104 protein-coding genes, 1 tRNA gene, 1 pseudogene and 1 riboswitch (2 of these 107 running past the window's edge) are annotated in these 111,665 nt (G+C 68.9%); of the genes and pseudogenes, 58 read left to right on the forward strand and 48 right to left on the reverse strand.

Translation table 11 applies throughout. From position 1 onward, the window contains the following. The 5 genes from AC1DSA_RS22065 to AC1DSA_RS22085 all read left to right on the forward strand — a co-directional run. On the forward strand, positions 1-387 hold the 3' portion of the coding sequence (locus AC1DSA_RS22065; protein WP_477893041.1) for a biopolymer transporter ExbD. It extends 39 nt beyond the left edge of the window; the window shows 387 of its 426 coding nt (coding positions 40-426); its start codon lies off the left edge, out of view; its stop codon occupies positions 385-387. Between the two features lie 4 nt (positions 388-391). Then, the gene (locus AC1DSA_RS22070; protein ID WP_477893042.1) at positions 392-1,321 is read left to right on the forward strand and encodes an energy transducer TonB; all 930 of its coding nucleotides are present in this window, start codon (positions 392-394) and stop codon (positions 1,319-1,321) included. 274 nt (positions 1,322-1,595) lie between these two features. Continuing rightward, positions 1,596-2,723: an ABC transporter substrate-binding protein gene (locus tag AC1DSA_RS22075; RefSeq protein ID WP_477893043.1), complete on the forward strand. Its 1,128-nt coding sequence runs from the start codon at positions 1,596-1,598 to the stop codon at positions 2,721-2,723. 13 nt (positions 2,724-2,736) lie between these two features. Further along, the gene (locus tag AC1DSA_RS22080) at positions 2,737-3,615 is read left to right on the forward strand and encodes a TauD/TfdA dioxygenase family protein (protein ID WP_477893044.1); all 879 of its coding nucleotides are present in this window, start codon (positions 2,737-2,739) and stop codon (positions 3,613-3,615) included. Continuing rightward, the gene (locus tag AC1DSA_RS22085) at positions 3,615-4,619 is read left to right on the forward strand and encodes a Bug family tripartite tricarboxylate transporter substrate binding protein (protein ID WP_477893045.1); all 1,005 of its coding nucleotides are present in this window, start codon (positions 3,615-3,617) and stop codon (positions 4,617-4,619) included. The genes AC1DSA_RS22080 and AC1DSA_RS22085 overlap by 1 nt, the downstream gene beginning before the upstream one ends. 27 nt (positions 4,620-4,646) lie before the next feature. Here AC1DSA_RS22085 and dnaE read toward each other — a convergent pair whose 3' ends face one another. Beyond that, positions 4,647-8,108: a DNA polymerase III subunit alpha gene (gene dnaE / locus AC1DSA_RS22090; RefSeq protein ID WP_477893046.1), complete on the reverse strand. Its 3,462-nt coding sequence runs from the start codon at positions 8,106-8,108 to the stop codon at positions 4,647-4,649. A 53-nt stretch (positions 8,109-8,161) separates the two neighbouring features. Here dnaE and AC1DSA_RS22095 point away from each other — a divergent pair, with 53 nt between their 5' ends. Beyond that, complete coding sequence (locus tag AC1DSA_RS22095; RefSeq protein WP_477893047.1) at positions 8,162-8,896, forward strand: sulfurtransferase; 735 nt, start codon at positions 8,162-8,164, stop codon at positions 8,894-8,896. On the opposite strand, the gene AC1DSA_RS22100 is transcribed toward AC1DSA_RS22095, so the two are convergent. The 4 genes from AC1DSA_RS22100 to AC1DSA_RS22115 are packed head-to-tail and all read right to left on the reverse strand — an operon-like array spanning position 8,893 to position 11,617. After that, positions 8,893-9,789: a pirin family protein gene (locus AC1DSA_RS22100; protein ID WP_477893048.1), complete on the reverse strand. Its 897-nt coding sequence runs from the start codon at positions 9,787-9,789 to the stop codon at positions 8,893-8,895. The genes AC1DSA_RS22095 and AC1DSA_RS22100 overlap by 4 nt on opposite strands. A 26-nt stretch (positions 9,790-9,815) precedes the next feature. Next, positions 9,816-10,370 carry a flavodoxin family protein gene (locus AC1DSA_RS22105; protein WP_477893049.1) on the reverse strand — a complete coding sequence of 185 codons (555 nt, stop codon included), beginning with the start codon at positions 10,368-10,370 and terminating at the stop codon, positions 9,816-9,818. 52 nt (positions 10,371-10,422) lie between these two features. Further along, positions 10,423-10,884 (reverse strand): DoxX family protein, encoded by a 462-nt coding sequence (locus AC1DSA_RS22110; protein ID WP_477893050.1) that lies wholly within the window; start codon positions 10,882-10,884, stop codon positions 10,423-10,425. A 28-nt stretch (positions 10,885-10,912) separates the two neighbouring features. Beyond that, the gene (locus AC1DSA_RS22115; RefSeq protein ID WP_477893051.1) at positions 10,913-11,617 is read right to left on the reverse strand and encodes a pirin family protein; all 705 of its coding nucleotides are present in this window, start codon (positions 11,615-11,617) and stop codon (positions 10,913-10,915) included. A gap of 90 nt (positions 11,618-11,707) precedes the next feature. On the opposite strand from AC1DSA_RS22115, the gene AC1DSA_RS22120 reads away from it, so the two are divergent. The 4 genes from AC1DSA_RS22120 to AC1DSA_RS22135 all read left to right on the forward strand — a co-directional run bounded on the left by AC1DSA_RS22120 (position 11,708) and on the right by AC1DSA_RS22135 (position 14,849). Next, on the forward strand, positions 11,708-12,664 hold the full coding sequence (locus AC1DSA_RS22120) for a LysR family transcriptional regulator (protein ID WP_477893052.1): 957 nt from the start codon (positions 11,708-11,710) through the stop codon (positions 12,662-12,664). Beyond that, the gene (gluQRS, locus tag AC1DSA_RS22125) at positions 12,661-13,533 is read left to right on the forward strand and encodes a tRNA glutamyl-Q(34) synthetase GluQRS (RefSeq protein ID WP_477893053.1); all 873 of its coding nucleotides are present in this window, start codon (positions 12,661-12,663) and stop codon (positions 13,531-13,533) included. The genes AC1DSA_RS22120 and gluQRS overlap by 4 nt, the downstream gene beginning before the upstream one ends. Before the next feature lie 14 nt (positions 13,534-13,547). Then, entirely contained in the window at positions 13,548-14,249 is a 702-nt protein-coding gene (gene trmB, locus AC1DSA_RS22130) for a tRNA (guanosine(46)-N7)-methyltransferase TrmB (protein ID WP_477893054.1), read from the forward strand. A gap of 159 nt (positions 14,250-14,408) precedes the next feature. After that, positions 14,409-14,849, forward strand: coding sequence for a cupin domain-containing protein (locus tag AC1DSA_RS22135; protein WP_477893055.1), 441 nt, complete (start codon positions 14,409-14,411; stop codon positions 14,847-14,849). Between the two features lie 42 nt (positions 14,850-14,891). Here the strand turns inward: AC1DSA_RS22135 and alaS are convergent, their stop codons facing one another. Beyond that, positions 14,892-17,516, reverse strand: a complete 2,625-nt coding sequence (gene alaS, locus AC1DSA_RS22140) for an alanine--tRNA ligase (RefSeq protein ID WP_477893056.1) — start codon at positions 17,514-17,516, stop codon at positions 14,892-14,894. A gap of 108 nt (positions 17,517-17,624) precedes the next feature. On the opposite strand from alaS, the gene AC1DSA_RS22145 reads away from it, so the two are divergent. Further along, on the forward strand, positions 17,625-18,818 hold the full coding sequence (locus tag AC1DSA_RS22145) for a lipase family alpha/beta hydrolase (protein WP_477893057.1): 1,194 nt from the start codon (positions 17,625-17,627) through the stop codon (positions 18,816-18,818). Positions 18,819-18,822: 4 nt separating this feature from the next. Here the strand turns inward: AC1DSA_RS22145 and AC1DSA_RS22150 are convergent. Next, positions 18,823-20,144, reverse strand: a pseudogene (locus AC1DSA_RS22150) (aminotransferase-like domain-containing protein). 144 nt (positions 20,145-20,288) lie between these two features. On the opposite strand from AC1DSA_RS22150, the gene gabT reads away from it, so the two are divergent. From gabT to pncB, 9 genes are all read left to right on the forward strand, one after another. Beyond that, positions 20,289-21,587: a 4-aminobutyrate--2-oxoglutarate transaminase gene (gabT, locus tag AC1DSA_RS22155; RefSeq protein ID WP_477893058.1), complete on the forward strand. Its 1,299-nt coding sequence runs from the start codon at positions 20,289-20,291 to the stop codon at positions 21,585-21,587. A 10-nt stretch (positions 21,588-21,597) separates the two neighbouring features. Continuing rightward, complete coding sequence (locus AC1DSA_RS22160) at positions 21,598-22,737, forward strand: ABC transporter ATP-binding protein (protein ID WP_477893059.1); 1,140 nt, start codon at positions 21,598-21,600, stop codon at positions 22,735-22,737. 29 nt (positions 22,738-22,766) lie between these two features. After that, positions 22,767-23,795 (forward strand): ABC transporter substrate-binding protein, encoded by a 1,029-nt coding sequence (locus AC1DSA_RS22165; protein WP_477893060.1) that lies wholly within the window; start codon positions 22,767-22,769, stop codon positions 23,793-23,795. A 4-nt stretch (positions 23,796-23,799) separates the two neighbouring features. Next, on the forward strand, positions 23,800-25,059 hold the full coding sequence (locus AC1DSA_RS22170; protein WP_477893061.1) for an ABC transporter permease: 1,260 nt from the start codon (positions 23,800-23,802) through the stop codon (positions 25,057-25,059). 7 nt (positions 25,060-25,066) lie between these two features. Next, on the forward strand, positions 25,067-25,897 hold the full coding sequence (locus tag AC1DSA_RS22175) for an ABC transporter permease (protein ID WP_477893150.1): 831 nt from the start codon (positions 25,067-25,069) through the stop codon (positions 25,895-25,897). Then, positions 25,897-26,850, forward strand: coding sequence for an agmatinase (gene speB / locus AC1DSA_RS22180; RefSeq protein ID WP_477893062.1), 954 nt, complete (start codon positions 25,897-25,899; stop codon positions 26,848-26,850). Before AC1DSA_RS22175 ends, speB begins: the two co-directional genes overlap by 1 nt. Before the next feature lie 21 nt (positions 26,851-26,871). After that, positions 26,872-28,350 carry an NAD-dependent succinate-semialdehyde dehydrogenase gene (locus tag AC1DSA_RS22185; protein WP_477893063.1) on the forward strand — a complete coding sequence of 493 codons (1,479 nt, stop codon included), beginning with the start codon at positions 26,872-26,874 and terminating at the stop codon, positions 28,348-28,350. A 116-nt stretch (positions 28,351-28,466) separates the two neighbouring features. Then, a complete protein-coding gene (locus AC1DSA_RS22190; protein ID WP_477893064.1) occupies positions 28,467-29,315 on the forward strand; it encodes a mechanosensitive ion channel family protein in 849 nt (282 codons plus the stop codon). 59 nt (positions 29,316-29,374) lie between these two features. Then, a complete protein-coding gene (gene pncB, locus AC1DSA_RS22195) occupies positions 29,375-30,574 on the forward strand; it encodes a nicotinate phosphoribosyltransferase (protein ID WP_477893065.1) in 1,200 nt (399 codons plus the stop codon). On the opposite strand, the gene AC1DSA_RS22200 is transcribed toward pncB, so the two are convergent. The 5 genes from AC1DSA_RS22200 to AC1DSA_RS22220 all read right to left on the reverse strand — a co-directional run bounded on the left by AC1DSA_RS22200 (position 30,571) and on the right by AC1DSA_RS22220 (position 38,309). Further along, a complete protein-coding gene (locus tag AC1DSA_RS22200) occupies positions 30,571-30,777 on the reverse strand; it encodes a DUF3606 domain-containing protein (RefSeq protein WP_477893066.1) in 207 nt (68 codons plus the stop codon). The two genes, pncB and AC1DSA_RS22200, sit on opposite strands and share 4 nt — an antisense overlap. Before the next feature lie 81 nt (positions 30,778-30,858). Continuing rightward, complete coding sequence (locus AC1DSA_RS22205; RefSeq protein ID WP_477893067.1) at positions 30,859-32,550, reverse strand: aspartate-alanine antiporter-like transporter; 1,692 nt, start codon at positions 32,548-32,550, stop codon at positions 30,859-30,861. A 67-nt stretch (positions 32,551-32,617) separates the two neighbouring features. Beyond that, entirely contained in the window at positions 32,618-33,742 is a 1,125-nt protein-coding gene (locus tag AC1DSA_RS22210; protein WP_477893068.1) for a porin, read from the reverse strand. Between the two features lie 70 nt (positions 33,743-33,812). After that, positions 33,813-35,510: an aspartate:alanine exchanger family transporter gene (locus AC1DSA_RS22215; protein WP_477893069.1), complete on the reverse strand. Its 1,698-nt coding sequence runs from the start codon at positions 35,508-35,510 to the stop codon at positions 33,813-33,815. Positions 35,511-35,537: 27 nt separating this feature from the next. Next, positions 35,538-38,309 carry a decarboxylase gene (locus AC1DSA_RS22220; protein ID WP_477893070.1) on the reverse strand — a complete coding sequence of 924 codons (2,772 nt, stop codon included), beginning with the start codon at positions 38,307-38,309 and terminating at the stop codon, positions 35,538-35,540. Between the two features lie 147 nt (positions 38,310-38,456). Between AC1DSA_RS22220 and AC1DSA_RS22225 the strand changes: the two genes are divergently transcribed. The 3 genes from AC1DSA_RS22225 to AC1DSA_RS22235 are packed head-to-tail and all read left to right on the forward strand — an operon-like array spanning position 38,457 to position 41,617. Beyond that, the gene (locus AC1DSA_RS22225) at positions 38,457-39,017 is read left to right on the forward strand and encodes a DUF3302 domain-containing protein (RefSeq protein WP_477893071.1); all 561 of its coding nucleotides are present in this window, start codon (positions 38,457-38,459) and stop codon (positions 39,015-39,017) included. Continuing rightward, on the forward strand, positions 39,018-40,235 hold the full coding sequence (locus AC1DSA_RS22230) for an HlyD family secretion protein (protein WP_477893072.1): 1,218 nt from the start codon (positions 39,018-39,020) through the stop codon (positions 40,233-40,235). Further along, complete coding sequence (locus tag AC1DSA_RS22235) at positions 40,235-41,617, forward strand: efflux transporter outer membrane subunit (protein WP_477893073.1); 1,383 nt, start codon at positions 40,235-40,237, stop codon at positions 41,615-41,617. The genes AC1DSA_RS22230 and AC1DSA_RS22235 overlap by 1 nt, the downstream gene beginning before the upstream one ends. Before the next feature lie 8 nt (positions 41,618-41,625). Here the strand turns inward: AC1DSA_RS22235 and AC1DSA_RS22240 are convergent. Beyond that, positions 41,626-41,699 (reverse strand) — tRNA-Gly (locus AC1DSA_RS22240). Between the two features lie 127 nt (positions 41,700-41,826). On the opposite strand from AC1DSA_RS22240, the gene AC1DSA_RS22245 reads away from it, so the two are divergent. Then, complete coding sequence (locus tag AC1DSA_RS22245; RefSeq protein WP_477893074.1) at positions 41,827-44,955, forward strand: tetratricopeptide repeat protein; 3,129 nt, start codon at positions 41,827-41,829, stop codon at positions 44,953-44,955. Positions 44,956-44,967: 12 nt separating this feature from the next. Next, on the forward strand, positions 44,968-45,651 hold the full coding sequence (locus AC1DSA_RS22250) for a redoxin domain-containing protein (protein ID WP_477893075.1): 684 nt from the start codon (positions 44,968-44,970) through the stop codon (positions 45,649-45,651). A gap of 34 nt (positions 45,652-45,685) precedes the next feature. Here AC1DSA_RS22250 and AC1DSA_RS22255 read toward each other — a convergent pair whose 3' ends face one another. The 5 genes from AC1DSA_RS22255 to imuA form a co-directional block, all read right to left on the reverse strand. Next, positions 45,686-45,988 (reverse strand): hypothetical protein, encoded by a 303-nt coding sequence (locus AC1DSA_RS22255; RefSeq protein ID WP_477893076.1) that lies wholly within the window; start codon positions 45,986-45,988, stop codon positions 45,686-45,688. A 205-nt stretch (positions 45,989-46,193) separates the two neighbouring features. Continuing rightward, positions 46,194-46,487 carry a GYD domain-containing protein gene (locus AC1DSA_RS22260; RefSeq protein WP_477893077.1) on the reverse strand — a complete coding sequence of 98 codons (294 nt, stop codon included), beginning with the start codon at positions 46,485-46,487 and terminating at the stop codon, positions 46,194-46,196. A 172-nt stretch (positions 46,488-46,659) separates the two neighbouring features. Beyond that, positions 46,660-49,794, reverse strand: coding sequence for an error-prone DNA polymerase (locus AC1DSA_RS22265; protein WP_477893078.1), 3,135 nt, complete (start codon positions 49,792-49,794; stop codon positions 46,660-46,662). A gap of 20 nt (positions 49,795-49,814) precedes the next feature. Beyond that, complete coding sequence (locus AC1DSA_RS22270) at positions 49,815-51,098, reverse strand: Y-family DNA polymerase (RefSeq protein ID WP_477893079.1); 1,284 nt, start codon at positions 51,096-51,098, stop codon at positions 49,815-49,817. After that, positions 51,064-51,798 carry a translesion DNA synthesis-associated protein ImuA gene (gene imuA / locus AC1DSA_RS22275; protein ID WP_477893080.1) on the reverse strand — a complete coding sequence of 245 codons (735 nt, stop codon included), beginning with the start codon at positions 51,796-51,798 and terminating at the stop codon, positions 51,064-51,066. Before imuA ends, AC1DSA_RS22270 begins: the two co-directional genes overlap by 35 nt. 142 nt (positions 51,799-51,940) lie before the next feature. Between imuA and AC1DSA_RS22280 the strand changes: the two genes are divergently transcribed. Next, positions 51,941-53,791, forward strand: a complete 1,851-nt coding sequence (locus AC1DSA_RS22280; RefSeq protein WP_477893081.1) for an ABC transporter ATP-binding protein — start codon at positions 51,941-51,943, stop codon at positions 53,789-53,791. Further along, on the forward strand, positions 53,784-54,347 hold the full coding sequence (locus tag AC1DSA_RS22285; protein ID WP_477893082.1) for a DNA-3-methyladenine glycosylase: 564 nt from the start codon (positions 53,784-53,786) through the stop codon (positions 54,345-54,347). Before AC1DSA_RS22280 ends, AC1DSA_RS22285 begins: the two co-directional genes overlap by 8 nt. A gap of 40 nt (positions 54,348-54,387) precedes the next feature. Here AC1DSA_RS22285 and AC1DSA_RS22290 read toward each other — a convergent pair whose 3' ends face one another. The 4 genes from AC1DSA_RS22290 to AC1DSA_RS22305 form a co-directional block, all read right to left on the reverse strand. Then, on the reverse strand, positions 54,388-54,981 hold the full coding sequence (locus tag AC1DSA_RS22290) for a hypothetical protein (RefSeq protein WP_477893083.1): 594 nt from the start codon (positions 54,979-54,981) through the stop codon (positions 54,388-54,390). A gap of 127 nt (positions 54,982-55,108) precedes the next feature. Beyond that, positions 55,109-56,488: a CoA transferase gene (locus tag AC1DSA_RS22295; RefSeq protein ID WP_477893084.1), complete on the reverse strand. Its 1,380-nt coding sequence runs from the start codon at positions 56,486-56,488 to the stop codon at positions 55,109-55,111. A gap of 8 nt (positions 56,489-56,496) precedes the next feature. Next, entirely contained in the window at positions 56,497-57,138 is a 642-nt protein-coding gene (locus AC1DSA_RS22300) for a CoA transferase subunit B (RefSeq protein WP_477893085.1), read from the reverse strand. A gap of 9 nt (positions 57,139-57,147) precedes the next feature. After that, positions 57,148-57,849 (reverse strand): CoA transferase subunit A, encoded by a 702-nt coding sequence (locus AC1DSA_RS22305; protein ID WP_477893086.1) that lies wholly within the window; start codon positions 57,847-57,849, stop codon positions 57,148-57,150. 102 nt (positions 57,850-57,951) lie between these two features. On the opposite strand from AC1DSA_RS22305, the gene AC1DSA_RS22310 reads away from it, so the two are divergent. Beyond that, a complete protein-coding gene (locus AC1DSA_RS22310) occupies positions 57,952-58,497 on the forward strand; it encodes a LuxR C-terminal-related transcriptional regulator (protein WP_477893087.1) in 546 nt (181 codons plus the stop codon). Between the two features lie 61 nt (positions 58,498-58,558). Continuing rightward, positions 58,559-60,022 carry a PAS domain S-box protein gene (locus tag AC1DSA_RS22315; protein ID WP_477893088.1) on the forward strand — a complete coding sequence of 488 codons (1,464 nt, stop codon included), beginning with the start codon at positions 58,559-58,561 and terminating at the stop codon, positions 60,020-60,022. A 10-nt stretch (positions 60,023-60,032) separates the two neighbouring features. Here AC1DSA_RS22315 and AC1DSA_RS22320 read toward each other — a convergent pair whose 3' ends face one another. Together AC1DSA_RS22320 and AC1DSA_RS22325 are read right to left on the reverse strand one after the other, a co-directional pair. Further along, positions 60,033-60,803, reverse strand: a complete 771-nt coding sequence (locus AC1DSA_RS22320) for a lysozyme inhibitor LprI family protein (RefSeq protein WP_477893089.1) — start codon at positions 60,801-60,803, stop codon at positions 60,033-60,035. A gap of 267 nt (positions 60,804-61,070) precedes the next feature. Then, complete coding sequence (locus AC1DSA_RS22325; protein ID WP_477893090.1) at positions 61,071-61,454, reverse strand: carboxymuconolactone decarboxylase family protein; 384 nt, start codon at positions 61,452-61,454, stop codon at positions 61,071-61,073. Between the two features lie 97 nt (positions 61,455-61,551). Here AC1DSA_RS22325 and AC1DSA_RS22330 point away from each other — a divergent pair, with 97 nt between their 5' ends. Further along, a complete protein-coding gene (locus tag AC1DSA_RS22330) occupies positions 61,552-62,133 on the forward strand; it encodes a peroxidase-related enzyme (RefSeq protein ID WP_477893091.1) in 582 nt (193 codons plus the stop codon). On the opposite strand, the gene AC1DSA_RS22335 is transcribed toward AC1DSA_RS22330, so the two are convergent. Genes AC1DSA_RS22335 through AC1DSA_RS22345 form a run of 3 tightly spaced genes read right to left on the reverse strand, consistent with a single transcriptional unit; the run spans position 62,126 to position 64,226 of the window. Beyond that, complete coding sequence (locus AC1DSA_RS22335; protein WP_477893092.1) at positions 62,126-62,545, reverse strand: acyl-CoA thioesterase; 420 nt, start codon at positions 62,543-62,545, stop codon at positions 62,126-62,128. The genes AC1DSA_RS22330 and AC1DSA_RS22335 overlap by 8 nt on opposite strands. Further along, a complete protein-coding gene (locus tag AC1DSA_RS22340) occupies positions 62,542-63,426 on the reverse strand; it encodes a DMT family transporter (protein WP_477893093.1) in 885 nt (294 codons plus the stop codon). The genes AC1DSA_RS22335 and AC1DSA_RS22340 overlap by 4 nt, the downstream gene beginning before the upstream one ends. A 17-nt stretch (positions 63,427-63,443) precedes the next feature. Beyond that, positions 63,444-64,226 carry an SDR family oxidoreductase gene (locus AC1DSA_RS22345; RefSeq protein WP_477893094.1) on the reverse strand — a complete coding sequence of 261 codons (783 nt, stop codon included), beginning with the start codon at positions 64,224-64,226 and terminating at the stop codon, positions 63,444-63,446. A gap of 312 nt (positions 64,227-64,538) precedes the next feature. Here AC1DSA_RS22345 and frdA point away from each other — a divergent pair, with 312 nt between their 5' ends. The 16 genes from frdA to AC1DSA_RS22425 all read left to right on the forward strand — a co-directional run bounded on the left by frdA (position 64,539) and on the right by AC1DSA_RS22425 (position 80,704). After that, a complete protein-coding gene (gene frdA / locus AC1DSA_RS22350; RefSeq protein ID WP_477893095.1) occupies positions 64,539-66,320 on the forward strand; it encodes a fumarate reductase (quinol) flavoprotein subunit in 1,782 nt (593 codons plus the stop codon). Further along, positions 66,317-67,060, forward strand: a complete 744-nt coding sequence (locus AC1DSA_RS22355; RefSeq protein WP_477893096.1) for a succinate dehydrogenase/fumarate reductase iron-sulfur subunit — start codon at positions 66,317-66,319, stop codon at positions 67,058-67,060. The genes frdA and AC1DSA_RS22355 overlap by 4 nt, the downstream gene beginning before the upstream one ends. Continuing rightward, positions 67,057-67,449, forward strand: coding sequence for a fumarate reductase subunit C (locus AC1DSA_RS22360; protein WP_477893097.1), 393 nt, complete (start codon positions 67,057-67,059; stop codon positions 67,447-67,449). The genes AC1DSA_RS22355 and AC1DSA_RS22360 overlap by 4 nt, the downstream gene beginning before the upstream one ends. Continuing rightward, a complete protein-coding gene (gene frdD / locus AC1DSA_RS22365) occupies positions 67,446-67,820 on the forward strand; it encodes a fumarate reductase subunit FrdD (protein WP_477893098.1) in 375 nt (124 codons plus the stop codon). Before AC1DSA_RS22360 ends, frdD begins: the two co-directional genes overlap by 4 nt. 34 nt (positions 67,821-67,854) lie before the next feature. Beyond that, a complete protein-coding gene (gene rquA, locus AC1DSA_RS22370) occupies positions 67,855-68,553 on the forward strand; it encodes a rhodoquinone biosynthesis methyltransferase RquA (protein WP_477893099.1) in 699 nt (232 codons plus the stop codon). Positions 68,554-68,773: 220 nt separating this feature from the next. Beyond that, positions 68,774-70,471 carry an electron transfer flavoprotein-ubiquinone oxidoreductase gene (locus tag AC1DSA_RS22375; RefSeq protein ID WP_477893100.1) on the forward strand — a complete coding sequence of 566 codons (1,698 nt, stop codon included), beginning with the start codon at positions 68,774-68,776 and terminating at the stop codon, positions 70,469-70,471. Positions 70,472-70,610: 139 nt separating this feature from the next. Further along, entirely contained in the window at positions 70,611-71,582 is a 972-nt protein-coding gene (locus AC1DSA_RS22380) for a TRAP transporter substrate-binding protein (RefSeq protein WP_477893101.1), read from the forward strand. 89 nt (positions 71,583-71,671) lie between these two features. Next, positions 71,672-72,166, forward strand: coding sequence for a TRAP transporter small permease (locus AC1DSA_RS22385; RefSeq protein WP_477893102.1), 495 nt, complete (start codon positions 71,672-71,674; stop codon positions 72,164-72,166). Continuing rightward, positions 72,163-73,440 carry a TRAP transporter large permease gene (locus tag AC1DSA_RS22390; protein WP_477893103.1) on the forward strand — a complete coding sequence of 426 codons (1,278 nt, stop codon included), beginning with the start codon at positions 72,163-72,165 and terminating at the stop codon, positions 73,438-73,440. The genes AC1DSA_RS22385 and AC1DSA_RS22390 overlap by 4 nt, the downstream gene beginning before the upstream one ends. Positions 73,441-73,446: 6 nt before the next feature. Beyond that, positions 73,447-73,538, forward strand: a riboswitch (glycine riboswitch). A 425-nt stretch (positions 73,539-73,963) separates the two neighbouring features. After that, the gene (gcvT, locus tag AC1DSA_RS22395; protein WP_477893104.1) at positions 73,964-75,103 is read left to right on the forward strand and encodes a glycine cleavage system aminomethyltransferase GcvT; all 1,140 of its coding nucleotides are present in this window, start codon (positions 73,964-73,966) and stop codon (positions 75,101-75,103) included. Between the two features lie 14 nt (positions 75,104-75,117). Continuing rightward, positions 75,118-75,495: a glycine cleavage system protein GcvH gene (gene gcvH, locus AC1DSA_RS22400; RefSeq protein ID WP_477893105.1), complete on the forward strand. Its 378-nt coding sequence runs from the start codon at positions 75,118-75,120 to the stop codon at positions 75,493-75,495. A gap of 101 nt (positions 75,496-75,596) precedes the next feature. Next, a complete protein-coding gene (gene gcvP / locus AC1DSA_RS22405; protein ID WP_477893106.1) occupies positions 75,597-78,488 on the forward strand; it encodes an aminomethyl-transferring glycine dehydrogenase in 2,892 nt (963 codons plus the stop codon). Positions 78,489-78,525: 37 nt separating this feature from the next. Then, complete coding sequence (locus tag AC1DSA_RS22410; protein WP_477893107.1) at positions 78,526-79,281, forward strand: sulfite exporter TauE/SafE family protein; 756 nt, start codon at positions 78,526-78,528, stop codon at positions 79,279-79,281. Positions 79,282-79,341: 60 nt separating this feature from the next. Beyond that, positions 79,342-79,785 (forward strand): Hsp20/alpha crystallin family protein, encoded by a 444-nt coding sequence (locus tag AC1DSA_RS22415; protein ID WP_477893108.1) that lies wholly within the window; start codon positions 79,342-79,344, stop codon positions 79,783-79,785. A gap of 11 nt (positions 79,786-79,796) precedes the next feature. Beyond that, positions 79,797-80,207: an Hsp20/alpha crystallin family protein gene (locus AC1DSA_RS22420; protein WP_477893109.1), complete on the forward strand. Its 411-nt coding sequence runs from the start codon at positions 79,797-79,799 to the stop codon at positions 80,205-80,207. A gap of 104 nt (positions 80,208-80,311) precedes the next feature. Continuing rightward, positions 80,312-80,704, forward strand: coding sequence for a response regulator transcription factor (locus tag AC1DSA_RS22425; protein WP_477893110.1), 393 nt, complete (start codon positions 80,312-80,314; stop codon positions 80,702-80,704). 4 nt (positions 80,705-80,708) lie between these two features. On the opposite strand, the gene AC1DSA_RS22430 is transcribed toward AC1DSA_RS22425, so the two are convergent. From AC1DSA_RS22430 to aroC, 7 genes are all read right to left on the reverse strand, one after another. Then, complete coding sequence (locus AC1DSA_RS22430; RefSeq protein WP_477893111.1) at positions 80,709-81,371, reverse strand: DsbA family oxidoreductase; 663 nt, start codon at positions 81,369-81,371, stop codon at positions 80,709-80,711. Positions 81,372-81,405: 34 nt separating this feature from the next. Then, entirely contained in the window at positions 81,406-82,419 is a 1,014-nt protein-coding gene (locus AC1DSA_RS22435; RefSeq protein WP_477893112.1) for an SDR family oxidoreductase, read from the reverse strand. Between the two features lie 87 nt (positions 82,420-82,506). Further along, positions 82,507-83,532: an aldo/keto reductase gene (locus AC1DSA_RS22440; protein ID WP_477893113.1), complete on the reverse strand. Its 1,026-nt coding sequence runs from the start codon at positions 83,530-83,532 to the stop codon at positions 82,507-82,509. 47 nt (positions 83,533-83,579) lie between these two features. After that, entirely contained in the window at positions 83,580-83,768 is a 189-nt protein-coding gene (locus AC1DSA_RS22445) for a DUF3606 domain-containing protein (RefSeq protein ID WP_477893114.1), read from the reverse strand. A 58-nt stretch (positions 83,769-83,826) separates the two neighbouring features. Continuing rightward, a complete protein-coding gene (locus AC1DSA_RS22450; protein WP_477893115.1) occupies positions 83,827-84,258 on the reverse strand; it encodes a signal peptide prediction in 432 nt (143 codons plus the stop codon). Positions 84,259-84,316: 58 nt separating this feature from the next. Continuing rightward, a complete protein-coding gene (locus AC1DSA_RS22455; RefSeq protein WP_477893116.1) occupies positions 84,317-85,501 on the reverse strand; it encodes an MFS transporter in 1,185 nt (394 codons plus the stop codon). Beyond that, entirely contained in the window at positions 85,502-86,596 is a 1,095-nt protein-coding gene (aroC, locus tag AC1DSA_RS22460; protein ID WP_477893117.1) for a chorismate synthase, read from the reverse strand. It lies immediately after the preceding gene. 81 nt (positions 86,597-86,677) lie between these two features. On the opposite strand from aroC, the gene AC1DSA_RS22465 reads away from it, so the two are divergent. Beyond that, positions 86,678-87,115 carry a cupin domain-containing protein gene (locus AC1DSA_RS22465; protein ID WP_477893118.1) on the forward strand — a complete coding sequence of 146 codons (438 nt, stop codon included), beginning with the start codon at positions 86,678-86,680 and terminating at the stop codon, positions 87,113-87,115. Here the strand turns inward: AC1DSA_RS22465 and AC1DSA_RS22470 are convergent. After that, positions 87,112-87,768 (reverse strand): glutathione S-transferase, encoded by a 657-nt coding sequence (locus AC1DSA_RS22470; protein WP_477893119.1) that lies wholly within the window; start codon positions 87,766-87,768, stop codon positions 87,112-87,114. The genes AC1DSA_RS22465 and AC1DSA_RS22470 overlap by 4 nt on opposite strands. A gap of 95 nt (positions 87,769-87,863) precedes the next feature. On the opposite strand from AC1DSA_RS22470, the gene AC1DSA_RS22475 reads away from it, so the two are divergent. Further along, positions 87,864-89,075: a polyhydroxyalkanoate depolymerase gene (locus tag AC1DSA_RS22475; RefSeq protein ID WP_477893151.1), complete on the forward strand. Its 1,212-nt coding sequence runs from the start codon at positions 87,864-87,866 to the stop codon at positions 89,073-89,075. Here AC1DSA_RS22475 and AC1DSA_RS22480 read toward each other — a convergent pair. Further along, positions 89,072-89,536 (reverse strand): CBS domain-containing protein, encoded by a 465-nt coding sequence (locus AC1DSA_RS22480; RefSeq protein ID WP_477893120.1) that lies wholly within the window; start codon positions 89,534-89,536, stop codon positions 89,072-89,074. The genes AC1DSA_RS22475 and AC1DSA_RS22480 overlap by 4 nt on opposite strands. A 93-nt stretch (positions 89,537-89,629) precedes the next feature. Between AC1DSA_RS22480 and AC1DSA_RS22485 the strand changes: the two genes are divergently transcribed. The 3 genes from AC1DSA_RS22485 to AC1DSA_RS22495 are packed head-to-tail and all read left to right on the forward strand — an operon-like array spanning position 89,630 to position 93,026. Further along, positions 89,630-90,925, forward strand: coding sequence for an O-acetylhomoserine aminocarboxypropyltransferase (locus tag AC1DSA_RS22485; protein ID WP_477893121.1), 1,296 nt, complete (start codon positions 89,630-89,632; stop codon positions 90,923-90,925). Positions 90,926-90,938: 13 nt separating this feature from the next. Further along, positions 90,939-91,745, forward strand: coding sequence for an alpha/beta fold hydrolase (locus AC1DSA_RS22490; RefSeq protein WP_477893152.1), 807 nt, complete (start codon positions 90,939-90,941; stop codon positions 91,743-91,745). A 3-nt stretch (positions 91,746-91,748) separates the two neighbouring features. After that, positions 91,749-93,026: a cytochrome P450 gene (locus AC1DSA_RS22495; protein WP_477893122.1), complete on the forward strand. Its 1,278-nt coding sequence runs from the start codon at positions 91,749-91,751 to the stop codon at positions 93,024-93,026. Between the two features lie 75 nt (positions 93,027-93,101). Here AC1DSA_RS22495 and AC1DSA_RS22500 read toward each other — a convergent pair whose 3' ends face one another. Then, the gene (locus AC1DSA_RS22500) at positions 93,102-94,253 is read right to left on the reverse strand and encodes a YihY family inner membrane protein (protein WP_477893123.1); all 1,152 of its coding nucleotides are present in this window, start codon (positions 94,251-94,253) and stop codon (positions 93,102-93,104) included. A 23-nt stretch (positions 94,254-94,276) separates the two neighbouring features. Here AC1DSA_RS22500 and AC1DSA_RS22505 point away from each other — a divergent pair, with 23 nt between their 5' ends. From AC1DSA_RS22505 to AC1DSA_RS22520, 4 genes are read left to right on the forward strand one after another with little or no spacing between them, the layout of a single operon-like run. Beyond that, on the forward strand, positions 94,277-94,657 hold the full coding sequence (locus AC1DSA_RS22505) for a DUF2069 domain-containing protein (protein ID WP_477893124.1): 381 nt from the start codon (positions 94,277-94,279) through the stop codon (positions 94,655-94,657). After that, positions 94,629-96,041 carry an FAD-binding oxidoreductase gene (locus AC1DSA_RS22510; RefSeq protein WP_477893125.1) on the forward strand — a complete coding sequence of 471 codons (1,413 nt, stop codon included), beginning with the start codon at positions 94,629-94,631 and terminating at the stop codon, positions 96,039-96,041. Before AC1DSA_RS22505 ends, AC1DSA_RS22510 begins: the two co-directional genes overlap by 29 nt. Before the next feature lie 18 nt (positions 96,042-96,059). Then, a complete protein-coding gene (locus AC1DSA_RS22515) occupies positions 96,060-96,875 on the forward strand; it encodes a thymidylate synthase (protein WP_477893126.1) in 816 nt (271 codons plus the stop codon). Continuing rightward, positions 96,872-97,369 carry a dihydrofolate reductase gene (locus tag AC1DSA_RS22520; RefSeq protein ID WP_477893127.1) on the forward strand — a complete coding sequence of 166 codons (498 nt, stop codon included), beginning with the start codon at positions 96,872-96,874 and terminating at the stop codon, positions 97,367-97,369. Before AC1DSA_RS22515 ends, AC1DSA_RS22520 begins: the two co-directional genes overlap by 4 nt. 161 nt (positions 97,370-97,530) lie before the next feature. On the opposite strand, the gene AC1DSA_RS22525 is transcribed toward AC1DSA_RS22520, so the two are convergent. Then, complete coding sequence (locus AC1DSA_RS22525; protein WP_477893128.1) at positions 97,531-98,970, reverse strand: AMP-binding protein; 1,440 nt, start codon at positions 98,968-98,970, stop codon at positions 97,531-97,533. Beyond that, positions 98,967-99,614: a thermostable hemolysin gene (locus tag AC1DSA_RS22530; protein WP_477893129.1), complete on the reverse strand. Its 648-nt coding sequence runs from the start codon at positions 99,612-99,614 to the stop codon at positions 98,967-98,969. Before AC1DSA_RS22530 ends, AC1DSA_RS22525 begins: the two co-directional genes overlap by 4 nt. A gap of 136 nt (positions 99,615-99,750) precedes the next feature. Between AC1DSA_RS22530 and AC1DSA_RS22535 the strand changes: the two genes are divergently transcribed. Continuing rightward, positions 99,751-100,350 (forward strand): DUF4337 domain-containing protein, encoded by a 600-nt coding sequence (locus AC1DSA_RS22535; RefSeq protein ID WP_477893130.1) that lies wholly within the window; start codon positions 99,751-99,753, stop codon positions 100,348-100,350. After that, positions 100,347-101,126, forward strand: a complete 780-nt coding sequence (xth, locus tag AC1DSA_RS22540; protein WP_477893131.1) for an exodeoxyribonuclease III — start codon at positions 100,347-100,349, stop codon at positions 101,124-101,126. Before AC1DSA_RS22535 ends, xth begins: the two co-directional genes overlap by 4 nt. 95 nt (positions 101,127-101,221) lie before the next feature. Here the strand turns inward: xth and ntrC are convergent, their stop codons facing one another. The 5 genes from ntrC to AC1DSA_RS22565 all read right to left on the reverse strand — a co-directional run bounded on the left by ntrC (position 101,222) and on the right by AC1DSA_RS22565 (position 107,003). After that, complete coding sequence (gene ntrC, locus AC1DSA_RS22545) at positions 101,222-102,748, reverse strand: nitrogen regulation protein NR(I) (protein WP_477893132.1); 1,527 nt, start codon at positions 102,746-102,748, stop codon at positions 101,222-101,224. A gap of 36 nt (positions 102,749-102,784) precedes the next feature. After that, the gene (glnL, locus tag AC1DSA_RS22550; protein WP_477893133.1) at positions 102,785-103,852 is read right to left on the reverse strand and encodes a nitrogen regulation protein NR(II); all 1,068 of its coding nucleotides are present in this window, start codon (positions 103,850-103,852) and stop codon (positions 102,785-102,787) included. 4 nt (positions 103,853-103,856) lie between these two features. Next, positions 103,857-104,372 (reverse strand): hypothetical protein, encoded by a 516-nt coding sequence (locus AC1DSA_RS22555; protein ID WP_477893134.1) that lies wholly within the window; start codon positions 104,370-104,372, stop codon positions 103,857-103,859. Positions 104,373-104,560: 188 nt separating this feature from the next. Next, complete coding sequence (gene glnA, locus AC1DSA_RS22560) at positions 104,561-105,979, reverse strand: type I glutamate--ammonia ligase (RefSeq protein WP_477893135.1); 1,419 nt, start codon at positions 105,977-105,979, stop codon at positions 104,561-104,563. 208 nt (positions 105,980-106,187) lie between these two features. Then, the gene (locus tag AC1DSA_RS22565) at positions 106,188-107,003 is read right to left on the reverse strand and encodes a competence/damage-inducible protein A (RefSeq protein WP_477893136.1); all 816 of its coding nucleotides are present in this window, start codon (positions 107,001-107,003) and stop codon (positions 106,188-106,190) included. Positions 107,004-107,071: 68 nt separating this feature from the next. Here AC1DSA_RS22565 and AC1DSA_RS22570 point away from each other — a divergent pair, with 68 nt between their 5' ends. Further along, positions 107,072-108,493, forward strand: coding sequence for a mannose-1-phosphate guanylyltransferase/mannose-6-phosphate isomerase (locus tag AC1DSA_RS22570; protein WP_477893137.1), 1,422 nt, complete (start codon positions 107,072-107,074; stop codon positions 108,491-108,493). Here AC1DSA_RS22570 and AC1DSA_RS22575 read toward each other — a convergent pair. The 4 genes from AC1DSA_RS22575 to AC1DSA_RS22590 all read right to left on the reverse strand — a co-directional run. After that, positions 108,478-109,329, reverse strand: coding sequence for an EI24 domain-containing protein (locus AC1DSA_RS22575; RefSeq protein WP_477893138.1), 852 nt, complete (start codon positions 109,327-109,329; stop codon positions 108,478-108,480). The genes AC1DSA_RS22570 and AC1DSA_RS22575 overlap by 16 nt on opposite strands. A 118-nt stretch (positions 109,330-109,447) precedes the next feature. Beyond that, positions 109,448-110,431: a sterol desaturase family protein gene (locus AC1DSA_RS22580; protein WP_477893139.1), complete on the reverse strand. Its 984-nt coding sequence runs from the start codon at positions 110,429-110,431 to the stop codon at positions 109,448-109,450. A gap of 20 nt (positions 110,432-110,451) precedes the next feature. After that, entirely contained in the window at positions 110,452-111,216 is a 765-nt protein-coding gene (locus tag AC1DSA_RS22585) for a polysaccharide deacetylase family protein (RefSeq protein ID WP_477893140.1), read from the reverse strand. Beyond that, positions 111,216-111,665: the end of a YncE family protein gene (locus tag AC1DSA_RS22590; protein WP_477893141.1), read on the reverse strand. 483 nt of this gene lie beyond the right edge of the window; the window shows 450 of its 933 coding nt (coding positions 484-933); its start codon lies off the right edge, out of view — the gene reads right to left on this strand; it ends in the stop codon at positions 111,216-111,218. The genes AC1DSA_RS22585 and AC1DSA_RS22590 overlap by 1 nt, the downstream gene beginning before the upstream one ends.

Consider the following 111,665-nt stretch of genomic DNA (forward strand, 5'->3'; position numbering starts at 1 on the left):
ATGAACGAGATCAACATGGTCCCGTTCATCGACGTCATGCTGGTGCTGCTCATCATCTTCATGGTCACCGCGCCGCTGATCGCCCCCAGCCTGATCGACCTGCCCAGCGTCGGCAAGGCCGCCAAGCAGCCGGACCGCGTGGTGCAGGTGCTGGTGGCCAAGGACGAGCGCCTGGAAGTCAAGAACGGCGACAAGACCACTGCCATGAACCTGAAGGACATCGCGCCGGCGGTGCTGCAGGCGCAGTCCGGACAGCCGCCCGGCAGCACCGCCGTGGTGATCAGCGCCGACCGCAACGTGAAGTACGAGACCGTGGTGAAGGTGATGGACACGCTGCAGCGCGCCGGTGTGCAGCGCGTCGGCCTCTCGGTGCAGATCTCGCCCTAGTCCGATGACCGCCGCCACCGCTGCCGACGACCGCCTGGCGTTCGCGCCGCCGAAGCAGCCGGGGCTGCTGCGTGCGTTCGCCCTGGCGGTGCTGGCGCACCTGCTGCTGGTGCTTGCCTTGATGCAAGGCCTGCACTGGAAGCGGGACTCGCAGCTCGCAGTCGAAGCGGAACTCTGGTCCGCGCTGCCGCAGGAAGCCGCACCGCGTGCCGTTCCCGTGCCGGCTCCCGCGCCGCCGCCTCCACCGCCCCAGCCCGAGGCCAAGGCACCGGCCCCGCCCGAGCCGCCCGTCCAGCGCGACGCCGACATCGCCATGGAACGCGCCAAGCAAAAGCGCGAGCTCGAGAAACAGAAGCAGGCCGAACTGGAGCGCGAGCGCGAACAGCGCCGCAAGCAACTGGAAGCACAGAAAAAGCGGGAAGACGAAATCGCCCGCAAGAAGCTGGAGCAGCAGAAGCTTGCGGATGCCAAGCGCAAGGACGAGGAAAAACGCAAGGACGAAGAAAAGCGCAAGGACGACGACAAGAAGCGCAAGCAGCAGGAACAGGACACGCGCCTCGCCAAGCAGCGCGAGCAAATGCGCGACGAGAACGTGAAGCGCAGCCTCGCGATGGCAGGCACGGGCGCCCCAGGCTCCACCGGGACGGCGGCGCAGTCCTCGGGACCGAGCGCAAGCTGGGGTGCGAAGGTGCAGGCGCGCGTTCGCCCCAACATCGTGTTCAGCGACGACGTCGCCGGCAATCCCAAGGCCGAAGTCGAAGTGCGCTCCGCACCGGACGGCACCATCGTCGGCAAGAAGCTGGTGCGCTCCAGCGGCGTGAAGGCATGGGACGACGCCGTGCTGCGCGCCCTGGACAAGACCGAGGTCATGCCCCGCGACACGGACGGGCGCGTCCCGTCCCCGGTGGTGATCGAGTTCAAGCCCAAGGGCTGACCGCCAATCGCCGACATCCGGCGGCCCTTGTTGCACGTCCCGCTGGGCACCTCGCCAAACCCGAGGTACGCAGGGCCCTTACACCTCACTTGCCAAGCCGAGGACGCGTAGCGAGAGCGCTCCTGATTCCATAGCACGCTTTGCAACGACCGGTAAGTTGACTGCAGGCAAGCCGAATCCCTCTAGCCAGTTCCACGCAACGCTCCCGACACTCGCCAAGCGCGGCCTTCAGTGGCGCACCAGCGCCAGGCACGCGCGACCGGGGAGGAAGAACATGAAGCGTCGCACTTTTCTTGCGCAGGGAGCTGGCGTGGGCCTGGCTGCCGTGGTATCGCCCGCAGCGATCGGTGCGACCGCCGCTGCACCCCTCGTCGTCGGACAGTCCGCGGCCTTGACCGGGCCGCAAGCGGGCTTCGGCATGGCGATTCGCGACGGACTGGAGGCGGCGCTCGCCAGCATCAACCGGAACGGGGGCGTCTACGGCCGCCCGGTGCAGCTCGTCTCGCTGGATGACCAGGGCGACAAGGCGAAGACCGAAGCCAACGTCGCGCAGCTGGCTGCCAACCCCCGCGTGGTGGGCCTCACCGGATTCACGACCCGGCCCTGCGCCGAGGCGGGCGCCGTGCTGGCTGCCAAGGAAGGCATCGCGCTGGTCGGAGCCTTCTCCGGCACGCCGCTCCTGTACGGCGAAAAGGCGGCGACGACATTCACGACGCGGGCGAGCTATGAACGGGAGCTCGATGCGATCGTGCGGCACTACCGCTTCCTGGGCATGCAGCGCTTCGGCTTCGTGCACCTCGAGGACGCGCGCAGCACCAACGTTCCGCTGCTGGAGAAGATCCTCGCCGCGCATGGAGGCCAGCTCACCGTCACGGCCGGAGTGGATCGCAAGGGTCCGGCGCTGAACGCGGCCGCCCTCCGGACCCTCGAGGCCAGCAAGCCCGACATGCTGATCATCCTGGCCAACAACGCGCCGCTCACCAGCCTCCTGCGCGAATACGCACCGCGCACCATGGTCCTGCCCAAGATGGTGATCTCCTTCGTGGACCGCGAGAAACTGCTCGCCGACCTGGGCAAGGATGCGGCCGGCGTGGGGTTCAGCGTCGTCGTGCCCGAATACACCCGCGAGAAGTACTCGGTGGTCCGCGATTTCCTGGGCCAGGCGAAGGAGCAGAAGGTGCCGGTCACCCCGGTCTCGCTGGAAGGTTTCATCACCGGCCTCGCCCTGGTGGAAGGCCTCAAGCACGCCCGCAACGAGAGCCGTGCCGCCTTCATCGAAGGCATGTCGCGCGTCGGCAGCCTGGACCTGGGCTACACCAACCTGCGCTTCAGCAAGAGCGAGCGGTCCGGCTCGCGCTTCGTCGACCTGTCGCTGGCCTCGCGCAACGCGGGCCTGGTGTAAAGGAGGTCCCGTGATGGCGATCCGCTTCTCCCCGATCACGTCCGCGCTCGGCGCGCAGGTCGAAGGCGTCGACCTCGCCGCAATCAGCTCCGCGGAATTCCGGCAGCTCTACGACATCTGGAAGAAGCACCACGTCCTCGTGATCCGTGGCCAGCGGCTGACCGACGCGCAATTCGAGCGCTTTTCGGCGATGCTGGGCGAACTGGATCCGCCGCCCAACCAGGGTGCGGGCCGGAAGAGCGTGCCGGGCCACCCCAATCTCTACGTGGTGTCGAACCGCAAGGACGCCACGGGGGAGCCCCTTGGCGCCCTCGGCGACGGCGAAGCCGCGTGGCACACCGACATGTCGTACCTGGAACGTCCGCCCTTCGCTTCGATGCTCTATGCGGTGGAGCTGCCCAGTACGGGCGGCGACACCTGGTTCGCGGGCATGCCGGCCGCACTGCGCTCGATGCCGGTCGACCTGAGGCTGCGCGTCGGCCGCATGGCGATCAAGCACGACGGCACCTACGACAGCGGCGGCAACGTGCGCAAGGGCATGGTTCCCAACGACGACCCGATGCAATCGGCGGGGACGCTGCACCCCATCGTCATCGTGCAGCCCGAGAGCGGCGAGCAGACGCTGTACCTGGGCCGCCGCCGCAACGCATGGATCGCGGGGCTGCCGCTCGACGAGTCGGAGCGGCTCCTCAACATCATCTGGAGCTACGCCACGGCCGATGCCGTGACCCTGCGGCACCAGTGGCAGCTGGGGGACGTCGTGCTGTGGAACAACCTGACGACCATGCACCGGCGCGACAGCTTCCCCGCCGCCGAATTCCGCACGCTGCACCGCTCGCAGATCAAGGGCAAGTACACCCTGGCCTCCCCCATCCAGAAAGAGGCTGCATGATGAACCGTCGGCTTTTCACCCAGGGCCTGCTGGCCTCCTCCGTGCTCGGCGCTCCGGGCGTGCGCGCGCAGGACCCCTACCCGACCAAGCCCCTGCGACTCGTCGTGGGCCTGGCGCCCGGGGGCATTGCCGACCTCACGGCCCGCATCGTGGCACCGCGCCTGTCCGAGGTGCTGGGCCAGCCCGTCGTCGTGGAGAACCGGACGGGCGCCGGCGGTGCGATCGCCACGCGCCTCGTGGCGGCAAGTCCCGCGGACGGCTACACGCTGCTGGTGGCCTTCGACGGCACGCACGTGACCATCCCCGCTTCCAACTCCGCGGCCGGGTTCGATCCGGTCGGCGACTTCGCTCCCATCGGCAAGATCGTCGACGCGCCCGTGCTGATCACCGCGCACCCCAGCTTCCCGTCCAGCGATTTCGGCGAATTCATCCAGCTGTCCCGCAAGGCGATCGGCTCGGGCAGCGGCATGCGCGTGTTCGACTACGGCACGGCGGGCGTGGGCAGCACCGGCCACCTCACGATGGAGCTGCTGAAGCTGCGGCTCGGATTCTTCGCCGTGCACATTCCTTACCGCGGCGGCGGCGACGCCCGCGCGCAGGTGTTGGGCCGGCAGATTCCGCTGATGCTGGCCGCGGTTCCGACGACCTCGGGCGACATCCGCGCAGGCGTGCTCAAGGGCCTGGCCGTGACCAGCGCCAAGCGCGCGCCCGTGCTGCCCAACGTGCCGACCCTTTCGGAGCTCGCGTACCCCGAGTTGAAGAACCTCGACGTGAATTCCTGGGTAGGCCTCGTCGCACCGGCGAAGACGCCGTCCGGGATCGTCGCGCGCCTCGATGCGGCGCTCCAGCAGGTGCTCGCCTCCGAAGACATCCAGAACCGGCTGCTGGCCGCCGGTTCCACGCCGGTGAAGAGCTCGCCGGAGATCTTCGCCAGGCAGATCTCCGCCGACCTGACACAGTGGAAGAAGGTGATCCTGGAATCCCGGCTCCGCCTGGAGGCCTGAGGGCACCACCGCCGTTTCCGGCGTTCCTCAGCTCTCGTAGACGATCTGCGCCTGGCCCGCATGGGCCTGCGCCATCCAGCTGGCCAGGGCGGCGTCGGTGGGATAGAACCGCGCCTGCTCGCCGAGCTGCAATTCGGCGACCGCGCTGTCGCGCTGCACCAGCAGCCGGACGCCCAGTCCGCGCACCAGCTCCCCCTGCTCCGACATTTCCCGCTTGGGCGGGAACTCGCGCAGCAGCCGCTGGATGTCGGGCGCCGTCCCGTTCACCGCGACCTTCAGGTACTTGCCGAACCGGCAGCGCGCCGTCGCCAGGTCCCAGATCTGCTGCACGTTCAGGCGGAAGCCTCCCGAGAAGCGGTCGGGTTGCAGCTTCGCCATCACCACCACCAGTTCGTCGTCCTTGAACCAGCCGCGATGTGGATTGAACACGGCCTCGTCCGCGGCCGCGTCGATCACGTCGGTCTTGTCGTCCAGCTTGAACAGCGCCAGCCGGCCGCGCTGGCCGTTGATGATGCGCATGTCGGTGACGATGCCCGCCAGCAGCAGCGGCTCGCGTGTGTCGACCAGTTCCTCGATGCGACGCTTGCAGAAGCGCCGGACCTCCCGCTCCACCTCGTCGAACAGGTGGCCCGACAGGTAGAAGCCCAGCGCCGTCTTCTCGTGCGTCAGGCGCTCCTTCACGCCCCAGGGCAGGGCCTCCAGCAGTACCGGCTCCTTGTGGCTCGCCGCGTGGCTGTCGCCCATGTCGAACAGGCCGCCCTGGTTGGCGTTGGCCTCGGAGGTGGCGGCGAATTCGAAAGCGCGGTCGATCGAGGCGACCAGCGCGGCCCGGTTCATGTGCAGTGCGTCGAAGGCTCCCGCCTTGACCAGCGCTTCCACCGTGCGCTTGTTGATCCGGCCGCGGTCGACCCGGCAGCAGAAGTCGTACAGGCTCTGGAACGCGCCGCCCTCCTCCCGGGCGGCGACGATCGCCTCGATCGCCGACTGGCCCGTGCCCTTGATCGCACCCAGGCCGTAGCGCACGACCTTGTCGGAGATCGGCTCGAAACGCCAGGTGCCGCGGTTGACGTCCGGCGCCTCGAAGGTGATGCCGAAGTTCTTGGTCGCATCCTCGAACAACACCTTGAGCTTGTCGGTGTTGTCCATTTCGATGGTCATGTTGGCGCAGTAGAACTCCGCCGTGAAATGGACCTTGAGCCAGGCCGTGTGGTACGCCAGCAGCGAGTAGGCGGCCGCGTGCGACTTGTTGAAGCCGTAGCCCGCGAACTTCTCCATCAGGTCGAAGATCTCGTCGGCCTTGTCCGCGGTGATGTTGTTCTTCGCCGCGCCTTCCCGGAAGATCTCCCGGTGCTGGGCCATCTCCTCGGCCTTCTTCTTGCCCATGGCCCGGCGCAGCAGGTCGGCGCCGCCGAGCGAGTAGCCGCCCAGCACCTGCGCCGTCTGCATCACCTGCTCCTGGTAGACCATGATCCCGTAGGTCTCCGAGAGCACGGGCTCCACCAGCGGATGCGGGTACTCCACCACCTCGCGGCCGTGCTTGCGGGCCACGAAGCTGGGGATCAGGTCCATGGGGCCGGGCCGGTACAAGGCGTTCAGGGCGATCAGGTCTTCCAGCCGCGTCGGCCGGGCGTCGCGCAGCATGCCCTGCATGCCGCGGGATTCGAACTGGAACACCGCCTCGGTCTTGCCGTCGGAAAACAGCTTGTACGTGTGCGGATCGTCCAGCGCGATCGTGTCGAAGGAGAAGTCCTCCTGCCCGGGATGGCGCTGCACGATGAACTGGCGCGCGAGTTCAAGAATGGTCAGCGTGGCCAGGCCCAGGAAGTCGAACTTCACCAGGCCCGCGGCTTCCACGTCGTCCTTGTCGTACTGGCTGACCGCGGAATCGCTTCCCGGCTGCTGGTACAGCGGCGTGAAGTCGGTGAGCTTGCCCGGCGCGATCAGCACGCCGCCCGCGTGCATGCCCACGTTGCGCGCCATGCCTTCGAGCTTCTGCGCCAGGTCCAGCAGCGTCTTGACTTCGTCCTCGCGCTGGTAGCGCTCGGCCAGCATCGGCTCCTGCTTGAGCGCATCGGCGATGGTGATGTGCGTTCCGGGCTTGTTCGGGATCAGCTTGCTGATGCCGTCGCAGAAGGTGTAGCTCATGTCGAGCACGCGGCCCACGTCGCGCACCGCGGCGCGCGCGGCCATCGTGCCGAAGGTGGCGATCTGCGACACCGCGTCGCGCCCGTACTTCTCCTTGACGTACTCGATCACCCGGTCGCGGTTGCCCTGGCAGAAGTCGATGTCGAAATCGGGCATCGACACGCGCTCGGGATTCAGGAAGCGCTCGAACAGCAGGTTGTACTGCAGCGGGTCGAGGTCGGTGATCTTCAGCGCATAGGCCACCAGCGAGCCCGCGCCAGAGCCCCGGCCCGGTCCGACCGGGCAGCCGTTCTTCTTGGCCCAGTTGATGAAATCGCCCACGATCAGGAAGTAGCCGGGGAACCCCATCTTCAGGATGGTCCCCAGCTCGAACTCGAGGCGCTCTTCGTAGCGGGACCGCTGCTTCTCGCGCTCGGCCTCGTTCGGGTACAGGTGCGCCAGGCGCTCCGCCAAGCCCTCGTGCGACGCGTAGCGGAAGTACTCGTCGATCGGCATGCCGTTGGGCGTGGGGAAGTTCGGCAGCCGCGGCTTGCCCAGTTCCAGCACCAGGTTGCAGCGGCGCGCGATCTCCGCCGTGTTGGCGACGGCCGAGGGAATGTCTGCGAACAGCGCCTCCATCTGAGCCGCCGACTTGAAATACTGCTCGCGCGTGAAGCGGCGCACCCGTCGCGCATTGCCCAGGATCTCGCCTTCCGCGATGCAGACGCGCGCCTCGTGCGCCTCGTAATCGTCTGCCTTCGTGAACTGAACCGGGTGGGTCGCCACCACCGGCAGGTTCAGGCGTGCCGCCAGCTGCACGGCGGCGGCCACGTGGACCTCGTCGTCGTTGCGGCCGGCCCGCTGCAGTTCGATGTAGAAACGGTGCGGGAAGATGCCGGCCAGCTGCAGGGCCACTTCCGAGGCGCGGCTGTCGTCCGCCTGCAGCAGCGCCTGGCCCACCGGACCCGCCTGCGCGCCGGACAGCAGGATCAGGCCTTCGCCGAGCTCCTGCAGCCACTCCAGCCTGGCGACGGCCTGCGCGCGCACGACGTTGCGCGTCCACGCGCGGGCGAGGATCTCGCAGAGGTTCAGGTAGCCTCGGTGGTTCTGCACCAGCAGCACGATGCGGGACAGCAGGCCGGCGTCCGCGCCCAGCCCTTGCAGCATCAGCTCGCAGCCGATCACCGGCTTCAGGCCGGCGCCGCGCGCCTCCTTGTAGAACTTGATCGCCCCGAACAGGTTGTTGAGGTCCGAAATGCCCAGCGCCGGTTGCGCGTCGGCCGCGGCGGCCTTGACGATCTCCTCGATGCGGTTGGTGCCGTCGACGACGGAGAATTCGGTGTGGAGGCGCAGGTGCACGAACATGGTTCGATTGTAGAAAGCCCGCGCCCCTTGACATCCAGCAGGAAATCCGACCCGTGAACAATGTCCTCAACGTTTCCGCCTACAAGTTCGTGCCGCTGCCGGACGCCGCGGCCCTGCGCGAACCCTTGCTGGCGCGGGCCAGGTCACTGGAGCTCAAGGGCACGATCCTGCTGGCCGAGGAAGGCATCAACCTCTTTCTCGCCGGCACGGCGGAAGCCGTGCGCACGCTGCTGAACGAGTTACGCGCCGACCCGCGGCTGGCGGACCTGCACGCCAAGGAAAGCTGGTCGGCGCAGGCGCCCTTCGGCCGCATGCTGGTCAAGCACAAGCGCGAGATCATCCGCATGGACCATCCGGCGATCCAGCCCGCGCAAGGGCGCGCGCCGGCCCTGCCTGCGGCGACGCTGCAGCGCTGGCTGGCGCAGGGACATGACGACGCCGGCCGGCCGGTGGTCACGCTCGACACGCGCAATGCGGTCGAAGTCGACTACGGAACCTTCGAGGGCGCCATCGACTGGCGACTGGGCAGGTTCAGCGATTTCCCAGCGGCCTTGCGCGCCCACCTGGGCGAGCTGCAGGACAAGACGGTCGTGAGCTTCTGCACCGGCGGCATCCGCTGCGAGAAGGCCGCCTTGGTGATGCAGGAGGCCGGGCTCACCCATGTCTGGCAGCTGGAGGGCGGCATCCTGCGTTATTTCGAGGAGACCGGGGGCGCCCATTTCCGGGGCACCTGCTTCGTGTTCGACGAGCGCGAGGCGCTGGACCGCAAGCTCGTGCCCAAATCCTAGGACCGCGGCTCGGGCGGCGTGAACCGCGCCGGCGGCAAGGGGATGAACTCCGTTTCGCCGGGAACGGTGCCCATGCGCATCGCCTCCCAGTCGGCACTCGCCTGCAGGATGCGGTCCTTGCGGCTGGACACGAAGTTCCACCACATGTGGCGCGGCGCATCGAGGGGCGCGCCACCCACCAGCACGGCGCGCGCCCCGGTGGGTGCGAACAGTGCCGCGGCCAGCCCGGGAGCCAACACGCCCATCTGCCTCTCGGGCAAGGCTTTCCCGTCGATCTCGAGGCTGCCTTCCACGGCATAGAGCGCCATCTCCGCGGCCAACGGCGGCAGCTCCATGCGCCCGCCGGCGGGCAGCCACAGGTCCAGGTACAGCGTGGGTGTCAGCGCTCGGACGGGCGAACGCGCGCCGAAGGCCTCGCCCACCAGCACGCGCACGCGCCCCTCGCCCACGCTGCATTCCGGGATCGCTTCGGCCGGCGTGTGCGAGAAGGTGGGTTCGGTCTCCTCGTGTTCCAGCGGCAACGCGGTCCACAACTGCAGGCCGTGGTTGACGTGGCGCACATTGCGCAGGTGGTCCGGCCTTCGTTCGGAGTGCACGATGCCCCGCCCCGCCGTCATCCAGTTGATGGCGCCCGGTTCGATCAGCTGGGCGGTGCCCAGGCTGTCGCGGTGCATCATCGCGCCGTCGAACAGGTAGGTGACCGTGGCCAGGCCGATGTGGGGATGCGGCCGGACGTCGTGGTTGACGCCCGGCAGTTCCTCGGCTGGACCGAAGTGGTCGAAAAAGATGAACGGACCGACGCTGCGCCGGCGGGCGTCCGGCAGGAGCCTGCGAACGAGGAAACCGCCGCCGAGGTCCTTGCCTTGTCCGGTGAGTTGCTGCGCGAGTGGCATCCGGGAAGCTTAGCGCTTCCCGGCCCTCAGCGCTTCCAGCGGGTCGCGGCCTCGCCCACGCGCCGGCCGAACAGCCGGGCCGTTTCCAGGTCGCCCGCGGACATGGCATCGGCGCCCGCATCCGAAGGCGACTGCGCCATCGCGCCGCTGTACGACACGAGATAGTTCACGTCGTCGCGCCTGGCGCCGCGGGTGTTGCTGGGCATCAGGCCCTGGCTGACCCAGATCATGCCGTGCTGCATGGCCAGGGTGAACAGCGTGGTCAGCACGTTGAACTTGTCCCCGCTCATGCCGGAGCTGTTGGTGAAGCCGGCGGCGATCTTGTCCTTCCATTCCTCCGCGTACCAGGGCTTGGAAGACGCGTCGGCGAATTTCTTGAACTGCCAGCTGACGCTGCCCATGTAGGCGGGCGAACCGAAGATGATGGCGTCGGCTGCCTTCAGCAGGTCCCACCCCCCCTCGGGGAGGTTGCCCTCGGGGTCGATCGCGAGCAGTTGCGCCCCCGCGCCGTCGGCGACCGCCTGGGCCATGCGCTGGGTGTGGCCGTAGCCGGAGTGGTACACGACAACGACATGGGCCATTCTTCTTGTTCTCTGTGCGGGAGCGGAGGGCAGCGCGCGGTCGACGGCCGGATCAGCGTCGGCGTCCGTCCAGGCTGAAGGTGCCCGCTCCGAAGGCGGCGAACGCCAGCAGGCCGCCGGTGATTGCGTAGTTCTTGAAGAAATTCAGCTTCTGCGCGGCCATCTGGGCTTCCGGCACGGCCCAGTAGTTGTGGAAGATCAGCGTGATGACGGCCACGAAGATGGCCATGAGCAGCGCCACCCAGCGCGTCTGGAAGCCGACCAGCAACAGCAGGCCCAGGCCCAGTTCGGTGGCGATGGCAATGGCGGCGCACACCTCGGGCAGCGGCACGCCCTTGGACGCGATGTAGCCCACAAGGCCGGAGAAACCGGCGATCTTTCCCCATCCGGAGGGGATGAACAACATCGCGATCAGCACGCGGCCGATCAGCGCGAAGGCGTTCTGCGCCGGGGACAGCGAGAGCCCCCTCGCGTCGGCTGCATAGCCGGTGGCATTGGAAGTCAACGTGGCCATCGAAACTCCTTGGTGGTATGGCTTGAAATCAGTGTTCGCCCAACGCGAACACCAGAACCTCGGCGTCCTTGCCTTCGGAGAGGGCGAGTTGCGTCTCTTCCTGCAGCTTGGCGGCATCGCCAGCGGCGAGGCGGCTGCCGTTCACGGACAGTTCGCCCCGCACGAGGTGCACATAGACCAGGCGCCGCGGATCCAGCACCATTGTTGCCTGTTCCGCGCCGTCCAGCAGGCCGGCGTACAGCCGCGCATCCGCATGGATGCGAACGGACCCGTCGGCACCGTCCGGCGAGGCCACCAGGCGCAATTTGCCGCGCTTTTCCTCGTCGGCAAAGCGTTTCTGCTCGTAGCTGGGCTCGATGCCCGTTTCGTTGGGTTCGATCCAGATCTGCAGGAAATGCGTCGTGCGGTCCTTGGCGTGGTTGAACTCGCTGTGCATGACGCCTCGGCCCGCGCTCATCCGTTGCACTTCGCCCGGAGGGATTCCCTTGACGTTGCCGATGGTGTCGCGGTGGGCGAGTTCTCCGGAGAGCACATAGCTGATGATCTCCATGTCGCGGTGGCCGTGGTTGCCGAAACCGGTGCCGGGGGCGATGCGGTCCTCGTTGATCACCCGCAGGTTGCCGAAACCCATGTGCTCGGGGTCGTAGTAACCAGCGAAGGAGAAACTGTGGAAGGACTTGAGCCAACCATGGTCGGCATAGCCCCGTTCCTCGGACTTACGCAGCGTAAGCATGTGAATTCCTTTGAATGAGGCGGACTGTAGGGGGCACTGTCGTGCTGCCGTGACCGCCTTTTTGATGGCATCATTCAAATAATTCGAACGATGGAAGTGAAAACCGTCTCCGCCCGGGACGTCCTGACGCCCGACACGCTCGGCCTGGTTCAAGCCGTGGTCGAGCAGGGCAGCTTTGCCGCCGCCGCCCGGCAGCTCGGCCTGGTGCCCAGCGCGGTCACCTACCGGGTCCGGCAGCTGGAGGACGCGCTGGATGTCCTGCTGTTCGACCGGAGCTCCCGGCAGGCGCGCCTGACCGCCGCCGGCAGCGAGCTGCTGTCCGCGGCGCAGCAGCTGCTGCAGGACATCGACGCCATCGCCAACCGCGTCAAGCGGGTCGCCACCGGTTGGGAAGCGGAGTTCACGATCGCGGTCGACACGTCGCTGTCGGGCTCGACCGTGATGGAGCTGTCCGATGCCTTCTATGCGCTGCAGCCGACCACGCGCCTGCGCCTGCGCGAAGAAGCGCTGGCGGGCACCCTGGAGGCCGTGACGTCCGGCCGCGCCGACCTCGCGCTGGGCGTGGTGGTCGAGCCGGGGACCACGGCGGGCATCAACAGCCACGAACTCGGGGACCTGCTGTTCGTCTATGCGGTGTCGCCGAACCATCCCCTGGCCCAGGTCCCCGAGCCGATCGGCGATGACGTGCTGATCAAGCACCGCGTGGTCGCGGTCTCGGACTCGGCGCAGCAAAGAAGCATGGCGCTCACGCTGGGCCTGCTGACGGGCCAGGACGTGTTCACGGTCCCCACCATGCGGGCCAAGCTGGACGCGCAGCTGCGCGGGCTGGGGGGCGGCTTCCTGCCGGAGCCGCTGGCGCGCCCGTACATCGAGAGCGGACGCCTGGTCATGCGCGAGATCCAGCGTGCCCCGCGGCGCACGATCCGGCTGAGCTATGCCTGGCGCAACACGGGAACGGGGCCGGGCCGAGCGCTGCAATGGTGGCTGGCCCAACTGGAAAGTGCCACCACGCGGTCCGCGCTGCTCGAGCGCCATCGATCGGCATGAAGGCCTACCGCGGACGCTTCGCGCCCTCGCCCACCGGCCCGCTGCACGCGGGCTCGCTGGTGGCGGCACTCGCCAGCTGGCTTGACGCGCGCGCCCACGGCGGCGAATGGCTGGTGCGCATCGAGGACGTGGACCGCCCGCGCTGCGTGCCCGGCGCCGACTTGGAGATCCTGCGCCAGCTCGCAGCCTGCGGGCTGCTGCCCGACGGCCCCGCGCAGTGGCAGTCGCAGCGCGACCCGCTATACCAGGCAGCGCTGGACCGGCTGATGGTTCAACGGGTGGCCTATCCCTGCAGTTGCTCCCGCAAGGACATCGAGGTCGCGCTGCGTGCGCTGGGGCGCGAGCGGCCGCGCCATCGCGAGCTGGTGTACCCCGGCACCTGCCGCGAAGGCCTGCAGGGCAAGGAAGCCCGCGCCTGGCGCTTGCGCGTGCCCGAAGGCACCGTCGCATGGACCGACCGCCGCACCGGCGTGCACCTGCAGGACGTGGCCAGGGAGGTGGGCGACTTCGTGCTGAAGCGCGCCGACGGCCTGTTCGCCTACCAGCTCGCGGTGGTCGTGGACGATGCGGACCAGGGCATCACGCACGTGGTGCGTGGCGAGGACCTCGTGGACAACACGCCGCGCCAGCTGCTGTTGCAGCGGGCGCTGGGACATCCGCAGCCGTCCTACCTGCACACGCCGCTGGTGCTGGGCCCCAATGGCGAGAAGCTGTCCAAGCAGAACGGCGCGGCCGCGCTGGACCTCACGGACCCGCGCGCGACGCTCTCGGCCGCCGCGGCCGTGCTGGGCATCGCCCTGCCGCCGCAGCTTTCCCTGCCGGACCAGCTGGCGCAGGCGGTGCGCGCCTGGGGTGCCCGCTGGCCGTAGCGGACAATCGGGGCATGAGCGACGAACCGAACACGCCCGAGAGCGTGCCCCCTCCCCGCGGCATCCGCAGCTACGTGCGCCGCGCGGGCCGCACCACCGTCGGCCAGGCGAAGGCGCTGGAGACGCTGGGCCCCCGGTTCCTGCTGCCCTACCAGCCGCAGCCCGTGGACCTCGCACAGGTCTTCGGCCGCGATGCGCCCACCCTGCTGGAAATCGGCTTCGGCATGGGTGAGGCCACGGCGCACATCGCCGCGCTGATGCCGGAGAAGAACTTCCTGTGCTGCGAGGTGCATCCGCCCGGCGTGGGGGCACTGCTCAAGCGCATCGGCGAGCAGGGGCTGGGCAACATCCGCATCGTCGAACACGACGCGGTGGAGGTCCTGGACCACATGCTGCCGCCGGAATCCCTGGCCGGCGTGCACATCTTCTTTCCGGATCCCTGGCACAAGGCACGGCACAACAAGCGGCGGCTGGTGCAGCCGCACTTCGTGGCCAAGCTGCTGCCGCGGCTGCGCAGCGGCGGCACGATCCACTGCGCGACGGACTGGGAGCCGTATGCGCAGCAGATGCTGGAAGTGCTGGCCGCGGAAACCGCCCTGGAGAACACGGCGGCGGGCTTCGCGCCCCGGCCGGACTACCGGCCGCTCACGAAGTTCGAGAACCGCGGATTGCGGCTCGGCCACGGAGTCTGGGACGTGGTGTTCAGGAAGAAATGACCTGACTGCGGCCTGCGGCCTGCCGAAGAAGGCCGGGGTGAGGGCCCGCCACTGCCCAGCTGAAACTCCAACCGAGCTGACAGCCGTCCCTTGTCTCCCCACCCGGCAAGGCATCCAATGCGCGTGTCGCGGTCCCACGCGCGCCACAGGAGCCTTCCCATGAAGCCCCAGCCCTTCGTCGTCCAGCCTTCGGACTATCCGCGTTCGCTCAACGTCGTCGGCGAGCACATCACCGTGCTCGCATCGGGTGCCGCCACCGGTGGCTACGAAATCTTCCTGCAGGAAGGCGCGGAAGGCAGCGGGCCGCCGCCGCACCACCACCCCTGGGACGAGTCGTTCTACGTCACGCGCGGCGAGGTGCTGTTCGGCCTGGGCAGCGAGGAGCGGGTGGCGAAGGCCGGCACGCTGGTGCACCTGCCCGGTGGCACCGTGCACTGGTTCCGCTTCGGCAGGGAGGGCGGGCAGATGATTTCGATGACGAGCCGCGAGGCCGCTTCAGCCATGTTCGCCCACATGGACCGGGAGATCTCGCCGAGCGCGCCGGACCTGCCGCGCTTGATCGCGATCGCGGGCGAGCACGCGACGCAGGTGGCGATCTGAGGATCTTCTCCCCTCCCCTCCTCGGGGAAGGGGCAGCAGCCATCAGATCCGCTCGGAGACCCAGCCCCGCACCGAGCCGAGCGCGCCGGCGAGCTTGCTGGCATCCGTGCCGCCGGCCATCGCCATGTCCGGCTTGCCGCCGCCCTTGCCGCCCACCTGCTGCGCGACGAAGTTCACCAGCTCGCCCGCCTTGACCTTGCCCATGCTGTCGGCGGTGACGCCGGCGGCCAGCTGCACCTTGGCGCCGTCGACCGAGGCAAGCACGATGGCCGCGGACTTGAGCTTGTCCTTCAGCTTGTCCATGGTGTCGCGCAAGGTCTTGGCGTCGGCGCCTTCGAGCCGGGCAGCGAGCACCTTGATGCCCTTGACGTCCACGGCCTGCGCCACGAGGTCGTCGCCCTGCGAGGAAGCGAGCTTGCCCTTGAGCTGCGCGACTTCCTTTTCCAGCGACCGGACCTGCTCCAGCACCTGCGCCACGCGACCATTCAACTCCGCGGGCGCTGCTTTCAGCGAGCCGGCGACGTCCTGCACCGTGGTCTCCAGCTGCTGCAGGTAGGCCAGCGCGTTGGCGCCGGTGACCGCTTCGATGCGGCGGATGCCCGCGGCCACGCCACCTTCGCCCACCACCTTGAACAGGCCGATGTCGCCGGTGCGCTGCACGTGCGTGCCGCCGCACAACTCGCGGCTGGAACCGATGTCCAGCACGCGCACGGTCTCGCCGTACTTCTCGCCGAACAGCATCACCGCGCCGGTCTTCTGCGCCGACTCGATGTCCATCACGCGCGCCTGCGTCGCGTGGTTCTCCAGGATCTCGGCGTTGACGCGCGCCTCGATCTCGCGGATCTGTTCCGCGGTGACCGGTGCGTTGTGCGTGAAGTCGAAGCGCGTCTTGTCGGCGTCGACCAGCGAACCCTTCTGCTGCACGTGGCCGCCCAGCACTTCGCGCAGCGCCTTGTGCATCAGGTGCGTGACGGAGTGGTTGCGCATGGTCGCGGCGCGGCGCTTCATGTCCACCTTGGCGGTGACGTGGTCGCCGACGTTGAGCGTGCCCTGCGCCAGCTGGCCATGGTGGCCGTACACGTCCGCCTTGACCTTCTGGGTGTCTTCCACCTTGAACAGCGCCGAGCCGCTTTGCAGAACGCCCGCATCGCCCACCTGGCCACCGCTTTCCGCGTAGAAGGGCGTGGTGTCCAGCACCACGATGCCCTCCTGCCCGCTCTTGAGCTCCGCGGCCGGCGTGCCGTCGACGTAGATCGCGACGATCTTGGCGCCCTCTTCCAGCTTCTCGTAGCCGACGAACTTGTTGACGCCCCCCGCGTAGTCCAGCACGCGGTCCATCCGGAACTTGCCCGCCGCACGGCCGGCGGCCTTCTGTTTTTCCATCGCGGCATTGAAGCCGGTCTCGTCCACGCCCACGCCGCGCTCGCGGCACACGTCGGCCGACAGGTCCAGCGGGAATCCATAGGTGTCGTGCAGCTTGAAGGCGACGTCGCCCGGCAGCACCTGCTGGCCGCCGGCCAGCGCGGAGTCCAGGATCTCCATGCCGTTGGCGAGCGTCTCGTAGAAGCGCTCCTCTTCCGCCTTCAGCACGTCCATCACGCGCTGCTGCGCCTTCGCCAGGTGCGGGTAGGCATCGCCCATCACCTTCACCAGGTCGGGCACCAGCTTGTGGAAGAACGGCGTCTTCTGGCCCAGCTTGTAGCCGTGGCGGATGGCGCGGCGGATGATGCGGCGCTGCACGTAGCCCCGGCCTTCATTGGACGGGATCACGCCGTCGGCCACCAGGAAGGAGGTCGCCCGGATGTGGTCGGCGATCACGCGCAGGGACGGGTTGCTCAGGTCCTGCGTGTGGGTCTCGCGCGCCGCCCCGATGATCAGCGCCTGGAACAGGTCGATCTCATAGTTGCTGTGCACGTGCTGCAGGATCGCCGCCAGCCGCTCCAGGCCCATGCCGGTGTCCACGCAGGGCGCGGGCAGCGGCTTGACCGAGCCATCGGGCTGCATGTCGAACTGCATGAACACGTTGTTCCAGATCTCGATGTAGCGGTCGCCGTCCTGGTCGGGGCTGCCCGGGGGGCCGCCGGCGATGTCCGGGCCGTGGTCGAAGAAGATCTCCGAGCAGGGACCGCAGGGACCGGTGTCGGCCATCATCCAGAAGTTGTCGGACGCATAGCGCGCGCCCTTGTTGTCGCCGATGCGCACCACGCGGTCCGGCGGCAGGCCGATTTCCTTGGTCCAGATGTCGTAGGCCTCGTCGTCTTCCATGTAGACGGTGGCCCACAGGCGGTCGGCCGGCAGCTGGTAGACCTCGGTCAGCAGCTCCCACGCCCACTTGAGCGACTCGCGCTTGAAGTAGTCGCCGAAGGACCAGTTGCCCAGCATCTCGAAGAAGGTGTGGTGCCGTGCCGTGTAGCCCACGTTCTCCAGGTCGTTGTGCTTGCCGCCGGCGCGCAGGCAGGCCTGCACGGAGGCCGCGCGCACGTAGGGGCGCTTGTCGGTGCCGAGGAACACGTCCTTGAACTGCACCATCCCCGAGTTGGTGAACATCAGCGTCGGGTCGTTCGCCGGCACCAGGGAACTCGAAGGCACCACCGTGTGCCCGCGCTCCTTGAAGAAGTCGAGGAAGGTCTGGCGGATGTCGGCGACGGTGAATTGGGGAGTGCTCATGGGGGGTCCAGCTGAACCTTTCATTATAGGTTTGGGGCCTGTCCCACACCRTGGAGCCAGGTGCATGACCCGGCGGTCGCGCGGAGTGCAGGCCTACACTGGAGCGCCATGCCCCATCCGCAAGCCGCCCTGCCGCCGCCCCGTCGCCGCCCCACCGCCGCCATCGAACGCGTGCGCGGCGCGCTGCGCCTCGCGGTGGACGGCATCCACGGCGTGACGCACATCGCCGAGGGCCTGCACGGCAACATCGCGCGGCTGGCGCCGCCGCTGGGCCAGGTGCGGGAGCGTCGCGCCCCGGGCATCGCGGGCTTCGTATACGGCACCGTGCGCACCGGCAGCGCGCTGGTCGGCTCCGGGCTCGACGCCGCCCTGGCCGGCGTGCAGGCGCTGCTGCCCACCGACGATGCGGCCACCACCGACGAATCGCCGTCCGCCCAGGCCATGCTGTCCGCGCTCAACGGCGTGCTGGGCGATCACCTCGCCCGCACCGGCAATCCGCTGGCGATTCCCACGGAACTGCGGATCCGCGGGACCCCGGGCCCGCGCCTGCTGCTGCTGGTGCACGGCCTGGGCATGAACGACCTGCTATGGAACCGCAACGGCCACGACCACGGGCGCGCGCTCGCCGAGGCCTTGGGCCTCACGCCGGTCTACCTGCGCTACAACACCGGCCGCCATGTCTCGGAGAACGGCGCGGAGCTGGCGGAGAAGCTGGAGGAGCTGGTGGCGCACTGGCCGGTGCCGGTGGAGAGCCTCGCCATCGTCGGCCACAGCATGGGCGGGCTGGTGGCACGCAGCGCGGTGCACCAGGCACGCGCAGAGGGCCTCACGTGGCCCAGGCGGCTGCGGCAGCTGGTGTTCCTCGGCACACCGCACCACGGCGCCGCGCTGGAGCGCGGCGGCAACTGGCTGCACGCGGCGCTGGGCGTGAGCCCGTACCTCGCCCCATTCACGCGGCTGGGCCGCCTGCGCAGCGACGGCATCACCGACCTGCGGCATGGCAACCTGCTCGCCAGCGACTGGCAGGGCGGACGCTTCCTGCACCGCGACACCCGCACGCCAGTGCCCCTGCCCCGCCGGGTCGCCTGCTTCGCGATCGCGGGCGCACTGGGCCAGGGGCGCGCGGACGCGAGTTTCGGGGACGGACTGGTCTCGGTGGACAGCGCCCTGGGCCGGCACGCGCGGACCACGCTGCACCTGCACATCCCCGCGTCCCGCACGTGGGTGGCGCGCGGAACGCACCATCTCGAGCTGCTGGACAGCGAAGCGGTCTACCGGAAGCTGCGCGGCTGGCTGGCCTGAAGCGTCAGGCCGCGGCCGCGCGCGGCCCCAGTTCCTGGCTGCGCAGGAACTCGAACACGGCGCCGTCCACGCAGAAGGCGACGTTGAAGCGCATCCAGGGCCCGGGCGCCAGGTCGACCGAGAACAGGTGCCCCGGGCCCAGCATGATGTCGTGCTCCGCCGCCTTGTAGGCGAACTCGCCGGCGTTGGGCACCGCCGGATGGCGCGCCCACAGCAGCATGCCCGCCTTGGGCTCGCAGAACAGCTCGAAGCCCAGGTCCAGCAGCTCGCGCGCCGCCACCTGGTGGGCCTGCGCCAGCCGCTCGCGCAGGTGCTTGACGTGCTTGCGCCAGCGGCCGTCCACCAGCGCGCCGTAGGCCAGCCGCTCGGTGAACTCGGAGGAGGTCAGGCCCGAGAGCATCTTCAGCTGCGCCAGTTCCTCCAGCAGGTCCGCCTGCGCTGCCAGGTAGCCCACCCGGATGTTGGGCGAGATGGTCTTGGAGAAGCTGCTGATGTAGACCACCCGCTGCAACTGGTCCAGGCTGGCCAGCGACGGCCGGGGCTCCGGGTCCAGGTCCAGGTAGATGTCGTTCTCGACGATCACGAAGTCGTACTTCTCGGCCAGCTGCAGCACCCGGTGCAGGTGCGCCAGCTGCGCGGTTGATCCCGTCGGGCTTTGCAGGCGCGGCTGGGTGAAGAAGACCTTGGGCCGGTGCTGCTTCACCTGCGCCTCCAGGGCATCCAGGTCCCAGCCCTGGGGCGTGCGCGGCGCGCCGATCAGGCGCGCCCGCAGGAAGCGCAGCGAGGACAGCAGGTTGGCGTAGCCCGGCTGGTCCACCAGCACCGGATCGCCCGCGCGCACCAGGCGGCGCGCGGCCAGGTCGAGCGCCTGGCTGGAGCCCTGCGTGAGCAGCACCTGGTCCGTCGTCGCCGCGACCTCCTGCTCCGCCAGCAGGTCGCGCACCAGCTGGCGCAGCGGCGGGTAGCCCTTGGGCTCGCCGTAGCCGCCCAGGTCCACCTCGTCGGCCGCCAGGGCGCGCAGGCCGCGCTTGACGCCTTCGCCGAACAGCCAGTCGCTGGGCAGCCMGCCGCAGCCCCGCTTGCTGCCCACCCACCGGGTCTACCGAAGAAGCCCGAATGCGGGCGCGATGCGAAGAAGCCCAGCGCCACCAGCCGGTCGTAGGCGTCGACCACCGTGTACACGCTCACCTCGTGCGAGTGCGCGAACTGGCGGATCGACGGCAGCTTGGTGCCCGCGCGCAGCGTGCCCTCCTCGATCATGCGGCGGAACCCGTCGACGATCTGGGACACCAGCGGCGTGGGGGAGTGCGGGTCCAGGGCGAACATCTCGGGGTTTGTGTGTACAGGCCGTTCGGCCTGCACAGTGCATCGGCCCGACCCGGTCATCTGTATATGTTAGCGAGCGGGCTGCCTGCCTACAGTGCGATCCACCCTGGCGCGATGGCGCCGTGATCCGCATCAAGGAATGACATGCACAGAGAACCGAACCTGACCAACGCCGCCCTGATGGCACGCCGCCAGGCCGCCGTGGCCCGCGGCGTCGGCCACGCCCACGAGATCTTCGCCGCCCGCGCCGCCAACGCCGAAGTCTGGGACGTGGAAGGACGGCGCTACATCGACTTCGCCGGCGGCATCGCCGTGCTGAATACCGGCCATTGCCATCCCGCGATCATCGACGCGGTCAAGGCCCAGCTCGATCGCTTCACCCACACCTGCTTCCAGGTGCTTGCTTACGAACCTTACGTGGAACTGGCCGAACGCCTGAACGCGCTGGCCCCCGGCAACTTCGCCAAGAAGACCCTGTTCCTCACCACCGGCGCCGAAGCGGTGGAGAACGCGATCAAGATCGCCCGCGCCGCGACCGGCCGCCCGGGCGTGATCGCCTTCGGCGGCGGCTACCACGGACGCACCCTGCTGACGCTGGGCCTCACCGGCAAGGTCGCACCGTACAAGCTCGGCTTCGGCCCGTTCCCGGCGGAGATCTTCCACGCGACCTTCCCGAACGCGCTGCGCGGCATCAGCGTCGACGATGCGATGGCCTCGGTCGATGCCATCCTGCGCAACGACATCGAAGCCGCGCGCGTGGCGGCCATCATCCTGGAGCCGGTGCAGGGCGAGGGCGGCTTCCACGTGGCGCCGCCCGAGCTGTTCCAGCGCCTGCGGGCGCTGTGCGACCGGCACGGCATCCTGCTGATCGCCGACGAGGTGCAGACCGGCGCCGGCCGCACCGGCACCTGGTTCGCGGTCGAGCAGATGGGCGCGGCCCCGGACCTGATCACGCTGGCCAAGTCCATGGCGGGCGGCTTTCCGATTTCCGCGGTGATCGGCCGCGCGGACGTGATGGATGCGCCCGCTGCCGGCGGCCTGGGCGGCACCTATGCCGGCAGCCCGGTGGCCTGCGCCGCGGCGCTGGCCGTGCTGGAAGTCTTCGAGCGCGAAGGCCTGCTCGAACGCAGCCGGGTGCTGGGTGAGCGGCTGCGCGCGGGGCTGCGCCGGCTTGCCGAGCGGCACGACGGCATCGCCGACGTGCGCGGCCTCGGCGCCATGGTGGCGATCGAGCTGTGCCAGCAGCGCGATCCGCAGCGGCCCGACGCCGACCTGGCCAAGCGCGTGGCCACGGAGGCCGCGAAGCTGGGCCTGATCATCCTGACCTGCGGCACCTACGGCAACGTGATCCGCATCCTGGTGCCCCTCACCGCGAGCGATGCGCTGGTGGACGAAGGGCTGGGGCTGCTGGCGCAGGCGCTGGACCGCGCCACCCAGGCCTGAGACGCTCCCCATGGCCCCCGCCCAAGTCGCCTCGATCACCGCCCAGCGCGCCGAGCGCCATCCGCCGCTGACGGTGCTGGAGGCGCCGCTGGTGAGCTTCACCGGCGTGCAGAAGACCTATGAGGGAACCGCGCTGGTCGTGCGCGACCTGGACCTGGACATCCGCCGCGGCGAGTTCCTGACCCTGCTGGGCCCCTCCGGTTCGGGCAAGACCACCACGCTGATGATGCTGGCCGGCTTCGAGACGCCGACCTCGGGCGAGATCAGCCTGGCGGGCACGCCGATCACGCGCACCCCGCCGCACAAGCGCAACTTCGGCATGGTGTTCCAGAACTACGCGCTGTTCCCCCACATGACGGTGGAACAGAACGTGGCCTATCCGTTGAGCGTGCGCCGCTTCTCGCGCACCGAGCGCGGCGAGAAGGTGAAGCATGCGCTGGACATGGTGCAGATGGCCAAGCTGGGTTCGCGCTATCCGGCGCAGCTCTCGGGCGGCCAGCAGCAGCGTGTGGCGCTGGCGCGCGCGCTGGTGTTCGAGCCGCAGCTGGTGCTGATGGACGAGCCGCTGGGCGCGCTGGACAAGCAGCTGCGCGAGCACATGCAGCTCGAACTCAAGGAGCTGCACCGGCGCCTGGGCGTGACCTTCGTCTACGTCACCCACGACCAGTCCGAGGCGCTCGCGATGTCCGACCGCGTGGCGGTGTTCAACGACGGCATGATCCAGCAGGTCGACAAGGTCGACCGCCTGTACGAAGCGCCCGCCAATCGCTTCGTCGCCGGCTTCGTGGGCGACAGCACCACGCTGGAAGGCGTGGTGGTGGGCAGCTCCGGCACCGGCTGCATCGTCGGCCTGCCCAACGGCGTGCGCATGACCGGCGTCAACGTCAACGGCGCCGCCCCCGGCGAGCGCGTGCTGTGCGGCATCCGGCCCGAGCGCATCGAACTCACGGGCGTGCTCAACCAGGCCAACACCTTCGAGGCCAAGGTGGCCGACGTCATCTACTTCGGCGACCACCTGCGGCTGCGCTGCAACGTGCCGCAGCAGGAGGACGCGATGGTGAAGATGCCGCTCGGCCGCCACGACGTCCCCGCCCTCGGCGACACCGTGTTCCTCTACGCCGCAGAGGAATACCTGCGCGTCTACCGCTGACCCCTTTTCACACCCCAGGAGACAGAGAAATGAAACTCGGAGCCCTCGCCTTCGCCGCTGCCGCGGTGCTCGCGCTGCCTGCCGTCGCCCAGACGCAGATCACCGTGGTCAACTTCGGCGGCGCCAACGCCAACGCGCAGAAGAAGGCCTTCTACGAGCCGATCGAGAAGAACGGCATCAAGGTCGTGCCAGTGGAATACAACGGCGAGCAGGCCAAGATCAAGGCCATGGTGGAGACCAAGAAGGTCACCTGGGACCTGGTCGAGGTCGAGTCGCCCGACGTGGCGCGCGGCTGCGACGAGGGCCTGTTCGAGAAGATCGACTACGCCAAGGTCGCGCCCAAGGGCGACTTCGTGCCCGCCGCCGTCACCGAATGCGGCGTCGGCATCTTCGTGTGGTCCACCGTGATGGCCTACAACGGCGACAAGCTCAAGACGCCGCCCACCACCTGGGCCGATTTCTGGGACACCAAGAAATTCCCCGGCAAGCGCGGCATGCGCAAGGGCGCGCGCTACAACGTGGAATTCGCGCTGATGGCCGACGGCGTCAAGCCCGCCGACGTGTACAAGGTGCTGGCCACCAAGGACGGCGCCGAGCGCGCGTTCAGGAAGCTGACCGAGCTCAAGCCCAGCATCCAGTGGTGGGAGGCCGGCGCGCAGCCGCCGCAGTTCCTGGTCGCCGGTGACGTCGTCATGAGCACCGCCTACAACGGCCGCATCGACGCCGCCAACCGCGAGGGCAAGAACCTGCGCATCACCTGGACCGGCGGCATCTACGATCTGGACTACTGGACCATCCCCAAGGGCTCGCCCAACAAGGAGGCCGCGATGAAGTTCATCGCCTATGCCAGCTCGCCCGACGCCCAGGCCGAATACGCGCGCAACATCGCCTACGGCCCGACCAACACCAAGGCGCTGGGCAAGCTCGATCCCAAGGTGCTGGCCAACCTGCCCACCGCGCCCGAGAACGCCAAGACCGCGCTGCAGTTCAACGTGAAGTTCTGGGCCGACCAGGGCGAGGAACTCGAGAAGCGCTTCGCCTCCTGGGCCACGCAGTAAGGCCATGACGGCACTGGCGGCCCCCGCGATCCCGGGCATCGTCGACCCGCGCGCGCTGCGGCATTCGCTGTCGCGCGCGGAGCGGCGGCGCAAGCTGCGTGCGTTCGCGCTGACGCTGCCGCTGCTGCTGTTCCTGCTGCTGACCTTCCTGGTGCCGATCGCCTCGCTGCTGCAGCGGGCGGTCGAGAACCCGGAGGTCGCCAACGCCCTGCCCCGCACGGTCAAGGCGCTGGAGCCGTGGAACCGCGAGGACGTGCCGCCGCCCGAGGCCTTCGCCGCGGTCGCGGCCGATCTCGGCGCGCTGCCCGATCGCGCCGACGCCGGCGCCCTGGCGCGCCGACTGAATTCCGAAGTGGCGGGCGCGCGCTCGCTGGTGATGAACACCTACCGTGCGCTGCCGCTGGAAGGCGCCACCGATCCCGCGACGGCCAAGGCCCGGCTGGTGGCGATCGACGAGCGCTGGACCGAACCGAAGTACTGGCAGGCCATCGCCAAGAACGGCTCGCGCTGGACCGCCGACTACCTGCTGGCCTCGCTGGACCTCAGGCGCGACGCCCAGGGCGCGGTCGAGCGCATGCCGCCGGACCAGCGCGTGTTCGGCAGCATCCTGGCGCGCACCTTCGGCATCAGCGCCGTCGTGACCCTGTGGTGCCTGGTGCTGGGCTATCCACTGGCCTACTGGCTCAGCACGCTGCCCGCGCGCCGCGCCAACGTGCTGATGATCCTGGTGCTGGTGCCTTTCTGGACCTCGATCCTGGTGCGCGTTGCCGCCTGGATCGTGCTGCTGCAATCGGCCGGCCTGGTGAACCGCGCGCTGCTGGGCCTGGGCCTCGTCGAGCAGCCGCTGGCCCTGCTGTTCAACCGCACGGGCGTGATCATCGCCATGGTGCACATCCTGCTGCCCTTCATGATCCTGCCGCTGTACAGCGTGATGAAGAGCGTGCCGTCCACCTACGTGCGCGCGGCGGTCTCGCTGGGCAGCCCGCCGCTGGCCGCCTTCCTGCGCGTCTACGTGCCGCAGACCTATCCCGGCATCGGCGCCGGCGCGCTGCTGGTCTTCATCCTGGCCATCGGCTACTACGTCACCCCGGCGCTGCTGGGCGGCGCCGACGACCAGATGCTCTCCTACTACATCGCGCAGTACACCAACGTGAACGTCAACTGGGGCATGGCCGCCGCCCTCGGCGCCCTGCTGCTGGGCGCCACCCTGCTGCTGTACGGGCTGTACCGCCGCATCGTCAAGTCCGAACTGAACCTGGGGTGACGCCTTGATCCGCCTGCCCTTGCCCATCTTCCCGGCCTATGCCACGCCCCTGGACAAGCTGGGCTGGTGGGCCCTGCGCGTCGCCGGCGTGGGCGTGCTGCTGTTCCTGCTGCTGCCGATCCTGGTGATCATCCCGCTGTCGTTCGCGGACTCGTCCTTCCTCTCGTACCCGATCCCGGGCTGGTCGCTCAAGTGGTACCAGAACCTCTTCACCTCCAGCGACTGGACGCGCGCGGCCCGAAACAGCTTCATCGTCGCGCCGCTGGCGACCGTCATCGCCACCGTGCTGGGCACGCTGGCCGCGGTGGGACTGGCGCGCACCGACTTCCCCTTCAAGGGCACGTTGATGAGCCTGCTGATCGCGCCGATGGTGGTGCCCATCGTGGTGCTGGGCGTGGGGGCCTACCTGTTCTTCGCGCCGCTCGGCCTGGCGGACAGCTACACCGGCCTGATCCTGGTGCACGCGGCGATGGGCGCGCCCTTCGTGCTGACCACGGTGCTGGCGACGCTGCAGGGCTTCAACCACAACCTGGTGCGCGCGTCCCTGAGCCTGGGCGCGAACCCCGTGATCACGTTCTTCCGCGTCACATTGCCGGTGATCGCACCCGGCGTGATCTCGGGCGCCCTGTTCGCCTTCGCCACCTCGTTCGACGAGGTGGTGGTGACGCTGTTCCTGGCCGGCCCCGAGCAGGTGACCCTGCCGCGGCAGATGTTCACCGGCATCCGCGAGAACATCACGCCCACCATCGCCGCGGTGGCCACGCTGCTGATCCTGTTCACCACCAGCCTGCTGCTCGCGCTGGAATGGCTGCGCGGCCGGCGCACGGTGCGCGGATGATGGACGGCGCGCGCAACCAGCCGCAAAGCGGCAACGCGATGCCGCGCTTCGCGGGGCTGGCCACCATGATGCGGCTGCCCGCGGCGGAATCGCCCCAGGGCCTGGACGCCGCCTTCATCGGCGTGCCGCTGGACATCGGCACCTCCAACCGCGCCGGCGCCCGCTTCGGCCCGCGCCAGGTGCGAGCGGAGTCCGCGCTGCTGCGGCCCTACAACATGGCCACCGGGGCGGCGCCCTTCGACACGCTGCAGGTGGCCGACCTCGGCGACGTGGCGATCAACACCTACTCGCTGGACAAATCGATGGCCATCATCGAAGCGTTCTACGACCGGGTGCTGGCAGCCGGTTGCCGCCCGCTCACCATCGGCGGCGACCACACCATCGCCCTGCCGATCCTGCGCGCGCTCGCCCGCAAGCACGGGCCGGTGGCGCTGGTGCACGTGGACGCGCACGCCGACGTCAACGACGAGATGTTCGGCGAGCCCATTGCCCATGGCACGCCGTTTCGCCGCTCGGTGGAGGAGGGCCTGCTCGCCTGCGACAAGGTCTGGCAGATCGGCCTGCGCGGCACCGGCTATGCCGCCGACGATTTCGACTGGCCGCGCCGCCAGGGCTTCACCCTCGTGCCGGCGCACGAGGTGTGGTACCGCTCGCTGGCGCCGCTGATGACCCAAGTGCGCGAGCGCATCGGGACGGCCCACCCCGTCTACCTCAGCTTCGACATCGACGGCATCGACCCATCCTTCGCCGGCGGCACCGGCACGCCCGAGATCGGCGGCCTGACCGTGCCCCAGGCGCTGGAGATCGTGCGCGGCTGCCGCGGGCTCAACGTCGTCGGTGCCGACCTGGTGGAGGTCGCGCCGCCCTACGACCCTTCCGGCAACACCGCACTGCTCGCAGCCAACCTGCTCTACGAAATGCTCTGCGTGCTGCCCGGTGTACGCTATCGCTGAACAGAATTCAGGAGAACCGCCTTGGACATGAAGACCTCCCCCCTCGCGCTGCTCAAGGACCCCACGCTGCTGAAGACCGATGCCCTGATCGATGGGCAGTGGGTCAAGGGCGACTCCCGCTTCGCGGTGTTCGACCCCGCCAACGGCAACAAGCTGGCCGAGGTGCCCAACCTGGGCGTCAACGAAGCCGAACAGGCGATCGCCGCCGCCAACGCGGCCTGGCCCGCATGGCGCAGCAAGACGGCCAAGGAGCGCAGCATCATCCTGCGCAAGTGGTACGACCTGCTGATGGCGAACCAGGAGGACCTGGGCCGCATCATGACGGCCGAACAGGGCAAGCCCTTCCCCGAAGCCAAGGGCGAGGTGGCCTATGGCGCCAGCTTCGTGGAGTGGTTCGCGGAGGAAGCCAAGCGCATCAACGGCGAGACCCTCCCGCAGTTCGACAACAACCGCCGCCTGATGGTGATCCGCCAGCCGATCGGCGTGTGCGCCGCCATCACGCCCTGGAATTTCCCGCTGGCGATGATCACGCGCAAGGTGGCGCCCGCGCTTGCTGCCGGCTGCCCGGTGGTGATCAAGCCCGCCGAACTCACGCCGCTGACGGCGCTGGCCGCGGCCGAACTCGCGATCCGCGCGGGCATCCCGGCCGGCGTGCTGAACATGCTCACCGCCGACGGACCCAACAGCATCGCCATCGGCAAGGTGCTGTGCGCGAGCGACGTGGTGCGCCACATCAGCTTCACGGGATCCACCGAGGTCGGCCGCATCCTGATGGCGCAGAGCGCGCCCACGGTCAAGAAGCTGTCGCTGGAACTGGGCGGCAACGCGCCTTTCATCGTGTTCGACGATGCCGACGTCGATTCCGCCGTCGAGGGCGCCATCGCCAGCAAGTACCGCAACGCCGGCCAGACCTGCGTGTGCGCCAACCGCATCTACGTGCAGGCCGGCGTGTACGACGCCTTCGTCGAGAAGTTCGCCGCGAAGGTGCAGGCGATGAAGGTCGGCAACGGCTTCGAGGAAGGCGTCGTCCAGGGTCCGCTGATCGAGGACGCCGCCGTCGAGAAGGTGGAGCGCCACGTGCAGGACGCGCTGAGCAAGGGCGCCCGCATCGTCACGGGCGGCAAGAAGCTGCAAGGCCAGTTCTTCCAGCCGACGGTGATGGCGGACGCGACCGGCGACATGCTGTGCGCGAAGGAAGAAACCTTCGGCCCGCTCGCTCCGGTGTTCCGGTTCGAGACCGAGCAGGAAGCCGTGGAAGCGGCCAACAACACCGAGTTCGGCCTCGCCAGCTATTTCTACAGTCGCGACATCGGTCGCATCACCCGGGTGAGCGAAGCGCTCGAGTACGGCATGGTCGGGATCAACGTGGGCATCATCGCGACCGAGCACGTCCCCTTCGGCGGCGTCAAGCAGTCGGGACTGGGCCGCGAGGGCTCGCACCACGGCGTCGACGAGTACGTCGAGATCAAGTACCTCTGCATTGGCGACGTGCTGAGGTAGGCCTGCGCGACGGTGGTCGGCTCCTACACCTGACGCATCACACGGCCGACGTAGCGGTCGGCCCCCGGCATCGACAGTTTGCGGAACTTCACAAATTCCGCCGACTGGAGATCTTCATGCCGACCACAGTGACCCACTGGAGCGACGCCATGTTCACGTCGCTGGCAGCAGCGATGGCGTTGCTGTTCTCCGCCGTTCCCAAGATCCTCGGCTTCCTGCTGATCATCGTCGCCGGCTGGTTCATCGCCTCGCTGATCGACCGCGGCATCGCGGCGCTGCTGCGCTCCATCCGCTTCAACGACCTGGCCGAGCGGGCCGGCCTGTCCGACTTCATCCGCCGCATGGGGATGAACACGGACGCCGCCGGGATGATCGGGCTGGTGGTGAAGTGGTTCGTGCGCCTGATCGCATTGGTGGTGGCGTTCGATGCACTGGGACTGCCGGCCGTGTCCGAAGTCCTGCGGCAACTGCTGCTGTGGCTGCCCAACGTCGTGGTGGCGCTGGTGGTGCTGGTGATCGGTGGCCTCGCGGCCCGGGCGCTGGGCAACGTGGTGCGCGGCGCGGCGAGCGAGGCGGACCTGAGCAACGGCGGCTTCCTGGCGAAGGCAGCCTCGGTGGTGGTGTGGGCCTTCGCGATCGTGGTCGCGGTGAACCAGCTGGGCATCGCCACCGAGCTCGTCAACACCCTGTTCATGGCCGTGGTCGGCGCGCTGGCGCTGGGCCTGGGCCTGGCCTTCGGACTGGGTGGCCGCGAGACGGCCGCGGAGATCCTGCGCAAGTGGTACGCCAAGGCGCAGGAAAAGTCCGGCGAGATCAAGCAGCTGGCCGAGAACATGGGCGAGCAGGCGCGCGACATGCGGCGCGAAGCCGGCGAAGCGGGCTCGGGCCAGTGGCCCACTGGCGGCTATCCGCAAGGCGGCGGCCCGGTGCCGGCCGACAAGCGCCACGACGCCGAAGGCGGCTGAGCACCGCGACGAAACGACAAGGGCCCCACGCGGGGCCCTTTTTGTTGCCACACTCGCCCATGGCCTTCGAACCCGTGGTCCAGAGCCTGCTGGACACCGACCTCTACAAGTTCACCATGTGGCAGCCGATGCTGCACCGGCATCCGCAGACGCAGGCGCTCTACCGCTTCGTGTGCCGCAACCAGCCGCAGTACCCCTTGGCGGAGCTGGCCGGCGAGGTGAACGCGCAGCTGGACCACCTGTGCGGCCTCGCCTTCGCGCACGACCAACTGGACTTCCTGGCGGGCCTGCGCTTCATCCGGCGCGACTTCGTCGATTTCCTGCGCATCTTCCGTTTCCAGCGCGACTTCATCGATGCCCGCGCGGACGGCGAGGCACTGCGCATCGAGGCCCGCGGTCCGCAGGTGCACGTGATGGGCTTCGAGATCTTCGTGCTGGCGATCGTCAACGAGCTGTATTTCCGCCGCTTCGACCGCGCCGGCGCGCTGGCCGAGGGCCGCAAGCGGCTGGCATCCAAGGTCGCCGTGCTGCAAGCCTTCGCCCGGGAGCCGCACTGCACGCATCCCTTCGAGTTCTTCGATTTCGGGGTGCGCCGCCGCTTCGGGCGCGACTGGCAGCGGGAGGTGGTGGCGACCCTGGCGCGCGAGCTGCCGCAGCTGTTCAAGGGCACATCCAACGTGCTGCTGGCGCGCGACCTGGGCCTGGTGCCCATCGGCACCATGGGGCACGAATACCTGCAGACCTTCCAGGCGCTGGGCGTGCGGCTGCGCGACTTCCAGCGCGCGGCGCTGGAAGAATGGGTGCAGGAGTACCGCGGTGACCTGGGCATCGCGCTCACCGACACGGTGGGCATGGACGCCTTCCTGGCCGATTTCGACCTGTACTTCGCCAAGCTGTTCGACGGCCTGCGGCACGACTCGGGTGACCCGTTCGCCTGGGGCGAGAAGGCCCTGGCCCACTACGCCAGGCTGCGCATCGACGCGCACGCCAAGCGCCTGGTGTTCTCCGACAGCCTGGACGTGGCGAAGGCCATCGCGCTGTACCGCCAATTCGGCGACCGCGTGAACCTCGGCTTCGGCATCGGCACCCACCTCACCAACGACATGGGCCTGCAGCCGCTGCAGATCGTGATGAAGCTGGTGGAGGTCAACGGCCAGCCGGTGGCCAAGCTCTCGGACGCGCCGGGCAAGACCCTGGCGACCGACGCGACCTTCCTGGCCTACCTGCGCCAGGTGTTCGGGGTCTCTGACGCCGCTTAGTTGGCAGACGGCCGCTCGGATTCGCGTCCGCGCGTGAGGTGTTCGCGCACGCGGTCCGCCTCGTCGCCGACGGCGGCCACGGCCTCCTTCACGCGCTTTTCGCTCACGTTGAAGTGCCGCGCCCAGGCGCACACGGCGTAGTCGTGGCTGATGTCGATGCGTTCCTTGCGCGCGGAACGCGTGCGGTTCTGCGAGGGCACCATCGTGGTCTGGCTCCAAAAAACCCCGATGCTAGGCAAGGACCGCCGTGCGCCGTGTAGGACGCGATGCATGCCCCTCGTGGCTCAGTAGAGCATCCAGACCAGGGCCGTCCCGCCGACCGAGATCAGCACGTGCCCGAAGGCCACCGTGCTGGAGTACCCGATCACCGCCACCGGGCTGTCCGATCGCTCCTGCACCGCCGCCAGGCCCGCCGTCATGGTCTGGGCGCCGGCCAGTGCACCGAGCACCAGCAGGGGGTTCAGTCCCAGCACGAAGCGGCCGAACAGCAGGCCGGCCACCAGCGGCACCAGCGTCACCACCACGCCCCCCAGGAACACCGACACCCCCACGTCCCGCAGCGCCTGCAGGAAGATCGGGCCGGCCTTCAGCCCGATCATCGCGACGAAGCCCGCGAGGCCCACCGACTTCATCAGGTCGATCGCATCGGGCGCCAGGATCGCGAAATTGGGCCGCACCGAATTGCGCCACCCGGTCGCGAGCCCGAGCAGCAGCGTCGCCACGCTGGAGCCGAGCGCGACGCGCACGCCGCCGATCGGGAAAGCGATCACCAGGCCCAGCAGCGCGCCGGCGCAGATCGCCAGGCCCAGCGCGATGTAGTCGGTGCCGCGCTGCTGCAGCACGTCGCCCAGCGCGGCGGAGACGCGCCGCACCGCCGGCTCCAGCCCGTGGATCGTCAGCAGGTCGCCGCGGTAGATGCGGGTCCCCGGCGCAATGGGGATCTGCTCGCTGCCCCGTCGCAGGGACTTCAGGAAGACGCCGCGGAACTGCTCCTCCCTGCTCGCGATCTCCTCCAGCGTGCGGCCCGACAGCGCCTGGGTGCCCAGCACCACGTCGAAGGTGGCGGAAGGGACGTCGAGCAGCTCGCGGTCGAACACTTCGCGCCGGCCTTCGCCCATCACCTGCAGCAGGGCCTCGTGGTGGCCGATGGCGCCGACCACGTCACCCGCCTGCAGCACCAGGTCGGGCTGCACCGGCACGATCCCGGTGCCGCGGCGCACGCGCTCGATGAAGATGCGCCGCTCGGCCACCGACTTCTCCGCTTGCGCCACCGTGCGGCCCGCCAGCGAGCCGCCCGGCGCCACTTCGTACGCGCGCAGCTCGAACATGCGCCAGGCCGAACTCACGCCCCTGGCCTCGCGCTCCAGGCCCATCTCCTGTTCCAGCTTGCGGGCTTCGGCCTTGAGGTCCACGCGCAGGATCCAGGGCCCCACGTGCGAGCAGAACAGGATCAGGCCCACCGTCCCGAACAGGTAGCACAGGGCATCGGCCACCGGGATCTGCGAGATCAGGCGGTTCTTTTCCGCATCGGCGATGGGCAGGCTGCGGATCGCCTCGCTGGCCGTGCCGATCACGGGCGATTCGGTGAGGCCGCCGGACATCATGCCCGCGGCATATCCCAGCTCCAGCTTCAGCAGGCGCGCCATCAGGTAGGCCGTGAGCACACCCACCACGGGGATGAACACGCCCAGCACCACCCAGCGCCAGCCGCCTTCGCGGATGCCCCGCACGAAACCCGGCCCGGCCGAATAGCCGATGCCGTACATGAACAGCAGGAACAGGATCGACTTGGCCGTGTCGGACACCGGCACGTGCCAGAAGTTGCCGAGGAGGACGCCCGCGAGCAGCGCCCCGGTGACCGGCCCGATGCCCACGCCGCGGATCTTCAGGTTGCCGATCCAGTACCCCAACCCGATCGCCAGGAACACCGGCAGCTCGGCGTTCTTCTCGAAGAAGGGGGCGAGCCATTCGATCATCGGGCCTCCTTGCGAAAAGGGCGGCCCGAAAGCCGCCCTTGTTCACCGTTGCGCCGCAGGCGGCAGGTCAGAAGCTGTGCTTGAGTCCGAGGTCGAAGCCGTCCGAGTTCTTGCCGGCGGCGGTGCTCGAGCCGGCGAGGCCCACGGCAGACGGACCCTTGTTGTCGACGTGCGCGTACGTGGCATAGGCCGCCGTGCGCTTGGACAGGTTGTAGACCGCACCCAGTGAGATCTTGTGGGCAGTGGGGTCGCCCGCCGCGTCGGTTCCGTACGAGGAATAGGCGACCTTGAAGTCGGTGACGCCGAACGGAACGATCGCGCCCACGATGTAGCCCGTGGCTTTCACGGTCGTGGACTGCTGCTTGATCTTGTCTTCGAAGTAGCCGGCGGTCAGGCGGCCAAAGCCGAACTCCCAGTGGCCACCGATGTTCCAGACGTCGATCTCGCCCGCCGTCGCGGTCCGGTCGTAGCTGGTCCAGCCGCCCGCCAACGCGACGCCGATGGGCCCGTTGGTCCAGCCCAACCGCCCTTGCCAGCCGGAGCCATCGACCGGAGTGCTCGTGTTCGACGGGTTCTCGCCCATGTAGTACTGCAATTCACCGAAGAAGCCGCCCAGGCGCGCAGCCGGCAGGAAGTAGCCGACCATGTTGGACGCGCGGGTGGAGGTGACGCCCGCGATGCTGCCGGCGTCGACCTGCGAAGCGCCCACGCCGTTGGTGCTGAACGGATCGGTCTGGTCGCGGTTGCGGTAGGTGGCGACGAAGTCGCGCCCGAGCCTCACTTCGCCCCAGTCGGCGCTGATCAGGCTCACCGTGGAGCGGCGATTGAACAGGATGCCCTGGCCGCCGGCCTGCGAAGGGCCTGCGCCGTTCGGCTGGTTGTTGCTGCTCGAGGCCGTGCCCGTTCCGTTGTCGACGTTGACTCCGGCCTCCAGCCAGGCCCCTGCAGCCAGGCCGCCGCCCAGGTCCTCGAAGGCACGGAAGCCGAGCCGGGAGGACGTGTTGGCGCCGCTGACCAGCCTTTGCACGTGGTTGATCGATCCGTCGCCATAGGCGTACGCGACGTCCACCACGCCGAACAGGGTGGCGGTGCTTGCGCTCACCGGCCCCTGCCCCGTGCCGCCAACCTGGGCGAAAGCGCCCGACGTCGCGCAGGCCACAGCGGCCAGCGCGATCACTCCATGTTTCCTCATTCGAAGTCCCTCGGTGATTTGCAATAAGTTCTGGCCGGACCCCTCCGCCCGGCCAGTGGATTCCCGGAAGCTATTGTGCAAGCACCATCGCGAAATAGCCAAAAATTGTTAGCAGGATCCCCGAGACGGCATACGCCACCGGGAAGCCGATCCACGGCACCGTGCTGTTGATTTCCACGGCGGCCTCGCGGCAGGGACCGGAGTGCGAACGCGCACCGGCCACGCCACCCATCAGCACCGCGGGGTTGATCTTGAACACGTGGTAGCCCAGCGCCCAGACGACAAAGGGCGGGATGGTGCAGGCGATGAAGCCGACGAGGAAGATCTTCACCGCGAGCGCGCCGGTCAGCTGCGCCAGCAGCGAGTTGCCCGCGTTGATGCCGACGATGGCGACGAACACCACCAGGCCCAGGTCCTCCAGCACGTTGCGCGCGGCATTCGGCGTGTTGCCGAAAAACCGCAGTCGCGACTGCAGCGAGGAGATGATCACGCCGGAAACCAGCAGGCCACCCGCGTTGCCGAGGCCCACGCTGGCGCCGAACGCCGGGAACGAGATCGCGCCGATCAACAGGCCGAGGATCATGCCCACCGACAGGGTGAGCAGGTCGGTGCTGGTGCTGGGCGTGGCGAAGCGGCCCAGCAGGCTGCCAGCCTTCTTCACGGCGCCCTGCAGGCCGGAGACGAACAGCACGTCCATGCGCTGCAGCTTGGTGCCGTTGCCCACCGGGATGGGCTGGCCGGCGCGCTCGATGCGCGTCACCGCCATCTGGCCCGCCAGCTCGCCCTTGAAGGAACCCAGCTCGCGGTCCACGGCGTCCTTGTTGGTCAGCAGGATTTCGGCCTGTGCGAGCGGCACGTTCAGCACGCGGGGATCGTCGATCTCGGTGCCGATCAGGCCCAGCTTGGTGGCCATGTCAGCCCGGGTTCCGACCAGCGCGATCACGTCGCCCTTCTGGAAGCTCAGCGTCGGGTCCGCGCCCAGCAGTTCCTCGCCCCGCCGCACGTTCAGCACGCGGTACTCGGGGTTCTTCTGGCGGAACTCGGCGATGGTCTTGCCGTTCCAGGCGGGGTTCTCCAGCACGTAGGCGCGGCCGGCGAACGGACGGTAGCCGGTGATGCCGACGTCGTCCACGTTGCGCACGCCGTGCTCCTTCTCGTAGGCGATCGCGGCCTGCCTGGCGTCGATGCCCCACCACTTGGGCAGGTACTTGCAGATCAGGATGATGCCCACCGTGCCCCAGATGTAGCTGATACCGTAGGACAGCGCGATCATCGCGGACACCGCTTCCGGCGTCGTGCCGGCCGCCAGCTTCACCGCGCCCTGGGTCACCGCCTGCTCCGCCGAGCCGATGGCTGCCGACATGGTCTGCGATCCGGCGAGCAGTCCGCCCGCCGCGCCCGGAGGCAGGTCCAGCACCTTGGCGCCGACCACGACCAGCCCGAGGCCCAGGATCGAGGAGATCACCGCCAGCAGGGTGAAGGTGAGTCCGTCACCCTTGAGGCTGTTCACGAACGACGGCCCAACCCGCAGGCCGACACCGTACATGAACAGGTAGTAGAACAGGCTCTTGGCAAAGTTGTTCAGCTCCAGCTTGACGCCGTAGACCGAGGCCCATGTCGACAGGCCGCAGCCGACGATGATGGCGGCCGCCACCATCCCCAGGCCGTAGCCCTTGACGCTGGCCTTGCCGACCCATACCGCCATCGCCACGGTGAAGAACAGCAAGGCGAACGGGTTGTTCGCCATCCATTGGAAGAATTCCTTCATGCTCACCCTCCTCGTTGGTTCTTGTGTTCAGAGGTCGGACTGCCCGGACTTCTTGCGCTTGTCCAGCGCGTCCGGCTTGAGCAGCTTGAGCCCCAGCGTCGCGTTGAAGCCGTGGATCTCCTTGACGTCCAGCTTGCGCATGAAGGTGATGGTCTCCGCGTCGATCACCTGCCCCGGCACCATGATCGGGAAGCCGGGCGGATAGGGGATCACGAAGTTGGCGGACACCAGCTGCGGGCCCTTGGCGATGCGCTCGTCCACTTTCAGGTCGTTGAGCTTCAGGTGCTCGCAGTCTTCCTCGCGGTAGGCGGTGAAGAAGGCGGCGCGCATGTGGCCCTCGGAGGTGCCGCTCTTGGGGTTGTCGCGGAACACGTCGTGGAAGTGGCTGAAGTTCGGCAGGTCCGGGACATCCTCCATCAGGGACTTCACGCGGGCGTCGAAGGCCGCCTTCTCCACCGCGTCGGCTTCCTTCAGCCGCTGCTCCACCGCCCGCGCTTCCTCCGCCAGCACCTTCAGCAGGTGGGCGATGTCGCTGCGCGAGTTGTTGATGTTGGTCTGGATCAGGATGGAGTTGCGCGAGGTCTTGTTGATCTGCACGTCGTACTTGGACGCCAGCAGGCCCTTGAACTGCGTGCCGTCGTAGCCGGCGCGGCCGGTGACCAGCGTGATGCGGGTCGGATCCAGCGCGAATTCGTCGTTGTCCCAGGCCTCCACCACCTTTTCCCAGGTGGCGTTCGGCCGTCCGTAGTCCTCCACGCCCGAGGCGCGGTATTCCTTGGGCACCATCTCGCCGGGCGTGAGGATGTGGAAGTACTTCGAGATCAGCGGATGGCTGTTGACCTGGCGGCGCAGGTCCAGCGCCAGGCTCAGGGACGACATGGTGAGCTCGTAGCCCTCCAGTTCCATCTGGCGGCGCGCCAGGTCCAGCGAGGCGATGATCTGCTGGTTGGGCGAGGTCGACGTGTGCGTGTAGAAGGCTTCGTGGAACTGCGCCTCCACCTGGTGGAAGTCCTGGTCGCGCACGAAGATCATGGAGCCCTGTCGCAGCGCCGACATCGACTTGTGGGTGGAATTGGTCTGGTAGACGCGCACGCGGGTGGTCTCGGGATCGGGCAGCAGGTGCGTGTCCAGCAGCGAGGCGTCCTTGGGATCGAGCGCGGCGCCCACCTTTCCCTTCATCGTCTCCTTCCACTCCGCGTACTGCTTCCGGTACTCGGGCGAGGCCAGCATCGCCTCCAGCTTCGCGGCGGCGCCCATGCCGGTGCGCCGGCGGTGGAAGGGCGAGAAGCGGGCGAAGCCGAACCAGGCCTCGTCCCACAGGAAGATCAGGTCCGGCTTGATGGCCAGGCACTCCTTCATCACGTTCAGGCAGTTGTACATGTGGCCGTCGAAGGTGCAGTTGGTCAGGTCCACCATGCGCGCCTTGTCCAGCTTGCCTTCGGCCTTGAGCGTGAGCAGCGCCTGCTTGATGGAGCGCAGCGGCACCGCGCCGTACATGGAGTACTCCACCATCGGGTAGGCCTCCACGTAAAGAGGCTGCGAGCCCGCGAGCACCAGGCCGTAGTGGTGCGACTTGTGGCAGTTGCGGTCGATCAGGATGATGTCGCCCGGCCGGCACAGCGCCTGCACCACGATCTTGTTGGAGGTGGACGTGCCGTTGGTGCCGAAGAACACGTGGTCGGCGCCGAAGGCGCGCGCGGCCTTGTCCTGCGCGTCCTTGATGTTGCCCACGGGATCGAGCAGGCTGTCGAGCCCGCCGGTGGTGGCCGAGGATTCCGCCAGGAACAGGTTGGCGCCGTAGAACTGGCCCATGTCCTTGATCCAGTTGGACTTGAAGACCGACTTGCCGCGCGCCAGGGGGAGCGCGTGGAAGGTGCCGATCGGCCGCGCCGCATATTTCTTCAGGTTGTCGAAGAAGGGCGTGGAATAGCGCTCGGTGACGCCCGCCAGGATGCTCAGGTGGAGCTCCATCAGCTCCTCGATTTCGTAGAAGACGCGGCGCACCAGCCGCGCCTGCTCGCTGGTGGCGGCCTCCTCCACGTTGCGCTCGCTCACCAGGTAGATGTCCAGCTCGGGGCGGATCTGCTTGATGGCGCGCGCCAGATCCATGCCGTAGGCCGTGGGCATGCCGTCGTCCTTGATGCCGAAGCGCTGCAGCTGCTCACCGAGCGACCGCAGCGCGTGCCGCGACTTGTACTGGAAGCCGTCATAGATCACCACGGCCTGCACGTTGGTATTGACGATGGTGGCGACCATCGCGTCCTCGAAACTGAAGGTCTGCACCTGCTCGTAGGTGAACGGATCCTCGGGACGGCGCAGCTTGTGCAGTTCGCGCTGCGGGTTGGCGGTCCGGTAGTTCTCGGGCGCCACCGTCAGCAGTTCGAAGTACGGCTTGGCGGTGACTTCCATGGCACCGGGCGGCAGCCGCTCGCCCAGGCTCTCCTCGGCCTCTTCCTCGATGTTCCAGGCGTTGGGGTCGCGCCGGTAGGATCCCGAGAAGATGGAGGTCTTGATGCGGTCCACGGCATTGGCGAAACCCTGCGCTTCCTTGCCGGCGAGCAGGCCGCGCAGCGAGCGCATCAGCCCCGCGCCGGGGTAGGCCCAGTAGTTCTCCAGCGGCTCGACTTCGTCCAGCAGCGCGCCGATCTGCGTCACCAGCTTGTCGCTGCTGCCGCGGCCGCCGCCCCAGGCGTCGGCACAGGCGGCCAGTTGGCTCCAGTGGTCGCGCCGCGCGTCGTTGGCCGAGAAGAAATCAGCGAGGGACATCTCGCTGGACTTGGTGGCGGTGTCTTTGGCCATGGAATCTCCGAACGGAATGCGGGATGCTTCCTGTACGCGTCGCAGTGTCCGGCCCGGTCAGGCCTCCGGCCATAGGACCAAAGGTCAATTACCGGGTGCGGACGGCTGCCGTAACCTGCCCTGGCAATTTCAGCCTCCGGAGTACCCATGAATCTGCGACGCGCTCTCGCCTGTGCGGCGCTCCTGCTGCCCCTGGCGGCCCACGCCTCCTTCCTCGCCGGGGAAGCCCTCGACACCGCAGCCAACGCCTTGTCCTGGTTCATCCTGGTCCTGGTCCCGGTCGCGGCCATCGGCGGCTTCCTGTTCGTGCACGTGCTGCCGGAGAAGATCGCCGAGAAGCGCCAGCATCCGCACAAGGACTCGATCAAGGTCCTGTGCATCCTTTCGCTGTTCTTCGGCGGCATGCTTTGGCCCATCGCCTGGCTGTGGGCCTATACCAAGCCGATCGGCTACCGCGCCATCTATGGGACGGAAAAGCACGACGACTACTACCTCGAACTGGGGCACGAGGCCGAAGCCGGGACGCTGGGGCCGGAACAGCTGCAGCACCTGCGCTCCGAGCTGGCGGCGATGCGGGCCAAGGGCCCGCTTTCGCCCGACATGGTCGCGCTGATCGAGCGGCTCGACCGCCTGCCGGGCGCGCCGCCGCCCTCCCTGACCGTGCGCGATTCAGTGGCGGTCCGCCCCGCCGCTGGAGGGAGAAGCTGAATGGAAGCCCTGCTGTTAGCCATCTATTCCTTCTTCGTCTGGCTGATCTTCTTCAAGTTCAAGTGGCTGCCCTGGAACACGGTGTCCCAGGTGATCGTCATCACCATCCCGATCGTGGGCCTCACCGCGCTGGTGCTGGCGCTCAACGTGTTCGCGCCGTCGTCGGCCGACGTCCGGGTTCTCAAGTACGTGATCAACGTGGTGCCGCAGGTGCGGGGCCGGGTGATCGAGGTGCCGGCCGAGGGCAACCAGGCGATGCGCAAGGGCGAGGTGCTGTTCCGCATCGATCCCACGCCCTACCAGCTGCAGGTCAACGCGCTCGAGGCGCAGCTGGCCAATGCGCAGGGCAGCAGCCGCGAACTGGACGAGCAGCTCACGGGTGCCGTCGCCCAGGTGTCGGCCGCCCGCTCGGCGATCGACCAGTCCACTTCCCGCGTCGTGCAGGCCAGCGCGCAGGCCGAGCTGGCTGCCAAGCGCGTGGCGCAGAACCGCGAACTGGTGGCCAAGGGCGCCGGCAATCGCTTCGACCTGGAACAGGCCGAGACCAACCTGCGCGATGCGCAGAGCGCGCTGGACGGCGCCCGCAGCGCCGAGGCGCAGGCCCGCAGTGCGCAGGGCCAGGCGCTCGCCGGCGAACGCCAGATCCGCCAGCGCATGGGTGCCAAGGCCAACGGCGAATGGGCCCAGGTGGCGCAAGTCCGCGCGCAGCTGGATAGCGCCCGCTGGGACCTGCTGCAGACGACGGTGCTCGCGCCGGCGAACGGCACGCCCGTCAACGTGCAGTTGCGGCCCGGCTCCATGACCGCAGCCTTCCCGGTGACGCCGGCGCTCACCTTCGTGGAGGACGAGTTCACGGTGGTGGCCCTGTACGACCAGAACGAGCTGTACAAGGTCCAGCCCGGTGACGAGGCCGAGATCGTGCTGCTGACGCTGCCGGGCGAGATCATCAAGGGCAAGGTGGACTCCATCATCTGGGCCCAGGGCCAGGGCCAGTCGCCGATGAGCACGAACCTGCCCAACACGGTGGGCCAGCTGCCCCCCGGCCGCTTCCCGGTCAAGATCACCGTCGACCCGAAGTACCGCGAAACCTTCCTGGCCGCCGGCGCGCGCGGCAACGCGGCGATCTACACCCAGCACCTGGAGATGGTGCACATCCTGCGCAAGGTGATCCTGCGCATCAACACCAAGCTCAACTACCTCATCCTGAAGCTGCACTGATGGACCGCAACGCCCTGCGCATCGTCGCCATCGCGGCGGCCCTCGCCGCCGGCGGCTGCGCCCTCGCGCCGCCCCCGGACGCCACGCAGATCCGCGAGCAGTCGCTGCCCAACACGCAGCTGCCGGCCGAGTGGACCGGCGGCCCCATGGCGCCCGGCGCGGTGGCCAACGGCTGGGTGGCGCAGTTCCAGGACGCGCAGCTGGAGAAGCTGGTGGCCGAGGCCATGGCCTACAACGTGGACCTGCAGATCGCAGCGGCCCGGGTGGAGGCGGCCGAGGCCAACGCGCGCGCGGCCGGCGCGGCGCTGTTCCCGCAGGTCAATTTCGGCGCCCACGGCGGCGGCAAGCTCGGGGGCGACGGCAGCGGCGTGCAGGGCGTCGGCCTGTTCGCGAGCTGGGAGCTGGACCTGTGGGGCCGCGTGCGCGCGCAGCGCGCCGCCGCCGCCGCGCAATACGAGTCCGTGGTGCTCGATACGCGTTATGCGCGCGAGTCGATCGCGGCCCTGGTCGCCAAGAGCTGGTTCCTCGCGCGCGAGGCGGCGGTGCAGCGGGCGCTGGCGGGCGAGATGATCACCTCGTCGCAGTCGCTGGTGGACCTCTCGCGCGATCGCGTGCGGGTGGGCCGCGCGGACGAGCTGGAGGTGAACCAGGCCGAGGCCAGTGCCCTGTCCTACCGCGACGTGCAGCTGCAGGCGGACATCGCGCGCCAGAACGCGCTGCGGGCGATCGAGATCCTCGCCGGGCGCTACCCGTCCGGCAGCGTCGATCCCGGCCTGTCGCTCCCTCCGCTGCCGGGGCCGGTCCCCGGAGGCTTGCCGTCCGAACTGCTGGAACGCCGGCCCGACGTGCGCGCGGCCGAGCGGCGCGTGGCCGCGGCCTTCTACCGCACGGAACAGGCCAAGGCGGCGCGGCTGCCCACCATCTCGCTGACCCTGGGCGTGAGCAGCATCACCAGCGACCTGTTCGTGATGAAGGAACGCGACAACCCCGTGTGGGGCGTCGGCGGCACCATCCTCGCGCCCATCTTCAATGCCGGCGCCCTGCAGGCGCAGGTGGATGCGCGGTCGGCGGACCAGAAGGCCGCGGTGGCGGACTACGGCCGCATCGGCGCCCGGGCCTTCGGCGAAGTGGAAGGCGCACTGTCCCAGTCGTTCAACCTCGACAGCCGTGCCGACGTGCTGGCCCGCGCGGTGCGCGCCAACGAAAACGCCGTGGGCTATGCGCGCACGCGCTTCGAAGTGGGAAGCGGGGACCTGCGTGGGGTGCAGCAGCAGCAGCTGGCGCTGCATGCGGCCCGCTCGACGCTGGCGCGCGTGCAGGGCGAACGCCTGATCCAGCGGGTGAACCTGCACCTGGCGCTGGGGGGCGGCTTCGAGCCCTGAGGTGAGGCTGGAGCGGGCGATGGGAATCGAACCCACGTCTTGAGCTTGGGAAGCTCAGGTCCTGCCATTGAACGACGCCCGCAGGACAGCGGTGCATTCTAAGGCGTTTCCAGCATGCGCCCCGCAGGGTGGGCGCGATCCTTCCGGCGTCGCCCGTCATGCAGGGATCGCTACCGCATCCCCACCCGCAGGATTACGATCCGGCCACCATGGCCTGCCCTGCCTGCGGATTCGACGCTGCGGCGGAATTTGCCTTCTGCCCCCGGTGCGGACAGCGCCTGGCGGTGCCGTCGACGCAGGCAGAGGCGGAGCGGCGGCCGGCCACCGTCATGTTCGCGGACCTGTCGGACTTCACCACCTTGAGCGAGGAGCTCGACCCCGAGGTCGTGCGGTCGCTGCAGACCGAGCTGTTCGCCGAGATGTCGGCCACGATCCAGGGACTGGAGGGCTTCGTCGAGAAGTACCTGGGCGACGCCATGATGGCCGTGTTCGGCGCGCCGATCGCGCACGACGAGGATCCCGAGCGCGCCGTCAACGCCGCCCTCCTGCTGCACGCGAAGACCGCGGCCCTGAGCGAACGCTGGCTGCCGCGAACCGGCCGGCCGCTCACCTTGCACGTGGGCATCCACAGTGGCCTGGTGGTGGTGGGTCACATCCGGCCGGATCCCGGCGCCAACTACGCCGTGACGGGAGACACGGTGAACACCGCCGCGCGCCTGCAGGCCGCCGCGGGGGCCGGGCAGACGGTGGTCAGCCACGCGACCTGGCTGCGGACACGGCACGCGTTCGAGTTCGAGGAGCTCGGCACGCTGTCGCTCAAGGGCAAGGTGCAGAAGATCGCGGCGTACCGCCTGGCCAGTGCGCTGCCGGTCCCGCAGACCGCGCGCGGGCTGGGGTCGCATGGCCTGGCGAGCCCAATGATCGGGCGCGAAGAGGAACTGGAGCGGCTGCTGTGCGCCTTCGAGTCCGTCCGCGCCGGCGCCCCCCAGATGGTCAGCATCGTCGCGGAGGCCGGTGCCGGCAAGAGCCGGCTGCTGGCGGAATTTCTCGAGCGGCTGCGCGCGCGCGACGGACTGGCCGGCGTGGCCGTGCGCCAGGCGGCGTGTTCGTCGCTGGGCGAGCGCGCCTATGGCGTGCCGGCCGCGCTGCTGCGCGATGCCTATGGCCTGTCGCCGCAGGAGCCGATGGCCGAGGCGCAGCGCAAGGTCGACGCGTCGCTCGCCGCAATGGGCCTGCACGAACGGGACCGGCCGCTGGTGGCGCGCCACCTGGTTTATGTGCTCGGGCTGGCGCCTGACGACACGCAGGCCCACTACCTGGACCCGGAGCAGCTCAAGACCCAGATGTTCAAGGCCGTCCACGCGGTGCTGGACCGGCGCCTTCAGCTGGGCGCGGTGCTGCTGCTGGTGGAGGACCTGCACTGGGCGGACACCGCTTCGATCGACGTGCTGCGCTACCTGTTCGACCAGGCGCAGGGCCGGCCCTTCATGCTGCTGGTGACGCACCGGCCGACGGCGGAGGTGGACGCGCTGTCGCGCGGGGTCGAGGCGCACACAGTCATCGCGCTGGAGCCGCTGTCCGCACAAGGCAGCACCGCGCTGCTGGACGGCCTGTTCGGCACTTCGCGCGGCGCCCTGCCGGAAACGCTGCGACAGCGCATCGTCGAGCAGGCCGGCGGCAATCCGCTGTTCCTGGAGGAGATGGTGCGCGCCCTGATCGCCGACGGCGTGCTGCAGCGCGAGGGCCAGAGCTGGTTCCGCCGCGCCGAGGTGTCGGCCGTGAAGGTGCCGCAGACCATCGAAGGCCTGCTGCTGGGCCGCATCGACCGCCTGCCGCCGCCCGAGCGGCAGACGCTGCGCGAAGCGGCGGTGATCGGCCCGCTGTTTTCGGAGACGCTGTTGCGGGAGATCGCCGCCGGCCGCGCGGGGACGATCGGCGAGTCGCTCGACGCCCTGGTCGCGGCGGGGCTGCTCTCGCCGGTGCCGGCGACCGTCGGCGCGGCACCGCAGGGCCGGGAATTCGGCTTCCGCCACGGGCTGTTCCAGGAGGTCGCCTACCAGACCCTGCTGCTCAGCCGGCGCAGCGAGTTGCACACGCGCATCGGCGAGGGACTGGAGCGGCTGTACGGCGGCGCGCCGCGCAACCTGGAGGAATTGCAGTCGCTGGCCCACCACTTCCGCCTCGGCACGGACCTGACGCGTGCAGTGCGCTACCTGGTGGCGGCCGGCGACTGGGCGCGCAACACCTACGCCAATACCGATGCGATCCGGTACTACGGCTTTGCGCTGGACGTGCTGGCGGCCGCGGCCGGACCGCAGGAACAGCGGCTCGTGGTACGGGAGCGGCTGGCCGACGTCCTGGCCCCCGCGGGCCGGATGGCGGAAGCGACGCAGCACCTGGAAGCGGTGCGCGAGGGCTACGCGCGCTCGGCCGACGCCATCGCGCAGGCGCGCGTGTTGCGCAAGATCGCCGTCCTGCGCTGGGAGGCGGGCCAGCGCGACGAAGCGCGGCAGTGCCTGGTCGCGGCCCTGGCACTGATGGATCCGGCGCATCCGCACGTCGAGCTCGCCTGGCTTTACCAGAAGATGGGCGAGCTGGCCTTCCGCAGCGGCGACAACCTGGCCGCGCTGGAATGGACCCAGCGCGCGCTGGAACAGGCCGAAGGCCTCCTGCCGGCCGGCCTGGAGGCCTCCAGCCGCGCCGTGCTGGCGCTGGCCCTCAACATCCAGGGCGTCGCGCTGGCGCGGCAGGACCGGCTGGATGAAGCCGTCGCCCGGCTGGAGCGCAGCGTGGAGGTCGCACGCGGGGCCGGCCTGCCGCAGGTCGAATGCCGCGCGCTCGCCAACCTGGGCGTGCTCTACAGTTCCCACGACCCGCAGCGCGCCATCGATGCCTGCGAGCGCGGGCTCGAAACGGCCCAGCGCATCGGCGACCTCGGCCTGCAGTCGCGCCTGTCGGCCAACCTGGCGGTCGCCTACTGCACGCTGACCAACCGCTGCGACGAGCGCGGCCTGACCGCTGCCCACGAGGCCATCCGCATCGACCGCAGCACGGGACAGCTCGACCATCTGGCCGTGTCCCTGGTGGTGCTGGCGCAGATCTACCACTGCCACGGCCAGCCCGCGCGCGCCCTGCGCCACTACAGCGAGGCGCTGGAGCTGGCCGAGAGGTCCGGCGAGCCGCAGCTCCTGTTCCCCTGCTACGACGGACTTGCAACCTTGTACCTGGATACCGATGATGGCGAACTGGCGCAGCGCTACATGGAGCGCGCCCGGGACACCTGCGATCGCGCCGGCCTCGACCCCGATGCGCTGATCGTCCTTCCTTACCTGGCCTAGGAGGTTCGTGCCATGAGCATCGCCGACCACGTGCTGCAACCCGGAGAAGCGGCTCCCGATTTCCGGCTGCCGGCAGTCAACCGCGACGGGGAAATTTCATTGGCCGACCTGCGCGGAAAGGGCGGCGTCTACGTCGCGCTGTTCCGCGGGCTGCACTGTCCCTTCTGCCGGCGCCAGATCGCCGGACTGGCGGGCATCCGCGAGAAGCTGGCGCCCGAAGGCGTGGAAGTGCTCGCGGTGGTCAACACCGCTCCCGAGCGGGCACGCCAGTACTTCCAGTACCGTCCCACGCCCGTGGTGCTCGCGGCCGATCCCGACGTGGGGACGCACCGCGCCTTCGGGCTGCGCGAGACCGAGGTGCTGCCCGACGACACCGATGCGCGCGAGCTGCAGTGGCCGAAGACAACGACGTTCGCTTCCTTCCTGACCGCTTCGACCGATGGCCGCGGCGAGCTGCCCGAGAAGATGAACCTGATGCAGGCGGTGGGGGCGCTCAACACCAAGGACGGCTTCGAGATGACCGAAACCGACCAGCAGATCGCCTCCACGCATCCCATGCTGGAGGTCGGACACTTCCTGATCGATGCCGGAGGCACCATCCGCTGGTCCTTCGTGGAAATGCCGGACAGCCCCAACCAGATCGGGCGGCTGCCGAACGAGGCGGAAGTGCTGGCCGCAGCGCGGCAGCTGCATTGAAGGAAGGGACGCGGCCTGGCTCCGCCGGGCTGCGTCAGTCCGACAGGTCGACCCGCAGGTGGCGGCGGATCGTGCTGGCCAGCACCCGGTTCGGCTCCGCATCCACTGCACCCAGGTGGCGGAAGCGCTCCATGTGCTCCTGCATTTCCTGGCGGATGCGCGCGGCCTGCGCGCGGCGCCAGTACACGCTGCATTCGGGCAGGGCCTCGACCACGGGTTCGAGCAAGGCCGCCAGGCGCAGGCTCAATTCCCGGGCGGCGACATCGGCGCCGACCTTGCGGTGGTACAGCTGCCAGCCATACTCGTCCGCGGGCACCTCGATCCTCGTTTCGTGCATGCGGGTCATCCCTCCAGGTGACCGCATTCTGCGGCCGCCGCAGGACGATCTTCCCGCGGCGCGCGTTTCAGAATGAAAGACCCTCGGGACCGTGTGAGCACCGCGGGCTCGTGGGGGCCGGCCCGACGCCACGGCTACGCCCACGGCCGCGACGCTGCCGCGCAGGCCGCATGCAGCAGGTGCCGCACGCAGCGCAGGTTTGCAGCTAGGGCAGCTTCTGCAGGACGGCGTTCATCTCGTCGCGCGTCAGCGCGCGCAAGGTCTGGAAGCGCACGTTGCCTGCGCCCGCCACCGCCAGTCCGAAGGCGGAGACCGTGGTTTCGTCCGGGCCTTCCAGCAGCGTGACGATGTCGTACTGGCCCTGGGTCCAGAAGATCTCGCGCATCTTCACGCCGAACTTGCCGGCGGTCTCCCGCGCGATGTCCGCGCGCTTGGTGGTCTCCTTCACCGTCTTGAGTCCCTGGTCGGTGAACGTGCCGAGAGCGATGTAGGTCGCCATGTTTTTCTCCTGTGTCGAGTCCGTGAGGGGAGCTGGCGCGCGGGCGGCGCAAGGCGGCGTCGCCCGCGCCCGCAGCGAAGCAAGACTAGGCGCGGGCCGCCGTGCTTTCAAGGCGGATCGCTCGCCGGGGCCGGCACGCACGGATGAGTTGGTGGATGTTGGCTCGCGGCCGCTAGTGGAAGTCGCGCGAGCCGCCACGGTGCCGCCCCAGGCGTCCCAGCAGCGGCGTCAGGTCTTCCAGCCTTTCGGCGATCAGGTGCCGCACCTCGCCGCCGCTTTCGACATCGCGCTGCCAGACGCCGCGCACCGCCATCAGCTTCGAGTGCAGCAGGGCATCGCGCTGGCGTTCGCGCACGTGCTTCCACACGATCACGTTGACCGGACCGGTCTCGTCTTCGAGGGTGACGAAGATCGTGCCGTTGGCCGTCTGCGGCTGCTGCCGCACGGTGACGATGCCGCAGGCGCCCACGCGCCGGTCGTTCGGCAGGTCGTGCAGCTGGCGCGCGCTCAGCAGCTTCATGCGCGCGAGGCGCTGCCGCAGCAGCGCCACCGGATGGCGGCGCAGCGTGAAGCCCAGGGCGGCGTAGTCGAAGAAGATCTCCTCGCCCTCCTTCGCCGCCGGCAGCGCCAGCGGCTGCTCGTGGATCGGCGCTTCGCGCAGCATGCCCGGCGCCTTCAGCTGCGCCGCCGCTTCCCACACCTGCTGGCGCCGGTGGCCGGCCAGCGACTGCAGCGCATCGGCCGCGGCCAGCGCCTGCAGGTCCTTCAAGTCCAGCTGCGCGCGCAGCGCGAGGTCTTCCACGTCGTCGAAGGGACGCTCGGCCCGCGCCTGCACGATCCGCTGCGCACCCGCCTCGCCCAGCGAAGCCACCAGCCGCAGCCCGAGCCGCACCGGCGGCCGCGCCGCGGCATCGAGTTGCAGCGTGCAGTCCCAGTCGGAGAAGCCCACGTCCGCGGGCAGCACCTGCACGTCGTGGCGGCGCGCATCCTGGATCAGCTGCGAGGGCGCGTAGAAGCCCATGGGCTGCGAATTGAGCATGGCCGCGAGGAAGCATTCGGGCTCGTGGCATTTCAGCCAGCTGGAGTCGTAGGCCAGCAGCGCGAAGCTGTAGGCGTGGCTTTCCGGGAAGCCGTATTCGCCGAAGCCCAGGATCTGCTTGAAGATGCTTTCGGCGAATTCGGGGCGGTAGCCGTTGGCCAGCATGCCCTGGATCAGCGGCTGCTGGAAGCGGTGGACGCCGCCGCTGCGCTTCCACGCCGCCATGGAGCGGCGCAGCTGGTCCGCCTCGTCGGCGGAGAAGCCGGCGGCGATCATGGAGATCTGCATCACCTGCTCCTGGAACAGCGGGATGCCCAGCGTGCGCTCCAGCGCGGGCCTGAGCGCCTCGCTTTCGTACTCCACGTCCTCGCCGCGGCGCAGCCGCTCGCGGGCCTTCAGGTAGGGATGGATCATGCCGCCCTGGATCGGGCCCGGCCGCACGATCGCCACTTCGATCACCAGGTCGTAGAACTCGCGCGGGCGCAGGCGCGGAAGCATCGACATCTGCGCGCGGCTCTCGATCTGGAACACGCCCACCGTGTCGGCGCGGCAGATCATGTCGTAGGTGGCCTCGTCCTTGTCCGGGATGTCGGCGAGCGTGAAGGGCCGGCCGCGCCGCTGCGCCACGAAATCCAGGCAGCGGCGGATGGCGGTCAGCATGCCCAGCGCGAGCACGTCCACCTTGAGCAGGCCCATCTCGTCCAGATCATCCTTGTCCCACTGGATCACCGAGCGGTCCTTCATCGCCGCGTTCTCCACCGGCACCAGGCGCGTGAGCTTGCCCTGCGTCAGCACGAAGCCGCCCACGTGCTGGCTCAGGTGGCGCGGGAATCCCATCAGCTCCCCGGACAGTTCCATCCACAGCGCCAGCGACTTCGCCGGCACTGCCACGCCCAGGGCCGCCGCCATCTCGCCGAGCTTCTGCACGCGCAGGTCGCGTTCGTCGAACCAGAAGTGGTCCTTGGCGAAGGCGTCCACCAGCGGCTCCGGGATGGCCAGCGCCTTGCCGACGTCGCGGATCGCGCTGCGCGCGCGGTAGCTGGCCACCACCGCCGTGATGGCGGAACGCTCGCGGCCGTACTTGCGGTAGATGTACTGGATCACCTCCTCGCGCCGCTCGTGCTCGAAGTCGACGTCGATGTCGGGCGGCTCCTTGCGCTCGCGGCTGATGAAGCGCTCGAACAGCAGGTCCGAGCGCGCGGGATCGACCGCCGTGACGCCCAGGCAGTAGCAGACGGCGGAGTTGGCCGCCGAGCCCCGCCCCTGGCACAGGATGCCCTGCGAGCGCGCGAAGGCCACGATGTCGTGCACCGTGAGGAAGTACATCTCGTAGGCGCAGTCGGAGATCAGGTCGAGCTCGCGCAGCAGCTGCAGGCGCACGCGCCAGGGCACGCCCTGCGGATAGCGCTGGCGCGCGCCCTCGATCGTGAAGCGGCGCAGCGCCTGCCGCGGCGTGAGCCCCGCCGGCACGGTCTCCAGCGGGTACTGGTACTTGATCTCCTCCAGGCTGAAGCGGCAGCGGTCGCTGACTTCCAGCGTGTTTTCCAGCATGCCGGGGGGATAGAGCGAAGCCAGGCGCATGCGATGGCGCAGGTGCCGCTCGGCGTTCGGCTGCAGCGCGAAGCCGCATTCCGAAACCGGCTGGCCCAGGCGCACCGCGGTCATCACGTCCTGCAGCGGCTTGCGCGAGCGCGCGTGCAGGTGCACGTCGCCCGCGGCCACCACGGGAACGCCGGTTTCATCACCCACCTCCTGCAGCGTCTGYAGCCACAGGTCGTCGTCGCCGGCCAGCAGCWGTTCGGCGGCGATCCAGGCGCGGCCGCCGAACTGCTGCACGGCCCACTGCACGCGTTCCAGGATCTCGTCGCGCGCCAGCGTGTGCTCCGGCACGAGCAGGATCTCGCATTCGTCCAGCAGCGCAAAGTCGCTCGTCTCCCGCGAACAGACGTATTCGCCCTTCTCCGCTTCGCGCCGCGCCAGCGTGATGAACTCGCACAGGTTGCCCCAGCCGGTGATGCTGCGCGCCAGCGCGACCAGGCGGAAACCGTCGAGCGCGAACTCCGATCCCAGCAGCAGCTTCAGCCCCAGCTTCTTCGCCTCGCCGTGCGCCCGCACCACGCCGGCCACCGAGCATTCGTCGGTGAGCGCCAGCGCCGCATAACCAAGTTCGTGCGCGCGTCGCACCAGCTCCTGCGGGTGCGAGGCGCCGCGCTGGAAACTGAAGTTGGAGAGGCAATGCAGCTCCGCATACGCCGGTAGCCAGGTCACTGGAAAATCTCCTGCTTTTCTCAGGCGTACAGCCCGTGCAGGAACCACTGCGCACGGTCCTGGTCGGCCGCCAGCCGCTCGCGGAAGATCCACAGCAGGCCCGCCTGCTCGCTGCGGGCGATGAAGTAGTCGCGCAGCACGGGCTCGCGCGCCTGCGTGTCCCACCACGCGGCTTCGATCCTGCGGGCGCGCGTCAGCAGCTGCAGCGGTCCCTGGTAGCAGGGCTTGTCCCCCTGCACCTGCAGCCGCAGCGGTGCACGCAGCAGCCACGGCGGATAGAGCGCGTCGCTCGCGGCATCGCGCACGGCGGCTGCGGCGCCGGCCGCGCGGGCCGGCACCCAGAGCTGCATGCCTTCCGGCCGGTGGTCCTGCAACGCGCGCGGCACCGTGACGTTGCCCTCGCCGAGCCGCACGCTCAGGCGCTCCACCAGCTGGTGCAGCCGTTCCCCCGGCTTGTGGTCCTCGGGCAGCAGGCTGGTGGTGATGCCGCCCCAGGGCACGGTCTGCAGCGTGCGCAGGCGCAGCTGGTTGGCCGGCGCGGACAGGCTGCTGCGCGCCAGCTGCTCGGAGGCGAGCCGGCGCAGGTGCTTCATGTCCTGGGTCGGCTGGGCGGTGCGCAGTTCCAGCCGCTCGTTGGGGGGCAGCAGCCTGCCGTCGAGCTTGCGCAGGTCCAGCGTCCATTCGAGTTCCAGCGCCAGCACGCCCAGGTTGCGTCCCTGCAGCCAGGCCTGCAGGCGCGTGAGCAGGTGCTGCGCGGTGAACAGCAGGTCGGGGGCGGACGTGGCGAGCGCCTGCAGTTCCAGCTTCTGGTCGAAGGCGGCCGGCAGCGTGAGCCAGGCATGGCGCTCGGGCCGCTGGCCGCAGGCGGCATCCAGCGCCTGCAGCAGTCCCGCGCCGAAGCGGCGGCTGAGTCCGGCGCGCGGCAGCCTGCGCAGTTGCCCGAACGTCGTGCAGCCGATGCGCTCCAGCGTGTGCAGGTGCGGTGCCGCCGCGGTGAAGCTGTCCAGCGGCAGTCCGTCGGGCAGGTCCGCCGGACGCGCATCGCCTCGGCGCTTCAGGCGCATCAGCGAGAGGGCGACCAGCGACGTGGGCCCGCTCGCCCAGGCCTCGTAGCCGAGTTCCTCCTGCCCCTTCAGCAGGGAGCGCAGCAGCGTCCTGCGGCCACCGAACAGGCGCTCGGAGGCGCCCGCCTCCAGCAGCAGGGCCTCGTCGACGACGGCGACCCGGGGCGTGTACTGCAAGGCGCGCCACCCCCAGGCCGTCGCGTCCTCATTGCGCGAGGGAAGGAGTGCGATCCAGTACATGCGATCCGGTGAAGGTGGGGAGGGACACGGCTGGGCGGCGCGCCTTGCGGGCGGCCAGCAGCGCCGACAATTTCTGCGGCTGCGCGTGCAGCCGCAGGGGCTGCAGCAGGGGCGGCCCCCTGCGCTTGAGGACGAGCACCTCCATGGGATCGCAGCCCTGCACCAGCAGCCGCACGCGCGCGGGGGACGACTGGTCGCGTGCGTCGAGGCCGCGGAACACCAGCAGCAGTTTGTCGCCGCCCTGCGCGCACAGGTGCAGCCGGCGCAGGTCCTCGGCTCGGGCCCGGGGCAGCCAGGCGAAGACGGCGCCCACGTCGGCGCAGCGCAGCGCCTGTTCGGTCGCCCACAGGCGCGCGGCCGGCGGCTCCGCCTGCACGCACAGCAGGTGCTCGGGAACGATGCCCTGCTCGCGCAGCGCAGGCCCGAAAGGCTGGTAAGGTGGATGCACCAGCACGGCGGGATCGCGCGTGCGGCGCATGGCCTCGGCCAGCGCCGGCCCCGCGAGTTGCCAGACATGCTGCTGGGCCTCGCGCTGCAGGATCTCGACCAGGTTGCCGAGCGGCCAGCCGCTTCCGGGCAGCTGCGCATCGAGCAGCGCGTGGCCGGTGGACAGGGTCTTTTCCTGCGCCTGCGCCAGCTCGCGGCCGCGCCACACCTGGGGCGGCAGGACGAGGTCGGGCTGGGGACGGGGGGCGTTCATGGCAAGGAAAATGACTGTTTGTTTATACAGTGTTTTGCCTGGCCCTGGAAGCCATCCGGAGCCGCCCGCGTGGCCATCCCCGCGATTCCGTCAATACTGCCGCTTTCGCCCGTCGCCAGTCCCCTGAAGGAGCCCCCTCCCCTTGTTCCGGCTGTTCGAGAAACTGTTGCATCCCTATCCGGAAGCCGAGCCTCCGGAACTGCCCAGGACCTTCTTTTCCTTCGTGTGGGCCTGCACGGCCGGCACCCGCGGCTACCTGCTGCTGATGGCCGTGTTGAGCACGCTGGGCGCGCTGTTCGACGCCTGGCTGTTCGCCGCGCTCGGCCACGTGGTCGACTGGCTGGCGAACACCCGGCCCGACCAGCTGTGGCAGCAGGAGCGCGGCGCCATGCTGCTGTTCGCCGGGGTGCTGCTCGGCAGCATCGCGCTCACCGTCGCGCACAGCTTCATCAAGCACCAGACGCTCGCCATCAACTTCACGCTGCGGCTGCGCTGGAACTTCCACCGCATGATGCTGGGGCAGAGCCTGTCCTTCTACTCCGACGACTTCGCCGGGCGCATCACCACCAAGGTGATGCAGACGGCGCTGGCGGTGCGCGAGATGCTGTTCACCACCGTCGAGGTGATCATCAGCACCGGCGTGTTCTTCGTCACCGTGCTGCTGCTGGCGGGGAGCTTCGACACGCGGCTGATGCTGCCCTTCATCGGCTGGCTGGCGCTGTACGCGGCGTCCTGCTGCTACTTCGTGCCGCGGCTGGGCCGCATCGGCAAGGCGCAGGCCGATGCGCGGGCCCTGATGACCGGCCGCATCACCGACGCCTACACCAACATCGCGACGGTCAAGCTGTTCTCGCACACCCAGCGCGAGGCCGGCTTCGCGCGCCAGGCGATGACCGAGTTCATGAACACCGGCCACCGCCAGATGCGGTTGGTGACCACCTTCCAGTTCGTCAACCACTCGCTGGTGGTGGGGCTGATCATCGCCGCCTGCGGCTACGGCATCTGGCTGTGGACGCAGGGCCAGGTGGGCCCCGGCGCCGTCGCCGCGGTCACCTCGATGACGCTGCGCGTCAACGCGATGTCGCACATGGTGATGTGGGAGATGGCGTCGCTGTTCGAGGCCATCGGCACCATCCAGGACGGCATCGGCACCCTCACCCGTCCCCGGCTGGTGCTGGACGCGCCGGACGCCCGGCCGCTGCAGGTGACGCGCGGCGAGGTCCGCTTCGACCAGGTGCGCTTCGGCTACGGCAAGCCGCAGCCCATCATGGAGGACTTCGACCTGGTGGTGCGGCCCGGCGAGAAGGTAGGCCTGATCGGCCGCTCGGGCGCGGGCAAGTCGACGCTGGTGAACCTGCTGCTGCGCTTCTACGACCTGGAGGGCGGCCGCATCCTGATCGACGGCCAGGACATCGCCGGCGTCACGCAGGACAGCCTGCGCGCCAGCATCGGCATGGTCACGCAGGACACCTCGCTGCTGCACCGCTCGGTGCGCGACAACCTGCTGTACGGCCGTCCCACGGCGAGCGAGGAAGAGATGGTGCAGGCGGCGCGGCGCGCGCAGGCGCACGGCTTCATCGCCACGCTCACCGATCCGCACGGGCGCACCGGCTACGACGCGCACGTGGGCGAGCGCGGCGTCAAGCTGTCGGGCGGCCAGCGCCAGCGCATCGCGATCGCCCGCGTGATGCTCAAGGACGCGCCCATCCTGCTGCTGGACGAAGCCACCAGCGCGCTCGACTCCGAAGTGGAAGCCGCGATCCAGGCGAGCCTGAAGGAACTGATGCGCGGCAAGACGGTGATCGCCATCGCCCACCGCCTGTCCACCATCGCGGCGCTCGACCGGCTGGTGGTGATGGACCAGGGCCGCATCGTCGAACAGGGCACGCACCAGCAGCTGCTGGCGCAGGGCGGCCTTTACGCCAGCCTGTGGTCGCACCAGAGCGGCGGCTTCCTGGGCGAGGACAACCCGGAAGAGCTGGCGGATGCCTAGGCGGCTGCGCCCGGCGGATTTCCGCGGCGATGCGCCCGAGGTCGCACGCCTCTTGATCGGCTCCGTGCTGCTGGTGGACGGCGTGGGCGGCCGCATCGTCGAGACCGAGGCTTACGACCGCGAGGACCCGGCCTCGCACAGCCATTCGGGCCCGACGCCGCGCAACCGCGCGATGTTCGGGCCGCCGGGCCGCGCCTATGTCTACCGCTCCTACGGCATCCACTGGTGCCTCAACTTCGTCTGCCGCGAGGACGGCCACGGCGCCGGCGTGCTGATCCGCGCACTGGAGCCGCTGCAGGGCATCGACGTGATGTGCGAGCGGCGCGGCCTGCACGACGTGCGCCTGCTCTGCTCGGGGCCGGGGCGTGTGGGCCAGGCGCTGGCGATCGTGCACGACTTCAACGGCCACCGGCTCGACCAGAAGCCGTTCGAGGTGCTGGCCCCCGAGCGGCAGTACGACGTGGTGGTGGGTCCCCGCATCGGCATCAGCAAGGCTGCGGACGTGGCGTGGCGCTTCGGCCTCGCGGGCTCGCCCTTCGTGAGCCGGCGATTTTGATCTTCGTCCCTCGCCGGCGATCCCGGGCCGAGGGTCTGCCTCAGTAGCGCTGCACGGAGACGTTGCCGCCCTGCTCGATGATGGTCACGGGCGGATTGCGCATCTCGGTGATCACCGTCTGCGCGCGGACCGCGGGCCCGGCGCCCATCGACGCCGTGGGCGGCATGGCCGTGCGCGCCACCGCGGTGTCGGCCGGGATCACGGTGAAGTGCGGCAGGTCCGCGCGGGCCGCGGCGTAGCCGGGCACCATCACCACGTCGCCGGACATCACGGTGTACGGCAGGTTCTGGCGCTGCGCCGTCTGGCGGTCGGTCAGCAGCGGCGCGGCGCTGGAAGGCGAGATCTGCCGGCCGGTGCGCTCCATGCGGATCGTGTTGGCCGGAACCGTGGGCACGGCGGTGCGGGCGACCTGGGCGATGGCGACCGGCGCGCACGCAGCGCCCTGGTCGAACACCATGCTGGCGCCGCCGGCGAAGCGGCCGGCCAGCGCTTCGCGCAGCGGCAGGCTCATGTCCACCGGGGCGTCGGGCCCGCGGTAGACCACGCGGTTGTTCGCGTCGTAGACGGTGTAGCAGGCCATGGCGTTGGCACCGGCCAGCAGCAGCCCGATGAGGAGTCCGAGTTTCAGTTTCATGGCGTGCCCTTTGTGCGCAACCGCGGCGCGATCCTGGATGGCCGCATGATGAGTCACGAGTTCCGCCCGGTGCGCAGGCCAAGCGAGTGAACGCCTGTCAGCGCGCATCCCGCGCGGCCATGGGAAGTTACCAGCGGGGCAGCGAGTCCCCGGGCCGCTCCGACGGGCGGCGCCAGCGCGCGGGAGTGCGGCCGAGCTGGGCGCTGTGCCACAGGCCGCACAGCGTTCCCCAGGCGGAAGACGTCGTTTCCAGGAAGCGCGCGAGCTCCGGTTTCTGCACGCCGAAGCCCCCATCAACCGGACCCAGCTGGCGCAGCCATTGGCCCGTTCGAGCCAACGCGACTTCGACGTGCCAGCTGCCGCCTTCGCACTGCTGGCGCGCGAGCGCGGCGGCGGCACCGAGGGCAATCAGGTAGCCCGTCGCCTCGTCCAGGATCTGCATCGGCAACGGCCGCGGGCGGGACGCGTCGCCTGCGGCCTCGGCCTCCGCGAGGTTGAAACCCATCGCGGTCTGGACCAGCGAATCGAAGCCCCTGCGTTCGCGCCAGGGTCCTTGCGCGCCGTAGGCGGACAAGGACACATAGACGAGGCCGGGGCAGCGTTGCGCGGCATCCTCCGGCCCGTAGCCAAGCTGCCGCAACGCGCCGGGACGGTAGCCCTGCACCAGCACGTGCGCGCCCTGCACCAATGCATCCATGTGCTCGCGGTCGGCCGCGTCGCGCAGGTCGAGGAGGACCGAGCGCTTGCCGCGGCTGGTGTCCGCGATCGCTTCGATGTTGGGCAGCTGCGGCGCGTTGACCAGCATCACGTCGGCGCCATAGGCCGCGAGCGCGCGTCCGCCGACCGGTCCCGCCAGGATGCGGGTGAGGTCCAGCACGCGCACCCCCTCCAGCGGCGGCTGTTCGGCGGACAGGGGCGGCAGCGGCCGGGCCGGCGCGTCGCCGATCCGAGTGATCGTGAACAGCGGCGACGCCGCGATCGCCTGGCCCTGCGGACTCGCGTCCCATTGCGCGAAGCTGCGCAGCGCCGCGGCAACCAGGCCCGCGCGGGCCGACGCCTCCTCGTAGTCCAGCGCCTTCCATTGCAGCATCGCGGCTTCCGCGTCGCGGCGTTCGGCATTCGCCGGATCCAGCCCGAGCAGGCGCAGCGCGCCGTCGCGGTGGTGGCGGAAGTTCGCGTGCACCCGCACCCAGCCATCGCCGGTGCGGTACAGGCCGGAGAACTTGTCCCAGAGCTCCGGCACGCGGCCGTCGATGCTGAACCAGCCGACGCACTCGGCGGCCGCATGCACGGCGTCCACCTGCACCGACTGGCGAGGCGTGCCGCGGACGTGCCCGAGCTCGCAGGCGGCGAGCGCGGCGGCGGCGATGGTGGACTGGGCGGCCGTGGCGACCCTGAAGGATGAGGGGTAGACGGGATCCGATCCCGTCAGGCGAGCGAAGCCCAGCGCCTCCTCCGGCAGCCGGGCGAGCTGCCAGAGACCGGCGAGGGCCTGCTGTGCGTTCAACGCACGGCTTACTTCAGCAGCTTGACGCCAGTCTTGGACTGGGCCGTTTCGAAGCTCACCTCGGGGGCGAGCTCCACCACCTTCAGGCCCTGCGGCGTGACGTCGAACACGCCCAGGTCGGTGATGATGCGGTCGACCACGGCGACACCCGTGAGGGGCAGCGTGCATTCGGGCAGGATCTTCAGGTCCTCGGTGCCGTCCTTCTTCTTCGCCACGTGCTCCATCAGCACGATCACCCGCGGCACGCCGGCAACCAGGTCCATCGCGCCGCCCATGCCCTTGACCATCTTGCCGGGGATCATCCAGTTGGCCAGGTCGCCCTTCTCGCTGACCTGCATCGCGCCCAGGATCGAGAGGTTGATCTTGCCGCCGCGGATCATCGCGAAGCTGTCGTGGCTGCCGAAGATCGACGAGCCCTTGATGGTGGTGACGGTCTGCTTGCCCGCGTTGATCAGGTCGGGGTCGACCTCGTCCTCGTAGGGGAAGGGGCCGATGCCCAGCATGCCATTCTCGCTCTGCAGCCACACCTCGATGTGGTCCGGGACGAAGTTCGCCACCAGCGTGGGGATGCCGATGCCGAGGTTGACGTAGAAGCCGTCCTGCAGTTCCTTGGCCGCGCGCGCGGCCATCTGGTCTTGGGTCCAGGGCATGTCTTCTCCTTACTTGCGGTCGCGCAGCGTGCGCTTCTCGATGCGTTTTTCCGGCGTGGGGTTGTGCACGATGCGGTGCACGTAGATGCCGGGCAGGTGCACGTCGTCGGGGGCGATCTCGCCGGTGGCGACGATGCGCTCCACTTCCACGATGCAGATCTTCCCGGCCATCGCCGCGGCGGGATTGAAGTTGCGCGCGGTCAGGTTGAAACGCAGGTTGCCCGAGCGGTCGGCCACGTCGGCCTTCACCAGCGCGACGTCCGGCACCAGCGAGCGCTCCATCACGTAGGTCTCGCCGTCGAACTCGCGCAGTTCCTTGCCGTCGGCGACGATGGTGCCGACGCCGGTCTTGGTGAAGAAGGCCGGGATGCCCGCGCCGCCGGCGCGCAGCTTCTCGGCCAGCGTGCCCTGCGGCGTGAAGTCCAGCGCGAGTTCGCCCGCCAGGTACTGGCGCTCGAACTCCTTGTTCTCGCCGACGTACGACGAGATCATCTTCCTGATCTGCCGCGTCTGCAGCAGCTTGCCCAGGCCGAAGTCGTCGACCCCCGCGTTGTTGGAGATGACCGTGAGGTCCTTGACCCCGCTGGCCTTGACCGCGTCGATCAGCGCCTCGGGGATGCCGCACAGGCCGAAGCCGCCGACAGCCAGGAGCTGGCCGCTCTTGACGACGCCGTCGATCGCGGCGGCCGCACTGGGATAGATCTTGTTCACTCCACTCTCCTGCTTGAAGGACGCGGGCGCGCGGGAGCGGCCCGGATGAGGCGTACGATACTACCTAGCATGTTACGTAGTACTCCGTAGAGGATGGCCCCGATGGAACTCGATTACCGGCTGGCATTCGAGCTCGCGCCCGTGGGACTCTGCCTGTCGCGCAACCGGGTGATTGTGGACTGCAATGCGCACCTTTGCGAGATGTTCGGATGGTCGCGCGAGACCCTGACCGGCCAGTCCTTCCTGATGCTGTATCCCACGCCCGAGGAGTACGAGCGCCTGGGCAAGCGCATGGTGCCGATCCTCAACGCCAGCGGCCACTACGCCGACGACCGCATCATGAAGCGCAGCAGCGGCGAGGTGTTCTGGTGCCACGTGACCGGTCGGGCCCTGAACCGCGAGGCGCCGCACGAAGCGGGTATCTGGGCCTTCGAGGACCTGAGCGCGCAGCGCCCGGTGAAGGCGGAGCTCACCGCGCGCGAACGCGAGGTCGCCGCGCGCCTGCTCGACGGCCTGACCTCCAAGGAAATCGGCAAGACCCTCAGCATCAGCCACCGCACCGTGGAAATCTACCGGGCGCGCCTGATGCGCAAGTACCGCGCGAGCACCACGGCGGACCTGGTGCACAAGCTGATCGCGGGCAGCTGAACCAGGCTTGACCTGGCGCAAGCTGCGCCCCCGTCCCCGCGCGCTATCGTGCGGAGAGCGGATGAGAAAAGAACAAGGATTGAGGTCGTTGCCGACCCTGAGACAACTGTTGCTGCTGCTGGCCTGTGCCTGCGTGGTGCCCATGGCCGCGCTTTCGCTGGGCTTCGTCGGCTACGAATACCACCGCCAGCGCGCGCAGGTCGAGGAAGACACCGTCGCCACCGCGCGCGCCCTGATGGCCGCCGTGGACGACCGGCTGCAGGGCACCCAGCGCGCCCTGCTCGCCCTGGCCCATTCACCCGCTGCCGCCTCCGGCCAGCACGAGCGCCTGCAGGCCGACGCGATGCTGCTGCAGAAGGCCGAGCAGTTCGACGGCGTGATGCTGGTCGACGCCGGCGGCACCCAGGTGATGAACAGCGCGGTGCCCTACGGCGCGCCCCTGCCCGCGCAGGCCTTGCCGCCGGTGCTGGAGGCACTGCAGGAACGCGCGCCCATCGTGATGGACCTGTTCCGTTCGCCGCCCACGGGCCGCTTCCTGACCGGGGTCAGCGTCCCCGTTCCGGCCAGCGGCGAAGGTGCGACCGCCGATCGCGCGGGCGCCTTCACGGCCACCATCGCGCCGGCTGCCCTGTACGACGTCCTGCTGCGGCAGAAGCTGCCCGCCAACTGGATCGCGGCAGTGCTGGACCGCTCCGGTGCGGTCGTCGCGCGCAGCCACGAACAGGAGCGCTTCGTCGGGACGCGGGCGCGCGCCGCGCTGCTGGCGCGCATCGCGGAGGTGCCGGAGGACGCCGTGGAAGGCACGACGGTCGACGGCGTGCCGGTGGTCACCGCCTTCAGCCGCTCGCAGCGCACCGGTTGGTCGGTCGTGATCGGGATTCCGCGCGACGAACTGGTGGCCCCGGGCCGGCGCGCCATCGCGTTGCTGATGGTCGGTGGCGCCCTCGTGCTGGCGGCCACCCTCGCCCTCGCCTGGGGGCTCGCCAGCCGCCTGCACGACGCGGTCGAGGCGCTCGGCGCCGCGGTGCGGGCCAGCGGCCATCGGGCCAGGTTGAAGCTGCCGGCCCCCGTGTTCCAGGAGGCGCTGCAGCTGGGCGTGTCGTTCGAGCATGCCCACGCGGCGGTGGAGGACGCCCACGCCGCGCTCGCGCGCAGCGAGGCGCGCATGCGCACCATCCTCGACACCGCGACGGACGCGATCGTGACGGCCGACGAAAACGGCCGCATCGTCCTGTTCAACCGCGCCGCCGAGGCAATGTTCGGCCGGACGGAAGAGGCCGCGCTCGGCCAGCCGCTGGAATCGCTCGTCCCGCTGTCCGTTCGCGGCGTGCACGAGAAGCTGCGGCTGCAGATGGTCGACGGCGGGTCGCGGCGAATGGCCGGCGGCCGTCTCGTCGAGGGCCTGCGGGCGGACGGAAGCACCTTTCACGCGCAAGCGTCGATTTCGGTGGCGGACGCCGGCGAAGGCCGCCTCTACACGGCTATCCTGCGCCCGGTCACGCCGCCATCACGGGTCGCCGCCTGAGCGGCGCGGTTCAGAACTCCGCCAGCAGCTGGCGGCGCCGCTGCGCGTACCAGCGCGTCAGGCAGGCCTTGTCCTGGCAGCGGGCATCGCGCTGGGCCAGCGCCTGCGCCTCGCGCCGGCGCATCCCGGCGGGATCGCGGCTGACGCGGCGCGCCTGTTCCTGCAGCCGCGCGATGTCGCTCTCCAGTTGCGCGAGCTCGGGATCGCTGCGCACCAGCGCCGGCGGCGGCAGGTTGGCCATCGCGGTGGCGGCGCGTTCGGTCGCCGGGGAGGCGGCGCCCGCGGCGCCCATGCTGGCGGTGGCCGGGTTGGTCACCACCACCTGCTCCAGCGAGGCCAGCCGCTGCCTGGCCATCCGCGTCTTGGACGCATTGCGGCCCAGGGACGCGGCATAGGCATCGGCACTCTGCGCCCACAGGCTTTCGGCCCGGTCGTGGAATTCCTGGCGCCGGGTCCCGTCGGTTTCATGCGTCGCCAGGCCCACGTAGTGCTGGCCCAGCTGCGACTTCACTTCGGCCAGCGGGGCCGAGCGCGGGCCGCCCTCGCGTTCCGCGGCGTGGCAGGCGGCGATGAGCGCGACTTCCGCATCGCGCACGCGGCCCTGCTGCTGCGCTTCGCGCGCGACCGCGACGAGGGCGGAGGCCTTGGCGTCGGGAGACAGGGCGGGCTCCAGCTGGAACAGGCCATCCCTCGCTGCGCCCGCCTGGGCCAGCGTGTCCCCGGGACAGCTGCTGCCGGCGACACCGCTGCCGGCAACGCTCGCCGCCTGCGGCTGAGCCAAGGGGCGCGCCGCAACAGGCGCGGTGGCGGAGGCGACGGTGGTCTGCGCCGTGGCGGCGGCCGGAGGCCCGGCGGGCTGGCGCCGGGCACCGCCGCCAAGGTACACAGCCAGGACGATGGCACTGGCGACAGCACATGCTGCCACTGCCAATGCCCGAGTCCGCTGCGTGTCGCCCATGCCTCACCCTAGCGGAAAGCCGCGCGCGCCGGGCCTTGCCGTCACAGCTTGGCGCAACGCTCACTTTCGGCGACGCGGCGCAGCGTCGCCTTACTTGCCGTCGATGACTTCGGAAGCCGTGCGGAAGGCGTCGAGCGCGGTGGGGAAGCCGCAGTAGACGCTGGCGTGCAGGAAGATCTCCTGCAGCTCTTCCGGCGTGACGCCATTGTTGAGCGCCCCGCGGACATGGATCTTCAGCTCATGCATCTTGCCCTGCCCGACCAGCATCGCCACGGTGACGATGCTGCGGGTGCGCAGGTCCAGCCCCGGCCGCTGCCAGGTGTTGCCCCAGGCGTGCTTGGTCACCAGTTCCTGCAGCGGTGCGGTGAACGGGGTCACCTTGCCGAGGGCGGCATCGACATAACCGTCGCCCAGCACCTTGCGGCGGGTGGCGAGGCCGGCTTGCGTTTCGGGGTCCTGCGACAGGAGCGACATCGCGCTTCTCCAGTGAAAGGAAGCCGCGAGCATACCGCCGCGGAATGCGCGAACGGCCCTCCCCTGCGGTACGCTTGGACCACCTAGGAGACCCTGCATGAACCGCTACCCGATGCCCGAACTGAAGGACCTGCCCGAGGACATGCGCACGCGCATCCTGGAGGTGCAGGAAAAGAGCGGCTTCGTCCCCAACGTGTTCCTGGCGCTGGCCCGGCGCCCCGCGGAATGGCGGGCTTTCTTCGCCTACCACGACGCGCTGATGCTCAAGGAGACGGGATCGCTCACCAAGGGCGAGCGGGAGATGATCGTCACGACCACCAGCGCCGCCAACCAGTGCCTCTACTGCGTGGTGGCGCACGGCGCGATCCTGCGCATCTACGAAAAGAAGCCGCTGGTGGCCGACCAGGTCGCGGTGAACTACCGCAAGGCCGACATCACGCCGCGCCAGCGCGCGATGCTCGACTTTGCGATGAAGGTGTGCCTGCGCTCGCACGAGATGGGCGAGTCCGATTTCGAGTCGCTGCATCCGCATGGCTTCGACGACGAGGACATCTGGGACATCGCGGCGATCACCGCCTTCTTCGGCCTGTCCAACCGCATGGCCAGCTTCTCCAACATGCTGCCCAACCCCGAGTTCTACCTGCTGGGACGGGTGCCGCGCGAGAAGAAGCCTAGCTGAGGATTTCGCGGAACCAGTCCGGCATGGGCACGGACTTCTGCTTGGGAAAGTCCACCCACACCGTGGTGGCGCCGCCGGAGGCGTAGACGGTCTCGGGATCGTCCACGCGCGCGATCGTCCCCCAGCTCTCGAAGCTGCTGCGCCCCGGGTCGCTCGCGTACATCTTCACCACGATGTCGCCCGGGTACTCCAGCTGCTTGTGGAAGTTGCAGAACGCGTTGACGATCAGCGGACCCTCGCCTTCCGGGTTCACGTTGCAGCCGATGGTGCGGAACCACTCGATGCGCGCGATCTCCAGGTAGCGGAAGTAGATCGTGTTGTTCACGTGGCCCATCGCGTCCATGTCGCCCCAGCGGATGGGGACCTGCATGGTGTGGACCAGCTTCTTCGTTGCGGGAAGTTCGAGCTTCATCGGTGCGCCTTGATGGATGCGAGGATACCCAGGGTGAACAGGACCACGGCGGCCCATTGCGCCGGCGCCGGCCAGCGCCCGTCCCAGGCGAAGGAGTAGGCCAGCGCGAACAGCGTTTCGCTCACGATCAGCTGGCCGCACAGGCTGGCCGACAGGCGCTGGCTCGCGAGGTTCCACAGGATGGTGGCCAGCCAGGCGGAGCCAGCTCCGGTGGCCAGCACCACCGCGAGGAACAGCGGCGCATCCGGCTGCGTGCGCATGACGGCGAGGTCCGAGCCCGCCACGCCCCAAAGCACCAGCGCGCCGACGCCGGTCGCCAGTCCCAGCCAGTTGGCCCAGTCGGTGGCGCTCACCTCGGGATGGCGCTTCAACCAGGCTGCGTTCAGCAGCGCGAAGGCGGTCCAGGCCGCCAGCGAAGCGCAGGCCCAGAGGATGCCGCGCCAGTAGTTCGCTGCCGGCGCCGCACTTGCTCCGTGGGTGGAGACCGTCATCAGCGCCAGCCCCGCGGCGGTGAACACGATGCCGGGCACCAGCGCTCCCCAGCGCAGGTGCCCCGGCTTGCCGAGCAGCATCACCCAGATCGGGATGGTGCCGATGACGAGGCTGGGCACCTCGGTGCCGGCATCGCGGATGGCCAGCACCAGCAGCAGGTAGTAGCCGGTGAACCCGAGCAGGCTGAACCCGACCGCCGAGAGCGCCTGGCGCGCGCTGGGAAGCGGCCTGCGCGTTGCGGCGCAGACCAGCGCGGCGACCAGCCCATAGGCGACGAAGCGGCCCGCGGCGAGATCCACCGGGCTGAAGCCGGGGGCCATGCGCGGCGCGACGAAGACGAGCCCCCAAAGGGCGCCGGCCGCGAGGCCGGCGAGCACGCCGCCGAGCATCCGGGCCGCCGCCCCGGCTAGAGGCTGAAGCCGTCGTCGGCGGAGATGATCGCGCCGTTGATGAAGTGGCTGCGGTCCGAGGCGAGCATCAGCAGCGCCGCGTCCAGGTCTTCGGGCTTGCCCACGCGCTTGCGCGGCAGCATCTGCAACAGCTTCTGGCCCTGCTCGGTCTGCCAGTGGTGGTGGTTGATCTCGGTGTCGATGTAGCCCGGGCACAGCGCGTTGACGTTGATGCCGAAGCGGCCCCATTCCAGCGCGAAGGCCTTGGTCATGTGCACCACGGCGGCCTTGCTCATCGCGTACACGCCGATCTGCGGCAGCACGCGCAGGCCCGCCGCCGAGGCGATGTTGATGATGTGGCCGCCCGTGAAGCTGCCGGGCGCGGAGCCGCGCGAGCGCGCCAGCATGCGCTTGCCCACTTCCTGGGCGACGAAGAAGGAGCCCTTGACGTTGGTGTCGAACACGTAGTCGAAGTCCTCCTCCGTCACGTCCTGGATCCGCTGGGTGGTGCTGACGCCCGAGTTGTTGACCAGGATGTCGATCGATCCCATCTCGGTCTCGGCATGCGCCACCGCCGCCTTGATGCTGTCGACGTCGGTCACGTCCAGCCCGACCACGTGGGCGTCGCCGCCCTCTCCCTCGATCTGCGCGCGCAGGTCCTTCAGCTTCTCGATGCGGCGGGCGGCCAGCACCACGGCGGCGCCGGAACGCGAAAGCACCTTGGCGAACTGCGCGCCCAGGCCGCTGGACGCGCCGGTAACGAAGGCGACACGGCCGGACAAGTCGATGCTGTAAGCCACTGGGAGTCCTCTCTAGAATTCGAATAGCACGATCGTTCGCTGGCGTTCGGCACGCGCAAGGAATGCGGCGGCCCCGCGGCGTGGCGCGCAAGGCGCCGGTGCAAACCATTATCGACGAGACCCCCATGTCTCCAGAAGAAATCCCGGCCCGGTTCGGACCGCGCGAAGCGCGATCGCGGATTTGGCCGTCGCGCAAGTTGCCCTTTGATCCAGCTTGCCAGACGGCTGGTTTCGGGCAAGGATGCGGGATGGAATCGTTGAGCCAGCGCGCCACCGTTCTTTTCGCCGCGACGGTGGCCGGTCGCACCTGACATGGACACCTTCAAGGCAGACGTCGCGATCATCGGGGCTGGCGGCGCCGGCCTGCGCGCAGCCATCGCGGTGGCCGAGGCCAACCCGGCGCTCACCGTGGCGCTCGTCTCCAAGGTCTACCCGATGCGCAGCCACACCGTGGCGGCCGAGGGCGGCGCCGCCGCCGTCACCCAGGCGCACGACAGCCTCGAAGCCCACTTCCACGACACGGTGTCCGGCGGCGACTGGCTGTGCGAGCAGGACGTGGTGGATTTCTTCGTGGAACACGCCCACCGCGAGCTGGTGCAGATGGAGCACTGGGGCTGCCCCTGGAGCCGCAAGGCCGACGGCCACGTGAACGTGCGGGCGTTCGGCGGCATGAAGATCGAGCGCACGTGGTTCGCGGCCGACAAGTCCGGCTTCCACATGCTGCACACGCTGTTCCAGACCTCGATCAAGTACCCCTCGATCCGGCGCTTCGACGAGCATTTCGCGGTCGACCTCGTGGTGGAGGGGGGCGCCGTGCAGGGCGTGGTCGCCATCGAAATCGGCACCGGCGAATTCCGGCTGATCCAGGCGCCGGCGGTGGTCATTGCCACCGGTGGGTCCGGCCGCGTGTTCCGCGAGAACACCAACGGCGGCATAGTCACGGGGGATGGCATGGCGCTCGCCTACCGGCACGGGGTGCCGCTGCGCGACATGGAGTTCGTCCAGTACCACCCCACCTGCATGCCGGGCACCGGCCTGCTGTTCACCGAGGCCTGCCGCGGCGAAGGCGGCTTCCTTTTGAACAAGGATGGCTACCGCTACCTGCAGGACTACGGCCTCGGGCCGGCCGAACCGACGCCGCGCAACAAGGCGATGGAACTCGGCCCGCGCGACCGACTGAGCCAGGCCTACTGGCACGAGAAGCGCAAGGGGCAGACCATAGACGGGCCGAACGGCGCCGCGGTCGTGCACCTGGACCTGCGCCACCTGGGCGAAAAGAAGCTGCGCGAGCGCCTGCCGCTGATCTGCGAACTGGCCGAGGAATACCTGGGCGTCGATCCGGCGAAGACTCCGATCCCCGTGCTGCCCGCAGTGCACTACACCATGGGCGGCATCGAAGCCGCGTTCGACACCAGCGCTTCGCTGGCGGGCCTGTACTCGGCGGGCGAGTGCTCCAGCATCGGGCTGCACGGTGCGAACCGCCTGGGCTCCAACTCGCTGACCGAATTGCTGGTGTTCGGCAAGGTCGCCGGCGAGGCAGCCGCCCGCCACGCGGTGCAGGCCGGTCGCGTCGATGCGGGCCGCCTCACGGCGCTCGCCGGGCAGGTGCAGGCGAGAGCAGGGGCGCTGCTGTCCGCGCAGGGCGGCACCGAGCGCATCGCCACGCTGCGCCGCGAAATGGCCATGAGCATGGAGGAAGGCTGCGGCATCTACCGCACGCAGGCGGAGATGCAGGCGACCTGCGACAAGCTCGCGGAACTCAAGCAGCGCTGCAAGCGGATCAAGCTCGACGACCACTCGCGCGTCTGGAACACCGAATGGCTGCTGGCACTGGAGCTCGGCTACCAGCTGGACGTGGCCCAGGCGATCGCCCATTCGGCCCTGGAACGCCGGGAATCGCGCGGGTCGCACCAGCGCCTGGACGGGTTCACGGAGCGCGACGACGCGAACTTCCTCAAGCACACGCTGGCACACTACCAGGGCGACGATGCGCCACGCATCGCCTACTCCGACGTGCGCATCACCAAGTCCCGCCCGGGGGTGCGCGCATACGGCGCCGCGGGCGAAAAGGCCGAGGCCGAGGCGGTCCCATGAAGACGATTCCCATCGAAGTCCTGCGCTACCGCCCCGAGCAGGACGACGCTCCATGGTGGCAGAAATTCGACCTGCCCTACACCGACGACATGTCGGTGCTGCAGGGGCTGCTGGCGATCAAGGACGAACTGGATGGCTCGCTGAGCCTGCGCTGGAGCTGCCGCATGGCCATCTGCGGCAGCTGCGGCATCATGATCAACGGCAAGCCGCGGCTGGGATGCAAGACCTTCCTGCGCGACTACGCGCCAGGCGGCCTGCGGGTCGAAGCCCTGGCGCATTTCCCGATCGAACGCGACCTGGTGGTGAACATCGAGGACTTCATCGGCAAGCTCGAAAGCATCACCCCGTACATCGTGCCGAAAGAGCCGCGAAGCCTGGAACAGGGCGAACACCTGCAGACGCCGCGCGAGCTGGAACTGTTCGAGCAATACAGCTCCTGCATCAACTGCCTGCTCTGCTACGCCGCCTGCCCGCAGTACGGACTCAACGACAAGTTCGTCGGCCCCGCCGCCCTGGCGCTGCTGCATCGCTACAACGCCGATTCGCGCGACGGCGCCCAGCAGGAGCGCATGCAGGTGGTGAACGCCAAGGAAGGCGTGTGGAGTTGCACGGCCGTCGGCTACTGCAGCGAGGTCTGCCCCAAGGGCGTGGACCCGGCCAACGCGGTGAACCAGAACAAGGTGGCCAGCGCCAAGGACTACTTCCTGCGCTTCGTGGCATCCAAGGGGAGCGCGCGATGAGGAAGCCCTACGTGCGCACCATGACCCGCTGGTGGACGCGCGACCCCTATTTCGTGCGGTACATGTGGCGCGAGGGCACGTCGCTGGCCGTGGCGGCCTACGCCCTCATCCTGATGATGGGCGTGGTGCGCCTGGCGCAGGGGCAGGCCGCCTTCGACGGCTGGCTGCAGGCGCTGCGCAGCTGGCCCTCCATCGTGTTCCACCTGGTGCTGCTGGCCGCGATGGTCCTGCATGCGGTCAGCTGGTTCGAGATCATGCCCAAGACGATGCCGATGCTCTTCGTGGGCGGACATCGCGTCGCGGCGGCGACCGTCACCCGCGCCGGCCTGGCCGCGGCGGTGGCTGCGGCGCTCGTGCTGTTCGCGCTGGCCTGGATGCTCAAGCCATGACGCCCACCCCGAGCCGCAAGCGCTCCCACGCCCCCATCTTCTGGGGCCTGTTCGGCGCGGGCGGGATGCTGTCGGCGCTGCTCGGGCCGATGCTGGTGCTGATCACCGGCGTGCTCGTGCCGCTGGGCCTGCTGTTGCCGGCGGATTTCATGAGCTACCCGCGCATGCTCGCCTTCGCGCAGAACTGGGTGGGCAAGGCCTTCCTGTTCTTCGTGATCGCGCTGTTCGCCTGGCATGCGGCGCACCGCATCTTCTACAGCCTGCACGATGTCGGCGTGCACGCAGGGCTTGCGGCGCGCCTGCTTTGCTACGGCGCCGCGCTGGCGGTCACGCTGGTGGCCGCCGCCAGCCTGACGGCGCTCGGTTCGTAGAGCTCGAACAACGACAACACCCCCACAGGACCGCATGAAAGCACCAGACGAACTCGTGATCCCGTGCAACTTGTCGGTCCCACGCTATCTCGAAGAGGCTTACTGGTGGGCCTACGTGCGCCCGCAGGCCATCCAGGTATTCGAGCGCGAGTGGCTGGTCAACCTGATCCTCTTCAACAATTACGTGCGGCTGTGCGATGCCGCGCTGGCGGAACTGGGCGACACGGTGCACGGCCGCACCCTGCAGATGGCCTGCGTCTACGGCAACCTCACGCCCCGGCTGCGCGAGCGGCTGGCGGCCGAAGCGAGCCTCGACGTGCTGGACATCCTGCCGGTGCAGCTCGACAACCTGCGGCGCAAGCTTCCGCCGGACGAGCGCGTGGCCCTGCTGCACGGCGACTCGTCCGCCCTGGGTGGCCCGGATGGTTGCTACGACCAGGTGCTGCTGTTCTTCCTGCTGCACGAGCAGCCGGAGGCGGTGCGCCGCAAGACGCTGGCCGAGGCCTTGCGGGTGGTGCGCCCGGGCGGCAAGGTGGTGATCGTGGACTACCACCGGCCCGTCGCCTGGCATCCGATGCGCCCGCTGATCCGGCTGGTGTTCAAGCACCTGGAGCCCTTTGCCATGGACCTGTGGCGCCACGGCGTCGAGGCCTTCCTGCCGGACGAGCCGGTGCACGCGGAGAAGAAGACCTACTTCGGCGGCCTGTACCACAAGCTCGTGCTCACCCGCTGACGCCGGCGGCGGCCGCCGGATGCCCGCCGCGCTCCCACAAGGAGGGGCGCTTCGGCCTGTCCAAGCGCATGGAACCGCGCGTCCAGCCCGCTCGAGGCGCCTGGAATGAAGGCGACACGACCCGACAGATCGTGGGTGTCCGCTGGACTGCCCGCCGCATAGAATTGCAGGCTCGGCGGCGCCGCAGGCCGCGCATGTCACCCACTGTCGACGGAAGACCATGACCCAAGAAGAACTCATCGCCCAATACGGACCGCGCGAAGCGATGGAATACGACGTGGTCGTCGTCGGCGGGGGGCCCGCTGGCCTGTCGACGGCGATCCACCTGCGGCAGCTGGCTGCCCGCGAGGGCAAGGAGGTGTCGGTCGTCGTGCTCGAAAAGGGTTCCGAACCGGGCGCGCACATCCTGTCCGGCGCCGTGATGGACCCGCGCGCGCTGACCGAGCTGATCCCGGACTGGAAAGCCAAGGGCGCGCCCCTGAACCAGCCCGTGACCGACGACGCGATGATCTTCCTGGGCGAAGACTCCTCGTTCCGCGTCCCCAACTTCATGCTGCCCCCGGTCTTCCAGAACCACGGAAACTACGTGGTGAGCCTGGCCAACGTCACTCGCTGGCTGGCCCAGCAGGCCGAGGCCCTGGGCGTCGAGATCTTCCCCGGCTTCCCGGCCGCCGAAGTGCTGTACGACGAGAACGGCGCGGTCAAGGGCGTGGCCACCGCCAACATGGGCGTCGGCAAGGACGGCGAGCCCACCGAGAACTTCCAGCTGGGAATGGAACTGCACGCGAAGTACACCGTGTTCGCCGAGGGCGCGCGCGGCCACCTGGGCAAGCAGGTCATCCGCCGCTTCAAGCTCGACGAGGACTGCGACCCGCAGGCCTACGGCATCGGCGTGAAGGAACTGTGGGAGATCGATCCCAAGCGCCACCAGCCGGGCCTGGTGCTCCACACCGCGGGCTGGCCGCTGGACAACAGCACCTACGGCGGCGCCTTCCTGTACCACATGGAGAACAACCAGGTGGTGCTGGGCTTCATCACCGGCCTGGACTATGCCAACCCCTACCTGAGCCCGTTCGAGGAGATGCAGCGCTGGAAGACCCACCGCAACATCCGCTGGTACCTCGAAGGCGACGAGAGCCAGGGCGTGAAGCCGGCCAAGCGCATCTCCTACGGCGCGCGCGCCATCACCGCAGGCGGCCTGCTGAGCCTGCCCAAGACCGTCTTCCCGGGCGGCGTGCTGGTGGGCGACGACGCCGGCTTCCTGAACGCGGCCCGCATCAAGGGCAGCCACGCCGCCATCAAGACCGGCATGTTGGCGGCAGCCGCAGCCTTCGACGCGATCGTGGCCGGCCGCCAGCACGACGCGCTGAGCGCCTATCCCGAAGCCTTCGAGCAGAGCTGGCTGTACACGGAGCTGACCAAGTCGCGCAACTTCAAGGCCTGGTTCAAGAAGGGCCTGATCCCCGCCACGGTGATGAACGGCATCGAGCAGTGGCTGCTGCGCGGCAACGTCCCGTGGACGCTGAGGCGCGACAAGCCGGACCACGCGTACCTGAAGCCGGCGGCGGAGTGCCAGCCCATCGCCTACCCCAAGCCGGATGGCAAGCTGACCTTCGACCGCCTGTCCTCGGTGTTCATCTCCAACACCAACCACGCCGAGGACCAGCCCTCGCACCTGACGCTGAAGGATGCCTCCGTGCCGGTCCAGGTGAACCTGGCGAAGTACGCGGGGCCGGAAAGCCGCTACTGCCCGGCGGGCGTCTACGAATTCGTCAAGAACGAGGACGGCACCGACCGGCTGCAGATCAACGCGCAGAACTGCGTGCACTGCAAGACCTGCGACATCAAGGACCCGACGCAGAACATCGTGTGGGTCACGCCCGAGGGCGGCGGCGGGCCGAACTACGCGAACATGTGAGGCTTGGCGCGTGGCACATCCACGCGCCGCTGCTTTGCACCAAGCTGACGCCGCGGGTCGGTACAACTCCCGTGGCGACCGGCTCCCGCACTCGGGCATGATTGCCGCCACTTTCGCCGTACCCGCCCCAGGAGACTCCATGAAGTTCACCAAGCTCTTCGCCGTGCTGTCCGCCGGCCTGCTCGCCAGCTCGCTGGCGGCCGCCCAGACCACGATGAAGATCAGCATTTCCACCGCGCAGAATTCCCACCAGGGCATCGCGATCGACACCTTCGCCAAGGAAGTCGAGAAGCGCACCGGCGGCCGCTACAAGGTCCAGACCTTCTACAACGGCTCGCTGGGCGGCGAGCGCGAGTCCATCGAGGCCGTGCAGCTGGGCACCCAGGAACTCGCCTTCTCCTCCACCGGCCCGGTGCCGAACTTCGTGCCCGAGACCAAGATCCTGGACGTGCCCTTCCTGTTCCGCGACAAGGCCCATGCCCGTGCGGTACTGGACGGCCCGATCGGCCAGGAGATGCTGCAGAAATTCGATTCCAAGGGCTTCAAGGCGCTGGCCTGGGCCGAGAACGGCTTCCGCCACATGACCAACAGCAAGCGGGACGTGAAGGGGCCGGAGGACCTCAAGGGCCTGAAGATGCGCACCATGGAGAACCCGGTGCACATCGCGGCCTACAAGGGCTTCGGCATCATCACCACCCCCATGGCCTTCCCCGAGGTGTTCACCGCCCTGCAGCAGGGCACGGTGGACGGCCAGGAGAACCCGCTGTCCGTGATCATTTCCGCCAAGTTCGACCAGGTGCAGAAGCACCTGACGCTGACGGGGCACGTGTACTCGCCGGCCATCTTCCTGATGAACAAGGCGTCCTTCGACAAGCTGTCCGCGGCCGACAAGCAGGCCTTCCTCGACGCCGCCAAGGAAGGCACCAAGGCCAACCGCGCGCGCGTGGACGAGGACGACGCCAAGGGCGTGGCCGACCTGCGCGCCAAGGGCATGACCGTGATCGACAATGTCGACAAGGCCAAGTTCGTGCAGGCGCTGGCGCCGGTGAATGCCGAGTTCGAAAAGCAGTTCGGCAAGGCCAACATCGAGAAGATCCGGAACGTCAAGTAAGTCCGTGAGGGAGAGACCCGGGTTCCGTCCGGAACCCGGTGTGGGAACAAAGCCCGCTCGCGCGGGCTTTGCTTCGTGAAGGGGGAGCCGTGAAAGAAACTTTCCTGCGCATCGAGCGCTTCACCAGCGGCCTGGCCATGGCCGGCGCGTGCTTCATGCTGGTGGTGGCCAGCACGCTGGGCATGTTCCAGATCGTCACGCGCTTCGTGCTGGAGCAGCCGGCGGAATGGAGCGAGATCCTGATCCGCCTGTCGCTGATCTGGATGGTGTTCCTCGGGATTCCCGTGGCGTTCCGCCAGGGCGCGATGGTCAGCGTGGACGTGGTGTACCGCTCCGTCCCGCCCGGCGCGCGCCGGGCGCTCGACTGGCTGGTGGCCATTGCCTCGCTGATGCTGATCGGCGTCGTGCTGTGGTGGGGCTGGGACTACGCCGTGCGCGGCCAGGTCCAGTCCATGGCCGGACTGGAATCCATCTCGATGTTCTGGGGCTACCTCGCGCTGCCGGTGGGCGCCCTCTTCTGCATCCTCGGCATCATCGGCAACCTGCTCGACCCGCAGCGCCACGAACTGGAGACCGCGCAATGAGCGCAGCGATGCTTGCAACGATGGTGCTGTGCTTCGCGCTCAGCGTCTCGGTCGCCGTTTCCATCGGCCTGTCCGCCCTGGTGGGCATGCAGGTCAGCAACGCCCACATGCTCATCTCCGTCAAGGAGATGTTCAACTCGATCAACAAGTTTCCGCTGGCGGCGATTCCCTTCTTCATTCTCGCCGGCAACCTGATGGAAACCGGCGGGATCTCGCGCCGCCTGGTGGAATTCGCCAAGAGCATCGTCGGCGGCGTGCAGGGCGGCCTGCCCATGACCTGCGTGCTGACCTGCATGATCTTCGCGGCGGTGTCGGGCTCCTCGGTCGCCACCACGTTCGCGATCGGCGCGATCCTGATCCCTGCGCTGATCAAGCACGGCTACCCCACCAGCTACGCGGCGGCCCTGCAGGCCACCGCGGCGGAACTGGGCGTGATCATCCCGCCCTCGATCCCGATGATCCTGTACGGTGTGAGCGCCGAGGTGTCCATCGGCGAGCTGTTCATCGCCGGCTTCGGCCCGGGCCTGCTGATCGGCGGCGCGCTGATGCTGTTCTGCTGGATCTGGTGCAAGTTCAAGGGCTGGGGCAAGAACGACGGCGACGGCCGCCTGCCGTTCGGCCAGGCCTTCAAGCAGGCCGGCTGGGCGCTGCTGATGCCGGTGATCATCCTGGGCGGCATCTATGGCGGCGTCTTCACGCCGACGGAAGCTTCCGCGGTCGCCGTGTTCTACGCGCTGGTGGTCGGCATCTTCGTGTACCGCGAGATCGACGTGCGCCAGCTGTACACGATCCTGCGCAAGTCGGTGATCTCCTCGGCGGTGATCATGTTCATCATCGCCAACGCCGGCTTGTTCGCCTTCCTGATCACGCGCGCCGGCGTGCCGGAAGCGATCGGCCTGTGGCTGCAGGACGTGCTGAAGAGCCCGGCGATGTTCCTGCTGGGCGTGAACGCCGCGCTGTTCGTGATCGGCATGTTCATCGAGACCAGCGCCTCCATCATCGTTCTGGCGCCCATCCTCGCGCCGGTGGCGGTGCATTTCGGCATCGACCCGGTGCACTTCGGGCTGATCATGGTGGTGAACCTGGCGCTGGGCATGATCACCCCGCCCTTCGGCGTGAACCTGTTCGCCGCGTGCACGGTGGCCAGGATCTCGCTGGACCGCATCATCACGCAGTTGATCCCCTTCGTGCTGGTGGTGCTGGCCTGCCTGATGGTGATCACGTACGTGCCGGGCCTCTCCCTGGGCCTGCGCGACCTGGTCTACGCGAAGTAGCTACAATCGCCGGCGTCAGGAGAGAGCTTCCTCAACGAAGCCGCCGAAGGCGCAGGCGCACAGCCGAACGCTCAGGCACCCAGGACTGACAAGCGCCCCGTTCCGGGGCGTCACCTTGCTGGAGAGAGGCCGCTGCGCATGAGCAGCGGTCCACCGAAGGAGCAAGCCCAGCGGAGGCTGGGCGACAGAGAAACGGGCCTGCGCCGGGGTTTGGGAGCCCGGTAGGCTAGGCGTAGTTGCCCGCCGTGTGCTTGACGCACACAAGGGCGACTGCAACAACGCATGGCGGGCTCCCAAACCCCGGCCCGGAGGGTCGGGCCCGGAAGGGGCCTGATGCGTTGTTGCGGGAAAGGGTCAAGCCGTCCTGGCTTGACCCTTTCCTGCGCCTAGCCTAAGACCCCTTGCCCGACGCAGGCCCGTTTCTCTGTCGCCCAGCCTCCCGGGTGAATCTCTCAGGTAAAGCGGACAGCACGGGCCCTTCCATCGTGTGTACGATGGCTTTCAGCCCTGTTGGAGTCCGCGCTTGTCCGCACCGCAAGAAGAGCTACTAAAGACCCCCCTGCACGCGCTGCACCTGGAACTCGGTGCGCGCATGGTCCCTTTCGCCGGCTATTCGATGCCGGTGCAATACCCCCCCGGCCTGATGGCCGAGCACCACCACACGCGCAGCGGCGCGGGCCTGTTCGACGTCTCGCACATGGGACAGTTGCGCCTCGTCGGCCCCGACGCGGCTGCCGCGTTCGAGTCGCTGATGCCGGTGGACGTGGTCGGCCTCGCGCCCGGCAAGCAGCGCTACGGCCTGCTGCTCACCGACGAGGGCACGATCATCGACGACCTGATGTTCGTCAACCGCGGCGGCGACCTGTTCGTGATCGTCAACGGGGCCTGCAAGGTGGGCGACCTGCGCCACATCCAGGAGCGCATCGGCGCGCGCTGCGATGTGATCCCCATGCCGGAGCGGGCGCTGCTCGCCTTGCAGGGACCGAAGGCGGTCGATGCCATGAACCGGGTGGTCCCCGGCGTGGACCAGCTGGTGTTCATGACCGGCGCCGGCTTCCGCTGGAACGGCGTGGACCTGTTCATCACGCGCAGCGGCTACACGGGCGAGGACGGCTTCGAGATCTCCGTGCCCGCCGTCCACGCGGACGCCTTCGCGCGCGAACTGCTCGCGCAGCCGGAGGTCAAGCCGGTCGGCCTGGGCGCGCGCAATTCACTGCGCCTGGAGGCCGGCCTCTGCCTGTACGGCAACGACATCGACACCACCACGACGCCGGTGGAAGCGGCCCTGAACTGGGCGATCCAGAAGGTGCGGCGCACCGGCGGCGCACGGGCCGGCGGCTTCCCGGGCGCGGACAAGGTGCTCGCGCAGCTCGATGGCACGCTGCCGCTCACGCGCAAGCGTGTCGGCCTGGTCGCCCTGGAGCGCGTGCCCGTGCGAGATCACACCGAACTGCAGGACACGCAGGGGCAGCGCGTGGGCGAGGTCACCAGCGGCCTGCTGGCCCCCACGGTCGACCGGCCCATCGCCATGGGCTACCTGCCGCCGCAGCTGGCCACCCCCGGCACCCGCGTGAACGCCATCGTGCGCGGCAAGTCCGTTCCCATGGAAGTGAGCGCCATGCCCTTCGTCCCCAACCGTTACCACCGCGGCCCGGCCGCCTGAAAAAGGAGAAACCCATGACCGTCAAGTACACGCCCGATCACGAGTGGATCCAGCTGGAGGACCACGAGGCCGCCGTCGTCGGCATCACCCTGCATGCGCAGGATGCGCTGGGCGACGTGGTGTTCGTGGACCTGCCGGAAGTGGGCAAGAGCTACGCGAAGGGCGAGGTGGCGGGCGTGGTGGAATCGGTCAAGGCCGCGGCGGACGTGTTCATGCCCATCGCCGGCGAGGTCACCGAGGTCAACGAGGACCTGCGCGGCGACCCGTCGCTCGCCAACAAGGACCCGATGGGCAACGGCTGGTTCTTCAAGATCCTGATCAAGGACATGGCCGAGTTCGACGTGCTCATGGACGAGCCCGACTACCAGAAGTTCGTCAAGGCGAACGCCTGACCGGCCCTGCCCGCAGTGCCCTGTCCTCCCGGGAGTCGCCCCGGGAGTCCCCGCGTTGACGGAGGGCGGTCCACCCCGCCCCGGCGCGTTCAAGGAATCCCATGTTGATGCAATCCGCCCGGCCGCTCGGCGAGCTGGAAAACCCCACCGAGTTCATCCCGCGCCACATCGGCGTGTCCGAGGCCGACGAGCGCCTCATACTGTCGGTGATCGGGGAGGCTTCGCGCCGCGCGCTGGTCGAGGGCATCGTCCCCCGCTCCATCGCCCGCGCCCGGCCGATGCACCTGCCACCGCCGGCCACCGAGGCCGCGGCGCTCGAGGAGCTGCGCGCCATCGCGCAGAAGAACCAGGTCTTCCGCAGCTTCATCGGCCAGGGCTACCACGGCACCTTCACGCCGGGCGTCATCCTGCGCAACGTGCTGGAGAACCCGGCCTGGTACACCGCGTACACGCCCTACCAGGCGGAGATCAGCCAGGGCCGCATGGAAGCGCTGGTGAACTTCCAGACCATGGTGTGCGACCTCACGGCCATGCCGATCGCCAATGCATCGATGCTGGACGAGGCGACGGCCGCGGCCGAGGCGATGACGCTGGCCAAACGCAGCGTGAAGAGCAAGAGCCATCGCTTCGTGGTGGCCGGCGACTGCCACCCGCAGACCATCGAGGTGATCCAGACGCGCGCGGCGCCCCTGGGCATCGAAGTGGTGCTGGCGAACTCGCACGAGGCGTGGCAGCAGGCGCTGGCCGGCGAGTACTTCGCGGTGCTGGCGCAGTACCCGTCCACCAGCGGCCGCATCGACGACCTGCGTGCCGACGTGGCCGTCGTGCACGGCAAGCAGGCCGCCTTCATCGTCGCCGCGGACCTGCTGGCGCTGACGCTGCTGGTGCCCCCGGGAGAGTTCGGCGCCGACATCGTGGTCGGCACGACCCAGCGCTTCGGCATGCCGATGGGCGCCGGCGGCCCGCACGCCGCCTACCTTGCCTGCCGCGACGACTACAAGCGCTCCATGCCGGGCCGGCTGGTGGGCGTCAGCGTCGACAGCCACGGCAACCCCGCCTACCGCCTCGCGCTGCAGACGCGCGAACAGCACATCCGGCGGGAGAAGGCGACCTCGAACATCTGCACGGCGCAGGTGCTGCCGGCGGTGGTGGCCAGCATGTACGCCGTCTACCACGGCCCGCAGGGGCTCAAGCGCATCGCCCAGCGTGTCGCCAGCTACGCGGCCATCCTGGCCCGGGGCCTGGAGCAGCTGGGGCACACGCCGCGTTCCAGCGCCTTCTTCGACACGGTCTCGCTGCACACGGGCGAGGCGACCAATGCACTCGTCGCCAAGGGCCATGCGCTGCGCTGCAACCTGCGCAAGCACTGGGGCGAGTACATCTGCATCTCTCTGGACGAGACCACCACCCGCGACGACGTCCGGCTGCTGTGGTCGATCTTCGCCAAGCCGGGCCAGGCGCTGCCGGACTTCGCGCCTTTCGAGAAGGGCGTCGAGCCCGCGATCCCGCAGGAGCTGCGCCGCACCAGCGACTTCCTGGCGCACCCGGTCTTCAACACGCACCACAGCGAGACCGGCATGCTGCGCTACCTGCGGGCGCTGTCCGACAAGGACCTGGCGCTGGACCGCAGCATGATCCCGCTGGGCAGCTGCACCATGAAGCTGAACGCCACCAGCGAGATGATCCCCATCACCTGGCCCGAGTTCGCGCACGTGCATCCGTTCGCGCCGCGCGACCAGCTGCAGGGCTACGCGGAGCTGGACGACCAGCTGCGCGCCTGGCTGTGCGAGGCCACGGGCTATGCCGGCATCAGCCTGCAGCCGAACGCGGGCTCGCAGGGCGAGTACGCGGGCCTGCTGGCGATCAAGGCCTGGCACGCCAGCCGCGGCGAGGCGCACCGCAACGTCTGCCTGATCCCTTCGTCCGCGCACGGCACCAACCCCGCCAGCGCGCAGATGGCCGGCTTCCAGGTGGTCGTGACGGCCTGCGACGACAACGGCAACGTGGACCTGGCCGACCTGCAGGCCAAGTGCGAACAGCACAGCGACAAGCTGGGCGCGATCATGATCACCTACCCGAGCACGCACGGCGTGTTCGAGATGCAGGTGAAGGAACTGTGCGCGCTGGTGCACAAGCATGGCGGCCGGGTCTACGTCGACGGCGCCAACATGAACGCGCTGGTGGGCGTCGCGGCGCCGGGTGAATTCGGCGGCGACGTCAGCCACCTGAACCTGCACAAGACCTTCTGCATCCCGCACGGCGGCGGTGGCCCCGGCGTCGGCCCGGTCTGCGTGGTGGCCGACCTGGTGCCCTTCCTGCCGGGACACAAGGCGGGCGGGCTGCCCGACCATCCGGTGGGCGCCATCTCGGCCGCGCCGCTGGGCAACGCCGCGGTGCTTCCGATCAGCTGGATGTACTGCCGGATGATGGGCGCCGAGGGCCTGACGCAGGCGACCGAAGTCGCCATCCTCAGCGCCAACTACATCAGCGCGCGCCTGCGCGACCACTACCCTACGCTGTACGCCAGCGAGAACGGCCACGTGGCGCACGAGTGCATCCTGGACCTGCGGCCGCTAAAGGAGACCAGCGGGGTCACGGCGGAAGACGTGGCCAAGCGGCTGATCGACTACGGCTTCCATGCGCCCACCCTCAGCTTCCCGGTGCCCGGCACGCTGATGGTGGAGCCCACCGAAAGCGAGACGCTCGAGGAGATCGACCGCTTCATCGCCGCGATGGTCGCCATCCGCGAGGAGATCCGGCGCGTCGAGCGCGGCGAATGGCCCCAGGAGGACAACCCGCTGAAGCACGCGCCGCACACGGCCGCCGCCCTGATGCACGGCGAGTGGACGCATGCCTATTCGCGCGAGGCCGGGGCCGCCATCCTCGACGAGCGCCGCCACGCCAAGTACTGGCCGCCCGTGGGCCGCGTGGACAACGTCTACGGCGACCGCAACCTGTTCTGCAGCTGCGTGCCCCTGAGCGCGTACGAATGAAGGCCGCGCCGCGCGCGTCGGTGACAATGCGCGCGGCATGGAACTGATCCTCACCGTCGCCCTGGGCGCCGCGCTCGCGGGGTTCGTGCAGGGGCTCTCCGGCTTCGGCTTCGGCCTGACCGCCATGGCCTTGTGGGCGTGGACGCTGGAGCCGAAGCTCGCCGCCGCGCTCGCGGTGTTCGGCGCGCTGGTCGGCCAGCTGCTCGCGGCGTTCACGGTGCGGCGCGGCTGGGACTTCCGCGCGCTGCTGCCCTTCCTGGCCGGCGGCCTGGCCGGACTGCCGCTCGGCCTGTGGCTGCTGCCGCGGCTGGACGTGCCCATGTTCAAGGCGGTGCTCGGGCTGATGCTGGTCGTGGTGTGCCCGCTCATGTTCTTCGCGACGCGCCTGCCGCGCGTGCAGGGCGGGCCGGCCGGCGACGCGCTGGCGGGCGCCGCCGGTGGCGTGATGGGCGGGCTGGGAGGCTTCACCGGCGTGGTGCCCACGCTCTGGTGCACGGTGCGCGGCTTCGACAAGGACCGCCAGCGCGCCATCATCCAGAACTTCAACCTGGCCATGCAGGTCGTCACCTTCGGCAGCTACCTGGCCACCGGCATCATCGAACCGCGCATGCTGCCGCTGCTGGCGATCGTCGCGCCGGCCGTGGTCATCCCCGTGCTGCTGGGTGCGCGGCTGTACCTGGGCATCGGCGAAGCCGCCTTCCGCAAGCTGGTGCTGGGGCTGCTGGCGGCCAGCGGCGTCGCCCTGCTCGCCTCGTCCCTCCCCGTGCTCGCCGGCCGCTGGGCCACCCCTTGAAAGCGCCGCCGGGCGACCCTAATTCCGGATCGCCCAGACGCGCAGAAAAGGAGAAAGCACATGAATCCCATGTTCCGATCCTCCGCGGACCTGTTCGCGGAACTCAACCGGATGCAGTCCCTGCTGGACCAGGTGTTTCCCGCCGCCGGCACGAGCAGCATCCGTTCCATGGCCGGCACCACCTTCCCGGTGCTCAACATCGGCACCACGCCCACCTCGGTCGAGGTGCAGGCGCTGGCGCCGGGGCTGGATCCGTCCCGCCTGGAGATCACCGTCGACCGCGGCCTGCTGGTCATTGCCGGCGAACGCAAGAGCGGGCTGCCGACCGGCGAGCGCAGCACCGTCTATGCGCACGAGCGCTTCAGCGGCAGCTTCCGCCGGGTCGTGAGCCTGCCGGAGGACGCCGATCCGGCGCGCGTGGAAGCCAGCTACCGCGAAGGCGTGCTGCGCATTTCCGTGGCCAAGCGCGAGTCCTCGCTGCCGCGCCGCATCGAAGTGAACTGAAGGAGACCGTCATGAGCAACGCAGTGCAGCCCCAGTCTTCCTCCGCGACGGCCGAGGCCGCCGGCCGACCGGCGTCGCAGCAGGCGCCGCAGCGCGCCGTGGTGCCGCCGGTGGACGTGTTCGAGGACGACGCGTCCATCACGCTGCTGGCCGACCTGCCCGGCGTGGAGCGCGACCAGTTGCACATCCGGGTGGACGGCGACACGCTGGTGCTGGAAGCCACCGCCAGGACCGGCGGGCCGGACCAGATGGAACTGGTCTACGGCGAGGCGCAGTGCCCGGCCTACCGGCGCCAGTTCACCCTCAGCCGCGAGCTGGACGCCGCGCGGATCGAGGCCCAGTTGCGCGACGGCGTGCTGCGGCTGACCATCCCCAAGGCGGAAGCCGCGAGGCCGCGCCGGATCGAAGTTCGCGCAGGCTGACGACGCACGCGCCGCGGCCGGCTGCACGGCCCGCGGCGCGTGGCCTTCGGTGCACAATCCTGCGGCAGTCGCGGCTCCTTCGCCGCGGTGCGCAGGAGCAAGCGTTGACGCTGAAGGCATTCGTCGTCGAAGACCAGCCCGCGATCCGCGAAGGCCTCGTGGAGGCGCTCGTGGAAATCAGCGGCATCGAGACCGCGGGCTGGGCGTCGAACGAGAAGGCCGCGACGGCCTGGCTGCGCGATCCCGCCCACCACTGGGACATCGCCATCGTCGACCTGGTGCTGGACCTGGGCGGCGGCAGCGGCTTCGGCGTGCTGCAGGCCCTGCAGGGACGGCCCTCCACGCGGAAGATGGTCGTGCTGACGGGCACCGCGGATCCGCAGGTACGGCGCCACTGCCAGGACATGGGCGCCGACGGCGTGTTCGACAAGGCGATGGAGACCGAGGCGCTGCTCGACTACTGCGCGGCCCTCGCCCGCGCCGCCGGCGGTCACTAGGCCCTCAGGCTTCTTCCGCCGCGCCGGCGACCTGGCGCAAGGCCTGCTCGAACATCTCGGGCGGCTGGCCGCCCTGGATCAGGTGCCGGTTGTTGATGATCACCGACGGCACCGCATGGATGCCCAGGCTCTGGAAGTGCTGCTCGCGGTCGCGCACGTCGGCGGCGTAGCGGTCGCCCGCGAGCACTTCCTCTGCTTCCTTGCGGTCGAGGCCCACGGAAGCGGCCACCTCGGCCAGCACCGCGTGATCGGAGGGATTGCGACCTTCCCCGTGGTAGGCCTTCAGCAGGGCCATCTTCAGGTCGCGCTGCTGCTGCGCGCCCTGCTCGCCGGCCCACAGCAGCAGGCGGTGCGCGTCGAAGGTGTTCCACACCCGGCCGCGCCCCTCCTTGCGGAACTGGAAACCGACGGCGGCGCCGCGCGCGGCGATGCCGGCACGGCCCTGCGCCTGCTGTTCCGGCGAGGACCCGTACTTCTGCGTGAGGTGCTCGGACACGTCCTGGCCCTCGGGGCCCATCTGCGGATTGAGCTCGAAAGGCTGGAAGCGAAGGTCGACGTCGACCTCGCCCTGCAGTTTCTCAAGCGCGCGCTCGAAGGAGGCCAGCCCGACGGCGCACCAGGGGCACGCCACGTCGGAGACGAAATCGATCTGCAGGGTTCGGCTCATGCCCGCGATTTTCCTCCTTCGCGCAAGACCCCGCTCAACTCCCGACGGAACCCGTGACCGGCAGCACGATGCCCGTGATGTAGCTGGAACAGACCGGCGACGCCAGGAACACGTAGGCCGGCGACAGTTCCTCCGGCTGCGCGGGCCGCTTGAAGTCGGTCTGCTTGCCGAACTCGACAATCTCCCTGGCGCTCTGGTCGGCGGGGTTGAGCGGCGTCCACACCGGCCCGGGCGCGACGGCGTTCACCCGGATGCCCTTCTCCAGCAAGGCTGACGCCAGCGACATCGTGAAGGCATGGATGGCGCCCTTGGTCGCCGAGTAGTCCAGCAGCTTCGCGCTGCCCTTCAGCCCGGTGACGGAGCCGGTGTTGATGATGCACGCGCCCTGCTTCAGGTGCGGCAGCGCGGCCCGCGCCATGCGCATGTAGCCCATGATGTTGGTCCCGAAGGTTTCCTCCATGCGCTCGTCGGTGATGTCCTCCAGCGAATGCGCATGCTCCTGGAACGCGGCGTTGTTCACCAGGATGTCCAGGCGGTCGAATTCGGCCACCGTCTTCTCCACCGCCTCCTTGCAGAACTTCGAGTCCTTCACGTCGCCGGCGACCAGCAGGCACTGCCGCCCTTCCTGCTCGATGCAGCGCCGGGTCTCCTGGGCATCGTCGTGCGAGGACAGGTAGACGATGGCCACGTCGGCGCCTTCGCGCGCGAACAGCACGGCCACCGCCCGGCCGATGCCGGAGTCCCCGCCCGTGATCAGCGCGACCATGCCCTTGAGCTTGCCGCTGCCCCGGTAGTCGGGCGCATGGAACTGCGGCTTAAGCTGCATGTCCGCTTCCAGCCCCGGCTTTTCCAGGTGCTGCGCCGGCAGCTCGTCGGAGTACTTGCGGGCACTGGTCTGCGGCGCACCCTTGTCCTGGTCCTTGCCGGCGGAGCCGCCCTGGGCGGGTTCCTTGCGGTCCTGTTCCCGCTGCAGTGCACGCTGCTTCTCGGCGGTGGCTTCGTTGTCCTGGGTGCGGGCTGAATCCCGGGCACTCGGCTTGTCGTCCATGGAGGCCTCCTGTGGCAAACCTCCATGCTGCGGCGCACCGGGGCGGGCGCCGCGCGGACAAGGGAGGACCGCGCTGTGGGAGCGGGCCTACACGTGGCCGATGATGGGATGCGGCTGGTACGGCGCCTCCAGCTGCGCCACCTCCTCGTCGCTCAGCACCACGTCGACCGCGGCCGCCGCCTGGTCCAGCTGGTACGGCTTGCTCGCGCCGACGATGGGCGCAGTCACGCCCTTGCGCAGCAGCCACGCGTAGGCCAGCGTCGCGTTGCTCACGCCGCGCCGCGCGGCCAGCCCGCCCAGCGATTCCAGCACCTGGAAGTCGCTGTCGCGGTAGTAGTACTTCTGCGCGATGTCGTCGGTCTTGGCGCGCGAGGTCTCGCCGCTGTCCTTGTCTTCCCGCTTGCGGTTGCCTGCCAGGAAGCCGCGCGCCAGCGGGCTCCAGGGGATCAGGCCCACGCCCTGGTGGCGACACAGCGGAATCATCTCCCGCTCCTCCTCGCGGTAGGCCAGGTTGTAGTGGTTCTGCATGCTCGCGAACGGCGTCCAGCCCTGCTCTTTCGCGACCTGCTGCATCCTGGCGAACTGCCATGCATACATGCTGCTCGCCCCGAGGTAGCGGACCTTGCCGGCCTTCACCACGTCGTGCAGCGCCTCCATGGTCTCTTCGATCGGCGTCGCGTAATCGAAGCGGTGGATCTGGTACAGGTCGATGTAGTCGGTGCCCAGGCGCTGCAGGCTGTGGTCCACCGCGTGGAAGATCCGCTTGCGCGACAGGCCGTCCTTGTTGGGCGTGCGGGGCGGCTTGGCGCCCACCGCCGCGCCGCCCTTGAAGGCCAGGTCCACCGGGTAGAACAGCTTGGTGGCCACCACCACTTCCTCGCGCCGGCAGAACTCCCGCAGGAAGCGGCCGGTGAGCACTTCGCTCTCGCCGCCCGAGTAGAGGTCGGCGGTGTCGAAGAAGTTGATGCCGAGATCGACGGCCTGGCGCACCAGCGGGCGCGAGGCTTCCTCGTCGAGGACCCAGGGCCGCCATTGCGGCGTGCCATAGGTCATCATGCCCAGGCAGATGCGCGAAACCTCCAGGCCCGTGCGGCCCAGGCGCGTGTACTGCATCGCTCCTCCTTGTCGTCGATGAGCCGGCGCCGGCGAGGCGCCGCGCTTCAGGATGCGTGGATGTTCTTCTGCCGCAGGTAGCGCTCGACTTCCTCGACCTGGTGGCCGGCGTGGTGCACGGCATCGCGCAGCTGGTCCATGCTCACGTCAAAGACGCGGCACCAGAATTGCACGTCGGTCTGGTTGGTCAGGTCGATGAGCCGGGGCGACCCGGCAGTGCGGTCGGTAGGGTTCATGGTCATGCTCCTTGCATCCATGATGACGCGAAACGCCGCGCCTTGCAGGCCCCCCTGCTCAGCCGCGCCGCTCTTCCCGTGCCGAGCGGCGCTGGTTCGCCACGGCGTAGGCCTGCCGCTCGAAATGGTTCTCGCGGTAGGGATTGCGGCCGCGCAGCAGCTGAAGCAGGCTGGACAGCAGGTAGGCGGGCACGAAGGCCGGCCCCCAGCGCTCGTACTGCCGCACGTGTACGTGCTCGTGCTGGCGCAGCTGCGCCAGGGCGGACCGGTCCACCGCCAGGATCACGTGCCCCAGGGTCATGGCGGAAAAGCGCAAGGGCTCGGGCAGCCGCGCGAGGCGCTGGCCGATGCCGCCGCCGAAGATTTCCATCACCCCGTGGTGGCGGCGCGCCTGGGCGCCGAACAGCATGCCCACGCCGCCCAGCATCAGGCCCAGCACCGTGTACGGTGCGGCCCAGAGGTAGCGCAGCAGGCGGGCGGCTTTGGCCATGCGCGGATTGTCGGCGGAACGGGGCAATCCTGCTGGAGCGTTCGGCCCCTTGACGGCGTCAGCGAATGTCGGCAACGGTGTGCAGCCGCTGCATGCGCCAGGCGCAGCCCAGGGCCAGCAGGCCCAGCACGGCCGCCGCGGCAAACAGCACCTGGAAGCCCCAGCGGGCGGCCAGCGCCCCGCCGGCCAGCACCCCGACGACGCCACCGCAGCCGTAGCCGATCACGGTGAAGAGCGCCTGGCCGCGCGCGCGCAAGCGGCCGGGGAAATGGCGGCTCACCATGGCGATGCAGGCCGTGTGGTGGGTGGCGAAGGTCAGCGCGTGCAGCAGCTGCGCGAGGTACAACGCCGCGAGCCATTGGCCCAGTCCCGCCGTCACCGCCATGCGCAGGACGGTCGCGGCCGCGCACACCACCAGCCACCGCTCCATGGACAGGCGGACGATCAGGCGGCCCTGGGCGTAGAACCACGCGATCTCCACGATCACCGACACCGCCCACAGCGCGCCGATCGTGGCCTTGCCGTAGCCCAGGCTGTCGAGATACAGCGAGAAGAACCCGTAGATGGCGAAATGCGCCATGACGTGGAACAGCAGCGAGGCGAAGAACCAGCGCACGGCCGGCTGCCGCAGCGCGGGTCCGATCGGCTCGCGCGGCGCGTCCGTGGGGTGGGCGGCTTCCTTCACGTTGGGCAGCCACCAGGTGCACAGCAGCACGCCGGCGAGCGTGACCGCCGTCCAGCCCGGGAAGCTGCCCATTCCGAAGTGCTCGAACCAGGCGCCGGCGGCGAACACGGTGAACATGAAGCCCACCGAGCCCCACAGGCGGACGCGTCCGTAGCGGCCCCAGTCGCCCGCCACCAGGTGCGCCATCGCCGCCTCGGTGAGCGACATCATCGAGCTGGTGTGCGTGAACAGCAGCAGCAGGACCAGCGCGATCCACCACGCGCCGCCCGGCATCCAGAGCCCCGCCGATGCGGCCAGGGCGACGGCGGCGCTGTAGCGCAGCAGCTTCACGCGCTCGCCGGTGTGGTCGCTCAGCGCACCCCAGGCATAGGGCGCGAACACGCGCGTGAACGACTGCACCGAAGTGAGCAGGCTGATCACGGTGATCGGCAGCCCCAGCGACTTCAGCCAAAGGGGCAGGTACGGATTGAAAAAGCCGATGTGCGCGAAGTAGGTGGCGGCGAGCGCCGCGAACGGCACCAGCTGGCGTGGCCCCGCCGTCGCCTGGGAACCGCCCATTCAGCGGTGGGCGGGAATCGGCGCGAGCGACGCCTGCACGTCGCCGCACTGCGCGCGGTGGCGCAGCGCCAGGTCCATCACCACCAGCGCCAGCATGGCCTCGGCGATCGGCGTGGCCCGGATGCCGACGCAGGGGTCGTGGCGGCCCTTGGTGATCACCTGCGTGGGCTGGCCGTGCACGTCGATGGTGTCGCGCGGCGTGATGATCGAGCTGGTCGGCTTCACCGCGATGGCGACTTCCAGGTCCTGTCCCGTGCTGATGCCGCCCAGCACGCCGCCGGCGTTGTTGCTGGCGAAGCCCTCCGGCGTGAGCGAGTCGCCGTGCATGGAGCCGCGGTGCGCGACGCTGGCGAAGCCGGCGCCGATCTCCACGCCCTTGACCGCGTTGATGCCCATCATCGCGTAGGCGATCTCGGCATCGAGCTTGTCGAACAGCGGCTGGCCCAGGCCGACCGGCATGCCGGTGGCGCTGACGCGGATGCGCGCGCCGCAGGAATCGCCCGCCTTGCGCAGGCTGTCCATGTAGGCCTCCAGCGCCGACACGTCGGCGACCGGCGCGAAGAAGGGATTGTTCGGGACATGGTCCCAGCTCTCGAACGGGATCTGGATCTCGCCGATCTGCGTCATGCAGCCGCGGAACGCCGTGCCGTGCTTTTGCTTGAGCCACTTCTTGGCCACGGCGCCGGCAGCCACCATGGGCGCGGTCAGGCGGGCCGAGGAGCGGCCGCCGCCGCGCGGATCGCGCAGCCCGTACTTCTCGAAGTAGGTGTAGTCGGCATGGCCGGGACGGAACTTCTGCCCGATCTCCGAATAGTCCTTGCTGCGCTGGTCGGTGTTGCGGATCAGCAGGCAGATCGGGGTGCCGGTGGTCTTGCCCTCGAACAAGCCGGAGAGGATCTCCACCCTATCCTCTTCCTGGCGCTGCGTCACGTGGCGGCTGGTGCCGGGCTTGCGGCGATCGAGGTCGGGCTGGATGTCCGATTCGGACAGCGTCATGCCGGGCGGGCAGCCGTCGATCACGCAGCCGATGGCGCTGCCGTGCGATTCGCCGAAATTGGTGACCGCAAAGACTTTGCCGAAGGTGTTGCCGCTCATGGCGCGATTATCCCATCGCCCGGGAACGCTTCCTGCTTCCCCTGCAGGGCAGCGCCTGACCCGGCGCCCAAGGAGAGCAGCATGCTGGATCGCACGACGACCACGTTCTCCCACGTCAGGCCGACGGACACGCAGTACGTCTCCGGCGGCCTGAGGGATTTCTTCCTCTACCGCGACCTCGGGGTGGCCGAGGCGACGCACGGCAAGGTGATCGCGCACCTCGTCAAGGCCAACATGGCACCTGAAAAGGGCACCGGGTGGCACCGGCACGAGGCCGACTTCCAGATCGTGATCATGCTCAAGGGCTGGGCCCGCTTCATGTACGAGGACCAGGAGACGCTGGTCTCCGCCGGTGACTGCGTGCACCAGCGGCCGGGCATCCGTCACTTCCTGTTCGACTACTCCCCCGACATGGAGTACCTGGAAATCGTGTCGCCGGCGGATTTCCGCACCGTCGACGTAGCCCCGGTCTGCACCATTCCCGACCCCACCCCATGGCCGACGACAGAGTCGGCCTAGAACTCGGCGTCGAGTTCGTCGATCTCGTCGGGCTCCTGCCGGGCGGCCGTGACCCACTCCTTCATTGCGGGCATCTCCATGACGCGCTTGCAGTAGGCGGCGCTCGCCTTGTCGATGGCGACGTCGTAAGTGAGCAGGCGCGTGACCACCGGCGCGTACATCGCGTCGGCCATGCACGGCTGCTTGCCGAACAGGAAGGGGCCGCCGTAGCGCGTGAGGCAGTCCTGCCAGATCGCCAGCACGCGGGCGATGTCGCCCTCCGCGCGCGACCACACCTTGAACCCCGGAAAGCGCGCCTTGATGTTCATGGGCAGCGCGCTGCGCAGGGCGCCGAAGCCGGAATGCATCTCCCCGCAGATCGCCCGGCAATGCGCGCGCGACTTGCGGTCCGCCGGCAGCAGGCCCGCCTTGGGGAAGACCTCGTGCAGGTATTCGCCGATGGCCAGGGTGTCCCACACTTCGACGCCGTCGTGGCGCAGGGCCGGCACCAGCATGGACGGCGCCAGCAGCAGGATCTCCGCCTTCATCGCCCGATCGTCCGGCGGGATCACCTTTTCCGTGAAGTCCAGTCCGGCGAGCCGGGCCATGAGCCATCCCCGCAACGCCCAGGCGCCGTAGTTCCTGCTGCTGATCGTGAGGACGGCCTTGGCCATGGTGCGCTCCATTGCGGGGCCCGGGTCCCGCCCACACCGCGTGCTGCAAGCGCCATGCCAATGCGCGGCTGACAGGATCCCCTGCTTTGACACCCCTGCTTTACCACGCCTACCAGTCGCAGACCGACACCCTGGCGCCCTGGCGCCTGCTGGCGCAGCACCACAGCGCCATGCTCTGGTGGCGCCAGACCGAGGGCAGCCCGGTGCGCAAGGCGGCCGCGGCACTGGAGGTGTTCTCCCGCCTGCGCCTGACCCACAGCCGACCCGCCTACGGCATCGGCAGCGTGGAAGTCGACGGCCGGCCGGTGGTCGTCACGGAGGAAGCCGTGCTGCGCCTGCCCTTCGGCACGCTGCTGCGCTTCGCCCGCGCCGGGGTGCGGGGCCAGCCGCGCGTGCTGCTGGTGGCGCCGCTGTCGGGGCACTTCGCGACCTTGCTGCGGGACACCGCCCGCACGCTGCTGCAAGACCACGACGTCTACATCACCGACTGGCACAACGCGCGCGACGTGTCCCTGCGGCACGGCGCGTTCTGCCTGGACGACTACATCGACTACATGATGGCCTACCTGCGGGCGATGGGACCCGGCGCGCACGTGGTGGCGGTGTGCCAGCCGTGCGTCGCGGCCCTGGCGGCGACCGCGCTGCTGGCCGAGGACGACGATCCGGCGCAGCCGCGCAGCGTGACGCTGATGGCGGGGCCGGTCGACTGCCGCGTCAACCCGACCGGCGTCAACCAGCTCGCCACCAGCAAGCCGATGGACTGGTTCGAACGCACCCTCATCAGCCTCGTGCCGCCACCGCATGCGGGCCACATGCGGCGCGTCTACCCCGGCTTCGTGCAGCTCACCGCCTTCATGAGCATGAACCTGGAGCGGCACCAGCAGCAGTTCCGCAACCTGTACCAGCACCTGGTCGACGGCGACGTGGAGAAGGCCGACGCCATCCGCCTGTTCTACGAGGAGTACCTCGCGGTCAACGACCTGCCGGCGGAGTTCTACCTCGAGACGGTGGAAAAGGTGTTCCAGACTTTCGACCTGGCGCGCGGCTCACTCACTTGGCGCGGCCGCCCGGTGCGGCCGGAGGCGATCCGCCGAACCTGGCTGTTCACGGTGGAAGGCGAGCGGGACGACATCTGCGCCGTCGGCCAGACGGTGGCCGCGCACGACCTGTGCTGCGGCCTGCGGCCCTACATGAAGCTGCACCACGTCCAGACGGGCGTGGGCCATTACGGGGTGTTCAGCGGCCGCCGCTGGAAGAACGAGATCTACCCGCGCCTGCGGGAGCTCGTCCACGGCGCCGAGGGCTAGAGCTGCGCGGTCGGCTGCGAGTCTTCGGAAGCCGGCCAGTCGCGGATGTAGGCCTTGAGCATGCGGTTCTCGAAGTTCTGGCTGTCCACGACCGCCTTGGCGACGTCGTAGAAGCTGATCACCCCCATCAGCATGCGCTTGTCCATCACCGGCATGTAGCGCGCATGGCGCTCCAGCATCATGCGGCGCACTTCGTCCAGTTCGGTCTCCATAGTGCACGTGAGCGGGTGGTCATCCATCGCCGTGCGCACGACGGTGGCGCCCACGACGCCCTGGTTGGCGACGATGCACTGGATCACTTCGCGGAAGGTCAGCATGCCCACCAGGTCGCCGTGCGCCATGACGACGAGGGAACCGATGTCCTTTTCGGCCATGACGTCGATGGCTTGCGCGAGTGGCTCGTCCGGGCCCACCGTATAGAGGGTGTTGCCCTTCACGCGCAGGATGTCGCTGACTTTCATGGCTGCCTCCTTGGGCCGCCCGCGGCGGCGGGCGGGGTCGTGAACAATATAGCCCACAATCCCTGGCAGTTCTAGACAGGAGGGATCCTCCCCATGCCCGGTTACTCCGACCCCGGATTCGACACTCTCGCCCTGCACGCCGGCGCCGCGCCGGACCCCACCACCGGTGCCCGGGCGGTCCCCATCCACCTGAGCACCTCCTTCGTGTTCGAGTCCAGCGACCACGCCGCGGCGCTGTTCAACCTGGAGCGTTCGGGCCACGTCTACTCGCGCATCAGCAACCCGACCAACGCCGTGCTCGAGCAGCGGGTGGCGGCACTGGAAGGGGGCATCGGCGCCATCGCCACCGCCAGCGGACAGGCGGCGCTGCACCTGGCGATCGCCACCCTCATGGGCGCGGGCGCGCACATCGTGGCCAGCACGGCCCTGTACGGCGGTTCGCAGAACCTGCTGCACTACACGCTGAGCCGCTTCGGGATCGCGACCACCTTCGTCAAGCCGGGCGACATCGATGCCTGGCGGGCGGCGATCCGGCCGAACACCAAGCTGCTGTTCGGCGAGACCGTCGGCAACCCGGGCCTGGACGTGCTGGACATCCCCACCGTCTCGGCCATCGCGCACGAGGCGGGGCTGCCCTTGCTGGTGGACTCCACTTTCACCACTCCTTACCTGATGAAACCGTTCGACCTGGGGGCGGACCTGATCTACCACTCCGCCACCAAGTTCCTGTCGGGCCACGGCACGGTGATCGGCGGCGTGGTGGTGGACGGCGGCAGCTTCGACTGGGACAAGTCCGGCCGCTTCGGCGAATTGACGGCGCCGTACGAAGGCTTCCACAACATGGTGTTCAGCGAGGAGTCCACGGTGGGCGCCTTCCTGCTGCGGGCGCGGCGCGAGGGCCTGCGCGACTTCGGCGCCAGCATGAGCCCGCACACCGCGTGGCTGATCCTGCAGGGCATCGAGACCCTGCCGCTGCGCATGGAGCGCCACATGGCCAACACCTGCAAGGTGGTCGAATTCCTGGATGCGCATCCTTTCGTGGAGCGGGTCGGCCACCCGATGCTGGCGTCACACCCCAGCCATGCGCTCGCGCAGAAGCTGCTGCCCAAGGGCGCCGGCTCCGTCTTCAGCTTCGACATGAAGGGCTCGCGCGAGCAGGGCAAGCAGTTCATCGAGGCGCTCAGGCTGTTCAGCCACCTTGCGAACGTGGGGGATTGCCGCTCGCTGGTGATCCACCCCGCCAGCACCACGCACTTCCGCATGAGCGACGAGGCCCTGCAGGGCGCGGGCATCGGCCCCGGCACGATCCGCCTGTCGATCGGGCTGGAAGACCCGGACGACCTGATCGACGACCTGAAGCGCGCGCTCAAGGCCGCCGAGAAAGCGTGAGGAAGCCATGGCGATGTTCCTGACCGTCAACGGCGCCCGGACCTACTGCTACACGGGCGGCAAACCTTTTGATGCGGAAAAGCCCACCGTGGTGTTCCTCCACGGGGTGCTCAACGACCACAGCGTCTGGATCCTGCAGACGCGCTACTTCGCGCACCATGGCTGGAACGTGCTGGCGCTGGACCTGCCGGGCCATGGCAAGAGCGAGGGCGAGCCCCCCAGCAGCGTCGAGGAAGCGGCGGACTTCGTGCTCGCGCTGCTCGATGCAGCGCAGGTGAAGGACGCGGCGCTGGTGGGCCACAGCTTCGGCGCGCTGGTGGCGCTGGAGGCCGCGGCCCGCGCGCCCGCGCGCGTGACGAAGCTCGCGCTGGTGGGCGTCGCCTTTCCGATGAAGGTGTCGCCCGCGCTGCTGGAGAACTCCTTGAACGCGCCGATGAAGGCCATCGACATGGTGAACGCGTACTCGCATTCCACGCTGGCGCCCCCGCCCTCGTCCCTGGGGCCGGGCACCTGGCTGTACGGCGGCTCCCGGGCCCTGATGCGGCGGGTGCTGGCGAGCAACACCAAGGTCAACCTGTTCCATCGCGGCTTCCAGGCCTGCGACCGCTATGCCGGCGGCGAGGCGGCGATCGCGAAGGTGCAGTGCCCGGTGCTGTTCGTGCTGGGCAAGAGTGACGCCATGACACCGCCGAAAGCGGCGCACCTGCTGCGCGAGAAGGCGAAGGACGCGACGACCGTCGTGGTCGAGGGCGGGCACCAGATGATGTCCGAGGCTCCCGACGCGGTGCTGTTCGCGCTGCGCGATTTCCTGCGCCGCTGAAGCATGCAGGTCGTCACGCCGCCGATGACGGCGCAGCGGGCGCAGGAGATCGCAGCGACCTTCGACCTGCGCGCCCTGCCGCTGGACTTCTACGCCAACCCCTTCCCGGTGTACGCGGCCCTGCGCGAGAGCGAGCCGGTCAAGCGCATGCCGGATGGCTCGGTCTTCCTCACGCGCTACGCCGACCTGGTGGCGGTGTACCGCGATGCGCAGGTGTTCAGCTCCGACAAGAAGGTGGAATTCACGCCAAAGTACGGCGCGGGTTCGCCCCTGCTGGAGCACCACACGACCAGCCTGGTGTTCAACGATCCGCCGCTGCACACCCGCGTGCGCAAGCTGATCATGGGGGCGCTGACGCGGCGCGCCATCGCGGACATGGAGCCGGGGCTGATCCTGCTGGTGGAAACCTTGCTGGATGCGATCGAAGCGAAGAACGGCGGCGACCTGGTCGAGGACTTCGCCTCCGCGATCCCGGTGGAGATCATCGGCAACCTGCTGGCGGTGCCGCGCGAGGAACGCGGCCCGCTGCGCAACTGGTCGCTCGCCATCCTCGGTGCGCTGGAGCCGAAGCTCACCCGCGAGCAGGAGGACCTGGGCAACCGCTGCGTCCGCGAGTTCCTGGACTATCTGCGGGTGCTGGTGGCCGACCGCCGAAGGAACCCCGGGGACCCCGAGCACGACGTGCTCACCCGCCTGATCCGGGGCGAGGCCACCGGGGAGAAGCTCTCGGAAACCGAGCTGCTGCAGAACTGCGTGTTCATCCTCAACGCCGGCCACGAGACGACGACCAACCTGATCGGCAATGCGCTCGTGGCACTGGAGGAGTGGCCGCAGGAGAAGGCAAGGCTGCTGCAGGCAATGGGTCCGCGTCCCGACTGGGACGCGCTGGAGCCGGCGATGACGCTCGCGGTGGACGAGTTCCTGCGCTTCGAGTCGTCCAACCAGCTGGGCAACCGGCGCGCGCTGGCGGCCTGCGAGGTGGGCGGGACGCCGTTGCCGGCGGGCGCGCTGGTGACGCTCGGCATCGGCGCGGCCAACCGCGACCCGGCGCAGTTCCGCAATCCCGACGTGCTGGACCTGGCGCGCGAGAACAACCGCCACCTGGCCTTCGGCTTCGGCATCCACCAGTGCGCGGGCCTGAGCCTCGCGCGGCTGGAGGGACGCGTCGCGATCGGGCGCTTCCTGGCGCGCTTTCCGGCCTACCGGCTCACCGAGCCGCCCACGCGCGGTGGCCGCGCGCGCTTCCGTGGTTTCCTGAAGGCACCGTTCTCGATTTCGTAGCTGGCAGCGAAGGCGGACGGCGAGCACAGTCCGCGTCGCGCACCGCTGGGGTTCGCCTGCGGGCTCACCGCCAGCCTACGACGGCGGCAACAGCAGGTGACGCATCAACGGCTCCAGCGCGGTGGACTGCACGTCCGCGAGCAGCACGTAGCGCGTGGCGTCCTGGTCGTCCACTTCGTTGACGCGGCCGATCCAGTCCAGCTGCACCAGGATCTGCAGCACGGGCTCCAGCTGCAGGATGTCGACCTCCATGGCGCCGGCGAGCTCGCTGGCGGTGAGGCCGCGGCGTGTTCCGTTGCGCGCCTCGTGCAGCAGCTTCAGTATTTCCACGGCGAGCTGGAACTGCCAGCCGTGCGCGGTGGCGCGCCGCCGCGGTCCCGCCAGCAGGCTGGGAAGGTAAGCGGCGATCACCGCGCCGAACAGCACGATCAGCCAGGCGATGTAGATCCAGACCAGCAGGATGGGCACGGTGGCAAAGGCGCCGTACACCATCGAGTAGGTGGGGACCGTGCCGATGTACCAGGCCAGCAGGCGCTTGGCCAGCTCGATGCCGATGGCGGCGAACAGGCCGCCGACGATGGCGTGCGGGCGCCGGACCGGCGTGTTGGGCACGTAGCGATACAGCGCCGTGAACGCCGAGGCCAGAACCAGGAACTCGACCGCGTCGATGACGAAGGCCACCGTGCCCGGCAGCGCGGACACCAGGCCGCGCCCCGCCGAGACCACGTAGGACGTGGTGGCCAGGCTCGCGGCCAGCAGCAGCGGCCCCAGCGTGATGGCTGCCCAGTAGAGCAACACCCGCTGGCCCAGCGGCCGGGGGCGGCGCACGCGCCAGATGTTGTTGAGCGTCCGGTCGATGGTGAGCACCAGCGCGATCGCGCTGAACACCAGGGCGGCCAGGCCCAGGCCGCCCAGGCGGCTCGCCTTGCCGGCGAACTGCTGCAGGTAGCCCAGCACCTGCCGCGCGATCGCATCCGGCACCAGGCTTTGCACCAGCCAGCCCTGCAGGTTGGACTGCAGCTTGCCGAACATGGGGAAGGCGGTGAAGATCGCCAGCGCCACCGTGAAGAAGGGCACCAGCGCGATCATGGTGGTGAAGGTCAGGCTGCTCGCGGACAGGCCGAGGCGGTCTTCGCGGAAGCGCTCGCGCAGCGTCAGGGCCGTGGACAGCCAGGGAAAGCGCGCCAATTCGGCGAGCAGCTGGCTCAGGTTCTGGCGCAGGTTCATCGCTCGCTATGATGCCATCGCCCATGCAGCCCTCCGAAGCCGTCCCAGCCCCGCCCCTCGTCGAAACCACGCGGTGGATCGCCGTGGGCAGCCTGCTGGGCCTGATCGTGATCGGCCTCGCCTGGGAACTGTGGCTTTCGGCGAAGCCCAGCCTGTGGGTGCTGAAGGTGCTGCCCCTTTGCATCCCCGTGGCCGGCCTGCTCAAGCGGCGCATGTACACCTACCGGTGGGTGAGCCTGCTGGTGTGGCCCTACTTCATGGAAGGCGTGGTGCGCGCGGGCGAAGGCCTGCCTGCCGCGCTGGAAATCGTCCTGTCCCTCACCCTTTTCATCGCCTGCGGGCTGCACGTGCGGGTGCGCCTGCGCAATGCCAAGCATGAACGAACTGATTCAACAGCTGCGTAGCGCCGTCGGCGCCGCCAACGTGCTCACCGAGGGCGACCTGAGCGCCTACGAGATGGACTGGCGCCGGCGCGCCCGCGGCAAGGCGCTCGCGGTCGTGCGGCCCGGCACCACCGGGGAAGTGGCCGCCGTCGTGCGGGCCTGCGCCGCGGCGGGCGCGCCGATCGTGCCGCAGGGCGGCAACACCGGCATGGTGGTGGGCTCCACGCCCGACGACTCCGGCCGCGCGGTGGTCCTGAACCTCACGCGCATGAACCGGGTGCGCGCGATCGACGCCGGCAACCTGACCATCACGGTGGACGCGGGCTGCGTGCTGCAGAACGTGCAGGATGCGGCGGAAGCCGCCGGCTTCCTGTTCCCCCTGAGCCTGGCGGCCGAGGGCAGCTGCACCATCGGCGGCAACCTGGGCACCAATGCCGGCGGCACGCAGGTCGTGCGCTACGGCAACACGCGCGACCTGTGCCTGGGCCTGGAAGTGGTCACGGCGCAGGGCGAGGTGTGGGACGGCCTCTCGGGCCTGCGCAAGGACAACACGGGCTACGACCTGCGCGACCTGTTCATCGGCAGCGAAGGCACGCTGGGCGTGATCACCGGCGCCACCATGAAGCTCTACCCGCTGCCGCGCGCCACGCTCACCGCGTGGGCCGCCGTTCCCTCGATGGAGGCGGCGCTGGCCTTGCTGGGGCTGGCCCACAAGCACCTGGGCGCCGGGCTCACCGGCTTCGAGGTGATGGGCCAGTTCGCCCTCGGCCTGGTCGTCAAGCACATGCCGCAGTTGCGCGTGCCCTTCCAGCAGGAGTCCGCGTACTGCGTGCTGCTGGAGAACGCCGACCAGGAATCGGAAGAACATGCGCGCGCGCAGTTCGAGCGCCTGCTGGAAGCCGCGCTGGAAGACGGCTGCGCCACCGATGCGGTGGTGGCCGAGAACATCGCCCAGGCGCGCGCTCTCTGGCACGTGCGCGAGTCGATCCCGCTGGCGCAGGCCGAGGAAGGCCTCAACATCAAGCACGACATCTCGATTCCCGTGTCGCGCATCCCCGCTTTCTGCGCCGAGACCGATGCACTGCTGCAGCGCGAGATCGCCGGCGTGCGCCTGGTCAACTTCGGCCACCTGGGCGACGGCAACCTGCACTACAACGTGCAGGCTCCCGAGGGCGGCGACATGCAGGCCTTCCTGCGCGACCAGGAGCTGCGGGTCAACGGCCTGGTGTTCGACCAGGTGCGGAAATTCGGCGGCTCGATCTCGGCCGAGCATGGCATCGGCACCCTCAAGGTGGAGAAGCTGCCGCACTACAAGTCACCGGTCGCGCTGAAGATGATGCACGCCGTGAAGAAGGCGCTGGACCCGCAGGGCCTGATGAACCCGGGCAAGGTGCTCCTGCCCTGAGGACGCGATAATTCCGCCATGACGACGCCCCGCCCCGTCCGCTCGCAGTACGAAGACTTCATGCGCCATGTGCACACGCATGGCACGCCCAAGACCGACCGCACCGGCACCGGCACGCGCAGCGTCTTCGGCTACCAGATGCGCTTCGACCTGAACGAGGGCTTCCCCCTCGTCACCACGAAGAAGGTCCACCTGCGGTCCATCATCCAGGAGCTGTTGTGGTTCCTGCAGGGCTCCAGCGACAACAACTGGCTGCGCGAGCGCGGCGTGACGATCTGGGACGAATGGGCGCGCGAGGACGGCGACCTGGGCCCGGTGTACGGCGTGCAGTGGCGCAGCTGGCCGACGCCGGACGGCGGCCACATCGACCAGATCGCGGATGCGGTCAGGCAGATCAGGACGAATCCCGATTCGCGCCGCATCATCGTCAGCGCCTGGAACGTGGCCGACATCCCGAAGATGGCGCTGGCGCCCTGCCACGCCTTCTTCCAGTTCTACGTGGCCGACGGCAAGCTCTCCTGCCAGCTGTACCAGCGCAGCGCCGACATCTTCCTGGGTGTTCCCTTCAACATCGCCAGCTACGCGCTGCTCACGCACATGATGGCGCAGCAATGCGACCTGGGCGTGGGCGACTTCATCTGGACCGGCGGCGACTGCCACATCTACAGCAACCACCACGAGCAGGTGGAACTGCAGCTGTCCCGCCAGCCCTATCCCTATCCGACGCTGAACATCAAGCGCAAGCCAGCCTCGATCTTCGACTACCAGTACGAGGACTTCGAGGTTCTGGACTACCAGTGCCATGGCGCGATCAAGGCGCCGGTGGCGGTATGAAGCTGGGCCTGATCTGGGCGCAGGCGCGCGGCGGCGTCATCGGCCGGGGCGGCGTGATGCCCTGGCACCTGCCCGAGGACCTGGCGCACTTCAAGCGCACCACGCTGGGCGCTCCGGTGGTGATGGGCCGCAAGACCTGGGACTCGGTGCCGCCGCGCTTCCGGCCGCTGCCGGGACGCCGCAACATCGTGATCACGCGCGATGCGAACTGGAGCGCGCCGGGCGCGGAGCGCGCGGGCACGCTGGAGGAAGCCCTGGCGCTGTGCACCGGCGCGGAGACGGCGTGGGTCACCGGCGGTGCCGAGATCTTCCGGCTCGCGATGCCGCACGCGCAGGTGGCGGTCGTCACGGAGATCGATGCCGACTTCGAAGGCGACGTGCATGCGCCGCCGCTGGGCGCCGGCTGGCGCGAGACCGCGCGCGAGGCGCATGTCTCGCGGGCCGGCGTGCCCTTCAGCTTCGTGACCTACGAGCGCGCGTCGTCCGGATCCTGATCGCCGTCGCAGGGTGTCGCGGGCGCACTGCCGGACCCGGCGTACGCCCGCCGCCGGGCCCGGCCTCCCGTGGACACCTTCCTACTTGGTGATCTTCTCCAGCAGCGCGCGTGCTTCCTCCCGCCGTCCCTGGTCGGCGACCTGCCGGCCCGGGCCCTTTGTCAGGCAGGCTGGGCGATGCCGAGCGCGTCGGCGTGCAGGGCCAGGATGGCTTCGCGTCGAGGCCGACCGTTGGCCGTGGCCAGGCCGCTTTGCGCATGGAAAGGCGCGCGGGCGCGCACCCAGCGCGCCACGCGGGCGTAATCGGGCAGCGTCGCATTGGCGGCCTGCACGGCGGACTCGATCTCGGCGTCGGGCAGCAGAGGCGTCAGCGGCCACAGCACCGCGCTCAGCGCCGGCTGGCCGTCGCCGAACACGGTCGCCTGGGCCAGCAGCGGTTCGCCGCGCAGCGCCGTCTCCACCCATTCGGGCGCGACGTTGCGGCCGAAACCGGTGATCAGCAGGTTCTTCTTGCGCCCCAGCACGTGCAGGAAACCATCGGCGTCGATGCTGCCCAGGTCGCCCGTGGCCCACCAGAACGGCACGGGTTCCCGGTCGCCGAGGTAACCCGCCATCAGGGTGCCGCTGATTTCGATCTCGCCGTCGGCCGCCACCCGCACGCGGGTGTGCGGCAGCGGCTTGCCTGCACTGCCCGGACGGTCCGCGCCCGGCAGGTTGAGCGTCTGCACGGAGCCGCCCTCCGAGAGGCCGTAGCCTTCGTAGGCCGGGATGCCCCGCTCACGGGCCGCGCGGATCAGGCGCTCGCCTACGGCCGCGCCGCCCACCGCCACCATGCGCAGGCAGGGCGGTGCGTGCTGCTGCGTATGTTGCAGCCATCCGGTCCAGGCGCGCAGCATCTGGGGCAGCAGGATCACGCTGTCCGGCGCGTGTCGCTGCAGGGCGGCCTGGAGCACCGCGGGATCGAAGCCGGACGAGCCGACGAGGCCGACTTGCGCCAGCGGCGGCACGACGACGGTCGCACCGCGTGCCAGTGGCGCGAGCACGCCCGCGAGATTTTCCAGCAGCACCGACAGCGGCAGCGCGCACAGGTGGCGCCGGATGTCCAGCGGCTCCAGCGCCGCCACCAACCCCCAGGCCGCGCGGCGCATCGCCTTCTCGTGCAGGCAGACGCCCCTGGGTGCACCGGTGCTGCCCGAGGTGAAGGTCACCTTGGACGTGCAGGGCGGCATGGACACGGCGTAGCCGGGCAGCCTGACCAGCACCAGCGGCTGGCCCGCCACCTCGCACTCCTGGCGCGCAATCTGCGGCCATGACTCGGCGAGCGCGGGGCTGGTGAGCACGGTGTCGACACCGGCGCCCTGCAGGGCGTGCGCGATCTGCTGCGCACTGAAGAACACCGGCAACGGAACGTGCACCACTCCCGCCAGGCTGGCGGCGAGGTCGGCCACCACCCAGGCAGGAGAGTTGTCCAGCAGCGTGGCGAGCACCCAGCTGCCGCGCGCCTGCAGCTGTGCCGCCAGCAGTGCTGCTGCCGCATCGAGCTGCGCGCGGCTCCAGCAGACGCCGTTGCCTTCCAGGGCGGGAATGGGGGTGTCGCTCATGCGGACGGCTCCGTGAATTGCGCGCTGCGTTGCGCGAGCCGGCGCAGCGCCGGCAGGACTTCGCCGGCCACGACGACCGGCTGGTGCTGGTAATAGCTGCCCCAGAGCGCGGCATCGTTGCCCAGCACGAGGGGATCGGCCGGTGCGAGGGCCAGCGGCGCGACGCCCATGCGCGTCAACATCTGGCGCAACTCGCGCGTGAGAGTCGCCACCGCCCAGCGAAAGCGCCGTTGCGCGAGATGCGGGCCGAGCAGCAGCATCAGGGCGCGGCCGGCGCCGGGACGCGCGGCGGCGAGATGCCCGATCTCCACGATCTCGCGGCGGGCGAGCGCGCGGCCCGCGTGCCACGCAAGCTCGTCCTCCACGGGCTCGCGGAGGTAGTGCTCGAGGAACAGCACTCCGGCGCCTGCGCTGCGGTACCCCGCGGCCGCCAGGATTTCCCCGTCCGGCGCGGCCAGGCTCACCAGCAAGGGCATGAATGCGGGAACCGTGGCTCCATAGCGCTGTGCGTACACGCTGTGGATGAAGACTTCCACGGCGTGGCGCTGCGGATCGCCGGCCGGATGCAGGCGCAATGCGGCGCAGTCCGTGGGTCTGCTGCCGGAGCTGCCCGCGCCCGCGTGCGGGGCAGAAAGCAATGCCATTCCCAACTCCTCCTGACACGCGTTGTGCGAACGCGTCGCCGCGGATGGTCGGCGGGGCACATTAACTGCAGATTAAGTCGAACGCACTCCTGCGCCTGAATAGAATCGCCGCAGCATCGCACCAGAGGAGAACAGCATGTCCGGCGGAACCTTCCACGTCCACGGTCCCCACGACCACGAACTCGAACACGCAGCCCAGCACGCCGCCGAAGGGCACCACGGCGCCAGCGGCGGCAGCATGATCAACCAGATCGCGATGTTCACGGCGGTGATCGCCACCGTGGGCGCGATCTTCGCGTACATGGGCGGCGCCACCCAGGCGAATGCGGGCCTGTACAAGAACAATGCCGCGATCAAGAAGACCGAGGCCTCCAACCAGTGGAACTACTACCAGTCCAAGAGCAGCAAGCAGAACCTGGCGGAGCTGGCGCTGGTGCTGGTGGCCGATGACAGGAAACCGGTCTACCAGAAGGAGATCGACCGCTACAAGCTGGAAAAAGCCGAGATCAAGCTGGCGGCCGACAAGCTGGAAGCCGAGGCCACCGACTGGGACAAGAAGAGCGACGAGCAGATGCACCAGCACCACCGCTGGGCGCAGGCGACCACGGCCTTGCAGGTCTCGATCGCGATGGCCGCCATTGCCCTGCTCACCAAGAAGAAGTGGCTGGAATACGCCATGTTCGGCCTCAGTGCGATCGGCGTCGGCATCGGCGCGCTGGCGATGCTGCACATATGAGGATCACGACCTGGAACGTCAACTCGCTGACCGCCCGCCTGCAGCACGTCCTGGACTGGACGAACGCGAACCCGGTCGACGTGCTGTGCCTCCAGGAGCTCAAGCTCACCGATGACAAGTTCCCGCTGGACGTGCTGCGTTCGGCGGGCTACGAGCATTGCGCGGTGTTCGGGCAGAAGACGTACAACGGCGTGGCGGTCATGAGCCGGCATCCGCTGGGCGAAGTCGTGAAGAACATCAATGGCTTCGAGGACGAGCACTCGCGGCTGCTGTCCGTGTCGGTGGCAACGCCGCAAGGGCCGATCCGGGTCGTGAACGGTTATTTCGTGAACGGCCAGGCGCCGGGCACGGACAAGTTCTCGTACAAGATGAAGTGGCTGGACGGCCTGCGCGCGCACATGCGCGCGGAGCTGGCGAGCCATGAGAAGGTCGTGCTGCTGGGCGACTTCAACATCGCGCCGGAAGACCGCGACTCATTCGACCCCGAAGGCCTGCGCGAGACCATCCACCACACCACCGAAGAGCGCGAGCACTTCCGCGGGCTCGTCGGCCTGGGGCTGATCGACAGCTTCCGGATGTTCGAGCAGCCGGAGAAGAGCTTCAGCTGGTGGGATTACCGCATGCTGGGCTACCAGAAGAACCGCGGTCTGCGGATCGACCACATCCTGGTGAGCGAGCCGGTGCGGACGCTGGTGAAGTCGTGCGGGATCGACCGGACGCCGCGCAAGTGGGACAAGCCCAGCGACCATGCACCGGTGACGGTGGAATTGCTCTGAAGCACCGAGGCGCCGCAGCGCCCGGGATCAGGCCACTCGCCTCGAGCCAGGGGTAGGCTGGCGGTGAGGCCCAGCCGAACCCCAGCGACCGCGGATCACTCCAGACCGAGCTCCTGAATCTTCCGCGTGATCGTGTTGCGCCCGATGCCCAGCTTCTGGGCGGCTTCGATGCGGCGACCGCGCGTGTTGGCCAGGGCAGTGAGGATCAGGCGCGATTCGAAGCGGCGCGTGAGTTGGTCCCAGACGTCGTGGTGGCCGCTCAGGAGCAGTTGCAGCGCCTCGGCTTCCAGTGCGCTCTCCCAGCTTCCGCCGTTGTGCGCCACCGGCGCGCCCCCTGCCGGCTGCGGCCCATGGCCCGGCGCCGTCGCGTCGGACGTGAAGGCCGCGGGCAGCGGCGAGCCTGCCGTCGCTTCGGAGGAATGGGCGAGCTGCGCCTTCGCGGCCGTGGCTTCCAGTGCGGACACGCCCACTTCCGGTGGCAGGTCCTTGGGTTCGATCACCTGCGCCGGCGCCATCACCGTGAGCCAGTGGCAGATGTTCTCCAGTTGCCGCACGTTGCCGGGGAACGCGAAGGTCATCAGGCTTTCCAGCGCCGCATCCGAAATGCGCTTGGGCTCGACGCCCAGTTGCTTGGCGCTTTGCTGCAGGAAGTGCCGCGCCAGCATGGGGATGTCCTCGAGCCGCTCCCGCAGCGCCGGCAACCGCAGGCGGATCACGTTCAGGCGGTGGAACAGGTCCTCGCGGAACACGCCCTCCTTGACGCGCTGCTCCAGGTCCTGGTGGGTCGCCGCGATCACGCGCACGTTGGCCTTGACCGCGTTGTGGCCGCCCACGCGGTAGAAGTGGCCGTCCGACAGCACGCGCAGCAGGCGCGTCTGCAGGTCGAAGGGCATGTCGCCGATCTCGTCGAGGAACAGCGTGCCGCCCTCGGCCTGTTCGAAGCGGCCGCGGCGCATCGTCTGCGCGCCGGTGAAGGCGCCGCGCTCGTGGCCGAACAGTTCGGACTCCAGCAGGTCCTTGGGAATCGCCGCCGTGTTGATCGCGACGAAGGGGCCGCTCGCGCGCGGCGAGTGCTTGTGCAGCGCGCGAGCCACCAGTTCCTTGCCGGAGCCGGACTCGCCCGTGATCATCACGGTCACGTTGCTCTGCGACAGGCGGCCGATCGCGCGGAACACGTCCTGCATCGCCGGCGCCTGGCCCAGCATCTCGGGAGCCGCGGCCATGCTCTGCTCGGCCACCTCTTCGCGCTGGCTCTCTTCCACCGCACGGCGGATCAGCTCCACCGCCTTGGGCAGGTCGAAGGGCTTGGGCAGGTACTCGAAGGCGCCGCCCTGGAAGGCGGACACCGCGCTGTCGAGATCCGAGAAGGCCGTCATGATGATGACCGGCAGCCCCGGGTGCTTTTCCTTCACACGCGTCAGCAGGTCCAGGCCGGACCCCCCTGGCATGCGGATGTCGCTCACCAGGATCTGCGGGCCGTCGTCGTCGTTGCCGGCCTCGAGCGCGCTCAGCACTTCCTTCGCGTTCGTGAAGCTGCGCGTGGGCAGGTCTTCGCGCATCAGCGCTTTTTCGAGCACGAAGCGGATGGATTGGTCATCGTCAACGATCCAGATCGGCTTCATGTTGTTCCCGGTCACCTCAGGCAAAGTCATTGTTCGTCAGGGCAAGGGGATGAGGATCTTGAAATCCGTCCGCCCCGGCGCGGAGTCGCACTCGATCAGGCCATGGTGCTGCTGCACGAAGGTTTGCGCCAGCGTGAGCCCCAGGCCGGATCCGCCTTCCCTTCCCGACACGAGCGGAAAGAAGATGCGGTCCTTGATCGAGTCCGGTACTCCGGGCCCGTTGTCGATGACATGCAAGTCCAGTGCCAGTCGATAGCGCTGCTTACCGAATGTGACCTGGCGTCCGATCCGTGTCTTGAACGTGAGCTGTGCGTCGCCGGCCGCGATCCGGTCCGTGAGGGCCTGGCAGGCGTTGTGCGCGATGTTCAACACGGCCTGGATCAGCTGCTCGCGGTCCCCGCGGAACTCGGGGATCGAGGTGTCGTAGTCGCGGACCACGCGCAGGCCCCTGGGAAACTCGGCCAGGATCAGGGAGCGAACGCGTTCGCACACTTCGTGGATGTTGACGTCGCCCACCACGTGCGGCCGGCGGTGCGGCGCCAGCAGACGGTCCACCAGCGTCTGGAGCCGGTCGGCCTCGTGGATGACGACGCGCGTGTACTCCTTGAGCTGGGGGTCGATCTCCATCTCCAGCAGTTGCGCAGCGCCCCGGATGCCGCCCAGTGGATTCTTGATCTCGTGCGCCAGATTGCGGATCAACTCCTTGTTGGCCTGCGCCTGGTCGATCAGCCGCTCCTCGCGGTCCTGCCTCGTCTGCGCCTCGAGCGGGAGCAGTTCGACGACGAATTCGTCCGCCACTTCCGTCTGCGCCAGCACCACGTGCACGGGCATGGGGTCCGCCTGTTGCCGCACGAGGCGTGCGTCGTAACGCAGCGCCGCGTACTCGTTGACGCGCGCGCCATCGAGGGCGGTGCGCAGCACGTGCGGCTCGGTGAAGAAGGGAAGGAAGCTCGCGCCTTCGATGGTGCGCCGCGAAGAGCCGACGGCATCCTCCAGGGCGGAGTTGGCGAAGAGGACGGTGCCGTTGCCGCGGACGACGGCCACGAGCGTGGCCAGCAGGTCGAACGACTGGAAGCGTTGGGAGGGTGGGGCGGGCTTGCTCAAGCCCTCATTTTGCGGCCGAGTTGGCCGCGCCACTGGCGGACGTGCGGGCGAGTTCACGCTTGAGCCCCGCGATGTCCAGGTCGACGCGCTCCAGGGCAGCCTTGAGCTCCGCCGTGCGGTCCAGGTACTTCTGGTAGTTCTTGTGCTCGGGGCCCATCTTCTCGGGCTCGCCGTTGTTGTATTCCCTGGTCAGGTCCGCGCGCCGCGTTTCTGCCTTCTTCAGCTCGGCTTCGAGGATGGACCGGGCCTCGGCGTCGCGTGCCCGCTGCTCGCCGGACTCCACGCGTGGCGGGCTCGCGCCGCCCTGCGGCGCCGTTGCGACCGTCTTGGCGCCGCTGTTGACCCGGGTGCCCTGCACCACCGTCACATTGCCCCCCTCCACCAGCTTGCAGCCCTTGGCCTGCGCTTCCGATTTGTCGTTGGTGTAGGTGTTGCCGCAGCGCCAGATCTGGGTCTGGGCGGACGCCACGGTGGCGGAGGCAAACAGGGCGAAAAGAGTCAGTGCGTGGCGGGTCTTCATGGACTTCTCCGTACACCTGAGGTGCAGGGGATGGCTTTTCAGTATGACCCAAACTCTTCAGATTGCCAATTAAGGTATTGATTTAAAAAGGAAAGGGCGACAAAAGTCGCCCCTTCGCAGCTCTGCGGCTGAAATGTGCAGCCGCGCAGGAACAAGGGCCCCAACGGGCGCCTCGTCCCTTCAATCGATCACAGCGAGTAGTACATGTCGAACTCGATCGGGTGCGTCGTCATGCGGAAGCGCGTGACTTCGGACATCTTGAGCTCGATGTAGGCGTCGATCATGGTGTCGGTGAACACGCCGCCCTTGGTCAGGAACGCACGATCGTTGTCCAGGTACTCCAGCGCCTGGTCCAGGCTGTGGCACACGGTCGGGATCTTCGCGTCCTCTTCCGGCGGCAGGTGGTACAGGTCCTTGGTGGCGGCCTCGCCCGGGTGGATCTTGTTCTCGATGCCGTCCAGGCCCGCCATCAGCATGGCGGCGAAACCCAGGTAGGGGTTGCAGGTGGGGTCCGGGAAGCGCACTTCGATGCGGCGGCCCTTCGGGTTCGCCACGTACGGGATGCGGATGGACGCGGAGCGGTTGCGGGCGGAGTACGCCAGCTTGACCGGGGCCTCGAAGCCGGGCACCAGGCGCTTGTAGCTGTTGGTGCCGGGGTTCGTGATGGCGTTCAGGGCGCGGGCGTGCTTGATGATGCCGCCGATGTAGTACAGCGCGAACTCGCTCAGGCCGGCATAGCCTTCGCCGGCGAACAGGTTCTTGCCGCCCTTCCACACGGACTGGTGCACGTGCATGCCGGAGCCGTTGTCGCCCACAATGGGCTTGGGCATGAAGGTCGCGGTCTTGCCGTAGGCATTGGCGACGTTCTGGATCACGTACTTCATCAAGATGGTCCAGTCGGCGCGCTCGACCAGCGTGCTGAACCGGGTGCCGATCTCGTTCTGGCCAGCGCCCGCCACTTCGTGGTGGAACACCTCGACCGGGATGCCCAGGGATTCCAGGATCAGGGACATCTCGGCGCGCATGTCCTGCGTGCTGTCGACCGGGGGAACGGGGAAGTAGCCGCCCTTGAGCGTGGGCCGGTGGCCCTTGTTGCCGCCTTCCAGCTTCTTGCCGGTGTTCCACGGGGCTTCGTATTCGTCGATCTCGACGAAGGAACCGCTCGGGCCGGAGGCCCAGCGGACGTCGTCGAAGATGAAGAACTCGGGCTCGGGACCGAAGAACGCGGTGTCGCCCAGGCCGGAGGCCTTGAGGTAGGCCTCGGCGCGCTTGGCGATGGAACGGGGATCACGGTCGTAGGCCTTGCCATCGCCCGGCTCCAGCACGTCGCAGGTGAGGATCAGGGTCGTCTCTTCGAAGAACGGGTCCACGTTGGCCGTGCCCGGATCCGGCATCAGCAGCATGTCGGAGGCTTCGATGCCCTTCCAGCCGGCGATCGAGGAGCCGTCGAAGGCATGGCCGGCGCTGAACTTGTCTTCGTCGAAATGGGAGACGGGCACGGTCACGTGCTGCTCCTTGCCGCGGGTGTCGGTGAAGCGGAAGTCGACGAACTTGACTTCGTTGTCCTTCACCATCTTCATGACGTCTGCGACGGTCTTGGCTGCCATCAGGTTTCTCCTGGGGGATGGTTGGTTGTTGATGAATGTGCGGCTGGCGGGGATGCAGGTTCTGTGCCAAAGCTGGTGCATGCGGCACCGCGTGCAGCCCGGCGATTGTCCGCGATCCTGCGCACTTTTCCCTACGGTAGCCTTGCGAAAGCAACTGGGCCATGCACCCAACAGGTGCATTTCGGCCTACGCACCAGTTTAATGCGACTCAGCTTCGCACCAACTCGGGGCCCAATCGGACCTTCAGGACGTGCAGTCCGTCCAGCAGGGACTGGTAGGCCGGACCGACCTCGGACGGCGTGCCCTTGACGCCCAGGTCGATGTGGCGCCCATACGTGGGGTGGTCGACGCTCGGCAGGCTGAACACCTTCACTCCGGGGTGCTCCCGCTCGACCTGCTCCATCAGCGGCGTGAGCGTGGCTTCCATGGAACCGAAGACGATGACCGACCTCTCGACATAGGCGCCTTGCTGGAACAGGTGGCGGTAGTGGGTGTCCAGCACGCTTTCCATCATGGGCCAGGCCATGACCGGAAAGCCGGGCACGAAGTGGACCGTTTTCACCGTGAAGCCCGGGATCTTGTTGTAGGGATTGGCGATCAGGCTGGCGCCCTTGGGAAACACGCCCATGTTCAGCCGGTGGATGTTGTCCGGCCGGTCGGGCTCGTAGGGCACGCCCTGCTCCCTGGCCACGTCCTGCATGCGTTCGCGGATCAGCGCCTCGGCCTGCGGATGCAGTTCCAACGGCACGCCCAGCGCCTTGGCCGCGCACTGCCGCGTGTGGTCGTCGGGGGTGGCGCCGATCCCGCCGCAGGAAAAGACGATGTCGCCCGAGGCGAAGGCGCGCTTGAGGGTCTCGGTGATGCGTGCGGGCTGGTCCCCCACGTACTCGGCCCATCCAAGCTGCAGGCCGCGCGCATTGAGCAGTTCGATGAGCTTGGGCAGGTGCTTGTCGGCACGCTTGCCGGATAGGATCTCGTCGCCGACGATGATCAGCCCGAGGTCGGGGCGGGGAGTGGACGTCATGCGGTAATCCTACCGGTCCCCAGGCGGCGTGGCGCAGGGGATCACCCGTGACGCGATACGATCGAAGCATGGCATCCATTACCCCGGTGATTCTGTGCGGCGGCTCGGGCACGCGCCTCTGGCCGCTCAGCCGCAAGAGCTTTCCCAAGCAGTTCGTCCCCCTGATCGGCAACAAGAGCCTGCTGCAACTCACGATGGAGCGCGTGGCCGGGCTCGGCGCGCGCGTCATGACCGTCGCCGCCGAGGAACATCGCTTCATGGTGGCCGACACGCTGCGACAGGCGAAGCTGCGCGGCACCGTCATCCTGGAGCCGGTCGCGAGGAACACGGCGGCCGCCATGGCGTTGGCGGCGCTGTCCGTCGATCCGGAGGAGTTCCTCCTGTTCTGCCCCGCCGATCACCACATTCCCGATGCGGCCGCCTTCGTCCGCACCATGAAGGAAGGCCTCACGGCCGCCGGCACGGGGATGGTCGTCACCTTCGGCATCGTGCCCAGTTTCCCGAGCACCGCCTACGGCTACATCCGCCAGGGCGCGCCTCGGCCCGACGGCAGCATGCAGGTGGCGCAATTCATCGAGAAGCCGGACCCGGCCCGCGCCGAGCAGTTGCTGCTGCAGGGCGACGTTCTCTGGAACGCAGGCATCTTCCTGGCGCAGGCGCGGTTCTTCCTGGAGGCGCTCGAGCAGCATGCGCCCGACATCCTGCAGTCGTGCAGGGCAGCGCTGGCGAACGCCCAATCCGAGCAGCCGGGAACCGCCGCTTCCGACGTGACCTTCGTGCGCCCCGAGCGCGCCGCCTTCGAAGGCTGCCGGTCGCAGAGCATCGATTACGCGGTGATGGAAAAGCATGCGGACGTGGTCGTGCTGCCGTTTCGAGGCCAGTGGAGCGACGTCGGCAGCTGGAACGCAGTGGCCGACCTCACCCCCGCCGACGCTCAGGAGAACCGGATCGCGGGCCAGGGATGGGTGCACAACGCGCACAACACGTTCATCCACGCGCCGCACCGTCCGGTGGTGGCGCTCGGCACGCAGGACCTGCTGATCATCGACACGCCGGATGCGGTGCTGGTGGCCCAGCGCAACTGCGCCGAGCAGGTCAAGGACGTCGTGGCCCGGCTGGAGAAAAGCGAAGCCACGCAAGCCGTGATGCACCGCAAGGTGGTGCGCCCCTGGGGCTGGTACGACAGCGTCGACGCCGGCGAGCGTTTCCAGGTGAAGCGCATCGGCGTCAAGCCGGGCGCATCCCTCAGCCTGCAGAAGCACCACCATCGCGCCGAGCACTGGGTGGTCGTGCGGGGGACGGCGCAGGTCCAGCGCGGCACCGAAACCTTCCTGCTCAGCGAGAACGAGTCCACCTACATCCCGATCGGCGAGGTGCATCGACTGCACAACCCCGGAAAGATGGAACTGGAAATGATCGAGATCCAGTCCGGCGCCTACCTCGGCGAGGACGACATCGTCCGGCTGGAAGACACCTACGGCAGGACCTGAAGCGCCGGCTGCGGAGCCGGTGCGGGTGGCTGGTTCGCGGGCGCAAGGGCACGCAGTTGCGCCAGGGCGGCCAGGCAGTAGTGGGCGAACCAGAGTGACGAGAACACGAAGACCAGCGTGTAGATCCAGATCGCGACGGGGATCAGCACCGGGAACGCCGCCGCGAAGAACCACCCGGAAGCCCAGACGATGCTGGGCGCGGCACCGAGGTAGCCGGTGCCGATTCCCATCAGCAGCAGCCAGGTGCGGTGCGTCCGGAACACCTGCCGGCGCTCTTCACTGGTCGCGTGGTCTGCGAGGGAATCGAAGGTCATCACCCGGTAGGTGAGCCAGCCCCAGATCAAGGGCGGCAGCACCAGGATCAGGGGCGGGATCAGCCACAAGGGCAGCGAAATGACCAGCGCCAGGAGCGCCAGCACCATGGAACCCAGCGACCAGAACGCCCCACGCAGCATCGACGCTCCGTGCCTGCGTTCCAGCGCGGGGAAGCGGCGGCGGCTCACCAGGTTCACCACCGCGGGCGTCATCATCAGGGCCACGAAGAACAGCACGGCCACGACCACCAGCGGCGTGACGGCGAAGATCACGAGCAGCGGAGCCAGTGCGTTCTTCAGCCCGCTCAGACCCATGTCGCCCAGCCAGCGCGTCAGGCTCTCCAGCCAGGCGGTGGATTCCAGCCACACGAACACCGAATTCACGGCGCTGTCCCAGAAGAAGTAACCCAGGCCCAGCGCAAGCACCACCATGCCGACCAGGGGCAGCAGCGAGATCGCGATCACCCTGGGGTGCAGGCAGTAGGCTACGGCGCGCCAGAAGGAGTCGAGGAACAGGGACATTGGAGCGAATGCTAGTCGACCCGGCCTGCTGGGTCTGCCGTTCCTTGCCGACCGCCGCGCCTACGGCTGAAGCCGCCGTTGCTTGAATTCCGGGCCAGCCCGGCACGCGAACCGGCGCTCAGGCTTTTCCGACCAGCCGCAGCAGCCCCAACCACTGCTGCGCCCAGAAGCCGCGGCCGTAATCGCGTCCGCTCTCGACCTGGTCACGCACGCCCGTGGGGTCGTACCGGATTTCGAAGTTCGAAGTGCCGAACAGCACGTCCCACCAGGGGAGGAGCACCCCGAAGTTGTGCCCGCCCAAGGCCGGGCTGCGGCCTTCCGTCATCACTTCGCCATCGCACTTGCGCTCGTGCCCCAGGCCGATGCTGTGGTGCAGGCGGTGGAAACGCGGACTCACCCACAGGCGTTCCCCGATGCTGCCAAAGTGCAGGCGCAGGTTGGCGTGCTGCAGGCTTTCACTGAGCTGCGTCACCGCAACGATGGCGACGAACTGCCCCGGGCCGACGCCGATCAACTGACCCAGGATGACCAGCATGCTGTCGCGCACCAGGTCATCGAGCAGGTGGTTGCGGTTGTCGCTCCACATGGTCATCTGCCGCTGGGAATGGTGCAGCGAGTGCAGGTTCCACCACCAGTTCAGGCCATGCTGGCCGCGATGGATCCAGTAATCCACGAAGTCGAAGACCACCAGGTACAGCACGAAGCTGATGAAAGGGTGGTCCGTCACGCCGGCCATGAACTGGTCGATGTGCACCGTGCCCAGGCCCTGCACCCGCAGCCAGCCGAAGGCATCGTCGAACAGCGGCTCGACACTGAAGAACAGCGCCACCCGGAACAGGCCCAGCCTGTGCAGCAGCGTGTAGATGACGTCGGTCCGGACGCTGGCGGGGTCCGCCATCGGCTCGACCGGGCGCCAGCGCTGCAAGGGGCCGATGATGGCCAGCATCACGGCGATCTGGATGAGGCCGACCAGCAGCCATCCGGTGGCCGTATACCCGTCCTCCAGGTACTGGCCCATGCCGAAGGAGTACATGATCGGCTGGACCGCCGCCTCGAACAGCCCTTGCTGGGCCCACTCAAACAAGTCCTGAATCCAGTGCATGGCTACTTAACGCGCGTGACCTATTCCCGGTAGGACGGGTGATCCCGCAAAGTCGCAAAACAAAAGCCTTTTTCCTTCAATCCGGTGATCAGCGGCTCCAGCACGGCCGGCGCCCACGGGTCCTTGCGGGACCAGATGCCCAGATGAGCCACCAGGATGTCCCCGGGCCGGATGGTCCGCAGCGCCTGGTCCAGCAACTGCTGGTTGCTCGCCCGTTCGCTGGGAAGCTCGTCACCCAGGAAGCCTGCGGGCGCCCACCCGACGTGCTGGTAGCCACAAGCCCGCGTCGCGGCCAGCAGCCCGGGTGAGGTCTTGCCGCCGGGAGCTCGGAACAGCGGCAGCGGCTTCCTGCCCGTGATCTCCTGCAAGCGACGGGCGGATCGGTCGATCTCCGCGCAATACTCGGCCGCCGTCCAGACGGCGTCCCGCCCCTCCGCCGGACCGGCCGACGGCCGAACGCGGAAGCGCCCGTCCGGCAGGTCCGAGCGCCAGTAGACGTGGTCAAACGTGTGGGAAGCGAACTCGTGGCCTTCGGCGGCGCGTGCCTTCCACCAGGGCGCCCAGAAGCTGCCCAGGCTGCCGTCCCCTTCCATCGTCTTCTCGTTGGCAGCGAAAAAGGTGACCTTGACGTTCTGGCGGTTCAGGACGTCCGCGATGAGCTTGGCCACGCCCATGTGCCCCGTGTCCAGGGTCAGGTAGACCGGCTTCTGGCAGGCCGGCTGTGCCATGGCTGCGGAAGCTGCCAGGACCAGGGCCAGGACCGGCAGCATCCCGCGCCGGCGCATCACTGCCTCGGGGCGTGATCGACCGTCCAGACACCGTGGGGCGACTTGCCGACCTTCACCTGGCGGACCACCTCGCGCGTCTGCGTGTCGATGATGGTCAGGCGCTTGGCCCAGCGGGACGTGGTCAGCAGGTAGCGGCCTCCGGCAAGGACCTCCATGCAGTCCGGCCCGCCAGGGGCCGGGTAGGTGTCGACCACGGTCAACGTGGTGAGATCGATCTTGCTGATGGTGTTGGCCACCCGGTTGCTCAGGTACACATGGCGCTTGTCCCCGGCCCCGCGAAAGGCGTGCGCTCCCGCGCCGGTCTTGATGCGGCGAACCGACTTCGGCTGCGGACCACTGACGTCGAACACCTCGACCGAATCGCTGCCCGTGAGGCCCACCAGCAGCGTCTTGTCGTCCGATGTGGCGAAGATGTCGGCCGGCATGGGACCGGTCTTGATGCGCCA

The sequence above is a fragment of the Ramlibacter sp. P4_H7 genome (assembly GCF_056400765.1).

Excerpts from the sequence above, each read along its gene's own strand:
- ntrC (WP_477893132.1), bottom strand. The coding sequence starts at position 102,748 with ATGAAGCCGATCTGGATCGTTGACGATGACCAATCCATCCGCTTCGTG.
- AC1DSA_RS22360 (WP_477893097.1), top strand. The coding sequence starts at position 67,057 with ATGAGGAAGCCCTACGTGCGCACCATGACCCGCTGGTGGACGCGCGAC.
- AC1DSA_RS22070 (WP_477893042.1), top strand. The coding sequence starts at position 392 with ATGACCGCCGCCACCGCTGCCGACGACCGCCTGGCGTTCGCGCCGCCG.
- AC1DSA_RS22225 (WP_477893071.1), top strand. The coding sequence starts at position 38,457 with ATGAATCTGCGACGCGCTCTCGCCTGTGCGGCGCTCCTGCTGCCCCTG.
- AC1DSA_RS22375 (WP_477893100.1), top strand. The coding sequence starts at position 68,774 with ATGACCCAAGAAGAACTCATCGCCCAATACGGACCGCGCGAAGCGATG.
- AC1DSA_RS22080 (WP_477893044.1), top strand. The coding sequence starts at position 2,737 with ATGGCGATCCGCTTCTCCCCGATCACGTCCGCGCTCGGCGCGCAGGTC.
- AC1DSA_RS22120 (WP_477893052.1), top strand. The coding sequence starts at position 11,708 with ATGGAAGTGAAAACCGTCTCCGCCCGGGACGTCCTGACGCCCGACACG.
- AC1DSA_RS22515 (WP_477893126.1), top strand. The coding sequence starts at position 96,060 with ATGACGACGCCCCGCCCCGTCCGCTCGCAGTACGAAGACTTCATGCGC.
- AC1DSA_RS22415 (WP_477893108.1), top strand. The coding sequence starts at position 79,342 with ATGAATCCCATGTTCCGATCCTCCGCGGACCTGTTCGCGGAACTCAAC.
- AC1DSA_RS22315 (WP_477893088.1), top strand. The coding sequence starts at position 58,559 with ATGAGAAAAGAACAAGGATTGAGGTCGTTGCCGACCCTGAGACAACTG.
- AC1DSA_RS22160 (WP_477893059.1), top strand. The coding sequence starts at position 21,598 with ATGGCCCCCGCCCAAGTCGCCTCGATCACCGCCCAGCGCGCCGAGCGC.
- AC1DSA_RS22290 (WP_477893083.1), bottom strand. The coding sequence starts at position 54,981 with ATGAAACTGAAACTCGGACTCCTCATCGGGCTGCTGCTGGCCGGTGCC.
- AC1DSA_RS22570 (WP_477893137.1), top strand. The coding sequence starts at position 107,072 with ATGGCATCCATTACCCCGGTGATTCTGTGCGGCGGCTCGGGCACGCGC.
- gcvH (WP_477893105.1), top strand. The coding sequence starts at position 75,118 with ATGACCGTCAAGTACACGCCCGATCACGAGTGGATCCAGCTGGAGGAC.
- AC1DSA_RS22510 (WP_477893125.1), top strand. The coding sequence starts at position 94,629 with ATGAACGAACTGATTCAACAGCTGCGTAGCGCCGTCGGCGCCGCCAAC.
- AC1DSA_RS22495 (WP_477893122.1), top strand. The coding sequence starts at position 91,749 with ATGCAGGTCGTCACGCCGCCGATGACGGCGCAGCGGGCGCAGGAGATC.
- AC1DSA_RS22580 (WP_477893139.1), bottom strand. The coding sequence starts at position 110,431 with ATGCACTGGATTCAGGACTTGTTTGAGTGGGCCCAGCAAGGGCTGTTC.
- AC1DSA_RS22075 (WP_477893043.1), top strand. The coding sequence starts at position 1,596 with ATGAAGCGTCGCACTTTTCTTGCGCAGGGAGCTGGCGTGGGCCTGGCT.
- AC1DSA_RS22440 (WP_477893113.1), bottom strand. The coding sequence starts at position 83,532 with ATGCAGTACACGCGCCTGGGCCGCACGGGCCTGGAGGTTTCGCGCATC.
- AC1DSA_RS22215 (WP_477893069.1), bottom strand. The coding sequence starts at position 35,510 with ATGAAGGAATTCTTCCAATGGATGGCGAACAACCCGTTCGCCTTGCTG.
- AC1DSA_RS22260 (WP_477893077.1), bottom strand. The coding sequence starts at position 46,487 with ATGGCGACCTACATCGCTCTCGGCACGTTCACCGACCAGGGACTCAAG.
- AC1DSA_RS22210 (WP_477893068.1), bottom strand. The coding sequence starts at position 33,742 with ATGAGGAAACATGGAGTGATCGCGCTGGCCGCTGTGGCCTGCGCGACG.
- AC1DSA_RS22300 (WP_477893085.1), bottom strand. The coding sequence starts at position 57,138 with ATGCCCTGGACCCAAGACCAGATGGCCGCGCGCGCGGCCAAGGAACTG.
- AC1DSA_RS22390 (WP_477893103.1), top strand. The coding sequence starts at position 72,163 with ATGAGCGCAGCGATGCTTGCAACGATGGTGCTGTGCTTCGCGCTCAGC.
- AC1DSA_RS22270 (WP_477893079.1), bottom strand. The coding sequence starts at position 51,098 with ATGTACTGGATCGCACTCCTTCCCTCGCGCAATGAGGACGCGACGGCC.
- AC1DSA_RS22135 (WP_477893055.1), top strand. The coding sequence starts at position 14,409 with ATGAAGCCCCAGCCCTTCGTCGTCCAGCCTTCGGACTATCCGCGTTCG.
- rquA (WP_477893099.1), top strand. The coding sequence starts at position 67,855 with ATGAAAGCACCAGACGAACTCGTGATCCCGTGCAACTTGTCGGTCCCA.
- pncB (WP_477893065.1), top strand. The coding sequence starts at position 29,375 with ATGGCCTTCGAACCCGTGGTCCAGAGCCTGCTGGACACCGACCTCTAC.
- AC1DSA_RS22380 (WP_477893101.1), top strand. The coding sequence starts at position 70,611 with ATGAAGTTCACCAAGCTCTTCGCCGTGCTGTCCGCCGGCCTGCTCGCC.
- AC1DSA_RS22480 (WP_477893120.1), bottom strand. The coding sequence starts at position 89,536 with ATGAAAGTCAGCGACATCCTGCGCGTGAAGGGCAACACCCTCTATACG.
- AC1DSA_RS22100 (WP_477893048.1), bottom strand. The coding sequence starts at position 9,789 with ATGCCACTCGCGCAGCAACTCACCGGACAAGGCAAGGACCTCGGCGGC.
- AC1DSA_RS22500 (WP_477893123.1), bottom strand. The coding sequence starts at position 94,253 with ATGAACCTGCGCCAGAACCTGAGCCAGCTGCTCGCCGAATTGGCGCGC.
- frdA (WP_477893095.1), top strand. The coding sequence starts at position 64,539 with ATGGACACCTTCAAGGCAGACGTCGCGATCATCGGGGCTGGCGGCGCC.
- AC1DSA_RS22145 (WP_477893057.1), top strand. The coding sequence starts at position 17,625 with ATGCCCCATCCGCAAGCCGCCCTGCCGCCGCCCCGTCGCCGCCCCACC.
- AC1DSA_RS22535 (WP_477893130.1), top strand. The coding sequence starts at position 99,751 with ATGTCCGGCGGAACCTTCCACGTCCACGGTCCCCACGACCACGAACTC.
- AC1DSA_RS22205 (WP_477893067.1), bottom strand. The coding sequence starts at position 32,550 with ATGATCGAATGGCTCGCCCCCTTCTTCGAGAAGAACGCCGAGCTGCCG.
- AC1DSA_RS22335 (WP_477893092.1), bottom strand. The coding sequence starts at position 62,545 with ATGAAGCTCGAACTTCCCGCAACGAAGAAGCTGGTCCACACCATGCAG.
- AC1DSA_RS22430 (WP_477893111.1), bottom strand. The coding sequence starts at position 81,371 with ATGAGCCGAACCCTGCAGATCGATTTCGTCTCCGACGTGGCGTGCCCC.
- gcvP (WP_477893106.1), top strand. The coding sequence starts at position 75,597 with ATGTTGATGCAATCCGCCCGGCCGCTCGGCGAGCTGGAAAACCCCACC.
- AC1DSA_RS22340 (WP_477893093.1), bottom strand. The coding sequence starts at position 63,426 with ATGCTCGGCGGCGTGCTCGCCGGCCTCGCGGCCGGCGCCCTTTGGGGG.
- AC1DSA_RS22310 (WP_477893087.1), top strand. The coding sequence starts at position 57,952 with ATGGAACTCGATTACCGGCTGGCATTCGAGCTCGCGCCCGTGGGACTC.
- AC1DSA_RS22115 (WP_477893051.1), bottom strand. The coding sequence starts at position 11,617 with ATGCTTACGCTGCGTAAGTCCGAGGAACGGGGCTATGCCGACCATGGT.
- AC1DSA_RS22450 (WP_477893115.1), bottom strand. The coding sequence starts at position 84,258 with ATGGCCAAAGCCGCCCGCCTGCTGCGCTACCTCTGGGCCGCACCGTAC.
- AC1DSA_RS22505 (WP_477893124.1), top strand. The coding sequence starts at position 94,277 with ATGCAGCCCTCCGAAGCCGTCCCAGCCCCGCCCCTCGTCGAAACCACG.
- AC1DSA_RS22585 (WP_477893140.1), bottom strand. The coding sequence starts at position 111,216 with ATGCGCCGGCGCGGGATGCTGCCGGTCCTGGCCCTGGTCCTGGCAGCT.
- alaS (WP_477893056.1), bottom strand. The coding sequence starts at position 17,516 with ATGAGCACTCCCCAATTCACCGTCGCCGACATCCGCCAGACCTTCCTC.
- AC1DSA_RS22555 (WP_477893134.1), bottom strand. The coding sequence starts at position 104,372 with ATGAAGACCCGCCACGCACTGACTCTTTTCGCCCTGTTTGCCTCCGCC.
- gabT (WP_477893058.1), top strand. The coding sequence starts at position 20,289 with ATGCACAGAGAACCGAACCTGACCAACGCCGCCCTGATGGCACGCCGC.
- AC1DSA_RS22245 (WP_477893074.1), top strand. The coding sequence starts at position 41,827 with ATGGCCTGCCCTGCCTGCGGATTCGACGCTGCGGCGGAATTTGCCTTC.
- AC1DSA_RS22455 (WP_477893116.1), bottom strand. The coding sequence starts at position 85,501 with ATGGGCGGTTCCCAGGCGACGGCGGGGCCACGCCAGCTGGTGCCGTTC.
- AC1DSA_RS22085 (WP_477893045.1), top strand. The coding sequence starts at position 3,615 with ATGAACCGTCGGCTTTTCACCCAGGGCCTGCTGGCCTCCTCCGTGCTC.
- AC1DSA_RS22530 (WP_477893129.1), bottom strand. The coding sequence starts at position 99,614 with ATGGCATTGCTTTCTGCCCCGCACGCGGGCGCGGGCAGCTCCGGCAGC.
- AC1DSA_RS22220 (WP_477893070.1), bottom strand. The coding sequence starts at position 38,309 with ATGGCCAAAGACACCGCCACCAAGTCCAGCGAGATGTCCCTCGCTGAT.
- AC1DSA_RS22420 (WP_477893109.1), top strand. The coding sequence starts at position 79,797 with ATGAGCAACGCAGTGCAGCCCCAGTCTTCCTCCGCGACGGCCGAGGCC.
- AC1DSA_RS22190 (WP_477893064.1), top strand. The coding sequence starts at position 28,467 with ATGCCGACCACAGTGACCCACTGGAGCGACGCCATGTTCACGTCGCTG.
- AC1DSA_RS22355 (WP_477893096.1), top strand. The coding sequence starts at position 66,317 with ATGAAGACGATTCCCATCGAAGTCCTGCGCTACCGCCCCGAGCAGGAC.
- AC1DSA_RS22575 (WP_477893138.1), bottom strand. The coding sequence starts at position 109,329 with ATGTCCCTGTTCCTCGACTCCTTCTGGCGCGCCGTAGCCTACTGCCTG.
- AC1DSA_RS22230 (WP_477893072.1), top strand. The coding sequence starts at position 39,018 with ATGGAAGCCCTGCTGTTAGCCATCTATTCCTTCTTCGTCTGGCTGATC.
- AC1DSA_RS22325 (WP_477893090.1), bottom strand. The coding sequence starts at position 61,454 with ATGTCGCTCCTGTCGCAGGACCCCGAAACGCAAGCCGGCCTCGCCACC.
- AC1DSA_RS22565 (WP_477893136.1), bottom strand. The coding sequence starts at position 107,003 with ATGACGTCCACTCCCCGCCCCGACCTCGGGCTGATCATCGTCGGCGAC.
- dnaE (WP_477893046.1), bottom strand. The coding sequence starts at position 8,108 with ATGTTCGTGCACCTGCGCCTCCACACCGAATTCTCCGTCGTCGACGGC.
- AC1DSA_RS22170 (WP_477893061.1), top strand. The coding sequence starts at position 23,800 with ATGACGGCACTGGCGGCCCCCGCGATCCCGGGCATCGTCGACCCGCGC.
- AC1DSA_RS22485 (WP_477893121.1), top strand. The coding sequence starts at position 89,630 with ATGCCCGGTTACTCCGACCCCGGATTCGACACTCTCGCCCTGCACGCC.
- AC1DSA_RS22410 (WP_477893107.1), top strand. The coding sequence starts at position 78,526 with ATGGAACTGATCCTCACCGTCGCCCTGGGCGCCGCGCTCGCGGGGTTC.
- AC1DSA_RS22470 (WP_477893119.1), bottom strand. The coding sequence starts at position 87,768 with ATGGCCAAGGCCGTCCTCACGATCAGCAGCAGGAACTACGGCGCCTGG.
- AC1DSA_RS22445 (WP_477893114.1), bottom strand. The coding sequence starts at position 83,768 with ATGAACCCTACCGACCGCACTGCCGGGTCGCCCCGGCTCATCGACCTG.
- AC1DSA_RS22200 (WP_477893066.1), bottom strand. The coding sequence starts at position 30,777 with ATGGTGCCCTCGCAGAACCGCACGCGTTCCGCGCGCAAGGAACGCATC.
- AC1DSA_RS22520 (WP_477893127.1), top strand. The coding sequence starts at position 96,872 with ATGAAGCTGGGCCTGATCTGGGCGCAGGCGCGCGGCGGCGTCATCGGC.
- AC1DSA_RS22490 (WP_477893152.1), top strand. The coding sequence starts at position 90,939 with ATGTTCCTGACCGTCAACGGCGCCCGGACCTACTGCTACACGGGCGGC.
- AC1DSA_RS22105 (WP_477893049.1), bottom strand. The coding sequence starts at position 10,370 with ATGGCCCATGTCGTTGTCGTGTACCACTCCGGCTACGGCCACACCCAG.
- speB (WP_477893062.1), top strand. The coding sequence starts at position 25,897 with ATGGACGGCGCGCGCAACCAGCCGCAAAGCGGCAACGCGATGCCGCGC.
- AC1DSA_RS22525 (WP_477893128.1), bottom strand. The coding sequence starts at position 98,970 with ATGAGCGACACCCCCATTCCCGCCCTGGAAGGCAACGGCGTCTGCTGG.
- xth (WP_477893131.1), top strand. The coding sequence starts at position 100,347 with ATGAGGATCACGACCTGGAACGTCAACTCGCTGACCGCCCGCCTGCAG.
- AC1DSA_RS22250 (WP_477893075.1), top strand. The coding sequence starts at position 44,968 with ATGAGCATCGCCGACCACGTGCTGCAACCCGGAGAAGCGGCTCCCGAT.
- gluQRS (WP_477893053.1), top strand. The coding sequence starts at position 12,661 with ATGAAGGCCTACCGCGGACGCTTCGCGCCCTCGCCCACCGGCCCGCTG.
- AC1DSA_RS22285 (WP_477893082.1), top strand. The coding sequence starts at position 53,784 with ATGCCTAGGCGGCTGCGCCCGGCGGATTTCCGCGGCGATGCGCCCGAG.
- AC1DSA_RS22465 (WP_477893118.1), top strand. The coding sequence starts at position 86,678 with ATGCTGGATCGCACGACGACCACGTTCTCCCACGTCAGGCCGACGGAC.
- glnA (WP_477893135.1), bottom strand. The coding sequence starts at position 105,979 with ATGGCAGCCAAGACCGTCGCAGACGTCATGAAGATGGTGAAGGACAAC.
- AC1DSA_RS22235 (WP_477893073.1), top strand. The coding sequence starts at position 40,235 with ATGGACCGCAACGCCCTGCGCATCGTCGCCATCGCGGCGGCCCTCGCC.
- trmB (WP_477893054.1), top strand. The coding sequence starts at position 13,548 with ATGAGCGACGAACCGAACACGCCCGAGAGCGTGCCCCCTCCCCGCGGC.
- AC1DSA_RS22435 (WP_477893112.1), bottom strand. The coding sequence starts at position 82,419 with ATGGACGACAAGCCGAGTGCCCGGGATTCAGCCCGCACCCAGGACAAC.
- AC1DSA_RS22165 (WP_477893060.1), top strand. The coding sequence starts at position 22,767 with ATGAAACTCGGAGCCCTCGCCTTCGCCGCTGCCGCGGTGCTCGCGCTG.
- AC1DSA_RS22330 (WP_477893091.1), top strand. The coding sequence starts at position 61,552 with ATGAACCGCTACCCGATGCCCGAACTGAAGGACCTGCCCGAGGACATG.
- aroC (WP_477893117.1), bottom strand. The coding sequence starts at position 86,596 with ATGAGCGGCAACACCTTCGGCAAAGTCTTTGCGGTCACCAATTTCGGC.
- imuA (WP_477893080.1), bottom strand. The coding sequence starts at position 51,798 with ATGAACGCCCCCCGTCCCCAGCCCGACCTCGTCCTGCCGCCCCAGGTG.
- AC1DSA_RS22110 (WP_477893050.1), bottom strand. The coding sequence starts at position 10,884 with ATGGCCACGTTGACTTCCAATGCCACCGGCTATGCAGCCGACGCGAGG.
- AC1DSA_RS22255 (WP_477893076.1), bottom strand. The coding sequence starts at position 45,988 with ATGCACGAAACGAGGATCGAGGTGCCCGCGGACGAGTATGGCTGGCAG.
- frdD (WP_477893098.1), top strand. The coding sequence starts at position 67,446 with ATGACGCCCACCCCGAGCCGCAAGCGCTCCCACGCCCCCATCTTCTGG.